Annotated in this window: 98 protein-coding genes and 1 pseudogene (1 of these 99 running past the window's edge); 50 read left to right on the forward strand and 49 right to left on the reverse strand. The window is 61.5% G+C overall.

The genetic code is table 11. The features are described from left to right. Positions 1-183: 183 nt before the first annotated feature. Positions 184-1,107 (reverse strand): TIGR03571 family LLM class oxidoreductase, encoded by a 924-nt coding sequence (locus JQF37_RS27790; protein WP_130209312.1) that lies wholly within the window; start codon positions 1,105-1,107, stop codon positions 184-186. Between the two features lie 268 nt (positions 1,108-1,375). Here JQF37_RS27790 and mrdA point away from each other — a divergent pair, with 268 nt between their 5' ends. The 5 genes from mrdA to JQF37_RS27815 all read left to right on the forward strand — a co-directional run bounded on the left by mrdA (position 1,376) and on the right by JQF37_RS27815 (position 8,979). Continuing rightward, entirely contained in the window at positions 1,376-3,268 is a 1,893-nt protein-coding gene (gene mrdA / locus JQF37_RS27795; RefSeq protein ID WP_103405880.1) for a penicillin-binding protein 2, read from the forward strand. 129 nt (positions 3,269-3,397) lie between these two features. Beyond that, positions 3,398-5,302, forward strand: a complete 1,905-nt coding sequence (locus JQF37_RS27800; protein WP_130209310.1) for a sigma-54-dependent Fis family transcriptional regulator — start codon at positions 3,398-3,400, stop codon at positions 5,300-5,302. After that, entirely contained in the window at positions 5,302-7,020 is a 1,719-nt protein-coding gene (locus JQF37_RS27805) for an ABC transporter ATP-binding protein (protein ID WP_130209308.1), read from the forward strand. Before JQF37_RS27800 ends, JQF37_RS27805 begins: the two co-directional genes overlap by 1 nt. After that, positions 7,010-7,687 carry a S8 family serine peptidase gene (locus tag JQF37_RS27810; RefSeq protein ID WP_130209306.1) on the forward strand — a complete coding sequence of 226 codons (678 nt, stop codon included), beginning with the start codon at positions 7,010-7,012 and terminating at the stop codon, positions 7,685-7,687. Before JQF37_RS27805 ends, JQF37_RS27810 begins: the two co-directional genes overlap by 11 nt. Continuing rightward, entirely contained in the window at positions 7,684-8,979 is a 1,296-nt protein-coding gene (locus JQF37_RS27815) for an FAD-dependent monooxygenase (protein WP_130209304.1), read from the forward strand. Before JQF37_RS27810 ends, JQF37_RS27815 begins: the two co-directional genes overlap by 4 nt. Positions 8,980-9,117: 138 nt before the next feature. Here JQF37_RS27815 and JQF37_RS27820 read toward each other — a convergent pair whose 3' ends face one another. Continuing rightward, positions 9,118-10,608, reverse strand: a complete 1,491-nt coding sequence (locus JQF37_RS27820; RefSeq protein WP_130209302.1) for an aldehyde dehydrogenase family protein — start codon at positions 10,606-10,608, stop codon at positions 9,118-9,120. A 525-nt stretch (positions 10,609-11,133) separates the two neighbouring features. Between JQF37_RS27820 and peaA the strand changes: the two genes are divergently transcribed. The 4 genes from peaA to peaD all read left to right on the forward strand — a co-directional run bounded on the left by peaA (position 11,134) and on the right by peaD (position 15,709). Then, on the forward strand, positions 11,134-12,714 hold the full coding sequence (gene peaA, locus JQF37_RS27825) for a quinohemoprotein amine dehydrogenase subunit alpha (protein ID WP_130209300.1): 1,581 nt from the start codon (positions 11,134-11,136) through the stop codon (positions 12,712-12,714). A 96-nt stretch (positions 12,715-12,810) separates the two neighbouring features. Next, complete coding sequence (gene peaB / locus JQF37_RS27830; RefSeq protein ID WP_090318434.1) at positions 12,811-14,241, forward strand: quinohemoprotein amine dehydrogenase maturation protein; 1,431 nt, start codon at positions 12,811-12,813, stop codon at positions 14,239-14,241. Position 14,242: 1 nt separating this feature from the next. Continuing rightward, positions 14,243-14,566 carry a quinohemoprotein amine dehydrogenase subunit gamma gene (gene qhpC / locus JQF37_RS27835; RefSeq protein ID WP_007971075.1) on the forward strand — a complete coding sequence of 108 codons (324 nt, stop codon included), beginning with the start codon at positions 14,243-14,245 and terminating at the stop codon, positions 14,564-14,566. A gap of 24 nt (positions 14,567-14,590) precedes the next feature. After that, entirely contained in the window at positions 14,591-15,709 is a 1,119-nt protein-coding gene (peaD, locus tag JQF37_RS27840) for a quinohemoprotein amine dehydrogenase subunit beta (RefSeq protein ID WP_130209298.1), read from the forward strand. A gap of 143 nt (positions 15,710-15,852) precedes the next feature. On the opposite strand, the gene JQF37_RS27845 is transcribed toward peaD, so the two are convergent. Next, positions 15,853-16,254, reverse strand: a complete 402-nt coding sequence (locus JQF37_RS27845) for a lysozyme inhibitor LprI family protein (protein WP_130209296.1) — start codon at positions 16,252-16,254, stop codon at positions 15,853-15,855. A 64-nt stretch (positions 16,255-16,318) separates the two neighbouring features. Continuing rightward, complete coding sequence (locus tag JQF37_RS27850; RefSeq protein WP_130209294.1) at positions 16,319-16,717, reverse strand: GFA family protein; 399 nt, start codon at positions 16,715-16,717, stop codon at positions 16,319-16,321. Between the two features lie 202 nt (positions 16,718-16,919). Between JQF37_RS27850 and JQF37_RS27855 the strand changes: the two genes are divergently transcribed. Beyond that, on the forward strand, positions 16,920-17,402 hold the full coding sequence (locus tag JQF37_RS27855) for an SRPBCC family protein (RefSeq protein WP_130209292.1): 483 nt from the start codon (positions 16,920-16,922) through the stop codon (positions 17,400-17,402). A gap of 334 nt (positions 17,403-17,736) precedes the next feature. Here JQF37_RS27855 and inhA read toward each other — a convergent pair whose 3' ends face one another. Further along, positions 17,737-18,423 (reverse strand): isonitrile hydratase, encoded by a 687-nt coding sequence (gene inhA / locus JQF37_RS27860; protein ID WP_047527351.1) that lies wholly within the window; start codon positions 18,421-18,423, stop codon positions 17,737-17,739. Positions 18,424-18,513: 90 nt separating this feature from the next. Here inhA and JQF37_RS27865 point away from each other — a divergent pair, with 90 nt between their 5' ends. Further along, entirely contained in the window at positions 18,514-19,497 is a 984-nt protein-coding gene (locus JQF37_RS27865; protein ID WP_130209290.1) for a GlxA family transcriptional regulator, read from the forward strand. A 29-nt stretch (positions 19,498-19,526) separates the two neighbouring features. On the opposite strand, the gene JQF37_RS27870 is transcribed toward JQF37_RS27865, so the two are convergent. Further along, positions 19,527-19,922, reverse strand: coding sequence for a hypothetical protein (locus tag JQF37_RS27870; protein WP_130209288.1), 396 nt, complete (start codon positions 19,920-19,922; stop codon positions 19,527-19,529). Positions 19,923-20,115: 193 nt separating this feature from the next. Beyond that, positions 20,116-21,942, reverse strand: a complete 1,827-nt coding sequence (locus JQF37_RS27875) for a glycoside hydrolase family 15 protein (RefSeq protein WP_130209286.1) — start codon at positions 21,940-21,942, stop codon at positions 20,116-20,118. A 174-nt stretch (positions 21,943-22,116) separates the two neighbouring features. Between JQF37_RS27875 and JQF37_RS27880 the strand changes: the two genes are divergently transcribed. Continuing rightward, on the forward strand, positions 22,117-23,292 hold the full coding sequence (locus tag JQF37_RS27880) for an MFS transporter (RefSeq protein ID WP_130209284.1): 1,176 nt from the start codon (positions 22,117-22,119) through the stop codon (positions 23,290-23,292). A 96-nt stretch (positions 23,293-23,388) separates the two neighbouring features. Here JQF37_RS27880 and JQF37_RS27885 read toward each other — a convergent pair whose 3' ends face one another. Beyond that, on the reverse strand, positions 23,389-25,851 hold the full coding sequence (locus JQF37_RS27885; RefSeq protein WP_130209282.1) for a TonB-dependent siderophore receptor: 2,463 nt from the start codon (positions 25,849-25,851) through the stop codon (positions 23,389-23,391). 690 nt (positions 25,852-26,541) lie between these two features. Between JQF37_RS27885 and JQF37_RS27890 the strand changes: the two genes are divergently transcribed. The 5 genes from JQF37_RS27890 to JQF37_RS27910 all read left to right on the forward strand — a co-directional run bounded on the left by JQF37_RS27890 (position 26,542) and on the right by JQF37_RS27910 (position 34,854). Then, the gene (locus JQF37_RS27890) at positions 26,542-27,024 is read left to right on the forward strand and encodes a sigma-70 family RNA polymerase sigma factor (protein WP_130209280.1); all 483 of its coding nucleotides are present in this window, start codon (positions 26,542-26,544) and stop codon (positions 27,022-27,024) included. 568 nt (positions 27,025-27,592) lie between these two features. Then, on the forward strand, positions 27,593-30,310 hold the full coding sequence (gene mgtA, locus JQF37_RS27895; RefSeq protein WP_130209278.1) for a magnesium-translocating P-type ATPase: 2,718 nt from the start codon (positions 27,593-27,595) through the stop codon (positions 30,308-30,310). Between the two features lie 153 nt (positions 30,311-30,463). Further along, entirely contained in the window at positions 30,464-30,877 is a 414-nt protein-coding gene (locus JQF37_RS27900; RefSeq protein ID WP_130209276.1) for a response regulator, read from the forward strand. Positions 30,878-30,987: 110 nt separating this feature from the next. Next, positions 30,988-31,614, forward strand: a complete 627-nt coding sequence (locus JQF37_RS27905; RefSeq protein WP_130209274.1) for a response regulator transcription factor — start codon at positions 30,988-30,990, stop codon at positions 31,612-31,614. Next, a complete protein-coding gene (locus JQF37_RS27910) occupies positions 31,615-34,854 on the forward strand; it encodes a transporter substrate-binding domain-containing protein (protein WP_130209272.1) in 3,240 nt (1,079 codons plus the stop codon). Positions 34,855-34,857: 3 nt separating this feature from the next. On the opposite strand, the gene dkgB is transcribed toward JQF37_RS27910, so the two are convergent. Further along, a complete protein-coding gene (dkgB, locus tag JQF37_RS27915) occupies positions 34,858-35,661 on the reverse strand; it encodes a 2,5-didehydrogluconate reductase DkgB (RefSeq protein WP_130209270.1) in 804 nt (267 codons plus the stop codon). Between the two features lie 341 nt (positions 35,662-36,002). On the opposite strand from dkgB, the gene JQF37_RS27920 reads away from it, so the two are divergent. From JQF37_RS27920 to JQF37_RS27940, 5 genes and pseudogenes are all read left to right on the forward strand, one after another. Beyond that, a complete protein-coding gene (locus JQF37_RS27920) occupies positions 36,003-36,869 on the forward strand; it encodes a pirin family protein (protein ID WP_130209268.1) in 867 nt (288 codons plus the stop codon). Between the two features lie 175 nt (positions 36,870-37,044). After that, positions 37,045-37,277: pseudogene (locus JQF37_RS27925) on the forward strand (hydrolase); the annotation flags it as partial. Between the two features lie 56 nt (positions 37,278-37,333). Further along, positions 37,334-37,960, forward strand: coding sequence for an isochorismate family cysteine hydrolase YcaC (gene ycaC, locus JQF37_RS27930; protein WP_130209266.1), 627 nt, complete (start codon positions 37,334-37,336; stop codon positions 37,958-37,960). 211 nt (positions 37,961-38,171) lie between these two features. Continuing rightward, entirely contained in the window at positions 38,172-39,614 is a 1,443-nt protein-coding gene (locus JQF37_RS27935) for a mechanosensitive ion channel domain-containing protein (protein ID WP_130209264.1), read from the forward strand. A 142-nt stretch (positions 39,615-39,756) separates the two neighbouring features. After that, complete coding sequence (locus JQF37_RS27940; protein ID WP_090323889.1) at positions 39,757-40,197, forward strand: carboxymuconolactone decarboxylase family protein; 441 nt, start codon at positions 39,757-39,759, stop codon at positions 40,195-40,197. Positions 40,198-40,221: 24 nt separating this feature from the next. Here the strand turns inward: JQF37_RS27940 and JQF37_RS27945 are convergent, their stop codons facing one another. The 4 genes from JQF37_RS27945 to JQF37_RS27960 all read right to left on the reverse strand — a co-directional run bounded on the left by JQF37_RS27945 (position 40,222) and on the right by JQF37_RS27960 (position 45,139). Continuing rightward, a complete protein-coding gene (locus JQF37_RS27945) occupies positions 40,222-41,814 on the reverse strand; it encodes a DHA2 family efflux MFS transporter permease subunit (RefSeq protein ID WP_130209262.1) in 1,593 nt (530 codons plus the stop codon). Further along, positions 41,811-42,932 carry an HlyD family secretion protein gene (locus JQF37_RS27950; RefSeq protein WP_130209260.1) on the reverse strand — a complete coding sequence of 374 codons (1,122 nt, stop codon included), beginning with the start codon at positions 42,930-42,932 and terminating at the stop codon, positions 41,811-41,813. Before JQF37_RS27950 ends, JQF37_RS27945 begins: the two co-directional genes overlap by 4 nt. Before the next feature lie 246 nt (positions 42,933-43,178). Further along, complete coding sequence (locus JQF37_RS27955) at positions 43,179-44,360, reverse strand: acetyl-CoA C-acyltransferase family protein (RefSeq protein ID WP_130209258.1); 1,182 nt, start codon at positions 44,358-44,360, stop codon at positions 43,179-43,181. Next, complete coding sequence (locus tag JQF37_RS27960) at positions 44,357-45,139, reverse strand: enoyl-CoA hydratase (RefSeq protein WP_130209256.1); 783 nt, start codon at positions 45,137-45,139, stop codon at positions 44,357-44,359. Before JQF37_RS27960 ends, JQF37_RS27955 begins: the two co-directional genes overlap by 4 nt. A 232-nt stretch (positions 45,140-45,371) precedes the next feature. Here JQF37_RS27960 and JQF37_RS27965 point away from each other — a divergent pair, with 232 nt between their 5' ends. From JQF37_RS27965 to JQF37_RS27975, 3 genes are read left to right on the forward strand one after another with little or no spacing between them, the layout of a single operon-like run. Then, positions 45,372-46,475, forward strand: coding sequence for a polyamine ABC transporter substrate-binding protein (locus JQF37_RS27965; RefSeq protein WP_130209254.1), 1,104 nt, complete (start codon positions 45,372-45,374; stop codon positions 46,473-46,475). 30 nt (positions 46,476-46,505) lie between these two features. Continuing rightward, the gene (locus JQF37_RS27970) at positions 46,506-47,924 is read left to right on the forward strand and encodes an aminotransferase (protein ID WP_130209252.1); all 1,419 of its coding nucleotides are present in this window, start codon (positions 46,506-46,508) and stop codon (positions 47,922-47,924) included. A 53-nt stretch (positions 47,925-47,977) separates the two neighbouring features. Next, on the forward strand, positions 47,978-48,829 hold the full coding sequence (locus tag JQF37_RS27975) for a helix-turn-helix transcriptional regulator (RefSeq protein ID WP_189340442.1): 852 nt from the start codon (positions 47,978-47,980) through the stop codon (positions 48,827-48,829). A 126-nt stretch (positions 48,830-48,955) separates the two neighbouring features. On the opposite strand, the gene paaZ is transcribed toward JQF37_RS27975, so the two are convergent. From paaZ to paaF, 15 genes are all read right to left on the reverse strand, one after another. Then, positions 48,956-51,025 (reverse strand): phenylacetic acid degradation bifunctional protein PaaZ, encoded by a 2,070-nt coding sequence (gene paaZ, locus JQF37_RS27980; protein ID WP_130209244.1) that lies wholly within the window; start codon positions 51,023-51,025, stop codon positions 48,956-48,958. 58 nt (positions 51,026-51,083) lie between these two features. Beyond that, positions 51,084-52,337: an OprD family porin gene (locus tag JQF37_RS27985; RefSeq protein WP_130209242.1), complete on the reverse strand. Its 1,254-nt coding sequence runs from the start codon at positions 52,335-52,337 to the stop codon at positions 51,084-51,086. Between the two features lie 34 nt (positions 52,338-52,371). Beyond that, the gene (locus JQF37_RS27990) at positions 52,372-54,018 is read right to left on the reverse strand and encodes a cation acetate symporter (RefSeq protein ID WP_130209240.1); all 1,647 of its coding nucleotides are present in this window, start codon (positions 54,016-54,018) and stop codon (positions 52,372-52,374) included. Continuing rightward, the gene (locus tag JQF37_RS27995) at positions 54,015-54,323 is read right to left on the reverse strand and encodes a DUF485 domain-containing protein (protein WP_103405847.1); all 309 of its coding nucleotides are present in this window, start codon (positions 54,321-54,323) and stop codon (positions 54,015-54,017) included. Before JQF37_RS27995 ends, JQF37_RS27990 begins: the two co-directional genes overlap by 4 nt. 183 nt (positions 54,324-54,506) lie before the next feature. After that, positions 54,507-55,583, reverse strand: a complete 1,077-nt coding sequence (gene paaE, locus JQF37_RS28000) for a 1,2-phenylacetyl-CoA epoxidase subunit PaaE (RefSeq protein WP_130209238.1) — start codon at positions 55,581-55,583, stop codon at positions 54,507-54,509. A 33-nt stretch (positions 55,584-55,616) separates the two neighbouring features. Next, positions 55,617-56,150 (reverse strand): 1,2-phenylacetyl-CoA epoxidase subunit PaaD, encoded by a 534-nt coding sequence (gene paaD, locus JQF37_RS28005; protein WP_130209236.1) that lies wholly within the window; start codon positions 56,148-56,150, stop codon positions 55,617-55,619. Beyond that, positions 56,137-56,898 carry a 1,2-phenylacetyl-CoA epoxidase subunit PaaC gene (gene paaC, locus JQF37_RS28010; RefSeq protein ID WP_130209234.1) on the reverse strand — a complete coding sequence of 254 codons (762 nt, stop codon included), beginning with the start codon at positions 56,896-56,898 and terminating at the stop codon, positions 56,137-56,139. The genes paaD and paaC overlap by 14 nt, the downstream gene beginning before the upstream one ends. A gap of 8 nt (positions 56,899-56,906) precedes the next feature. Then, positions 56,907-57,188, reverse strand: coding sequence for a 1,2-phenylacetyl-CoA epoxidase subunit PaaB (gene paaB / locus JQF37_RS28015; protein WP_007943393.1), 282 nt, complete (start codon positions 57,186-57,188; stop codon positions 56,907-56,909). A 28-nt stretch (positions 57,189-57,216) separates the two neighbouring features. Then, positions 57,217-58,206 (reverse strand): 1,2-phenylacetyl-CoA epoxidase subunit PaaA, encoded by a 990-nt coding sequence (gene paaA / locus JQF37_RS28020; RefSeq protein ID WP_130209232.1) that lies wholly within the window; start codon positions 58,204-58,206, stop codon positions 57,217-57,219. Positions 58,207-58,871: 665 nt separating this feature from the next. Beyond that, positions 58,872-60,197 (reverse strand): phenylacetate--CoA ligase PaaK, encoded by a 1,326-nt coding sequence (gene paaK, locus JQF37_RS28025; protein ID WP_130209228.1) that lies wholly within the window; start codon positions 60,195-60,197, stop codon positions 58,872-58,874. 99 nt (positions 60,198-60,296) lie between these two features. Beyond that, the gene (gene pcaF, locus JQF37_RS28030) at positions 60,297-61,508 is read right to left on the reverse strand and encodes a 3-oxoadipyl-CoA thiolase (RefSeq protein ID WP_130209226.1); all 1,212 of its coding nucleotides are present in this window, start codon (positions 61,506-61,508) and stop codon (positions 60,297-60,299) included. Next, positions 61,501-61,950, reverse strand: a complete 450-nt coding sequence (paaI, locus tag JQF37_RS28035) for a hydroxyphenylacetyl-CoA thioesterase PaaI (protein WP_103405841.1) — start codon at positions 61,948-61,950, stop codon at positions 61,501-61,503. Before paaI ends, pcaF begins: the two co-directional genes overlap by 8 nt. Then, positions 61,943-63,460, reverse strand: coding sequence for a 3-hydroxyacyl-CoA dehydrogenase PaaH (gene paaH / locus JQF37_RS28040; RefSeq protein WP_130209224.1), 1,518 nt, complete (start codon positions 63,458-63,460; stop codon positions 61,943-61,945). The genes paaI and paaH overlap by 8 nt, the downstream gene beginning before the upstream one ends. A 3-nt stretch (positions 63,461-63,463) precedes the next feature. Beyond that, positions 63,464-64,255, reverse strand: coding sequence for a 2-(1,2-epoxy-1,2-dihydrophenyl)acetyl-CoA isomerase PaaG (gene paaG, locus JQF37_RS28045; RefSeq protein WP_130209222.1), 792 nt, complete (start codon positions 64,253-64,255; stop codon positions 63,464-63,466). Positions 64,256-64,304: 49 nt separating this feature from the next. Beyond that, the gene (paaF, locus tag JQF37_RS28050) at positions 64,305-65,078 is read right to left on the reverse strand and encodes a 2,3-dehydroadipyl-CoA hydratase PaaF (protein WP_130209220.1); all 774 of its coding nucleotides are present in this window, start codon (positions 65,076-65,078) and stop codon (positions 64,305-64,307) included. Positions 65,079-65,427: 349 nt separating this feature from the next. Between paaF and paaY the strand changes: the two genes are divergently transcribed. The 3 genes from paaY (at position 65,428) to feaR (ending at position 68,105) form a co-directional block, all read left to right on the forward strand. Next, complete coding sequence (paaY, locus tag JQF37_RS28055) at positions 65,428-66,024, forward strand: phenylacetic acid degradation protein PaaY (protein ID WP_130209219.1); 597 nt, start codon at positions 65,428-65,430, stop codon at positions 66,022-66,024. 157 nt (positions 66,025-66,181) lie between these two features. Continuing rightward, complete coding sequence (gene paaX, locus JQF37_RS28060) at positions 66,182-67,105, forward strand: phenylacetic acid degradation operon negative regulatory protein PaaX (RefSeq protein WP_103405837.1); 924 nt, start codon at positions 66,182-66,184, stop codon at positions 67,103-67,105. An 85-nt stretch (positions 67,106-67,190) separates the two neighbouring features. Continuing rightward, entirely contained in the window at positions 67,191-68,105 is a 915-nt protein-coding gene (feaR, locus tag JQF37_RS28065) for a transcriptional regulator FeaR (protein ID WP_130209217.1), read from the forward strand. 123 nt (positions 68,106-68,228) lie between these two features. Here the strand turns inward: feaR and tynA are convergent, their stop codons facing one another. Together tynA and JQF37_RS28075 are read right to left on the reverse strand one after the other, a co-directional pair. Next, positions 68,229-70,517 (reverse strand): primary-amine oxidase, encoded by a 2,289-nt coding sequence (gene tynA / locus JQF37_RS28070; protein ID WP_130209215.1) that lies wholly within the window; start codon positions 70,515-70,517, stop codon positions 68,229-68,231. A 233-nt stretch (positions 70,518-70,750) separates the two neighbouring features. Continuing rightward, positions 70,751-71,902 (reverse strand): MFS transporter, encoded by a 1,152-nt coding sequence (locus JQF37_RS28075; protein WP_130209213.1) that lies wholly within the window; start codon positions 71,900-71,902, stop codon positions 70,751-70,753. 169 nt (positions 71,903-72,071) lie between these two features. Here JQF37_RS28075 and JQF37_RS28080 point away from each other — a divergent pair, with 169 nt between their 5' ends. After that, positions 72,072-73,064, forward strand: coding sequence for a diaminopimelate epimerase (locus JQF37_RS28080; protein ID WP_130209211.1), 993 nt, complete (start codon positions 72,072-72,074; stop codon positions 73,062-73,064). 128 nt (positions 73,065-73,192) lie between these two features. Here JQF37_RS28080 and codA read toward each other — a convergent pair whose 3' ends face one another. From codA to JQF37_RS28100, 4 genes are all read right to left on the reverse strand, one after another. Beyond that, a complete protein-coding gene (gene codA / locus JQF37_RS28085) occupies positions 73,193-74,437 on the reverse strand; it encodes a cytosine deaminase (protein WP_130209209.1) in 1,245 nt (414 codons plus the stop codon). Between the two features lie 187 nt (positions 74,438-74,624). Then, positions 74,625-75,455 carry an alpha/beta hydrolase gene (locus tag JQF37_RS28090; protein ID WP_130209207.1) on the reverse strand — a complete coding sequence of 277 codons (831 nt, stop codon included), beginning with the start codon at positions 75,453-75,455 and terminating at the stop codon, positions 74,625-74,627. 117 nt (positions 75,456-75,572) lie between these two features. Continuing rightward, positions 75,573-75,932, reverse strand: coding sequence for a 6-carboxytetrahydropterin synthase QueD (queD, locus tag JQF37_RS28095; RefSeq protein ID WP_130209205.1), 360 nt, complete (start codon positions 75,930-75,932; stop codon positions 75,573-75,575). 75 nt (positions 75,933-76,007) lie between these two features. Continuing rightward, complete coding sequence (locus JQF37_RS28100; RefSeq protein WP_130209203.1) at positions 76,008-77,087, reverse strand: patatin-like phospholipase family protein; 1,080 nt, start codon at positions 77,085-77,087, stop codon at positions 76,008-76,010. 372 nt (positions 77,088-77,459) lie between these two features. Here JQF37_RS28100 and JQF37_RS28105 point away from each other — a divergent pair, with 372 nt between their 5' ends. Genes JQF37_RS28105 through JQF37_RS28115 form a run of 3 tightly spaced genes read left to right on the forward strand, consistent with a single transcriptional unit; the run spans position 77,460 to position 79,765 of the window. Beyond that, complete coding sequence (locus tag JQF37_RS28105) at positions 77,460-77,780, forward strand: PepSY domain-containing protein (protein ID WP_130209201.1); 321 nt, start codon at positions 77,460-77,462, stop codon at positions 77,778-77,780. Positions 77,781-77,783: 3 nt separating this feature from the next. Then, positions 77,784-78,452, forward strand: coding sequence for a response regulator transcription factor (locus JQF37_RS28110; RefSeq protein WP_130209199.1), 669 nt, complete (start codon positions 77,784-77,786; stop codon positions 78,450-78,452). Next, positions 78,449-79,765, forward strand: a complete 1,317-nt coding sequence (locus JQF37_RS28115; RefSeq protein ID WP_204149874.1) for a sensor histidine kinase — start codon at positions 78,449-78,451, stop codon at positions 79,763-79,765. Before JQF37_RS28110 ends, JQF37_RS28115 begins: the two co-directional genes overlap by 4 nt. Before the next feature lie 39 nt (positions 79,766-79,804). Here the strand turns inward: JQF37_RS28115 and JQF37_RS28120 are convergent, their stop codons facing one another. Then, on the reverse strand, positions 79,805-81,481 hold the full coding sequence (locus JQF37_RS28120; protein WP_130211020.1) for an MFS transporter: 1,677 nt from the start codon (positions 81,479-81,481) through the stop codon (positions 79,805-79,807). A 292-nt stretch (positions 81,482-81,773) separates the two neighbouring features. Then, positions 81,774-83,921: a methyl-accepting chemotaxis protein gene (locus tag JQF37_RS28125; RefSeq protein ID WP_130211019.1), complete on the reverse strand. Its 2,148-nt coding sequence runs from the start codon at positions 83,919-83,921 to the stop codon at positions 81,774-81,776. A 350-nt stretch (positions 83,922-84,271) separates the two neighbouring features. Between JQF37_RS28125 and JQF37_RS28130 the strand changes: the two genes are divergently transcribed. The 3 genes from JQF37_RS28130 to JQF37_RS28140 all read left to right on the forward strand — a co-directional run bounded on the left by JQF37_RS28130 (position 84,272) and on the right by JQF37_RS28140 (position 88,540). After that, a complete protein-coding gene (locus JQF37_RS28130) occupies positions 84,272-85,588 on the forward strand; it encodes a Na+/H+ antiporter NhaC family protein (protein ID WP_130211018.1) in 1,317 nt (438 codons plus the stop codon). A 134-nt stretch (positions 85,589-85,722) separates the two neighbouring features. Further along, a complete protein-coding gene (locus tag JQF37_RS28135) occupies positions 85,723-87,405 on the forward strand; it encodes a methyl-accepting chemotaxis protein (protein WP_130211017.1) in 1,683 nt (560 codons plus the stop codon). A 967-nt stretch (positions 87,406-88,372) separates the two neighbouring features. Then, positions 88,373-88,540 (forward strand): metallothionein, encoded by a 168-nt coding sequence (locus JQF37_RS28140; protein WP_130211016.1) that lies wholly within the window; start codon positions 88,373-88,375, stop codon positions 88,538-88,540. Positions 88,541-88,563: 23 nt separating this feature from the next. Here the strand turns inward: JQF37_RS28140 and JQF37_RS28145 are convergent, their stop codons facing one another. Together JQF37_RS28145 and JQF37_RS28150 are read right to left on the reverse strand one after the other, a co-directional pair. Continuing rightward, entirely contained in the window at positions 88,564-88,836 is a 273-nt protein-coding gene (locus tag JQF37_RS28145) for a hypothetical protein (protein ID WP_130211015.1), read from the reverse strand. A gap of 39 nt (positions 88,837-88,875) precedes the next feature. Beyond that, positions 88,876-89,103 (reverse strand): DUF6555 family protein, encoded by a 228-nt coding sequence (locus tag JQF37_RS28150; protein WP_047527456.1) that lies wholly within the window; start codon positions 89,101-89,103, stop codon positions 88,876-88,878. A 146-nt stretch (positions 89,104-89,249) separates the two neighbouring features. Here JQF37_RS28150 and JQF37_RS28155 point away from each other — a divergent pair, with 146 nt between their 5' ends. The 5 genes from JQF37_RS28155 to mnmH all read left to right on the forward strand — a co-directional run bounded on the left by JQF37_RS28155 (position 89,250) and on the right by mnmH (position 93,543). After that, positions 89,250-90,029 (forward strand): helix-turn-helix transcriptional regulator, encoded by a 780-nt coding sequence (locus tag JQF37_RS28155; protein WP_130211014.1) that lies wholly within the window; start codon positions 89,250-89,252, stop codon positions 90,027-90,029. Positions 90,030-90,136: 107 nt separating this feature from the next. Then, positions 90,137-90,310, forward strand: a complete 174-nt coding sequence (locus JQF37_RS28160; protein ID WP_130211013.1) for a DUF1427 family protein — start codon at positions 90,137-90,139, stop codon at positions 90,308-90,310. A gap of 30 nt (positions 90,311-90,340) precedes the next feature. Continuing rightward, a complete protein-coding gene (locus JQF37_RS28165) occupies positions 90,341-91,297 on the forward strand; it encodes a zinc-binding alcohol dehydrogenase family protein (protein ID WP_130211012.1) in 957 nt (318 codons plus the stop codon). 108 nt (positions 91,298-91,405) lie between these two features. Further along, positions 91,406-92,440: a selenide, water dikinase SelD gene (selD, locus tag JQF37_RS28170; RefSeq protein WP_130211011.1), complete on the forward strand. Its 1,035-nt coding sequence runs from the start codon at positions 91,406-91,408 to the stop codon at positions 92,438-92,440. Beyond that, positions 92,440-93,543 (forward strand): tRNA 2-selenouridine(34) synthase MnmH, encoded by a 1,104-nt coding sequence (gene mnmH, locus JQF37_RS28175; RefSeq protein WP_130211010.1) that lies wholly within the window; start codon positions 92,440-92,442, stop codon positions 93,541-93,543. Before selD ends, mnmH begins: the two co-directional genes overlap by 1 nt. Before the next feature lie 87 nt (positions 93,544-93,630). On the opposite strand, the gene JQF37_RS28180 is transcribed toward mnmH, so the two are convergent. After that, on the reverse strand, positions 93,631-94,305 hold the full coding sequence (locus JQF37_RS28180) for a histidine phosphatase family protein (protein ID WP_130211009.1): 675 nt from the start codon (positions 94,303-94,305) through the stop codon (positions 93,631-93,633). Between the two features lie 356 nt (positions 94,306-94,661). Here JQF37_RS28180 and JQF37_RS28185 point away from each other — a divergent pair, with 356 nt between their 5' ends. Then, the gene (locus JQF37_RS28185) at positions 94,662-95,372 is read left to right on the forward strand and encodes a glutathione binding-like protein (RefSeq protein ID WP_130211008.1); all 711 of its coding nucleotides are present in this window, start codon (positions 94,662-94,664) and stop codon (positions 95,370-95,372) included. Between the two features lie 186 nt (positions 95,373-95,558). Further along, positions 95,559-96,533 (forward strand): porphobilinogen synthase, encoded by a 975-nt coding sequence (gene hemB, locus JQF37_RS28190; RefSeq protein WP_047527463.1) that lies wholly within the window; start codon positions 95,559-95,561, stop codon positions 96,531-96,533. A 42-nt stretch (positions 96,534-96,575) separates the two neighbouring features. On the opposite strand, the gene JQF37_RS28195 is transcribed toward hemB, so the two are convergent. Continuing rightward, positions 96,576-98,105: an FAD-dependent oxidoreductase gene (locus JQF37_RS28195; RefSeq protein ID WP_130211007.1), complete on the reverse strand. Its 1,530-nt coding sequence runs from the start codon at positions 98,103-98,105 to the stop codon at positions 96,576-96,578. A 156-nt stretch (positions 98,106-98,261) separates the two neighbouring features. Here JQF37_RS28195 and JQF37_RS28200 point away from each other — a divergent pair, with 156 nt between their 5' ends. Continuing rightward, positions 98,262-99,353 carry a DUF1615 domain-containing protein gene (locus JQF37_RS28200; protein ID WP_130211006.1) on the forward strand — a complete coding sequence of 364 codons (1,092 nt, stop codon included), beginning with the start codon at positions 98,262-98,264 and terminating at the stop codon, positions 99,351-99,353. 102 nt (positions 99,354-99,455) lie between these two features. Here JQF37_RS28200 and JQF37_RS28205 read toward each other — a convergent pair whose 3' ends face one another. Then, on the reverse strand, positions 99,456-99,857 hold the full coding sequence (locus JQF37_RS28205) for a hypothetical protein (protein WP_130211005.1): 402 nt from the start codon (positions 99,855-99,857) through the stop codon (positions 99,456-99,458). 210 nt (positions 99,858-100,067) lie between these two features. Here JQF37_RS28205 and JQF37_RS28210 point away from each other — a divergent pair, with 210 nt between their 5' ends. Then, entirely contained in the window at positions 100,068-100,691 is a 624-nt protein-coding gene (locus JQF37_RS28210; RefSeq protein WP_130211004.1) for a glutathione S-transferase, read from the forward strand. Positions 100,692-100,755: 64 nt separating this feature from the next. On the opposite strand, the gene JQF37_RS28215 is transcribed toward JQF37_RS28210, so the two are convergent. Then, on the reverse strand, positions 100,756-101,196 hold the full coding sequence (locus JQF37_RS28215) for a CBS domain-containing protein (protein WP_047527469.1): 441 nt from the start codon (positions 101,194-101,196) through the stop codon (positions 100,756-100,758). A gap of 291 nt (positions 101,197-101,487) precedes the next feature. On the opposite strand from JQF37_RS28215, the gene JQF37_RS28220 reads away from it, so the two are divergent. After that, on the forward strand, positions 101,488-103,848 hold the full coding sequence (locus JQF37_RS28220; RefSeq protein ID WP_189340496.1) for a DNA polymerase II: 2,361 nt from the start codon (positions 101,488-101,490) through the stop codon (positions 103,846-103,848). On the opposite strand, the gene JQF37_RS28225 is transcribed toward JQF37_RS28220, so the two are convergent. Continuing rightward, a complete protein-coding gene (locus tag JQF37_RS28225; protein ID WP_130211002.1) occupies positions 103,813-104,283 on the reverse strand; it encodes a DUF1810 domain-containing protein in 471 nt (156 codons plus the stop codon). The two genes, JQF37_RS28220 and JQF37_RS28225, sit on opposite strands and share 36 nt — an antisense overlap. A 29-nt stretch (positions 104,284-104,312) precedes the next feature. After that, on the reverse strand, positions 104,313-105,134 hold the full coding sequence (locus JQF37_RS28230) for an aldo/keto reductase (protein WP_130211001.1): 822 nt from the start codon (positions 105,132-105,134) through the stop codon (positions 104,313-104,315). Between the two features lie 201 nt (positions 105,135-105,335). On the opposite strand from JQF37_RS28230, the gene JQF37_RS28235 reads away from it, so the two are divergent. Together JQF37_RS28235 and JQF37_RS28240 are read left to right on the forward strand one after the other, a co-directional pair. Beyond that, positions 105,336-106,085, forward strand: coding sequence for a hypothetical protein (locus tag JQF37_RS28235; protein WP_130211000.1), 750 nt, complete (start codon positions 105,336-105,338; stop codon positions 106,083-106,085). Positions 106,086-106,218: 133 nt separating this feature from the next. After that, positions 106,219-107,004, forward strand: coding sequence for a sulfite exporter TauE/SafE family protein (locus tag JQF37_RS28240; RefSeq protein ID WP_130210999.1), 786 nt, complete (start codon positions 106,219-106,221; stop codon positions 107,002-107,004). A gap of 19 nt (positions 107,005-107,023) precedes the next feature. On the opposite strand, the gene JQF37_RS28245 is transcribed toward JQF37_RS28240, so the two are convergent. Then, positions 107,024-107,392, reverse strand: a complete 369-nt coding sequence (locus JQF37_RS28245; RefSeq protein ID WP_130210998.1) for a VOC family protein — start codon at positions 107,390-107,392, stop codon at positions 107,024-107,026. 180 nt (positions 107,393-107,572) lie between these two features. Between JQF37_RS28245 and JQF37_RS28250 the strand changes: the two genes are divergently transcribed. Continuing rightward, a complete protein-coding gene (locus tag JQF37_RS28250) occupies positions 107,573-108,133 on the forward strand; it encodes a DUF4174 domain-containing protein (RefSeq protein ID WP_130210997.1) in 561 nt (186 codons plus the stop codon). A 60-nt stretch (positions 108,134-108,193) separates the two neighbouring features. On the opposite strand, the gene ampC is transcribed toward JQF37_RS28250, so the two are convergent. The 3 genes from ampC to JQF37_RS28265 form a co-directional block, all read right to left on the reverse strand. After that, positions 108,194-109,333: a class C beta-lactamase gene (ampC, locus tag JQF37_RS28255; protein ID WP_204149875.1), complete on the reverse strand. Its 1,140-nt coding sequence runs from the start codon at positions 109,331-109,333 to the stop codon at positions 108,194-108,196. Positions 109,334-109,463: 130 nt separating this feature from the next. After that, positions 109,464-110,807 (reverse strand): glucarate dehydratase, encoded by a 1,344-nt coding sequence (gudD, locus tag JQF37_RS28260; protein ID WP_130210995.1) that lies wholly within the window; start codon positions 110,805-110,807, stop codon positions 109,464-109,466. A 36-nt stretch (positions 110,808-110,843) separates the two neighbouring features. After that, complete coding sequence (locus JQF37_RS28265) at positions 110,844-112,190, reverse strand: MFS transporter (RefSeq protein ID WP_130210994.1); 1,347 nt, start codon at positions 112,188-112,190, stop codon at positions 110,844-110,846. 281 nt (positions 112,191-112,471) lie between these two features. On the opposite strand from JQF37_RS28265, the gene JQF37_RS28270 reads away from it, so the two are divergent. Further along, a complete protein-coding gene (locus tag JQF37_RS28270) occupies positions 112,472-113,182 on the forward strand; it encodes a FadR/GntR family transcriptional regulator (protein ID WP_130210993.1) in 711 nt (236 codons plus the stop codon). A gap of 137 nt (positions 113,183-113,319) precedes the next feature. On the opposite strand, the gene JQF37_RS28275 is transcribed toward JQF37_RS28270, so the two are convergent. Further along, positions 113,320-114,240, reverse strand: coding sequence for a DMT family transporter (locus JQF37_RS28275; protein WP_130210992.1), 921 nt, complete (start codon positions 114,238-114,240; stop codon positions 113,320-113,322). Between the two features lie 96 nt (positions 114,241-114,336). On the opposite strand from JQF37_RS28275, the gene JQF37_RS28280 reads away from it, so the two are divergent. Beyond that, positions 114,337-114,656 carry the beginning of a LysR substrate-binding domain-containing protein gene (locus JQF37_RS28280; RefSeq protein ID WP_130210991.1) on the forward strand. Its footprint extends 544 nt past the window's final position, so the window shows 320 of its 864 coding nt (coding positions 1-320); it begins with the start codon at positions 114,337-114,339; its stop codon lies beyond the right edge, outside the window.

The raw sequence follows: 114,656 nt of genomic DNA on the forward strand, positions 1-114,656 counted from the left end.
GCAGTGAAACGATGCATCGCCGATGGTAGTGTGGGGTTTCCCCATGTGAGAGTAGGTCATCGTCAAGATTAAATTCCGAAACCCCTATCTGCGTATGCAGGTAGGGGTTTTGTTTTTGTCCGCAGGAAAGTGTCGCTAAAAAAGGGATAGTCTGATGGCTATCCCTTTTTTCAACCCAAAGCGCTAGTGAAACTTCGGCAACACGTATTCCGCAATCTCTTCAATAATTTCTGCGACGGGTCGTTCACTGCGCCGTAGATGCAGGCCAACATGCTGTACCCCTGCTTCGCGCAATGCCTGAAGTTCGTCAATCAACGCCAATCGCCCACAAATACCGCCGAACCGTACTCGTCGCATGGGGGCGTGGGGGTTGTCTGCGAGATCCAGGTGAATGAAGCTGACATAAGGTTTTTTGCCGCCAACCTCGCGCCACAACCCGACTCTGCGACGATGTTCCTCGGGTGTGCCCGGATAGGCGAGCCAACCGTCCATGTGTTGACCAATCCACGCTGGAGATTGTTGGCCAAGACCCGCAACGAGCAACGGTGCTGACTCACCTCGCTCGGGAAGCAAGCGAGCCCCTTCGGGCAAACGACCTTCCCCTTGGCTGCGCAGCAATTCAACGGTATCGCGGAAGATTTCACCGCGCCGATCGTAATCCACGCCAAACAACGGATACTCCATCGGGCGGTCACCACTGGCTACGCCCAGCAGCAGGCGCCCGTCACTCAACTCATCGACACTGTTAGCCGATTTCAACGTCAGCCAAGGCTGACGCAGCGGCAGTACAACCGCCGCCGTACCCAGCATGATGTTTTCGGTAATGCCGGCCAGGTACCCGAGATAGGAAAAGGTTTCGAAAACCTGTGCCGCATCACCGAAATGCGGGTCATAAATCGGCACATCACGAACCCAAAGGGCACGAAAACCCGACTTGTCGGCCAGGCGCGCCATGGCCGCGTGCTGCCTCAGGTCCGGTACGCCAAAAGGTCGACCTTCGGCTATCCGCAGACGTTGACCGCCGCTGGACCAATCATTGTCGAGTGGCAGTTCCAGTCCGATGGAAAACCCATTCGGCCCAAGCAATCGTTGAAATCGTGGATGCATGTATAACTCCCAAAAAACAGAACGGAATGACATGCACCCAGTATTCACGGGCTAATCAGCAAGAAAAATGCACGAATGGGAATATCAGTCTTGATTAAGACGCACGAGTCAGCGGCAACCGAGATCACTTTGCGACGCTCAACGACTGCCCTTAGAGGAAATCGCACTAAAGTGACCGGGCAGTTTTTGTTATGGTGCAGCTCGTTTTTTAATGGACTGATTTCAAGCCCGCGGATCGGCACTTTCTCTTCAAAGAGTTGCTCCAGAAATGCCCGAACCGATACCGATCAAGGACCACGAAAATGAGACGCGCCTGGTCAACAAAAGGCTGATCGCCTGCGCCTTGTTTGTCGTCGCCATTACCTGCGCGCTGGTGGTGCGCATGTATGTCCTGCAAGTGGTCGAATTCGACTATCACTCCACGATCTCTGAAAACAACCGTGTCCACGTCCTGCCGATCACCCCGACTCGCGGGTTGATCTATGACCGCAATGGCGTGGTTCTGGCGGACAACCGGCCCAGTTACAACCTGACCATCACCCGCGAGCGCGCTTCGGACGTCAAACAAGAGCTGGACGAAGTGATCAACCTGCTGCACTTGCCTGCCGAAGACCGCGCGCTGTTCGACAAAGCGATGAAGCAGGCACGGCACCCCTTCGTACCGGTCACGCTGTTCTATGAGCTCAGCGAAGAACAGATTGCGGTGCTCGCGGTCAATGAATTCCGCTTGCCTGGCATCGATGTCGAACCGCAGTTCGTACGCCACTATCCGTTCGCTGAACACTTCGCTCATTCAATCGGCTACGTCGGTCGTATCAACGAGAAAGAATCCAAGGCCCTGGACTCGGTCGAATACCGTGGCACCCAATCCATCGGCAAAACCGGGGTCGAGAAATTCTACGAGTCGGAGCTGCATGGCCATGTCGGTTACGAAGAAGTTGAAACCAACGCTCAAGGGCGTGTGTTGCGAGTGCTCAAGCACACCGACCCGGTTCCGGGTAAAAACATTGTCCTGAGTCTAGACGTCAAGCTTCAGGAAGCCGCCGAGCAAGCCCTGGGTGACCGCCGTGGTTCGGTGGTTGCGCTCGATCCGTCGACGGGTGAAGTGCTGGCCATGGTCAGCAAGCCCAGCTTCGACCCGAATCTGTTTGTCACCGGCATCAGCTTCAAGGAGTACGCGGCGCTGCACGATTCGATCGACCGGCCGCTGTTCAACCGCGTGCTGCGCGGCCTCTATGCGCCGGGCTCGACCATCAAGCCGGAAGTCGCGATCGCCGGCCTCGATGCGGGTGTGGTCACGCCGCAGACCCGAGTCTTCGACCCGGGCTACTACCAACTGCCGGACTTCGATCACAAATACCGTAACTGGAACCACAGCGGTGACGGATGGGTGGACATGGACGCGGCGATCATGCGTTCCAACGATACCTACTTCTACGACCTGGCACACAAGCTGGGCATCGATCGCCTGCACGACTATATGGCGATGTTCGGTCTCGGTGAAAAGGTCTCGCTGGACATGTACGAAGAGTCTCCCGGATTGATGCCGTCCCAGGCCTGGAAGCGCGCCACGCGCCGCCAGCCGTGGTTCCCGGGTGAGACGGTAATCCTCGGCATTGGCCAGGGCTACATGCAAGTCACCCCGCTGCAACTGGCCCAGGCCACCGCGCTGATCGCCAACAAAGGGGTGTGGAACCGCCCGCACCTGGCCCGGACCGTGGACGGTGTCGCACCTGTGGATGAGCACCCGATGCCGAATATCCTGCTCAAGGATCCCCGTGACTGGGAGCAGGTCAATCATGGCATGCAGATGGTGATGCACGATGCCCGAGGAATTGCCCGTGCCGCCGCGGTGGGGGTGCAGTACCGCATCGCCGGCAAGAGCGGCACCGCGCAAGTGGTGGCGATCAAGCAGGGTGAGCGTTACAACCGCGCGAAGACCCTGGAGCGCAACCGCGACAACGCCTTGTTTGTCGGTTTCGCACCGGCAGAACACCCCAAGATTGTCATTTCGGTGATGATCGAAAACGGCGAGGCCGGTGGCCGCGTCGCCGGTCCCGTGGTGCGGCAGATCATGGACGCCTGGCTACTTGATCAGGACGGTCACTTGAAGCCGCAATACGCCGCGCCGAGCAAACCACCGGGCGATCCGCACGTCTGAAAGCCATCGCGATCCACCTGTCGAAACACAAACGCCCTACGGCACTTGCCATAGCCCTTACGTTAACGTAAAGATTGCGGCAGGGCGCCGTTGTACCAAGGCGCAGGGCGGACCGACCCGGAGCGCTTGATGACACTTATAAAAACAAATTCCCCCAAATTGCACCGCGAAGCCCGGCTGGCCCGGGAAAAGCTGCATCTGGAAGGTGAAGTACCGGATGGCGTCCTGCGCGCCGAAATCGATGCCTCGTGGCGGCGCAGCCTCAGCCATGGCGTGCATTTCAACGCCAAGCATGAACTGGCGCTGGAATCGACGGCGAGCCTGGATGTGTTGCTGGCAAGCAACCGGCTGCTGATCGACGCGGCACTGCCGGCGATCGATTACCTGGCCGAACGCCAGGGCAAGGAAGGGCTGATCATTCTCGCCAACTCCGAGGCGACCATTCTCGCGGTCGAAGGACGCGCTGACCGTCTCAAGGGCAGCGGCCTGCAAGACATCACCCTCGGTGCCTGCTGGAGCGAAGCCGTACGCGGCACCAATGCCCTCGGTACGGCGCTGGTCGAAGCCCGGCCGACCCTGATCGATTGCGGCGAACATTACCTGGATCGCCTCAGTGATTTTTCCTGCACCTCGGTGCCGATCCATTGTCCCCAGGGCGACATTCTCGGCGTCCTCGACCTGACCCGCGAAGGTCCGCTGGGCCGCGCCCACGACAGCACCGCGTTGCTGGCCATGGCCGTCAGCCAGATCGAAAGCCGGGTGTTCAACGCCAGCTATCCGGACGAAATCGTCCTGGCCTTCCACAGCCGTCGGCAGTACCTCGAATCCCCCTGGCAGGGTTTGTTGGCCGTAAGCCTCGGCGGGCAGATCCTCGCCGTCAGCGCCCAGGCCTGCCAGTTGCTGCATGCCGAGCGCTCGGCGCTGGTTGGTCGACGGTGCGAAGAGTTTCTCGGCGTCGATGGCCTGCAACTGTTGGCGCGGCTGCATCAGGGCGGTGTTGGCAGCCTGCAGACCGCCAAAGGCGAGTTCTTCTACAAAACCCTGCGTGCGCCGCAGCGTTCGATCAACGTCAGTACCCCGCCGCGCAGCGTCGCAAAACCCGCCAAGACCCAGCCGGACCTCGAATCCCTGGCCGGCAGCAATGTGCGTTATGCCCGGGCCCTGCGCATGGCCCGCCAAGGCCTGGCCAACGAACTGCCAGTATTGCTGTTGGGCGAAACCGGCACCGGTAAAGAAGTCATCGCCCGCGCCCTGCACATGGCGGGTAGCCGCGCCGAAAAGCCCTTCGTGGCGGTGAACTGCGCGGCCATTCCTGAAGGTCTGATCGAGTCCGAACTGTTCGGCTACCGCGAAGGTGCGTTCACCGGATCGCGGCGGGGTGGCATGATCGGTCGTTTGCAACAGGCCCACGGCGGCACGCTGTTCCTCGACGAAATCGGTGACATGCCGCTGGCACTTCAGGCGCGTTTGTTGCGCGTATTGCAGGATCGCAAAGTCGCGCCGTTGGGTGCTGGCGAAGAACAGGACATCGACATCGCACTGATCTGCGCCACCCACCGCGACCTCAAGCGTCTGGTGGAAGAACAACATTTTCGCGAAGACCTGTTCTACCGAGTCAACGGCATCAGCGTGATGCTCCCGGCCCTGCGCGAGCGCGAAGACTTCAGCGCGCTGGTCAGTCGTTTGCTGGCCAGACTCGATGCGCCCACGGTGGTGCTGCATGACGACTTGAGTCGTTTGCTCGGCGCTTATCACTGGCCGGGCAACATCCGCCAACTGGAGATGGTCCTGCGCACGGCACTGGCCATGCGCGAGCCAGGGGAAACCGTGCTCACCCTCGATCACCTGCCCGACAGCATGCTCGACGACCTGAGCGCCAGCGAACGACCGCAGTCCGGGAGTATTCGCGAAAACGAACTGGAGATGATTCGCCAGTCCCTGGACAGCCATCAGGGCAACGTCTCGGCCGCCGCCGACGCCTTGGGCATCAGCCGCGCGACCCTGTATCGCAAGCTCAAACAGTTGCGCTCGTGATGCAGCGCCTGATCGTTCGGCTGATCGACAGCCAGAACCCCGAAGCCCTGCAATCGTCGCTGCGCTGGCTCTACAGTTTCGTGCGGCCCCATCGACTGGCGATCGCCGGGCTGCTCGGCTTGTCGGTCTCTGCTTCGGCATTGGTGCTGGTGCAACCGTGGCTGACCAAGCTGTTGATCGACGATGGTTTGCTCGCGCGCAATTTCCCGATGCTGGTGCTGATCGCCGGGCTGATGATCGTCGCCGGGTTGCTCGGCACGGCGTTGTCCGGGATCAACCGTTATCTGCACACGCGCCTGTCCGGGCGCATGCTGTTTGCCCTGCGCGATGACCTCTATCGGCATTTGCAGACCCTGTCACCCAGCTTCTACGGTCAGCGGCGCATCGGTGACCTGATGTCGCGCCTCGATGGCGACGTGGCGGAGATCCAGCGTTTTGCCGTGGACTCGCTGTTTTCGGCGGTGTCCAGCGTGATTGGCCTGGTGGTGGCGCTGGCGATGCTGCTGACCCTGTCCTGGAAGCTGTCGCTGCTGGCACTGGTGCTGATTCCCCTCGACGTGCTCTGGCTGCGCTGGATGCGGCGCAAGGTCGAGCGTGATGTGCGGCAGTTGCGCGAGCGCTCGGCGGACATGTCCTCGTTCATGGTCGAGACGCTGCCAGTGATGAAATTCATCCAGTCCGCCGGTCAGCAGCAGCGCGAAGCGCGACGCCTGGAAAACCTGGGCCAGGGCTACATGAGCCAGTTGCTGCGCCTGCAAGTCACCGAGTTTTTCACCCAGGCCGTGCCGGGCACGCTGACCTCCCTGTCCCGCGCCTGCGCCTTTCTGATCGGCGGATACTGGGTGGTGCAGGGCACTTGGCAACTGGGCGCGCTGATCGCGTTTTCGACCTACCTGGGCATGGCCGTCGGGCCGGTGCAGAGCCTGCTCGGGCTCTATGTCGCCATTCAACGAATGACCGTCAGCCTCGGGCGCGTGATGGAACTGCGCGGCGAACAACCGACCGTACTCACTCCCGCGACGCCACAGCCGCTGCCGGCTTCTGGCGATCTGCGTTTCGATGACGTGCACTTCAGCCATCCGGGTCGATCGACCACCCTGCGCGGCATCCAGGCCTCCATACCCTACGGTTTGAAAGTCGCCTTGAGCGGCGGCTCCGGCGTTGGCAAATCGACCTTGATCGACCTGCTGCAGCGCCACCACGACCCGCAATCCGGTCGGGTGTTGCTGGGGGAGGTCGACCTGCGCGAACTCGACCTGTTCCAGCTGCGTCGGCGCATCGCCGTGGTCAGTCAGGACATCGTGCTGTTTCGCGGCAGCCTGGCCGACAACCTGGCCTATGCGGTGCCGGATGCCAGCCGCGAAGCGATTGCCGAAGTGGCACGGCTGGCCCAACTCGACAGCCTGATCGCCTCGTTGCCCGAAGGTCTCGACAGCCCGCTGGGTGAGCGTGGGCAGCAGTTGTCCGGCGGGCAAAAACAACGCATCGCGATTGCCCGCGCACTCTTGCAGGACCCTCTGATCCTGGTGCTCGACGAAGCCACCTCGGCGGTGGACGAAGCCACCGAGCGCGAAGTGATCGAGGCCATTGACCGCCTGTTCGCCGGGCGCACACGGATACTGATCAGCCATCGTCCTTCGACCCTGGCCGATGCCGATCTGCGCTTTGAATTGCTCGACGGCGTATTGATTTCCAAAGCGGTGCTGCATGAAGCCTGAGTTGCGTATTGGCGTGGTAGACAGCGGTCACTCGGCGGCGCAGCGGGTGCAAGTCATTGCCGGGCGGCGCTTTGCGTTGGTGGAGGACGGACTTACCGAGAGCGATTTGCACGGCGACCCCCTGGGCCACGGCAGCGCGGTCATTGAAGCCATCGGCCGCCGTGCGCCATCGGCACTGTTCTGCGTGGCCCAGGTGTTCGACCAGCGCGGCGTCACCAGTGCCTTGCAGATAGCCACGGCGATCGACTGGCTGGTGGCTCAGGATGTGCGGCTGATCAATTTGAGTCTCGGCCTGCGTCAGGATCGCAGTCTGTTGCGTGCCGCTTGCGCGGCGGCGGTGGCGAAGGGCGTATTGCTGTGCGCGTCCAGCCCGGCCCAGGGCGAGGGCGTGTTCCCGGCGAATTATCCACAGGTGCTGCGGGTGACCGGCGATGCGCGCTGCGCCGAACTCGAATGGTCGTGGCTCAACACCACCCAGGCGGATTTTGCCGCCTGCGTGCACGGCACTTATCCGGGGCAGTCGGGCGCCAGTCTCGGTTGCGCGGCGTTGAGCGGACATATCGCAGCGTTCCTGGTGGCACACCCCGAGGCGAGCAACGAACAGGTGATCGACTACCTGCAGCACAACGCCCGCTATCGCGGCCCTGAACGGCGTCTCGGGCCATGACCGCGATTGTGGTGCTGGGCGCCGGCCCGGCGGGTGCAGCCGTGGCGCTGGGGCTGCGGCGCCTCGGCTATGCCGTGACCCTGGTCAGCGAGTGGCGCCGGTTTGCCGCGCTGGAAGGCGTATCCGTGCGGGTGCTGGAGGCCTTGCGCGGTGCAGGGCTGCATCACGCTGTGGAGGAGGCGGCGTTGCCTTCGCAACGGCAGGTCAACTGGAACGGCCAGCAACACGCACAAAACATCGAATTCCTGCTGGATCGCCCGACTTTCGATCGCGGCCTGCGCCAAGACTTGCGCGCGGCTGGCGTGCTGTTGATCGAGGGCCGGGTGCTGGGCGTGCAGTCATTTTCCGATCGGCATCGCATCGACATCGAAGGACGCGAAAGCCTGAGCGCAGACTTTCTGGTCGAAGCCCGTGGGCGTCAGGCACCGGCGCTCGGCAAAGGCCTGCGCGGGCCGGAGACGGTCAGCCTGCTCAATCGCTGGCAAGGCACCCCGGGCGACACCGCCAGCGCCGTGGAAAGCCTTGAGGACGGTTGGGCGTGGATGGCGCGGCGGGCCGACGGCCAGTGCTACTGGCAATGGACTGTGGACGTGGACAGCGCCGGGTTGCCGGGCAAGGCGCAGTTGCTGGCGTACTGTCGCCAGCGGCGTCAGGATTCGGCCGTGGCCCAGGCATTTTTTGCCGGTGAAGCGGAGGTTGACCTGAACCTGCACGCCCGCAGCAGCACAGCCATCCTCAGCCCGCAGGTGTGTGGCGATCACTGGATACGGGTCGGCGATGCGGCGATGGCGGTCGACCCGCTGTCGGGCAATGGCATCTTTCAATCGCTGTCGTCGGCATTGCAGGCGCCGACGGTGATCAATACCCTGTTGCGCAAACCCGAACGGGCGGCGCTGGCCCAGCGTTTTCACCAGCAGCGAGTGGAACAGCTGTTTCTGCGGTTCGCACGGATCGGTCGGGATTTCTATGCCGATGAGCAGCGCTGGTCGAACCAGCCGTTCTGGGAGGCGCGGCGACAGTGGCCGGATGCCGAGATCGCCCATGCCGAGGCGGATTTCAGCGCGTTACGGATCGAGCGGGCACCGGTGTTGCGCAACGGGTTTGTCGATGAGGCCGAAGTGGTGATCACCGCGGATCAGCCGCTGGGGATCTGGCATGTACAGGGGGTTGAGCTGGCGCCGTTGGTACGGCGGTTGCGGACCGAGCCGGCCGAGCGGGCGCTGGCCGGGCTGACGGTGGAGCAGGGGAGGATGGTTCGCGGCTGGTTGTTGACTCAGGGATTCAAGCCCTGAGATTTGTGCTGTTTGGGCCGGCCTCATCGCGAGCAAGCCCGCTCCCACAGTGATTTGTGTGAGGCCGAAGAATTCAGCAACACCACAAAACCTGTGGGAGCGGGCTTGCCCGCGATGGCGTCCGGGAGGACGCCGCTATTACAACTTGATCAACACCGACTTCAACTCCGTGTAATGCTCAATCGCCGCATAGCCCATCTCGCGCCCGACTCCCGACATTTTGTAACCGCCGAACGGCAACGCCGGGTCCAGCGCGCTATGGCAGTTGACCCACACCGAACCGGACTTGATCCGCGGAATCATCCGGTGCACCGCCGCCAGGTCATTTGACCAGATACTCGCGCCCAAGCCGTAAGGGCTGTCGTTGGCCATGCGCAGCGCATCGGCTTCGTCATCGAACGGAATCGCCACCAGCACCGGGCCGAAGATTTCTTCCTGCACCAGTGAGTGCTTCTGATCGACGTCGACGATCACCGTCGGCTTGACGAAAAACCCCGGGCCGAATTGCTCGCCGCCGCAGGCAATGGTCGCACCGCTTTCCCGGCCTTTTTCGATATAGCCATACACCCGCGCCTGCTGGCGCGCAGAGATCAGCGGCCCCATCTCGACGCTCGGGTCCAGGCCGTTGCCGAGTTTCATGGCATTGGCGATACCGGCGATGTCCGCCACTACATTGTCGAAATGCTTGCGTTGCACATACAGGCGCGAGCCGGCGCAGCACACCTGGCCCTGATTGAAGAAAATCGCGCTGGCGGCGCCGGCGGCGGCGCTTGGCAGGTCGGCATCGGCCATGACGATGGTCGGCGACTTGCCGCCCAGTTCGAGGGTGACCCGGGTCATCGAGTCCATGGCGATCTTGCCGATCTGCTGGCCCACGGCGGTGGAGCCGGTAAAGGTCAGCTTATCCACCAGCGGGTTGTGGGTCAGTGCGGAGCCGGCGGTGATGCCCGTGCCGGTGACCACGTTGAACACGCCTTCGGGATAACCGGCTTCCAGTACCAGCTCCGCCAGTTTCAGTGCGGTCAGTGGTGTTTCATCGGCGGGTTTGAGCACTACGGTGCAACCGGTGGCCAGGGCCGGGCCGAGTTTCCAGCAGGCCAGCAGCAACGGGAAGTTCCAGGCAACGATGGCACCGACCACGCCCACCGCTTCGCGACGAATGAAGCTGTGAAACTGATCGTTGGGCATCAGCGGCAACGACACCTCGACGCTGGAGCCTTCGATCTTGGTCGCCCAACCGGCCATGTAGCGCAGGAAGTCGATGGCCAGCTGCACGTCCATCACCTGTGCGACGGCAGCGCTTTTGCCATTGTTCAGGCACTCCAGCTGCGCCAGCAGCTCGGCGTCGCGTTGCATCAGGTCGGCGAGTTTCCACAACAGGTTCTGCCGCTCCCGGGGGCGGGTACGGCTCCAGGCCGAGTCATCGAACGCCTGACGCGCGGCGAGCACGGCGCGGTCGACATCTTCCGGCGTGGCCCGTGGCACCACACAAAGCACTTCGCCGGTGGCCGGGTTGTGCAGCGGCATGGTCTGGCCGTCGGCGGCCTCGACCCAATCACCGCCGATAAGCATGCGCGGCGCGCGCTGGATAAAGGCCGAAGTGGCGGGAAGCAGATTAGGAAGCGACATGTTGAAACCTCGTCTTGTTCGTGTGCCGAGGTCTTTCGCAACGGTTGTGCCAATTGTGTTTTATCGGCGCGAAGGCCTGCTCTGCTGGGCGTGACCGGTATTTTTGCGGTTACCAGGAGATCGCTAAACGTCGCAAATTGCGACGAAGTGAGACGTTCCGATCACAACTCCCGGTAAGAGCGAGCCTGCTCGCGATGGACTAAAAAGCACTGTGTTTAGCCGGTAAGCACGCGTAATCGTTAACGACCATCGCGAGCAGGCTCGCTCCTACAGAAAGCTATGCTTGTCTCAGACTGAAACAGTTGTCGCGAAATTAAACGTGTTGCCGGGCCGGTATCCCGGGGAAAACACCCGCCGGTATCGGCAAATCATTGATTCAAAGAGGTTTTAACAAGCTGGCACGCTCCGTGTATTGCTCATCACAGACGTTTCTCTTGCCTCCGTCTGCGGTGCGCCGCCGACGGCAGAAACCATAAAAACGATAAGCCACAAAAATAATAAAGCACCGTGCGAGGTTCGACGTTGATGAAGAGAAGAATCCGATCAGGCATGAGCGCCAGCCTGCTGGCCGTAGCCGCTTGTATAGCGCTGCATTCGCCTCACAGCCTGGCAGCCCGCGACGCCCAGACCATCCTCAAGGAAACCTGTCAGGGCTGTCATACCCCCGAAGCCGATAACGCCCTGAGCCGCATCAGCCAACAACGCAAGACGCCGGAAGGCTGGTTGATGAGCATCGCCCGGATGCAGACCATGCACGGTTTGCAGATCAGCGATGAAGACCGCCGGACGCTGGTCAAGTACCTGGCCGACACCCAGGGCCTGGCACCCAGCGAGACCGACGGGGTGCGCTATGCACTGGAACGCCGGCTCAACACCGCCGAGAAATTCGACGAGCAGACCAGCCAGATGTGCGGTCGCTGCCACTCTGGTGCGCGGGTCGCCCTGCAACGACGTCCGGCCCAGGAATGGGAGCGTCTGGTGAACTTCCACCTCGGCCAGTGGCCGTCCCTGGAATACCAGGCCCTGGCCCGCGATCGCGACTGGTTCGATATCGCTCGCAAAGACATGGTGCCGCTGTTGGCCAAGCGCTATCCGCTGGACAACCCGGCCTGGAAGAAATGGCAGAGCGTGGCGCCGAAGTCCGACGCACTGGTAGGCGACTGGAGCTTCAGCGGTCACTTGCCGGGCAAGGGTGAACTGGCGGGTGTGATGAGCGTCAGCGCCGACGGCAGCGACACCTTCAAGGTCAGTGTCAAAGGCCAATACGCCGACGGCTCCCCGTTCAACGGCGACGGCAGCGCGATTCTCTACACCGGCTACGAATGGCGCGGCAACGTGACCATCGACGGCGTGACCATGCGCCAGGTGTTCGCCGCCCAGGGCAATGCGATGCAGGGCCGGATGTTTGAGGCCGAGCACGATGAGCGTGGCCTGGACTTCGTCGCCGCCAAACAGGGTTCCGCCCGTTTGCTGGCGGTGCAGCCGGGTTATCTGAAGGCCGGCAGCGAAAGCGAAGTCACCCTGATCGGCAGCGGTCTGAGTGGCAAGCCGAATTTCGGCAAAGGCGTGGAAGTGCTCGAAGTCGTCGAGCAGAGTCCGCAGCGGATCAAGGTCAAACTCAAGGCCGCCGCCAATGCCCAGCCGGGTCTGCGCGCGGTCACCGTCGGTACGCTGAAAGGCCCGAGCCTGTCGGTGTACAGCCAGATCGCCGAAGTCAAAGTCGTGCCTGAGTTCTCGGTGGCGCGGATCGGCGAGGGCGGCGGTTCGACGCCGAAAGTCCAGGGCCGTTTCGACGCCGAAGCCTGGGGCAAGGGCGCCGATGGCAAGCCGTATCGCATCGGTGTGTTCCCGGCGCAGTGGAAGGTCGAGGCCTTCGACGACCGCGCCAGGGAAGACGAGGACGTCAAGTTCGCCGGCACCATGCAGGCTGACGCGGGCGTGTTTACCCCGGGCGATGCCGGACCGAACCCGGCGCGCAAGATGTCCACCAACAATGCCGGCAACCTCAAGGTGATCGCCGCCGTCGACGACGCAGGGAAATCCCTGACCGGCGAAGGCCACATGATCGTGACCGTGCAACGCTGGAACAATCCACCCATTCCGTGAGGTTGAAACGTGAGCTGCACTGACAGCAAAGGCTTCAGACACTTTTCGGAATGACCGCAAGCCCCCGCAGAACGGGGCTTGCACAGGAGGTTTGCCATGGGCGCTATCTTGAATCTGGTCGAACGCAACCTGCACGAAGTGCACGTTGATGCCGACCGCATGCTGTTCCATATCCCCAGCAGTTCGCTGTTTGCCAGCGATGAACTGACGGGCACCATCATCGATACCTTGCGCGGTCCCGGTTGCTCGTCGGACGACCTGATCCAGCGGCTGTCCGCGCGTTTCAACGGTGAAGAAGTCACCGAAACCCTGCGCGAGCTGATGGCCCTGGAGCTGGTCAGCGACGGCTCGCCGCTGACCCCGGACATCGCCACCAAACGGGTCGAGCGCACGGCAATCAACACCGTGGTGCTTAACGTCAACACCGGCTGCAACCTGAGCTGCACCTACTGCTACAAGGAAGACCTCGACAAGCCCTCGGCCGGCAAGAAAATGGACGTCGAGACCGCCATTGCTTCGGTGGAGATGCTGCTGCGCGAATCCCCGGATGAAGAGCGTTTCACCGTGGTGTTCTTCGGCGGAGAGCCGCTGAGCAATCGCAAGCTGATCGAGTACATGGTCGATTACTGTGAAAAGCGTTTTCGCGAGGCCGGCAAGTTCGTCGAGTTCGTGATGACCACCAACGCCACGCTGCTCACCGAAGAAACCGTGGACTACCTCAACGCCCACCGTTTCGGGCTCTCGGTGAGTATCGACGGTCCGAAAACCGTGCACGACCGCAACCGCATCACCGTGGGCGGGCAGGGCACCTACGACGTGGTGCGGCGCAAGGCCGAAATGCTGCTCTCGCGTTACAACAGCCGTCCGGTCGGCGCGCGGGTGACCCTGACCACCGGCGTCACCGATGTCGAAACCATCTGGGACCACCTGTTCAACGAACTGGGTTTTGCCGAAGTCGGTTTTGCCCCGGTCACCTCAGGCGACATCAGCACATTCAACCTGACCAGCGACGAACTGATCGAAGTCTTCGCCAACATGAAGAAACTCGGTCGACGTTACCTGGAGGCGGCGCTGGAGCACCGCAACATTGGCTTCTCCAACCTGCATCAGCTGATCACCGACATCCACGAAGGCCACAAAAAAGCCCTGCCGTGCGGTGCGGGCCTGAAGATGCTGGCGGTCGATCACAAGGGCGAGTTGAACCTGTGCCACCGCTTTACCGGTTCGAGCCTGCCGACCTTCGGCAACGTGCACAGCGGCGTGAAACAGGTCGAGCTGAACGACTTCCTGTCCCAGCGCCTCGACCGTACCAACACCGGCTGCGAAGACTGCCAGATCCGCAACCTGTGCTCCGGCGGTTGCTACCACGAAAGCTACGCCCGCTACGGCGACCCGACCCATCCGACCTATCACTACTGCGAACTGATGCGTGACTGGGTCGACTTCGGCATCGAGGTCTACACCCGGATCATGGCTCACAACCCTGCGTTCATCAGCAGCTACATCACTCCGCGCAAGGCTCACTGATATGAAACATCTCAAGGCAATCAATAACAAAGCGTTGAAGCTGGATCAGGCCGCGGACGAAAACCGCATCGAAGAAGTGGTGGCGATGAGCTCCGTGGCGGGCTGCGCCTCGACCACCGACCCGGGTTGGGAGATCGATGCGTTTGGCGGTGTGTCGTCGCTGTGCCAGCCGATGGAAGCCGACCTGTATGGCTGCTCCGATCCGTGCTGGTGGCCGGCCCAGGTGCCCGACATGATGAGCACCTATCCGGACTGGAACAAGGATGCCCAGGCGTCCAACGAAAACTGGCGCAACCTCGGCACTGTCTTCCCCAAAGACAAGTGATCAGATAAGAAGAAGGATTCCAGCATGCACAGCATCAAAGCCTGCGGCCTGGCCGCTTTCGCCCTCCTGAGCACCTGTTCGCTCAGTGTTCTGGCCGATGAAAACACCGCACTGCAAGACGGTCACGAATACATGTTGACCACCAATTACCCGAACAACCTGCACGTGATCGACCTGGCCACGGACACCTTGTACAAGACTTGCAAGATGCCGGACGCCTTCGGTCCCGGCACCGTGCAACTGTCGCCGGACCGCAAGACCGCCTATGTGCTGAACAACCACTATGCGGATGTCTACGGCGTCGAACTGGACAGCTGCAAGCAGGTGTTCCACGCCAGCATCACCCAGAAGCCGGGGGAGAAAGCGCGGTCGATGTTCGCCTTTACCCTCAGCCACGACGGCAAGGAGCTGTTCACCGTCGCCAACCCGACGTTGATGCTCAACGACCGCTACGAAGTGCAGCAGCCGCGGCTCGACGTGTACAAGACTGACGCCGGCCTGGACGCCAAACCCGTGCGCAGCTTCCCGGCACCGCGACAGCTGACCATCATGCAGAGCGGTGACGACGGCACGCTGTACGTGGCGGGGGCGGATGTCTACAAGGTCAACGTGCAGACCGGCAAATTCGACGTGCTGATCCCGAGCCGCCACTGGAAGCGCCCGAACTACAGCGCCCCGGACGTGCTCTACGTGTGGAACCAGCAGACCTATCGCCATGACTTCTCGCTGCTCTACACCGCCGCGAAATTCAAGGACAAGAAACAGGACCCGGCCACCGCCGAATACCTGTATGGCCTGTTCAGCATCGACCTGAAAACCGGCAAGACCGAAACCACCGACTTCGGTCCCCTGACGGAAATCTACTTCAGTGGCATGCGCTCACCCAAGGACCCGAACCTGATGTTTGGCGTGCTTAACCGCCTGGCCAAGTACGACATCAAGCAGAAGAAACTGCTCCAGTCCGCCACCCTGGATCATTCCTACTACTGCATTTCCTTCAACAAGGACGGCAGCAAGATCTACCTGGCCGGGACCTTCAACGATGTGGCGATCTTCGATGCCGACAGCCTGAAGCAGATCGGCAGCATCAAGATGCCGGGCGGGGACATGGCAATTACTACGGCGCAGGTGTTTGTGCGGTAATCGCGGCGCCTGAACTGCCTTCGCTGGCAAGCCAGCTCCTGCAAGGATTTCGGTGGATCACAAATTTGTGTACGCCGCTGAACCCTGTGGGAGCGAGCTTGCTCGCGATGGGGCCCCCACAAACACGGCAAAAATAGCCAGAATCAAATCCCCGGCACCGGACACCCCAAATCCCCTTCCTGACACTTCAGATACGTCTTGAACGTCTCGACCCGCGCCTTGGTCAGCTGCGTGATGCAATTGCCGTAGACCAGCGGATAGACACTCCCGCCTTCCACCCCCGACGCCGAAAACTTGCACTCGGCATCCCGAAACGCAATCCACGAACGCTGTGCGCCCACCCACAGTTTCTTGCTGTCGGGATTGGCCTTCAGTCGAGCGGTGATTTGCTGGTAGAGCGCATTCAGCTCCTTGTCAGCCGCGGCGTGCTGTTGCGACGCGCACTGGTTCATCGTCGCCTGGTCGGAGGCGTTGTCGCAGTCCACGGCATGGGCCATGGGGGTCAACATCAAGGGTGCCAGCGCCAGGAGAAAGCGTGGATGCATGTCAGAAGCTCGCTGTGACAGGGAAAAGAGCGGTGCAGTTTAGCGCAGTGCAATCTCCAGCCCTCTACGCCTGCCATTCAGGGTGTTTTTTCACCGCCTCACAGGCAAGCCAGGGCACGTCGTGGGATGTCCAGATATGCGCCTGAGGCGTCATTTTCGGATCGTCATCCAGTGTGGCGACACGAACGATGACGTGGGGCTGGGCCAAACGTTCCGCCATCAGATGCGAACCGCAGACCGAACAGAAATGCCGCCACTTGCCCGGCGAGGACTCATGGCTGCTCAGCCGATCCTGGCCCTTGATCCAGCGAAAATGCTCGCGCATCACGCCGGCAGTCGACGCAAAGGCCGCGGCGTGCGCCTTGCGGCAGGTATGGCAGTGACAGTGGCTGATGGGCATGTCGAGGCTGTCGACTTCGTATTGGATGGCTTTGCATAGGCAGCTGCCGTGCAGTTTGTTCATGGTGCCTCCCGGTGACATGGCTGAATGCTGCGTTGTGGCGGGCAACGTTAGCAGTTTCGATCAACGCCAACCGCCACCTTCAAAGCAGAACTTATCGCCCCGAATACAGCCGAATACTTCGGGCAACGTTGATCGCCACACAACTTTAGGGTTGGACAAGTGGTCTTACAGGCCTACTGTTGTCCAGTACAGGAGGTGACTTATGAACCCAGCATCAGATCGCATCGAAAGGAAGATCCTGCTCAAGGCGCCGCGTTCACAGGTCTGGCGCGTGATAGCCCATGCCGAGGAGTTCGGGAAATGGTTTGGCGTGGCGCTGGACGGAAGGCGTTTTGTCGCCGGCGAGTGGACCCAGGGGCAGGTGACGTACCCGGGGTATGAACATGTGTTGTGGAATGTGTTGGTCGAAAGGGTCGAGCCGGAGCGACTGTTTTCGTTTCGCTGGCATCCGTACGCCGTAGAGCCGGGTTTCGATTACTCCCAGGAACCCACCACGCTGGTGAAATTCGAGCTCGAAGACATGGACAAAGGCACGCTGCTGAAGGTGTCCGAGTCGGGTTTCGATCACATTCCCCAGCATCGCCGCCTCAAGGCATTCCGTATGGACAGCCGTGGTTGGGATGAGCAAATGAGCAACATCGAGCAGTTTCTTATCGCCAAGGCCCATGAACGCCAGGTGGAGTGATCGCACCCGCATAGCTGCAAGTCAGCCGCCGGTCGCGTCACTCGCGACCTCCGTGCTCAATTTCCGACGTATCTCAGGGATTTTGGAAGGGTGGCTATAGCGAATGTCCTACAAGTGTTAGTAGATATGTCCTCTATCGCAGATTGGATCCCATGCGTATTCTGGCCCCATCCACTGAAGCACAGGGAGCGCTCAGGATCATGGATGATCGGCCTGCATGGAATGCTCACGACAGGGAGTCGTAATGGTCTGGGAAGAACCCGCTTCGGCGGGTTTTTTTATGGGCGCAAAAAAAGTATTGGCTGCGGGAGCCCGGCTCCCGCAGCCGTTTCTATCAGCGTCGATCCAGTTTCGCCGCAGCACGTTCGGTGATTTCCGCGCGCAGCTTCAATGAACCGGCAGCGCGTTTGCGGGCTTCTTCCAATACGCTGGCGGGCGCCGTTTCCGGGCTACCTGCGGCGAACGGCGGCGCCGGGGCGTATTCGAGCTGCAATTGCACCAGTTCGGCGGTGTCCTTATCGAACAGTTCCGCCGCCAGGGTCAGGGCGAAATCGATGCCGGCGGTGATCCCGCCACCGGTCAGCAAATTGCCGTCGCGCACCACCCGGTCTTTCACCGCAATCGCCCCCAGCGGTGCCAACAGTTCGTGATAGGCCCAGTGGGTGGTCGCACGCTTGCCCTTGAGCAGGCCCGCCGCGCCGAGCACCAGCGAACCGGTGCAGACCGAGGTGACATACCGCGCGTTGGCAGCCTGGGTCCTGATGAAATCCAGGGTCTGCTCATCCTCCATCAATGGCCCGACGCCACTGCCGCCCGGAATGCAGATCACATCCAGCGCGGGGCAGTCGTCAAAGGTGACGGTCGGTTTCAACATCAGACCGGTGCTGGCGGTGATCGGCATCAGGTCCTTCCAGATCAAATGCACCTTCACATCCGGCAGCGAGGCCAGCACGTCGTAAGGGCCGGTCAGGTCGAGTTGCTGAACCTGTGGAAACAACAGAAAACCGATCTGCAGGGTCATGGTGTATTTCTCATGAAGTGGGTGGACGGCTTCACTGTAGGCTCGTAGGATTTGGCGAATACGCCAATTACCCCACGAATTACGCCAATCATGCCCAAGACCATTCATGTGCTCGCCTTCACCAATGTGCAATTGCTGGACGTCACCGGGCCGTTGCAGGTCTTCGCTTCTGCCAACGACATCGCCCGTCAGCAAGGTTTGCCGCCGCCCTATGCGCCGACGGTGATCGCCAGCGGCGGCGGGGCGGTGATGTCGTCGGCGGGGTTGGCCTTGATGGCCGAACCGTTGCCGGAGCAGGGCAGCGACACCTTGATCATCGCTGGCGGCTGGGGCGTTTATGCGGCGGCTGAAGACCTGCCGCTGGTGGCGTGGGTGCGCGAGCATGCAGCGGGGTGTCGGCGGGTTTCATCGGTGTGCACCGGGGCGTTTTTGCTTGCGGCCAGTGGCTGGCTCGATGGGCGGCGTGTGGTGACCCACTGGACCCGTTGCGAGCAGCTGGCGCAGCAGCATCCGCAATTGCAGGTCGAACCCAATCCGATTTTCATCAACGACGGTCCGGTCTGGACTTCGGCCGGGGTCACCGCCGGCATCGACCTGGCGCTGGCCATGGTCGAGCAAGACCTCGGCCGTGGCATGGCCCTGGAAGTGGCCCGGCAACTGGTGGTGTTCCTCAAGCGGCCCGGCGGTCAGTCGCAATTCAGCGTGACCCTGTCCTTGCAAAAAGAAGGCAACCGGTTCGACGAGCTTCACGCCTGGATCAGCGAAAACCTGACCAAGGACCTCGGCATTCCGACCCTGGCCCAGCAGGCCGGCATGAGCGAGCGCAGCTTCGTGCGCCACTACCGCGCCGACACCGGCCAGACCCCGGCCCGGGCCATCGAACAGATCCGCGTCGAGACCGCGCGGCGGCTGCTCAGCGACACCGGCGTGCCGATCAAACGGGTCGCCGTGCAATGCGGGTTCGGCAGCGAGGAAACCCTGCGTCGCAGCTTTCTGCGCGCCATGGGCGTGACACCACAGGCCTATCGTGAGCGGTTTTCCGTCAACGCCGGAACAGATCCGGTGCTGCCTTGACCCTGACGGTGGCGCCCTGCGCGGCGCTTCTATTCAGCCGCCTCGGCTTCCGTCACCTGATTGAAGTACTTCGCCCGATCCGGTGTAAACGTCACCACCATCCGCGTGCGTGAACAGGTCAGTGCCCGCTCCTCACTCAAATCCACATCCAGATCCTCGCCACGCAAGCCCTGCCATTGGGCGAGGTATTTGAGGGAACCGTATTTTTCGAGTTTTTTCAGGCTGCGGCTGACCCCCCCTTTCCAGCCCAGCACCGGAAGTTCACCGGCCAGGCACCGTTGCGCGAGGTCAGGGAAGCGGACGGCACGCTGGCGGCCGATCTCCCAGCATTTGATCAGGCCCCTGTCGTGGGCCTCCCACAGTTCGTCGCGGGTCAGGCCCGAGCGCAAGGGCGAGTCGATGCTGCGATGGATGCGTTGGGTCATTCCGGTTCCTTGAATTCGGGGTGGCTGGACAGCTCCGCTGTGCCCGTTGATCGAGGATGTTAGGTGGGGTTGTAACGGCTGGCAACAGAGTATTTCCGCATGTGTTGTTTAAAAAATGTAGGACATCCACCTGGGGTTCAGTGGAGCTCCCTCACCACAAAAGCCTGTTCGCCACAGGTGACTGGCGCTGGCTTCAAGGCTGCCACATACTCTTCTCCCCACTCAATTTCCGATCCAGAAAACACGCCGCGCTGATCAACGCCAGGTGCGTCAGCGCTTGCGGCGTGTTGCCCATGTGCCGCGCCTGGCTGTCGAATTCTTCCGCGTATAACCCCAGCGGGTTGGCGTAGCGCAGCAGCTGTTCGAATTCCAGATGGGCCTTATCCACGCGGCCGGCCCGGGCCAGGCATTCGACGTACCAGAACGAGCACGCGGCGAACGCGCCTTCGATGCCGGGCAGGCCGTCGATGGGGTTGTCGTCATTGTGATAGCGATAAACCATGCCGTCGCGCACCAGGTTCTTTTCGATGGCATCGAGGGTGGCCAGCCAGCGTGGGTCCTTGGCGCTGACGAAACGCACCAATGGCATCAGCAGCATCGAGCCGTCGAGGGCGGTGCCGCCGATGTGCTGGACGAAATGCCCGCGTTCCTCGTGCCAGAAATTTTCCCAGATATCGGAATAGATGGCCTGCCGGGTCTGGTCCCAACGGGCGAACGGGGCGGGCAGGGAGCGTTTCGAGGCGAGGCGGATCGCCCGGTCCAGCGCCACCCAGCACATCAGGCGCGAATGCAGGAAATGATGCTGCTCGCCGCGCATTTCCCAGATGCCGACATCTTCCTGCTGCCAGGTTTCGCAGACCTGGTCGACCACTTCTACCGTGTGCTTCCAGCCTTCGTGGGAAATGGCTTCGCCGTACTTGTTGACCAGGTACACCGCATCCATCAGCTCGCCGAAGATATCCAGTTGCACCTGCGCATACGCCAGATTGCCGATGCGCACCGGGGTTGCACCACCATGGCCGGACAGGTGTGTGAGTTCGATTTCCGGCAGTTCCTGACGGCCGTCGATGCCATACAGGATATTGAGTTTCATCGCGTGGCCCCGACAGTCACTGACCCGCCCGCGCAACCAGCGCATGTAGGCGTTGGCCTCGTCGACGAAACCCAGGCGCATGAAGGCGTAAACGGTGAACGAGGCGTCACGGATCCAGGTGTAGCGATAGTCCCAGTTGCGTTCGCCGCCAACACTTTCCGGCAGGCCGAAGGTCGCGGCGGCGAGGATGGCGCCGTGTTTGCGCGAGGTCAGCAGCTTCATTGCCAGCGCCGAGCGATTGACCATTTCCCGCCAGCGCCCGCGATAGCTGGACTGCCTGATCCAGTCGCGCCAGAACTTCAGGGTGCGCTCCAGACACAGATCGGCGGCGCCTTCCCTGAAGCGCGGATCGTCAATGGCGCCGAGCAGAAACTCGGCGGTCTGATCCTGTTCGAGGGTGAATACGGTGACCGCCGCGTTGCCGTCGATCCTTAGCAGTTGGTCCGTGGACAGCCGCAGTGACGGTTGATCGGCGGCGCTGAAAATCACGTCCTTGCCGTCCAGCCGGGCGAGGGTATTGGCGCGGGCGTAGTCATGGCGTACGGCGCAGCGCAGGCGAAACGTCGCCCGGCCACTGACCACCCGCACCCGACGCATCAGCATCGGCAAATCATCTTCGGTGTCGCCGATGGGCAGCAGATCGGTGATTTCAACAACAGCGCGGTCACTGAGCCAACGGGTTTGCAGCACGTTGGTGTCTGGCAGGTAAATCTGCTCGCGACGCGCATCGGGCAAATCCGGGGACAGCTGGAAAACGCCGGCCTCGGGGGTGTCCAGCAGCGAGCAGAAAATCGACGGACTGTCGAACTCCGGCCAGCAGAAAAAATCCACGCTGCCCTTGTCGTTGACCAGCGCGGCGCTGCGCATGTCACCGATGATGCCGTGGGCGTCGATGGGGCTTTGTCGTTCCGGGTGATGATCAGGCATAACCGTGAAACTCCGGGAGTTGAGCTCCTATGCAACTGACTGGCACGAACGCCCCGGAGTTCATTCGATGGGAGGGCAGGGTGTCTGGGGCCTTCACATTCAACCAACAAATTGCCGCTTCCCCCTCAATCCGCCGTTGTGGCAACTTGCAGGCCCCTATCGAGGCCGGACCCCATGGCGAACCCCTACCGCGAACTGTTCAACGCTCCTGGCAGCCGCGCGTTCGTGCTGGCCGGGATGATCGCGCGCATGCCGATTTCCATGACCGGCATCGGTCTGATCACCATGCTCTCGCAGTTGCAGGGCGGCTATGGGTTGGCCGGGGCGGTGGCGGCGACATTTGCCCTGGCCACGGCGTTTTGTGCGCCGCAGGTGTCGCGGCTGGTGGACCGTTTTGGCCAGCGGCGGATCCTGCCGGTGTCGGCGCTGGTCGGGGGCGGGGCGCTGTTGATGGTGTTGCTCTGCACCCGCTTGCAGGCACCGCACTGGACGCTGTTCGTGTTCGCCGCGCTGGCCGGTTGCATGCCGAGCATGTCGGCCATGGTGCGGGCGCGCTGGACCGAGGTCTATCGCGGTCAGCCGCAACTGCAAACGGCCTATGCCCTGGAATCGGTGCTGGACGAAGTCTGCTTCATTGTCGGGCCGCCCTTGTCGGTGGGGCTGTGCGTGGTGGCGTTCCCCGAGGCCGGGCCCTTGGCAGCGGCACTGATGCTGGCGATCGGCGTGACCGCGTTTGTGTTGCAACGCGACACCGAGCCCGCGCTGCATCCCCATGAAGAACATCACCAGGGGTCGATCATCCGCTCAAGGGACATTCAGTTGCTGATGCTGTTGATGGTCGCCGTGGGCACCATCGTCGGCGTGGTGGACGTGGTCAGCGTGGCCTTCGCCCAGCAACAGGGGCAACCGGCGGCGGCGAGCGTCGTGTTATCGGTGTATGCCATTGGTTCGTGCCTGGCCGGGCTGGCGTTCGGCGCATTGCGTTCGAACGTGCCGCTGCCGCGCCTGTTCCTGTACGGCGGAGTGGCGACGGCGGTGACCACCTTGCCGCTGCTGCTGGCGGTGAACATCCTCGGGCTGTCGCTGGCGGTGTTCGTCGCCGGGCTGTTTTTTGCGCCGACGCTGATCGTCGCCATGGCCCTGGTGGAGCAAATCGTGCCACCGGCCAAACTCACCGAAGGCCTGACCTGGCTGGTCACCGGGTTGAGCATCGGCGTGGCAATCGGCGCCGCCAGTTCGGGGTGGCTGGTGGATGCGTTCGGGGCGCGAAGCGGGTTCTGGGTGGCGATTGCGGCGGGGGCGGTTGTGCTCGGTTCGGCGGTGCAAAGCCATCGTCATTTGAAAGGGTGATTCACCCGTGTGAGCTTGCTCGCGATGGCGGCATCGCAGACGACAAAAAATGCCCGCACCTCACAATGCGGGCATTTTTCATTTCGGTTCACCCGCTCAGAAGTTGTACTTCGCGGTCAGTTGCAGGTTGCGCGGTTCGCCGTCGAACGTGGTGCCGAAGTTGCCCAGGCCTGTCAGGTAGCGCTTGTCGAACACGTTGTTGGCGTTGACGGTGAAGCTCAGGTGGTCGTCGTACTGATAGCGGGTCATCAGGTCCACCAGGGTGTAGCCGCCTTGTTTGAGGGAAGTGGCGCCTTCGGTGGGGCTGGAGCTCTGGCCGTAGAACGCGCTCTGCCAACTGATGCCGCCGCCGACCGTGATCGGGTCCAGGACGCCGGGCAGGCGATAGGTGGTGAAGGTGCGCACGACGTGTTCCGGTTTGGTGGTGGCCAGCGGGAAGCCGTAGATGCGTTGTTCGTCCTTGTCGCGGGTACGGGCGTAGGTGTAGCCGGCCGAGACGTTCCAGCCTTCGGCCAGTTCGCCGGCCAGTTCCAGTTCGACACCCTTGGTGGTCGCGTGGGAGGTCGGTTTGTAGATGTCCTGGCCGGTGTTCGTGTCGGTGGTGACGTATTGGGCGATGTTGTCCTGCTCGATGCGGAACAGGGCCAGGCTGGCGTTGAGCCGGCCTTCGAGGTAGGCCGCTTTCAGACCGGTTTCGTAGCTGTCGCCTTCCACCGGGTCCAGGGTCTTGCCGCTGGCGTCCTTGTAGATTTGTGGCTGGTAGATGTTGGTGTAGCTGGCATAGACCGAGTAGGTGTCGTTGAGGTCGTAGACCACACCGGCATAAGGTGTGACGACCCCGTGCTCCTTATAGCTGGCGTGGGTGTCGGCCTGACCGGCGTCGGCGTTGTAGCGGTAATCTTCGTTGTATTTGAACGTGCTCAGGCGGCCGCCGAGGATGAACGACAGGTCGTCGGTCGGGCGCAGGCGGGTGGCCAGGTAAATGCCGTTCTGGCTCTGGGTGCGCTCGTACTTGCCGTTTTTCGGGAAGTCCTGGTACGCCAGGTCGCCGTTCCAGTCATAGATGCTCCCCGGCACCAGTTCGAAGGCGCTGGTGTCGTAGGTCGCACCGGTCTGACGGGAGTGGGAGGTCATGAAACCCGCCACCAGTTCATGCTCGCGACCGCCCAATGTGAATGGGCCGGTGACGTTCACGTCAGCGGTGTTCTGCACCCGATGACCTTCCCAGCGACCCCAATAAAGGAACATGCCTTCACCGGTGGCGCGGTCCGGGCTGCCACCGCTGGCCGACGCCAGGCGGGTGTCGTGATCGGTGGTTTTCTGGTCGAGGCTGAGCTTGAGTTTCCAGTCGTTGGCCAGTGCCTGTTCCAGGGAGGCAAAGTAGGTGGTGCTGTCGAAATCCCGACGGCTCCAGTCGGCACCCGGGTTGAAACTGCGCGGGAAGTCGGTGCGGCCGCCATCGGCGAAGTACACCGCGTTGCCGGTCCAGGAACTGCCGCGCGGGGTGGCGCTGGATTTGTCGACGCCGAAGGTCAGCAGGGTGTCGTCGCTCAGGTCGGCTTCGAGGATGCCGTAGAACAGGTCTTTTTTCTGGCTGTAGTGGTCGATGTACGAATCCTTGTCCTGATAGGCACCGACGAAGCGACCACGCACGTTGCCGGAGTCGGTCAGCGAGCCGGAGATGTCGCCTTCGGTCCGATAGTTGTCCCAGGAACCGGCGGTGGCACTGATCGACGCCTTGAAATCCTTGGTCGGCTTCTTGCGCACCAGGTTGACGGTGGCCGACGGGTCGCCCGCGCCGGTCATCAGACCGGTCGAGCCCTTGATGACTTCGACCCGATCCAGGCTGGCGGCGTCGTCGCTGTTGTTCGGGTTTTCACCGTAGACGCCGTCGTAAGGGATGTTGACGCCGTCGTACTGGAAATTGGTGATGGCAAAGCCACGGGCGGAGAACTCGGTACGGTCACTGTCGTACTTCTGCGCCGAGACCCCGGGGGTGTTGCGCAGCACATCACCGACGCTCTTTGCACCCTGATCGTCCATTTGCTGGCGGGTGATCACGGTGACCGTCTGTGGGGTTTCGCGAATGGTCAGCGGCAGCTTGGTGGCGGTGGTGGTCGCGCCGGTGGTGTAGGAACCGGTGTCTTCGGTGACCAGTCCCAGGGCCTGGCCGGAAATGGTGGTCGCGCCCAGTTGCAGGCTGGAGGCGCCGCCGGACGTCAGCGTGACGCTGTTGCCATTGATCTGGAACGAAATGCCGCTGCCCTTGAGCATTTCCGCCAATGCCGCGGAAGGCTCCAGCGACCCGGACACCGCACGGGACTTGATACCGGCCACTTGGTCGGGGCTGTACAGGATCTGCAGGTTGGTCTGCAGGCCCAGTTCCGTCAGGGCGCTGGACAGTGGTTGCACGGCAATACTGACTTTTACCGGTTGCGCATTGGCCATCGAGCTCCCCAGCAGGGTGGCGGTCAGCAGAATGCCGGTCAGCAGGGTTCGATGCAGGGTCGGGCGCTGAACGGCCAGCGCGAGAGGTGTGCGGCGTGAAAGGGATCGCATTACTTGCCTGTGCTCCTGAAAAATGTCGTGCGGAGTTTTTGTTAATGGGAATTATTATTAAGACGAGGCGTGGGCGCGAAACCGGAAAAGAAATTTCAGAATGATGAATGGCCGAGGTTTTTAGGTTCAGGTGGGGTGAAAAACAACCTGTAGGAGCGAGCCTGCTCGCGATGGACGTCTGGGCGCCGCGTATCGCCAGGTTGTCTCGCGTAATCGTTGACGTTTTTCGCGAGCAGGCTCGCTCCTACAGAAAACGGCGGAGCGGGGGGGTGAAAAACAACCTGTAGGAGCGAGCCTGCTCGCGATGGACGTCTGGGCGCCGCGTATCGTCAGGTTGTCTCGCGTAATCGTTGACGTTTTTCGCGAGCAGACTCGTGCCTACAGAAAACGGCGGAGCGGGGGGCGAAAAACAACCTGTAGGAGCGAGCCTGCTCGCGATGGACGTCTGGGCGCCGCGTATCGCCAGGTTGTCTCGCGTAATCGTTGACGTTTTTCGCGAACAGGCTCGTGCCTACAGAAAGCGGTGCGTGGGTCCACGACTATTTCCGAGCAGGGCAAAGCATTACTTTAAATCTACATGAGAATTACTATAAATTACGCACCTCAAATTGCCACTATCGTGCCACTGCCTGATTCAGTGTCCGATCAAGTCGCCCAAGGACAGAAACCGCACCCGTGCGGACGGGAGTCATGTTGGAAAACTACTATCGGGAGCTGGTGTGTTTCCTGAACGCCAAGCTCGGCAACCGTCAGGTGGCCGAAGATGTGGTGCATGACGCTTACCTGCGTGTCCTGGAACGCTCCAGTGACACGCCGATCAAGCAGCCGCGGGCGTTTCTCTATCGCACCGCGCTGAACCTGGTGATCGATGATCATCGGCGCAATGCCTTGCGCCAGGTTGAATCGCTGGAGGTGCTGGACAGCGAAGAGCGCTATGTCAGTCCATCGCCCCTCAACAGCCTCGACCATGACCAACGCATCGACATGCTCCAGCGCGCATTGGCCGAACTGCCACAGCTGTGCCGCGAGAGTTTCCTGCTGCGCAAGATCGAAGGTCTGACCCACCCGCAGATCGCCGAGCACCTGGGTATTTCCAAGGCCATGGTCGAAAAGCACATCGTCAATGCGATGAAGCACTGCCGGGTGCGCATGCGGCAATGGGATGCGCATTGATCGGCCCGTTGCCCGTCCTTTTCATAAAAAACAGCCTTGCAGCCGCTGCGCAACAGGGGGCGCCGGGGGCTGCCAGCTCACATTTCCGCTGGCTGTTACGCCGCCATCGCGAGCACGCTCGCGCCTACATGGAGGGGCCATTGTGGGAGCGAGCTTGCTCGCGATAGGGCCCTCAAAAGCACTGCAACGCTTGAAAACTGAACCCTTCCTGAAGAACCCCGCGATTCCCCCTGCAAGATTCTGTAACAGGTTTACTCTCCAAAAACCGGGGCGTAAGCTTCGCGCGTTTTCATCAATAGCGGAGACCCACAGTGGGTACTTGTTCGAGTGACAGTAGTCGGCCGGTTTCGATAACCGGCACCTTCCCGGCAAGATAACGCGCAGCTTTTTTATGCCGTTGTCTCGCCGTAAAGCGAGCAGCGGCATCCCGATTCCGGCCGGCCCAGGCTGGATTCCCGACGTCCTCTCATCGACGCTGAACCGTGCGTGATGTTCGACTTTGTGTCGTCATCGCGGCGCATCGACACGCCTGCTCGACGGTTTCCTGGCCGACCCTGGGGGAACTGCCATGAACCTGACCCTGCTCAAGGAATTCTTTGCCGGATTCCTGCGCACCCGCCACATTGCCCGGCACTTCCGTCGCCTGGCACTGCTGGAAAACTTCACCGACACCAAGGTCAGCCGTGAGGTCCCGCCCACCCTGGCACAAACCCTGGTCAATGCCGCGATCAGCGACACCGGCCACTTGCTGGAGACCCTCGGCAGCCACACCGACGGCCTGAGCGAACTCGAAGCCGAAGCCGTGCGTGAGCAGGTCGGCCTCAACGAAGTCGAGCACGAACAACCGCTGCCATGGTGGGTTCACCTGTGGCACTGCTACAAAAACCCGTTCAACCTGCTGCTGACCCTGCTGGCGGTAATCTCCTGGCTGACCGAAGACATGAAGGCCGCCACCGTGATTTTCTCGATGGTGGTGCTCTCGACCCTGCTGCGCTTCTGGCAGGAAACCAAATCCAACCAGGCCGCCGACGCCCTCAAGGCCATGGTGAGCAACACCGCCACTGTGCTGCGGCGGGATCTGGAAGACCACGGAGCCCAGCGCATTGAGCTGCCGATCAAGCAACTGGTGCCAGGCGATCTGATCGTGCTCTCGGCGGGTGACATGATTCCCGCCGATTGCCGGGTGCTGAGCGCCAAGGACTTGTTCGTCAGCCAGGCGGCCATGACCGGTGAATCGATGCCGGTGGAAAAATTTCCGCGCCAACAGGACAACGACACCTGCAACCCGCTGGACCTGGACAACATTTTGTTCATGGGCACCAACGTGGTGTCGGGCACGGCCATGGCGGTGATCCTGACCACGGGCAACAGCACTTATTTCGGCGCACTGGCGCAGCGGGTCGGCGCCACCGACCGGGCACCGACCTCGTTCCAGACCGGGGTCAACAAAGTCAGCTGGCTGCTGATCCGCTTCATGTTCGTGATGGCGCCGCTGGTGTTGTTCATCAATGGCTTCACCAAGGGCGACTGGACCGAAGCGCTGTTGTTCGCACTGTCGATTGCCGTGGGCCTGACCCCGGAAATGCTGCCGATGATCGTCACCTCGACCCTGGCCAAGGGCGCGGTGTTCCTGTCGCGCAAGAAAGTCATCGTCAAACGCCTCGACGCCATCCAGAACTTCGGTGCCATGGACGTGCTGTGCACCGACAAGACCGGCACCCTGACCCAGGACAAAATCTTCCTGGCGCGCAATGTCGATGTCTGGGGCAACGACTCCGACGATGTGCTGGAAATGGCTTACCTGAACAGCTACTACCAGACCGGCCTGAAAAATCTGCTGGATGTGGCGGTGCTTGAACACGTGGAAATCCACCGTGAACTGAAAGTCGGCACGGCGTTTCGCAAGGTTGACGAGATCCCGTTCGATTTCAATCGCCGGCGCATGTCGGTGGTGGTGGCCGAGCGTGACCAGCCACACTTGCTGATCTGTAAAGGGGCGGTCGAAGAGGTGCTGGCGGTCTGCTCGCGGGTGCGTCATGGCGAGATTGACGAAGCGCTGAGCGAGGAACTGCTGGCGCGGATTCGCCAAGTGACCGCGACCTTCAACGCTGAAGGGCTGCGGGTGGTTGCCGTGGCCGCGCGGCCGATGGTTGAAGGGCGTGACGCCTACAGCCTGGCGGATGAACGGGACCTGACGCTGATCGGCTACGTCGCCTTCCTCGACCCGCCGAAAGAAAGTACCGCGCCCGCGCTCAAGGCGCTGGCCGCCCACGGTGTGGCGGTGAAAGTGCTGACCGGCGACAACGAACTGGTCACCGCGAAGATCTGCCGTGAAGTCGGCCTGGAGCAACAAGGCCTGCTCATGGGCAATGACGTCGAACGCATGAGCGACGCGGAACTGGCGGTGGCGGTGGAGCACACCAATGTGTTCGCCAAACTCACGCCATCGCACAAGGAGCGCATCGTCCGTTTGCTCAAGGGCAATGGCCATGTGGTCGGCTTCATGGGCGACGGCATCAACGATGCGCCGGCCCTGCGCACCGCCGACATCGGGATTTCGGTGGACAGTGCCGTGGACATCGCCAAGGAGGCGGCGGACATCATCCTCCTGGAAAAGAGCCTGATGGTGCTGGAGGAGGGCGTACTGGAAGGTCGGCGGACCTTCGCCAACATGCTCAAGTACATCAAGATGACCGCCAGTTCGAACTTCGGCAACGTGTTCTCGGTGCTGGTGGCCAGTGCGTTCATTCCGTTCCTGCCGATGTTGCCGATGCACCTGCTGGTGCAGAACCTGCTCTACGACATCTCGCAGATTGCCATTCCGTTCGATAACGTCGATGCGGACATGCTGAAAAAACCACAGCGCTGGCAACCCGCCGACGTCGGGCGGTTCATGCTGTTTTTCGGGCCGATCAGCTCGATCTTCGACATCACCACCTTCGCGTTGATGTGGTACGTGTTCGACGCGAACACCCCGGACCATCAAACCCTGTTCCAGTCAGGCTGGTTCGTGGTCGGTCTGCTGACCCAGACGCTGATCGTGCACATGATCCGCACGCCGAAAGTGCCATTCCTGCAAAGCCGCGCGGCGATGCCGCTGATGGTGATGACCGCCCTCATCATGGCCGTGGGGATTTTCCTGCCAATGGGACCGTTGGCGCACTACTTCAAACTGCAGGCACTGCCCTCGCTGTACTTTGTATTCCTGCCGTTGATTCTGCTGGCGTACATGGGCCTGACCCAGGCCGTGAAGGGGTTCTACATCCGGCGATTCGGCTGGCAATAAGGCTGTCAATCGCAGGCGCCGGGCAAGCCCGGTGCCTGCGGGAGAACGCGCCGCCAACGGGGCACGGGATTTAGGAAAAGTCCTACAGAAAGCTCGACAGGTCTTCCGTAGCCTTGCGCCCTCACTCTTCTGACACCTTTCTGGGGGCGCACGTTGTCGAACAAGTCCTTACGCATCCTGATCGCTGACGAGCAACACTTCAATCGGCTGAGAATCGAGCGCTGGTTCAACCAACTCAATTACTTTCGGATAGCGCCAGTGCAAAATCTCGACGAGTTGCTGAGCCTGGTGGAATACGGTGGCGAGCCATTCGACCTGTTGGTCATCAACGCCGCACTGCCGGGCGGGAAGCTGGATCTGTTGGATTACTGCCTCGACAACCGGCAGTTGGATCGCGTGTTGATCTACGACGGCCAGCAGGCGCAACTGCCGCCTGTCCCAGCCTGCGAGCGGCAGAAAATTCAGGTCAGCCATGCCTCGCTGCCGGATCCGGGGACGATCCAGCGCCTGATGGCGATCATCGATCCACGCCTGCCGTTCGTCGGCACTGTCATTTCTGTCAGGTAGTTCGCAGAGGCTTTTCATGCAACAGTCTATGCGCAGCTACTGCGTCCAATTCGAGCTTTGCTCATGGGTAATCAGTGCCTAATCGTCGTGTTGTTGCACAGGGAGTAGCCATGAAGTCAGTGCTGATAGTGGACGATCACCCGGTGATTCGCGGCGCGCTCAAAATCGTACTCAAGCAAGAGGGGTACAAGCGCATTTACGAAGCGGCCAGCGGTAACGAAGTGCTGCCGATGATCCGTGAGCACCGACCGGAACTGGTGGTGTTGGACCTGAACATTCCGTCCCTCGACGGGCTGGATGTGCTGGCCAGGATCAAGACCGGTGAGGTGCCGTGCCGGATCGTGGTCTTCACGTCCCAGGAGCCGGAGTTCTTCCAGGACCGGTGCATGCGTGCCGGCGCCTCTGCCTTCGTCGCCAAGACCAATGACCTGCAGCATTTGCATAAAGCCGTGCACGCCGTGATGTCCGGTTACACCTATTTCACCCGGTTACCCACCAGTTCAGTGTCGTTGAGCGCACTGCAACGCAGCGAAAAACAGATGATCGCCAATCTGTCGGACCGTGAGCTGTCGATCTTCCAGCACCTGGCCAGGGGGGTGAGTAACAAGGCTATCGCCGAAATCATGCATTTGAGCCACAAGACCGTCAGCACCTACAAAACCCGTTTGACGGAAAAGCTCAACGTCGATTCGCCGGTGCACCTGCGCGATCTTGCCCGGCGCAATCATCTGATCTGAATGAACATCTTTCGACGCCTGCGCGACCTGAGCATCCTTTTGCTACTGGGACTTTGCCTGTGGGCATCGAGTGCCTGCGCGCAGCCGCAAACGCTGACCCTGCTCGGGCGCTCAAGCGTGGAGGGTGACAGCGTCAAGCTGTCAGCGGCCGATTCGCGCTGGCTGCAGCAAAAGGGGCGGCTGGTGCTGGCCGTCTCGGCTCCGGATTATCCGCCCTTCGATATCACCACCACCGGCCATGCGCTGGAAGGGGTGACGGCGGACTATGCCGGAGTGCTCCAACAGCTGTTGCAGGTGCAGATCGACGTTCAGCGCTACGAGTCCCGGGAGGAAGCGGTCCGGGCGCTCAAGGAGGGGCATGCGGACCTGTTGGGCACGGCCAATGGTTATGAGGCTCAGGACCCGCAGTTACAGATGTCCAGTGCCTATGCCGTCGATCAACCGGTGCTGGTGACCCAGACCGATGCGCCTCGGATAACGGACCCGACGCTGGCCGGCAAGCGACTGGCGATGCTGTACCACTATCTGCCCGAACACAGCGTGCAGCAGTTTTACCCCGACGCGAACGTTCAGCTCTATCCCTCGACGCTGGCGGCAGTGGGTGCCGTGGCCTTCGGCCAGGCGGATGCGTATCTGGGCGATGCGATCAGCGCCCATTACCTGATCAGCAAGAACTACCTCAACAATGTGCAGTTGGCCGACTTCTCGCGCATGGAATCAGGTCGCTTCGCCTTTGCGATGACCCGCGACAACCGTCCGTTACTGCGCATCGTCAACCAGGCGTTGGCGATGATTGCCACCAATGAGCAGATGAACATTTTGCGGCGCTGGGGGGCAGGGGGCGTGTCCATGCCGGGCACTCAGTCACTGCAGTTTAGCGTGGCCGAGCAGCGTTGGCTCGACCGGCACCCGCGCGTGAATGTGGCGATCAATGCGAACATCCCGCCGATCACGTTCACTGACAGCGAGGGCCGGTTTCGTGGCATCGGTGTCGATGTCCTGGCGAAAATCGGCCTGCGCACCGGCATGCAGTTCGACATCCACGTCATGCATTCGGTGAGCGAGATGTTAGAGGGCATCAAGAGCGGCCAGATCGACATGCTGGCCGGGATCGGCCTCAGTGCTCGACGGGAAGAGGCGCTGCTCTTTACCCGGCCATTCCTGACCAGTCCTTCGGTGCTGGTGACGCGGGTGGCACCGGGCAGCCCCAAAACCCTGGATGAGATGGCCGGAAAAACCCTCGCGCTGACCCGGGGCAACATCGCCAGCGAGTACATTCGGGAGCACTACCCGTTGATCCGCTGTGTGGATGCGCCCCTGTCGGCGGAGGCCATGGAAATGGTCGCCCAGGGCAAGGCCGATGGCAGCATCAACTCCTTGATCGGCGCCCGCTACCAGATTTCCCGGCAATACCGCGATCGTCTGCAAGTGACCAGCACGGTGGGCACCGACCCCGCGCGCAGTACCCTGGCCACCAGTCGCGAAGCCACCGAGTTGCATTCGATCCTGGACAAGGCGCTGCTGAGTATCCCCCCTGAAGAAATCGACGAGCTGATACTGCCCTGGCGCAATGACCTGATGGTCGAGCAGAGCTATTGGCTGCGGCATCGGCAGAGCATTTTCCAGGCGTTTGCCGCCGCTGGCGTCTTGCTCTTGATCGCTTTGGCAGGGATCGTCTGGCAGCGTCGGCAGATCCGGCAACGTCAACAATTGCTGACGCAACTGCAGGACGCCAAGGACGCGGCGGACGACGCCAACCGGGCCAAGACCACGTTTCTGGCCACCATGAGCCATGAAATCCGCACGCCCATGAACGCCCTGATCGGCATGCTCGAACTGGCGCTGAAACGGGCGGATGAAGGTGTCACCGACCGTTCGGCCATCGAAGTGGCATCCAATGCCGGCCAACAATTGCTGGCATTGATCGGTGACATTCTGGACATCGCCCGTATCGAGTCCGGGCATCTGTCGCTGACGCCGGAACGCACCCGTTTGCAGGCGTTGGTGCTGTCGGTGTGTCGGATCTTCGAAGGCCTGGCGCGACAGAAAAACCTGCAATGGCGGGTTGAGCTCGACCCACAGAGCGACTGTGATGTGCTGATCGATCCCACGCGTTTCAAGCAAGTGCTGTCCAATTTATTGAGTAATGCGATCAAGTTCACCCCTCACGGCGAGGTCAGTCTGACGCTGCGGGTGGATCCGCTGTCATCGCAGCGTCTGGCGGTCAGTGTGCAAGTGCAGGACAGCGGCATCGGCATCAGCGCCTTCGATCAGCAGCGCTTGTTCAGTCCCTTCGTGCAGGCCGGCAATGGTCAGCAATCGGGTCGGCAGGGTTCCGGGCTGGGGCTGGTGATCAGCCGCACCTTGTGCGAAATGATGGGTGGCCGCTTGCAGCTCGAAAGCACCCTCGGGGGCGGTACCCGTGTCGACATCAACCTTGAACTGGTCGCCCTGCAACCGCTGCCCGCCAGCGCGCTGGAGGAGCGCGCCGTGCAGGCACCGACACGACCGCTGACGATATTGGTGGTCGACGATTACCCGGCCAATCGCCTGTTGCTCTCGCGGCAACTGAGCTGGCTGGGGCATCAGGTGCTGGAGGCCGAGGATGGCCAGCAAGGTCTTGAGCAGTGGCGCGAGTACGAACTCGACCTGGTCATCACCGACTGCAACATGCCGGTGCTCAGTGGTTATGAGTTGGCGGGGGCGATTCGCGACGAGGAGCGGTGCCAGGGATTGTCGCCGACGGTGATCCTGGGGTTAACGGCCAATGCGCAACCCGAGGAGAAAATTCGCTGTATCGAGGCGGGAATGGACGATTGCCTGTTCAAGCCGATTCGGTTGGAGGATCTGAGCGCCTGGTTGGCCGCAAGGTTTTTGAGCGAGCCGGCCGCGCCGGTCAAAGCGCCTTCACCCGGCGAGATCGACTTGAGCGGACTGGAGCGCTACGTGGGCACCGATCATGAGCTGATCACCCAGTTGTTGCACGATCTGGCAGTGACCAATCGCGATGATCGCGAACGCCTGCTGCAGGCGCATGCCAGCGGCAATCACCATGGTTTGCAGGAGCTGGCGCACCGGATCAAGGGCGGAGCGTTGATGGTCCGGGCCATGAATCTGGTGGAGTGCTGCGAACAGCTGGAACGTGCGTGTGGCGAGGGCAACGCGTCACTGATCGACGTCGCCGTCGATCAGCTGCAGCAAGCCATGAGGCGCCTGGAACAAGGCCTTGAGCAGGGCTGACGCTTAGTCCCAGTGTGGCGCGATGCCTTTGGGGCTGGTCAGGCGCTGACCGCGATCCAGACTGGCGATCAATGCCATGTCGGCATCGCTCAACTTCAGTTCGCAAGCCTTCAGGTTGCTTTCAAGGTTGGCGCGTTTCGTGGACGAAGGAATCACCGCGTAACCCAGTTGCATGGCCCAGGCCAGGGTGACCTGTGCCGGAGTCGCCTGCAGGCGTTCGGCAATTTGCCGGATAATCGGATCCTTGAGTACTTCGCCGTAGGCCAGGGTCATGTACGAGGTGATCTGGATGCCCTGGCGCTGCGCGAACTCGACCACTTTGCGGTTTTGCAGATACGGGTGCAGTTCGATCTGGTGGGTGGCGATGTGCTCGGCGCCGATGGCGGCGATGGCTTGTTTCATCAGGTCGATGGTGAAGTTCGATACCCCGATCTGCCGGGTCAGGCCCAGTTGCTTGGCTTCGAGCAGGGCGCCCATGAACTCCTCCACCGGCACCTGGTCTTCCGGCGACGGCCAGTGGATGAGCGTCAGGTCCAGGTAGTCGGTGCGCAGTTTGCGCAGGCTCTCCTTGAGACTGTCGATGAGGCGCTCCCTGGCGAAGTTGGCCACCCAGATCTTGCTGGTGATGAACAGTTCTTCACGGGCGATGCCACTGGCGGCGATGGCCTCGCCGACCTCGGCTTCGTTCTCGTAGATTTGCGCGGTGTCGATGACCCGGTAGCCCAGTTCGAGGCCGGTGCGCACCGAATCGATGACCACCTGGCCTTGCAAGCGAAAGGTACCCAGGCCGAATGCGGGGATGGACATGAAAGACTCCAGAGGTTGCAGTGGGAATGGGCGCGAGTATCCATGTCTGCATCCGAAGGAAAAACCGCTGCAATGGCAAAGCAATGTTTACTGGAAATCATGAATCCCGGGGCGGGCAGGTACATGGATGGTGGTTGTTCTGGCGCCATCGCGAGCAGGCTCGCTCCCACAGGAGATTGATGGTGCACACATGCTCACTGCGCCAGTCCCGTCTCGGTCAGGCGCTTCCACGCGCATCGTTCTCCAGATAGAACGCTAAGGCTGGTTTTTGCAGTCTAGCGCAGCAAAGGTCACGGTTTTAAGCTTTGTCCATGGCTTCACTCACCTCATCAGGAGACACCATGAAAAGCATCATCGGTATCTACACCAGTCCACAGGCCCACTGGGTCGGCGACGGTTTTCCGGTTCGCACGCTGTTTTCCTACGACAACCTGGGCAAGCACATCAGCCCGTTCCTGTTGCTCGATCACGCAGGTCCCGCTGAATTCACCCCGACGACCCTGCGGCGCGGCGTTGGCCAGCATCCGCATCGCGGCTTTGAAACCGTGACTATCGTTTACAAGGGCGAACTGGAACACCGCGACTCCACCGGCAGTGGCGGCAAGATCGGCCCTGGCGATGTGCAATGGATGACCGCCGCCTCGGGAATTCTTCATGAAGAGTTCCATTCCGAAGATTTCGGCAGGAGCGGCGGCACCCTGGAAATGGTGCAACTGTGGGTCAATCTGCCCGCCAGGGACAAAATGGCCGATGCCGGTTACCAGACGATTCTCGATAGCGACATTCCGAGTATTGCCTTGAGCAACGACGCTGGCAGCTTGCGTTTGATCGCCGGTGAATTCGATGGTCACACAGGGCCGTCGCGCACCTTCACGCCGATCGATGTGTGGGATCTGCGCCTGAATGCCGGCAAGTTGCTCACCCTTGATCTGCACGAAGGGCGCAACACCGCACTGGTGGTCTTGCGCGGCGCGGTTCAGGTCAACGGTCTGGAGTCGGTGCGTCAAGGGCAGTTGGCCCTGCTCGATCGCAAGGGCGATCAGTTGACCCTTGAAGCCAGCACGGACGCGGTGGTGCTGTTGCTCAGCGGCGAGCCGATCGACGAGCCGATCGTCGGTCACGGTCCGTTCGTGATGAACACCGAACAGGAGATCCACCAGGCTTTCGCCGACTTCCAGTCCGGCCGCTTCGGCCAGATGCACGGTTAAACCGTTTCGCTTCAACAACCCGCTCTGCACAGGACGCGTGGGCCGGTTTCCGGGCCAGGGATGGCTGTTGCCTATCGATAAGAGGAAACGCACATGAACACCGTCAATGCGGTCAACTTCAATGGCCAAAAACCGACCATCGATACCAACGATGCCGCGATGGCTGTTGATCGATCACTCGAAACTGGCCACTGATCTGACAATTGCCCGTTTGGCGCAAGCCGGGGTGGTGCCCATCGACATCATGGCTACGCTTTCTGAGCTGCAAGGCTCGTGGAACCGTCCGGACGCCGAGCAGTGGCGGCGGTCTACGCCCAGGCCATGCCGCATTATCAATTGTTGATCGAAAGCTACCTCAAGGCCCGGCAAGTGGCTAACGAACACGAATCGCTGGATTCCCAGCGCTGACCGGTTACCCCACGCCGACGTCCACTCGGCATCGATAACACGCGAGGACTACTGCAATGACGACTTCATACAAACGACTCGACAAGGATAACGCCGCCGTTCTGTTGGTGGATCATCAGGCGGGACTGCTGTCGCTGGTGCGCGACATCGAGCCGGATCGTTTCAAGAACAACGTGCTGGCGCTGGCCGACCTGGCCAAGTACTTCAAGTTGCCGACCATTCTCACCACCAGTTTCGAAACCGGCCCCAATGGCCCGCTGGTGCCCGAACTCAAGGCGTTGTTCCCGGACGCGCCCTACATCGCTCGCCCTGGGCAGATCAACGCCTGGGACAACGAGGATTTCGTCAAGGCGATCAAGGCCACCGGCAAGAAACAACTGATCATCGCAGGCGTGGTGACGGAAGTGTGTGTGGCATTCCCGGCGCTGTCCGCGCTGGCCGAAGGCTTTGACGTGTTCGTGGTGACGGACGCATCCGGGACTTTCAACGAACTGACCCGTGAATCGGCCTGGAACCGCATGTCGGCCTCCGGCGCGCAATTGATGACCTGGTTTGGCCTGGCCTGTGAGCTGCATCGCGACTGGCGCAACGATGTGGAAGGCCTGGCGACCCTGTTCTCCAATCACATCCCGGATTACCGCAACCTGATGACCAGCTACAACACCCTGACCAACAACAAGTAATCCCGGCAATACGCCTCAACGGTGGGAGCGGGGCTTGCCCGCGAAGGCGGTCTGACAGTCGACTATTGGTTGAATGTCAGAGCGCTTTCGCGAGCAAGACCGCTCCCACATTGTTTTTGTGCTGCAGGCGGAATCAAGGGAAATCAATTGCTCCTACACTGGGCCCAATGTGTGCGATCTTTTGTTCATTGTTTCGGGCTGGAGTTGCTTGATGTTGTCTTTTCTTACCGAACACCCGCTGATTTGCGCCATGGTGCTGGTGTTGATCGATCTCGGGCTGTGGCGTTTGGTCAGTGCCAATCGCAATGGCTGGAAGCTGTTGGTGCGGGTAGTGATTTTTTCATTGTTCAGTCTTCTGCTGTTCAACGAAGGCTTGAATCCGATGGAGCCGGCGCCGTGGGCCGACAACGTGCCGTTGCATCTGGCGGCGACAGGGTTGCAGATCGGTTGGTGGCTGTTCGGTGCGCGCACCCTGACCGTGTTGATTGGCGCGGCGATGATGCAGCGGGTCGGGCATACCGGGCGACTGTTGCAGGACCTGCTCGGCGCGGTGATTTTCCTGGTCGCGGTCATCGCGGCCCTGGCGTACGTGCTCGATCTGCCGGTCAAGGGCGTCCTGGCCACATCCGGCGCGCTGGCGATCATCGTCGGCCTGGCCTTGCAGAGCACCCTCAGCGATGTGTTTTCCGGGATCGTCCTCAACACCACCAAACCCTATCAACTGGATGACTGGATCTCCATTGACGGCACCGAAGGCCGGGTCATCGACATCGATTGGCGCGCCACGCGCCTGCAGACGTCCCAGGGCAGCATGGCGGTGATTCCCAATTCGCTGGCGGCCAAGGCCAAGATCGTCAACTTCAGCCGGCCCAGCGACATTTTCGGCATTTCGATCAGTTTGCAGGTGAGCCCCCATGTCCGGCCGAACAGGGTGATCGATGCCCTTGAGCGGGCGATGCAGGGCTGCCGCAAGCTGTTGACCACGCCGCCAGCCAAAGTGGCACTGAAAAGCTCCTCCAGCAGCGGCGTGGAATACGAAATCATCGGGTTTGTCGCCTCGATGAGCGAAAAACGCGAGGTCCGCAATCAACTGTTCGACCTGGCCTACCGGCACTTGCAGTCGTCCGGGGTCAACTTGCTCTCGAGCGAGGAACCCAGCACGCCGAGCAACCTCTCGCGGCCACGGGCGCTGCTCGACAGCTCACCGATCTTCTCCACCTTGCGACAGGAAGAGAAAGAAACCTTCAGCCAGAACATGAGCCTGCAAACCTTTCGTGCCGGCGAGACGATATTGGCGGCGGGGGAGGTCAGTGATCATTTGTTCATCATTGAATCCGGGGTGGTGACGGTCAGCTTGAACCGCCACGGTACGCCTTTCGAATCCGGGCGCATGGGACCGGGCGAAGTGATCGGCGAGGCGGGCATCCTGGAAGACAGTTCGGTGCCCGCCGCGTTTGCGGCGAAAACCCCGTGTGCGCTTTACCGCATCGAGAAGGAATACCTCAAACCTTGTCTGGATGCCCGTCACGACATCAACGACGCCATGCAATCCTTGCTGGATTTCCGTTTGCACAAAGCGCAGACACTGACTCAGGACGTGCCGCAGGTTGTGCAGAAAACGGGTTTTTTGCATTGGTTGCGTAATCGGGTATGAAGGGTCGTTGCAGGGTTCGTGGGGGCGGTTGACCTTTCTTCTTGCGCAAGTGGCCTCCTCGACTTCTGGAATATTGGCTATTTGTCCAAAGCGCTTCGGGCACTAACGTAGTCACACACCCACTTGCCCTGGAACACATCCCATGCAACCACGTACTGATTTCTATACCGCCAGCCCTGACGCCCTCAAAGCGATGATCGCCCTGGAAACCGCAGTTTCCAAGCTGCCGCTGGAGAAGCCCCTGATCGAGCTGGTCAAGCTGCGTGCTTCGCAAATCAATGGCTGCGCCTTCTGCATCGACATGCACACCGCCGATGCGATCAAGGGGGGTGAAACCCCGCGTCGCCTGTTCGCCGTGACCGCCTGGCGTGAGGCGCCGTTCTTCACCGAGCGCGAACGCGCTGCGCTGCTGTGGACCGAATCCCTGACCCAACTCAGCCTGACCCACGCGCCGGATGAAGACTACGAAGTGGTCAGCGCCCAGTTCACACCGAAGGAAATGGTCGACCTGACCGTGGCCATCAGCACCATCAACAGCTGGAACCGCCTGGCGGTAGGCTTCCGCAAAACCCCTCAGGCCTGATCCTCAAGTCGCTGCCGATGCGCCTCAATGGGCATCGGCACTCGGCGCGGCCGGTGGTTGCACCTTGCGCATCAAGGGCACCATCGCCGTGGCGATGACGAAGCAGACCCCGATCATCAGAAACGCGTCGCCATAGGTTTGCGTCTGGGCTTCGCGATAGGTCAACAGCCAGAGTTGATGCAGGCTGGCAGTGACCCCGACATCGCCGCTCTGTCCCAGGGCGGCGAAGTTGTTTGCGACCTGCGACAGCCACTGGTTGAGCGCCTCGTTGGTGCTGTTAAGATTTTCCGCCAGCCGGGTGAAGTGCAGGTTGGTGCGGTCATTGAGAATGGTGGCGCACGCGGCAATGCCAATCGCGCCGCCCAGGTTGCGCATCAAGTTGAACAACCCCGAAGCATGTTTCAGTCGCGCCGGTGCCAACCCGCCCAGGGTCAAGGTCACCGCCGGCGGCACCGCCAGTTGCTGGGCAATCCCGCGCAGGGCCTGCGGCAGCATCAATTCCCTGGCCCCCCAGTCATGGGTGATCGGGCTGAAATCCCACATCGACAAGGCGAACAGCCCAAGGCCGGTCATCATGATCCAGCGCAGATCGACGCGGTTGGCCAGAAAGGCGTACAGCGGAATCGCCATGATCTGGAACACGCCGGTGGAGAAAACCGCCAGACCAATGTCCAGCGCGCCGTAGCCACGCACCCGACCGAGAAACAGCGGCGTCAGGTAAATGGTGGCGAACAGACCGATGCCGGTGACGAACGAGAAGAAGCAGCCGAGGGCGAAGTTGCGGTCCTTCAAAGCACGCAGATCGACGATCGGGTTGGCCACGTGCAAGGTCCGGCCAATGAACGCCAGGCCCGCCAGGCCGCTGATCCAGGCGGTGGTCAGAATCGTGCGGTCGCTGAACCAGTTCCAGCGCGGGCCTTCTTCGAGGGTGTACTCCAGGCAACCGAGGAACAGCGCGAGAAACACCATGCTTAGGTAGTCGGCGCCCTTGAGCAGCGAGAGTTCCGGCTGATCGATTTTCACCAGGATCGGCACGGCCACGGCGACAAAAATCCCCGGCACCAGGTTGATGTAGAACAGCCAGTGCCAGGACGAAATGTCGGTGATGTAGCCACCGATGACCGGGCCGAGGGTCGGCGCCAGGGAAGCCACGGCGCCGATGGTCGCGGCGGCGATGACCCGTTGCTTGCCGCTGAAGAACACGAAGGCCGTGGTGAACACCATCGGGATCATCGAGCCGCCGAGAAACCCTTGCAGGGCGCGGAAGGCGATCATGCTCTGGATGTTCCACGCCGCGCCGCACAACAGGCTGGTCAGGGTGAAGCCCACGGCCGAGGCGCAAAACAGCCAGCGGGTGGAAAACACTCGGGAGAGCCAGCCCGACAGCGGAATGACGATGATTTCGGCGATCAGGTAACTGGTTTGCACCCAGGCGGTTTCGTCGGTGCCGGCCGAGAGTCCGCCGCCAATGTCACGCAGCGACGCCGAGACGATCTGGATGTCCAGCAAGGCAATGAACATGCCGATGCACAGGCTGGCGAAGGCGAAGACTTTGGTCGCCGTCGCCATGTTCGCCGCATTGAACGGTTGCGCCGGGGCGGCGAGGGCGCGGCTCATGGCGCGCTGGCCACGGCTGGCGCTTCAGGTTCCTTGCGCGTGTCCACTTCGGCGGTCACCGACAGGCCGGGGCGCAGGTGGCCGAGCACGCCGTCAGCCGGATCGAGGTGGATGCGCACTGGCACCCGTTGCACGATCTTGGTGAAGTTGCCGGTGGCGTTTTCCGGCGGGAGCACGCTGAACTGAGCGCCGCTGGCCGGCGCGAGGCTGTCCAGGTGACCGTGGAACTCCTGACCCGAGAGCACGTCGGCATGAATCACGACTCGCAGGCCGGGCGTCATGCGCGCCAGTTGGTCTTCCTTGAAGTTGGCATCGACCCACAAGCCGCTGGAGGGCACCACCGACAGCAGTTGCGAACCGGCCTGGGCATAGGCGCCGAGCCGTGCCCGGCGATTGCCGATCACGCCGTCGACCGGTGCGCGCAGTTCGGTATAGCCAACGTTCAACTGCGCCAGATCACGTTCGGCCTTGGCCTGGACCAGCGCGGCGCGGGCCTGCTGTTTCTGGGTGGCGATCACGTTCAACTGCCGCTGTGCCGCCAGCAATTCGGCCTGGGCGCGACTGCTTTGGGCCTGGGCGGTCTTGAAGGTGGCGTTGGCCCGCTGCGCGCTTTCCACCGAGACCGCGTTGCTGCCGACCAGTTTTTTGTAGCGCGCGTCGTCATCCCGCGAGCGGGCAGTTTCGGCGCCGGCGGCGTCGATGCCGGCGCGGGCCTGGCCGATGACGGCTTGCTGCAGTTGTTCGGTGGCGTCGAGGTTGGCGAGCAAGGCTTCCTCGGCCGCCACCGCGCCTTCGGCCTTGGCCAGGTTGGCGCGGTAATCGCGGGCGTCGAGACGAATCAACACATCGCCGGCCTTGACCTTCTGGTTGTCGGTCACCAGCACTTCGTCGATGTAACCCGCCACCTTCGGCCCGATCACCGTTACGTCGCCGCCAATGTAGGCGTCGTCGGTTGCTTCGATGAAGCGGCCGGCCGTCCACCAGTGCGCGGCGTACACGCCGGCCAGTACCAGCGCCGCCACTCCCAGCGTCGGCAGCAGCAGGCGCTTGAGCAGGGGAGACCTGGGGGTGTTCACCGGGACAGCAAGGTCGGGTTCAACGGAGGGCATGCTGGTCATGGAGAATTACCTGTCGGGAGAGGCCTTTAATTACGAACGTAATATGACGTATGTAATATTTTGTGGCAAATGGTTTTTGCGGCCGGTCGTCAGGTGGTTTGTCCAGTGGAAATAAAGAAGGTTTTGTGTGCGCTGGAGGACCCTGTGGGAGCGAGCAAGCTCGCTCCCACAGGGAATCGCTACAGGTTTACTGGAATGAAAAAGGCCGGTGATCTGCGCGATCACCGGCCTTTTTGGACCTATTGCTTAGACGCGTTCAAAAATCGCCGCAATCCCCTGGCCGCCACCGATGCACATGGTCACCAGGGCGTAACGGCCGTTGATGCGGTGCAGTTCGTGGATGGCCTTGGTGGCGATGATGGCGCCGGTCGCGCCCACCGGGTGGCCCAGGGCGATGCCCGAACCGTTCGGGTTGACCTTGGCCGGATCAAGGTCCAGTTCCTGGCTGACGGCGCAGGCCTGGGCGGCGAAGGCGATGTTGGCTTCGATCACGTCCAGGTCGGCGACGGTCAGGCCGGCGCGCTTGAGTGCCAGGCGCGTGGCCGGGATCGGTCCCAGGCCCATCAGTTCAGGCTCGACGCCGGCGTGGGCGTAGCTGACCAGACGCGCAAGTGGACGCAGGTTGTTAGCCTGGACCGCATTGCCGGTGGCCATGACCAGTGCGGCGGCACCGTCGTTCAAGCCCGAAGCGTTGCCGGCGGTGACCGAACCGTCCTTCTTGAACGCCGGCTTCATTGCGGCCAGCTGTTCCAGGGAGGTGGCGCGTGGATGCTCGTCGACGTTGAACAGCTTGGTGCCCTTGCGATCCTGGATTTCCACGGTCGCGATCTGCTCGCTGAAATAACCGTTGGCAATCGCATGGGCGGCGCGTTTCTGGTCTTCCAGCGCCAGGGCATCCTGCATTTCGCGGGTGATGCCGTTGCGATCGGCGATGTTCTCGGCGGTGATGCCCATGTGGATGTTGTGGAACGGGTCATGCAGGATGCCCAGCATGTAATCGATGGCCTGGACGTTGCCCATGCGCGCGCCCCAACGGGCCGAAGGCAGCAGGTACGGGCCGCGGCTCATGGACTCGGCACCGGCACCGATGGCGATTTCGGCATCGCCCAGCAGCAGCGTCTGCGCTGCGCTGATGATCGCTTGCAGGCCGGAACCGCAGAGACGGTTGACGTTGAAAGCAGGGGTTTCTTTCGGGATGCCGGCGTTCATCGCGGCGACCCGGGAAATGTAGGCGTCACGGTTTTCGGTCGGGATCACGTTGCCCATGACCAGATGACCGACCAGCGCCGGGTCCACGGCGGCCCGTTGCAGGGCGGCCTTCACGGCGGTGGTGGCCAGGTCGGCCGGCGGCACGTCCTTGAGTGAACCGCCAAAGGTGCCGATGGCGGTACGGGCGGCGCTGACGACGTAGATTTCCGGAGTGTTCATGGCAGGTTTCCTTTCGGTGGATTCTTATCATTACTGCGATTGAGCAGGGCGTTCAAGGCCGCTTTCGCTTCGTCGCTATTGAGGCGTTCGATGAACAACAGGTTCTCTTCACGCAGGGTGGCTTGCAGTTCGGCCATGCCGGCCTGTTTCATCAGTTGTCGCGATTGCCGCAGCGCTTGCTGAGGCATTGCCAGCAGTCGATGGGCGAGTCGAGTAGCCGCCGCCAGGCATTGCGACCCGTCGTCGAATACCTCGTTGGCCAGGCCCCATGCCACCGCTTCGCTGCCGTCCAGACTCTCGCCCAACAGCAACAGGCGCGCGGCGCGGGCCTGACCGAGCAGGCGCGGCAGCAGCAGGCTGGCACCGAACTCCGGGCACAGGCCCAGGTTGACGAACGGCATGCGCAGCTTGGCATTGCGGGTGACCAGCACCTGGTCGCAATGCAGCAGCACGGTGGTGCCAATGCCGATGGCGGCTCCACACACGGCCGCGATCAGTGGTTTTTGCAGATGGGTCACGGCGCGCATCAGGCGGAACGCCGGGCTGTCCAGATGCGTGGGTGGCTGCTGCAGGAAATCCACCAGGTCATTGCCGCTGGAAAAACAGGTCGGGCCACCGGTCAGGATGACCACGCCGACCGAATCGTCCTCGTCCGCCGCGAACAACAGGTCGGCCAGGCGCATGTACATGCCGTTGGTCAACGCGTTGAGCTTGTCGGGGCGGTCGATGGTCAGCGTCAGCACGCCATCGTGTTGTTCATGTTTGATCAGGTCGGTCATGGATGGCTCTTGCAGAGTCGGTTCGGCCGCCACTTTAAGCGGCAGGCAAACCCCGCAGCTATGACAAAACGGGTCAACCCACCTGATGCTTTTTGCCATGTGCCGTGACTTGCCCGGCAGTGCCAGTCGGTCCGCACACACCCATTCGGGGTATGGTGCCGCCTGGCGAATCGCCCAATAGTAGGTTCACCGCTCATCCAGAGCCGAACTCGCTTGATAAGGTGAATGTGCAATGCGCAAGACACTGAGGGTGATTTCCAGTCTGTTTGCTCTTCCGTTGATCATCAATGCCCAGGCCGCCGAAGTGGACGACAGCCATACGCTGCGGCTGTACAACTGGGCGGATTACATCGGTGAAAAAACCCTGTCGGACTTTGAAAAGTCCACCGGCATCAAAGTCATCTACGACACCTTCGATTCCTATGAAACCGTGCAGGCCAAATTGCTCACCGGCCACTCCGGTTATGACCTGATCGTGCTCAACGCCTCCCTCGCACCGCCGCTGATCCAGGCCAGGGTCTTCCAGCCGCTGGATAAAAAATTGCTGCCGGGCTGGAGCAATCTTGACCCGAAAGTCCTGCACGACCTGCAAGGGTTCGATCCGGGCACCGCCTACTCGGCGCCCTACACCTGGGGCAGCAACGGGGTCACGTACAACGTCGACAAGATCAAGGAGCGCATGCCGGACGCGCCGATCGGCTCGCTGGCGATGATCTTCGACCCGAAGATCGTTTCGCGCTTCGCCGACTGCGGCGTGACCCTGCTCGATGCCCCCACCGAAGTCATTCCCATGGCCTTGACATACCTGGGACGCGACCCGAGAAGCGCGGCCCCGGCGGACCTGAAAGCCGCCCAGGACTTGCTGCTGTCGGTCAGGCCGTACATCCGCAAGTTCGACTCGGTCAATTACCTCACCAGTCTGCCCAATGGCGACGTGTGCATGGCCATGACCTGGTCCGGTGACTACGCGACGGCCATGGCCCGTGCCGAAGAAGCCAAGAAGCAGATCAACCTGGCGTACTTCATTCCCAGGGAAGGCTCGCTGATCTGGTTCGACAACCTGTACATCCCGGCCGATGCGCTCCACGTCGCCAACGCCCACAGGTTTCTGGAATACCTGATGCAGCCGCAGGTGATGGCGGACGTGAGCGACTTCATCAATTACGCCAACAGCAACGCGGCGGCCACGCCATTGCTCAATGCCAGCGTGCGAAACAATCCGGCGATTTACCCCGATGAAGATGTTCGTCAACGGCTGTTTCCGCAGAAAACCCAGGACGCCAAAGACATGCGAGCCATGACACGCGTCTGGAGCACCGTGAAAAGCGGGATTTGAACGTCCAATCGTTTCGTTTGAGGTTCTTGTATGGCTACCCCCACTAAAAAAGTGTTCTCGACAGTCGAAGCGGCTGAACTGGTCAAGGCCGACAAGGCCCATCACATGCACGGCTATCACGTGTTCGACGAACATGCCGAGCAGGGCTCGCTGAACATCGTCGCCGGCGACGGCGCCTATATATATGACACCCAGGGCAACCGTTTTCTCGATGCCGTCGGCGGCATGTGGTGCACCAACATCGGTTTGGGCCGTGAAGAAATGGCCCTGGCCATTGCCGATCAAGTGCGGCAACTGGCGTATTCCAACCCGTTTTCCGACATGTCGAACAACGTGGCGATCGAGTTGTGCGAAAAACTCGCCAGCCTCGCCCCCGGCGACCTCGACCATGTGTTCCTGACCACGGGCGGTTCCACGGCGGTGGACACGGCGTACCGACTGATTCAGTACTACCAGAACTGTCGCGGCAAGCCGGAAAAGAAACACATCATCGCGCGCTTCAACGCCTATCACGGCTCGACCACCCTGACCATGTCGATCGGCAACAAGGCCGCCGACCGGGTGCCGGAGTTCGATTACGCCAACCCGCTGATCCATCACGTGTCCAACCCCAACCCGTACCGCGCCCCGGACGGCATGGATGAAGCGCAGTTCCTCGAGTTCCTGGTCAAGGAGTTCGAAGACAAGATCCTGTCGATCGGCGTGGACAAGGTCGCCGGCTTTTTCGCCGAGCCGATCATGGGCTCGGGCGGGGTGATCATTCCGCCCAAGGGTTATCTCAAGCGCATGTGGGAGGTGTGCCAGCGCTACGACATCCTGTTCGTTGCCGACGAAGTGGTCACTTCGTTCGGGCGCCTGGGCAAGTTTTTCGCTTCCTATGATGTGTTTGATGTGCAGCCGGACATCATCACCACCGCCAAGGGCCTGACCTCGGCCTACCTGCCGCTGGGCGCGTGCATCTTTTCCGACCGTATCTGGAAAGTCATCGCCGAACCCGGCAAGGGCCGCTGCTTTACCCACGGCTTCACCTACAGCGGTCATCCGGTGTGCTGCACGGCGGCGTTGAAGAACATTGAAATCATCGAGCGGGAAAACCTGCTGGCCCATGTCGACGATGTCGGCGGCTATCTGGAACAGCGCCTGGCCACGCTCAGGGATCTGCCGTTGGTGGGGGATGTGCGTTGCCAGAAACTGATGGCCTGCGTGGAGTTCGTCGCCGACAAACGCACCAAGGCGTTGTTCGCCGATGAAATCAATATCGGCGAAAAAATCCATGTGCGGGCACAGGCCAGGGGCTTGCTGGTGCGGCCGATCATGCACCTCAATGTGATGTCGCCGCCCTTGATTCTCACCTATGACCAGGTCGACGAAATTGTCGAGATCCTGCGGGTGTGCATCCTGGAAGTGGCGGCCGAGCTGGAGCAGAGCGGCCAGTATTTCGGCCAATGAGTCTTTCCGTCAGGTTTTTACCAAGGGCCGGCGCACCCGCTAGACTGCGGGGCATGAGCAAACCAGACGACGACACACTGATCGCAATGCCCTTCGGGGCGTTGCACAAATGGCATGGGGGCATGCGCGAGGCATTCGCCCATGTCGACGAGCCTGACGCCCTGCAATACCTGGCGTCAGCCCTGGCGCAACTGGTGTCCATCGAGTCGATGATGATCAGCCTGGAGCGCAAGGACCGCGCGCCCCGGTTGCTGCATCAGCGCGGGATTGCCCAGGAGTATCAGGTCTCGATACTGGAGCGCTATTTTTCCGGGGGCTACCTGCTCGACCCGTTTTGCCTGGCGGTGGAGCATGGTCTGGCGCAAGGCTTCTATCATCTGGAGGAAATCGCCCCGGACAACTTCTTCGACAGTGACTACTACAAGTCCTATTACCTGAAGGCGGGTTGTTCGGAAGACAGTTACTACATCGTCGATACGGGCAACGACACCAAGATCTCCGTCAGCCTGTTCCAGGGTTTCGGGGGGGAATGCCTGCGGGTCGATCAGCTGAACCTGCTGCGCGCCGTCGAACCGTTGGTGCGCGAGTTTGTCAGCGAGTTCAGTCAGCGTGGCCTGCTGCGCAGTCACGAAATCCAGAGCAATAACGATCAAGGCCTGCGCGATGATCTCAAGCACCGGGTGCAGTCGGCATTCGAGCAATTCGGGTGCGATGTGCTCACCGAGCGTGAGCGGGAAGTGGCGCACATGGTGCTTCGCGGCCACTCGGTGAAATCCACCGCCAGCCAGATGGGCATCTCCCCGGAAACCGTGCGCATGCACCGCAAGAATCTGTACCTGAAACTGGAAGTGGGGTCGCAGTCGGAGTTGTTTGCGCTGTTTATTGAGTGGTTGCGCAAGCACTGACTACAACGCAGAGCCAATGTAGGAGCGAGCTTGCTCGCGAAGAACCTGAGAGCACCGCGTTCATCCAGAAAGCGCGCGCCATTATTCACGTCCATCGCGAGCGAGCTCGCTCCTACAGGTGTTGCATCAGTCTTCGCGTTTAACCACCAAGGTCAAAATGTCGTAGCTGGCCACCAGCTCACCCAGCTGATTGGTGACTTCCACGTCCCACGCCACCACCCCTTGCGGGACGCCTTGCGGGCTCTTTTTGCCCTGGTCGATTTTGCGTTTGCAGGTCAGGCGTGCCTGGATGGTGTCGCCGATGCCCACCGGGTTGATGAAGCGCAGGGTGTCCAGGCCGTAGTTGGCCAGCACCGGGCCGACGCCTGGGGATACGAACAGGCCGGCGGCGGCCGACAGCACGAAATAACCGTGGGCGATGCGCTTGCCGAACTGCGATTCCTTGGCGGCGATGTCGTCGAAGTGCATGTAGAAGTGATCCCCCGACAGGCAGCCGAAGTTCACCAGATCCGCTTCGGTGACCGTGCGGCGGTGAGTCAGCAGCGACTCGCCGATCTGCAGGTCCTGGAAGTAACGACGGAACGGGTGCACGTCGGTTTCGATGACCTTGGCGCCACGCACGTATTCACCGGTCACCGCCGCGAGCATGGTGGGCGAACCCTGTACCGCCGCGCGTTGCAGGTAGTGTTTTACCGCACGCAGGCCGCCCAGTTCTTCACCGCCACCGGCACGACCGGGGCCGCCATGCTTGAGTTGCGGCAGCGGCGAGCCGTGGCCGGTGGATTCGCCCGCGCAGTGGCGGTCCAGCACCAGCAAACGCCCGTGCAATGCAGCGGCCACCGGAATGGCCTTGGCGGCGATCTGCGGATCCTTGGTCACCAGGCTGGCCACCAGGCTGCCTTTGCCGCGTGCGGCCAGGGCGAGGGCTTCGTCGAGATCGTCATAGGCCATCAAGGTGCTGACCGGACCGAACGCTTCGATATCGTGGGCGCCGCCTTCGGCATGCGGGTCGCAGGCCTGCAACAGGGTCGGGGCGAAGAACGCACCTTGACTCACGTTCTCACCGCGCGGTTCAAAACCGTCACGGGCGCCGAACAGCATGTCGCTGCTCTGCAACAGGGCTTCCAGGCGCTCGGCGACGTCTTTCTGCTGATCGTGGGACGCCAGCGCCCCCATGCGCACACCTTCCACCGACGGGTCGCCGACCACCACTTTGGCCAGGCGATCGCGCAGGCGCGTGGCCACGGCATCGATGTGTCTGGCCGGGACGATGGCACGGCGAATGGCGGTGCATTTCTGCCCGGCCTTGGTGGTCATTTCCCGGGCGACTTCCTTGATGAACAGCTCGAACTCTTCGTCATCCGGGGTGACATCCGGGGCGAGGATCGCGCAGTTCAGCGAGTCGGCTTCGGCGGTGAACGGCACCGAGTTGCGAATCAGGTTCGGGTTGACCCGCAGCTTGGCTGCGGTGTCGGCGGAACCGGTGAAGGTCACCACGTCCTGGCCTTGCAGGCGGTCGAGCAAATCGCCGGTACCGCCGATGATCAGTTGCAGGCTGCCCGCTGGCAGCAAGCCGGATTCGTCCATCAGGCGCACCACGGCTTCGGTCAGGTAGCTGGTGGCGCTGGCCGGTTTGACGATGCACGGCATGCCGGCGAGGAAACTCGGGGCGAATTTTTCCAGCATGCCCCAGATCGGGAAGTTGAAGGCGTTGATGTGCACCGCCACGCCGCCACGAGGCACGAGGATGTGGGTGCCGGCGAAGGTGCCCATTTTGCTCAGCTGCAGGGCCGGGCCTTCGTGGACGACGTTGCCCGACGGCAATTCACGGGAGCCGAGGCTGGCGTAGGTGAACAGCGTGCTGTTGCCGCCTTCGATGTCGATCCAGCTGTCGGCGCGGGTGGCGCCGCTGTGGTGGGAGATCGCGTAGAGCTGTTCCTTGCGTTCGCTCAGGTACAGGGCCAGGGCCTTGAGGCGTTGGGCACGCTGCTGGAAGTCCAGCGCCATCAGTGCGCTGACACCCTGGCGACGGCCATGTTCGATGGCTTCGGCGAAGTCCGGGCGCTCTTCATGGGTACGTGCAATTTCATGGCCGTCGATAGCGCTGCGCAGCACCTGGGCGCCGTGTTGGCCGATCCAGCGGCCGGCGATGAAACTTTGCAGGGTGGGGGCATGCAGTGCAGGTGAAGAGGACATCACGATTGCTCCAGGTTATGAAAGGTGTTGGCGCGGCGGCAACCGCGCCTTTCAGGGATTACCAAAGCGCCAGGGTGTAACCGACAATCAGCCGGTTCTCATCGATGGCGGTCTTCAAGCCATTGCCGGAACGGAAGGTCACGTTGCGCCAGCGCAGGCTGACGTCCTTGAACACGCCGCTCTGGATGACGTAACTGATGTCGGTGTCGCGCTCCCGCTCGCGGCCGTTGTCGACGCTGCCGGCCTTGACGTGGCGACCATCGGTGTAGCGCGTCATGAAGGTCAGGCCGGGGATGCCTTGCGCCGCGAAGTCATAGTCGTAACGCAGCTGCCAGGAGTCCTCGTCCGCGCGGGTGTAGGTGTTGTAGGTCACCAGGTTGACCACGTACGGATCGCCGCCGTTGAGGAACGGAAAGGCGCTGTCGCCGGACAACTGCTGGTACGTGGCACTGACCTTGTGGGCACCGTGGGACACGGTGAACATGCTGTTGAAGTTGCGGTTGTCGATACGCCCGGCCCGCTCGGCACCGTCACCCCGGCTGTCGAAATAGCGCAGGTCGCTGCGCAGGTTGAAGCCATTGCCCAGCGGCTGGGTGTGCACCAGCCCGACGAACTGCTGGCGATAAATCTGATCGAGCTTGCCGTAGTAGTAGCTCAGGTTCAGTTGCGGACTGAAGGCGTAGGTGCCGCCGGCAAAGTCGAAGTGATCACTGCTGGCGGTGCCGTAGCCGATGTCATCGTTGCTGGAGGAGTCCCGCAGGTTGGCCTTGGTCAGGCGCCCGGTGTTCACCGTCAGGCCACTGATTTCCTGGCTGGTGAGCAGGCCGCCCTCGAAGGTCGACGCCAACAGGCGGGTGTCGTTGTAGGTTGCCACCGGCAGCAAGGGTTGCAGGGTGCCGAGCTTCAGCACGCTTTTGGACACTCGCAACTTGCCGGTCAGCCCCAGTTGGCTGTACTCGTCCGCCGGTTCATGGCTGTTCGGGCCGTAGGGCAGCAACCCGGTACCCCGGCGATCCGGGCTGGAGTCGAGCTTCAGCCCCAACTCCCCCAGCGCGTCCAGACCGAAGCCGAATGTGCCGTCGGTGAACCCGGACTCGATGCGCGCGGTGAACCCCTGGGCCCATTCTTCAGCCTTGGATTGTGGTGCGTTGTCCTGACGGAAATCGCGATTGATGTAGTGGTTGCGCATTTCAATGCGGGCCTTGCTATCGTCGATGAAGTCGGCCATGGCGCTGGTGGCGACCATGGGCAGACTCAATGCGGCGGCCAGCGAAAACAGTGATTCGTAGGATGCGGTACGCGCGGGCTTCATTATTTTTGTTCCCTGCCATCAGATCGATTGTCGTTTAGTGATTGCTGGCGCCGGAGGCACCGATTCCGGTCATTGAACGGATGAACTGCGCCAGGTAACGGCCGCGTTCAAGGGCCGCACGGGGCGAGGTGTCGGTGACCGAAAATACCCAGGCACTGAAGAAGGCCAGGCTCATGGAAAACAGCGCCGGGTTGGAGTAAGGGAACAGGGCCTTGTCGTGATGCAGCACGTTGACCCATACCGCCGGGCTCAGGATCAGCAGGACAATCGCCGACACCAGCCCCGCCAGACTGCCGGTCACTGCGCCACGGGTGGTCAGGCCTTTCCAGTACATCGAGAGGAACAGCACCGGGAAGTTCACCGACGCGGCGATGGCCAGGACCAGCCCGGACAGGAACGCAATGTTCTGCGACTCGAACAACAGACCGAGGATGATTGCCAGCACGCCGATGCACAGCGTGGCAATGCGCGACACGCGAATTTCCTGCTGCTCGGTGGCCTGACCCTTGCGCATCACACAGGCATACAAATCGTGGGACACCGCCGACGCGCCGGACAATGCCAGCCCCGCGACCACCGCCAGAATGGTGGCGAAGGCCACGGCCGAGATGAAACCGAGGAACAGGTTGCCGCCCACGGCTTGCGCCAGGTGTACGGCGATCATGTTGCCGCCGCCGATGATCGCGCCGCTGGCGTCACGGAACGCCGGGTCGGTACCGACCATGACGATCGCGCCGAAGCCGACGATGATCAGCAGCAAGTAGAAATAGCCGATGAAACCGGTGGCGTAGAACACGCTTTTACGCGCTTCCTTGGCATCGCTGACGGTGAAGAAGCGCATCAGGATATGCGGCAGGCCGGCGGTGCCGAACATCATGCCCAGCCCCAGCGAGATCGCATCGATCGGGTTCGACAGCAACCCGCCGGGCGCCATGATGGCGTTGCCCTTGGCATGCACGGCGGTGGCGCCGGCGAACATCGCTTCGGTGCTGAAACCAAAATGCTTGAGCACCATGAACGCCATGAACGTGGTGCCGAACAGCAGCATCACGGCTTTGATGATTTGGACCCAGGTGGTGGCGAGCATGCCGCCGAAGGTCACGTAGAACACCATCAGCACGCCGACCAGCATGACCGCGTAGAGGTAATCGATGCCGAACAGCAATTCGATCAGTTTGCCGGCGCCGACCATTTGCGCCACCAGGTACATCAACGCCACCGTGAGGGTGCCGAACGCCGAAGTCAGGCGCACCGGGGTTTGTTCCAGGCGATAGGACACCACGTCGGCAAAGGTGTATTTACCGAGGTTGCGCAGGCGCTCGGCGATCAAAAACAGAATGATCGGCCAGCCCGCCAATACGCCCAGGGCGTACAGCAAACCGTCATAACCATTGAGGAACATCATCGCGGAGATGCCGAGGAAGGACGCCGCCGAGATCATGTCGCCGGCAATTGCCAGGCCGTTCTGAAAACCGGTCATGCCACCGCCTGCGGTGTAGAAATCGCTGGCGGAACGCGTACGACGTGCCGCCCAGCGCGTCACGCCGAAGGTGAACAGCACGAACACCAGGAACATGCCGATGGCGTTCCAGTTCAGTGGTCGGGACGCGCCGTCGGCAGCCACGGCGAAATCAGTGACTGCCGCCAGCGGCAGCAGGAACATCGCGAGAAGACGGCTCATCGGGCGCACTCCTGCTTGAGTTTTTCATTCAGCGGATCGATCACGTTGTTGGCGCGATAGACATAGAAACCGGTCAGTGCAAAGGCCAGCAGCACGATCACTACACCCACCAGCATGCCGACGCTGGTCACGCCGCCGCTGAGGGATTGGCCGAGGGTAGAAGGGGAGAAAGCCACCAGCAGTACAAAGCCGTAATAGATCACCAGCATGGCCAGGCTCAGTGACCAGTACAGTTTCTGTTTGCGACGAACCAGCTGGATGAAATCCGGGTGCTGGCCGATGAGTTCTATTTCCTGGGGGGTCATGACGCGAGCTCCTTTGTTGTTTTTGTTTTGGGTGTAACGGTGTATTCGGGTTGATCACTGAACAACTGTGGGAGCGAGCCTGCTCGCGATGGCCGTGAACGATGACGCGTGTTGTCTGGATACACGCGTTGCTCTCAGGTTCTTCGCGAGCAGGCTCGCTCCTGCAGGGGAGGCGGTTGGGGGTTAGAGCTGATCGAAATCCAGCACCACCTTGTCGCTTACCGGAAACGCCTGGCACGACAGCACATAGCCGGCGGCCACTTCGTAGTCTTCCAGGGCGTGGTTGCTGTCCATTTCCACTTCGCCCTCGATGACCTTGCATTTGCAGGTCGAGCACACGCCGGCCTTGCACGAATAAGGCAGTTCGGCGCCCTGGGCGTTGCCGGCGTCGAGGATGCTCTGGCTGTTGCGTGGCAGGTCGAAGGCCAGGGCGCGGCCGTCGCTGATCACGGTGATCTGGCTGACGGCGGCGTCGACCTGGCGCGCGGCTTCGCGGGCCTGACGTTTTTGCTGGCTGCCAGCGGCGGCAAACAGTTCGAAGTGGATGCGTTCAGGCGCCATGCCCTTGGCCTTGAGGCTGTCGCGCACGGTCTCGGTCATTTCCTGCGGGCCGCAGATGAAGGCGGCGTCGAGGGCTTTGACATCGATCCAGCGGCTGAACAGTTGCTCGCATTTCTCGGCGTTGATCCGGCCGTTGTACAGGTCGACATCCTGCTGCTCGCGGCTGAACACGAAGATCAGGTTCAGGCGTTGCAGGTAACGGTTCTTCAAATCTTCAAGCTGTTCGCGAAACAAGGCGCCGGAGCTCGAACGGTTGCCGTACAGCAGGGTGACGCGGCTGTGCGGCTCGGTTTCCAGGGTGGTCTTGATGATCGACAGGATCGGTGTGATGCCGCTGCCCGCCGCGACCGCCAGGTAGTGGCCGTGGCGCGCCGGATCGAGTTCGACGCAAAAATGCCCCGCAGGTGGCATCACTTCCAGGCTGTGCCCGGCCTTCAACTGTTCGTTGGCAAAGGCGGAAAAACGTCCACCGGCCACGCGCTTGATCGCGACACGCAGTTCGCCGTCGTTGACCCCGGTGCAGATCGAGTACGAGCGACGCACTTCTTCGCCGTCCAGTTGGGTGCGCATCACCAGGTGCTGGCCCTGGGTGAAGTGAAAACTGTCTTGCAGGTCCTGCGGAATTTCGAAGGCGATGGACACCGCGTCACGGGTCTCGGTGCGCACGTCCTTGATGGTCAGGCTGTGAAATTTACTCATTGTTGTTCTCCAGCTGGGACGGCCGATCGCCGCTCAGATGCACTTGAAATAGTCGAACGGTTCCCGGCAATCGACGCAGCGATACAGCGCCTTGCACGCGGTGGAACCGAACTCGCTGAGCACCTCGGTGTGGGCGCTGCCGCATTGCGGACAGCGGATCACCGGGCTTTCACCGAGCAGGCTGCGTTTGCTGGTGCTGCCCTCGGGCGGCGCGATGCCATAGGCGCGCAGGCGTTCGCGGCCGCTGTCGCTGATCCAGTCGGTGGTCCAGGCCGGGGTCAACCGGCGCTCCAGCTGCGGCGCCTGGAAACCGGCCTGCTCCAGTGCCTGGCGAATATCGCCTTCGATCACTTCGGTGGCCGGGCACCCGGAGTAGGTCGGCGTGACCACCACATGCAGATGGCCGGCCTGCCAATCGAGATCGCGGACGATGCCCAGGTCGACCACGCTGACCACTGGCACTTCCGGGTCCATGACCTCGGCCAGGATCGCCCAGGCAGCGGCCAGGTCGGTCGGTTGTGCCGGCCGGGCGCCGAGGTCGCTGGCGATCAGCTCACCAGGTTGCATCGGGGTACGCTCGTGGCAGGAACTGCATTTCGGCCAGCAGGATGCCCAGGTGTTCGGTGTGCAGGCCCTTGCGTGCATTGAGGTAGAAATAGCTGGGCGCGGCAGGCACGGGCAGGGTGGCGCTGGCGAAGATTTCGTTGACCTTGGCTTGCCAGGCGGCGGCGACTTGCGCGGTGTCCGGGGTGATGCCGGCCGCGTGCAGACGCTGTTCGCTGTCGTCGGCACTGGTCAGTTCGACGGTGAAACGCCAGACTTCAGGGATCGCCGCGAGCATGCGTTTGTGGCTTTCCTCGGTGCCGTCACCCAGACGCTCGACCCACTCGCCGGAGCGGCGCAGGTGATAGGTGACTTCCTTCACGGCTTTGGCGGCGATCCCGGCGATGCGTTCATCGCTGGACTGGCTCAGGCCGTTCAGCACTTGCAGGTGCCAGGCGTCATACAGGAACTGCTTGAGGATCGTCACCGCGTAATCGCCGTTGGGTTGCTCCACCAGCAGCAGGTTGCGGTAGGCGCGCTCGTCGCGACGGAACGCCAGGTCGTCGGCGTCGCGGCCGTCGTTGAGCAATTCGGCGGCGTAGTCCAGCCAGTTGCGCGCCTGGCCCACCAGGTCGAGGCCGACGTTCATCAGCGCAAGCTCTTCTTCCAGGGCCGGGGCCTTGCCGCACCATTGGCACAGGCGCTGGCCCTGGATCAGGGCGCTGTCGCCGAGGCGCAGCAGGTATTCGATCAGATCGGTCTTGTTATTCATGGTCGATCTCACATGTGCCCGACTTCGGCCGGCAGCTCGTAGAAGCTGGCGTGGCGGTAAACCTTGTCGTCCGACGGATCGAACAGTGGGTCTTTTTCATCCGGGGAGGAGGCGGTGATCAGCGCCGATGGCACGACCCACAGGCTGACGCCTTCGCTGCGACGGGTGTAGAGCTCGCGCGCGTTCTCGATGGCCATGGTGGTGTCGGCGGCATGCACGCTGCCGACATGCTTGTGGTTGAGGCCGTGCTTGCTGCGCACGAAGACTTCGAAGAGGGTCCACTCGGACATTTCAATTACTCCACATCAGGTGGCCGAATCAGGCGGCGTTCTTGTTTTGTTTTTTGCGGGCGTGGGCGACGGCGGCTTCACGAACCCAGGCACCGTCTTCAATCGCCTTGCGGCGGGTGGCGACACGTTCGTGGTTGCACGGGCCGTTGCCCTTGAGCACTTCGTAGAATTCGCTCCACTGGATCTCGCCGAAATCGTAGTGGCCGCGTTCGGCGTTCCACTTCAGGTCCGGATCGGGGCAGGTGCAGCCCAGCAGCTCGAGTTGCGGGATGGTCTGGTCGATAAAGCGCTGGCGCAGTTCGTCGTTGCTCTGGCGCTTGATTTTCCAGGCCATGGATTGGGCGCTGTTTGGCGAGTGTTCGTCGCTTGGACCGAACATCATCAGCGACGGCCACCACAGGCGGTTGATCGCGTCCTGGACCATGTCTTTTTGCGCCTGAGTACCGTGACGCATCATGGTCAGGAGGATTTCGTAGCCCTGGCGCTGGTGGAAGCTCTCTTCCTTGCAGATACGCACCATGGCGCGGGAGTAGGGGCCGTAGGAGGTGCGCTGCAAAACCACCTGGTTAACGATTGCCGCGCCATCCACCAGCCAGCCCACCGCGCCCATGTCGGCCCAGTTCAGCGTCGGGTAATTGAAGATGCTCGAGTACTTGGCCTTGCCGCTGTGCAGCTTGGCGATCTCTTCATCGCGGTCGGCGCCCAGGGTTTCCATGGCGCTGTACAGATATAGACCGTGACCGGCCTCGTCCTGAATCTTGGCCATTAATTGCAGTTTGCGTTTGAGCGTCGGCGCGCGGGTGACCCAGTTGCCTTCGGGCAGCATGCCGACGATCTCGGAGTGGGCGTGCTGGGAAATCTGCCGGATCAGGGTTTGCCGGTAGGCATCTGGCATCCAGTTCTTGGCTTCGATCTTGATTTCTGAATCGATTTTTTCCTGAAAAGCGCGTTCCTGGTCGGACATTTCCGACAGGTCTTTGATGCGCTTCACGCCTGTTTCTACGAGCTGTGCGTACATGGGGGGTCTCCCGCCGTGAATCTGTTCGAGGGCATGGAGAACTTTATAAGCGATACGGAAATTAATATCAAACGGAAAATGATGTGTCGTATTTGTTTTTTGTATCGCTTTGGGGGGAGGGGCGTTCTTTTGGGAGGGGGTATATCCATTTCTTCGGTGATGGCGGCTGGCGGTTTCGCCGTTCAGGCGAACCATTTGGAAGAGCGTAACGCCGCCCCCTGTAGGAGCGAGCTTGCTCGCGATGGTGGATAACGATGACGCGGGCTGTCTGAATGCCCGCGTTGTCCCGGCGTTTTTCGCGAGCAGGCTCGCTCCTGCAGAGACAACGCAAACCCTGTGGGAGCGAGCCTGCTCGCGATGGTGGATAACGATGACGCGGGCTGTCTGAATGCCCGCGTTGTCCTGGCGTTCTTCACGAGCAGGCTCGCGCCTGCAGAGACAACGCAAACCCTGTGGTAGCGAGCAGGCTTGCTCCTGCAGAGACAACGCAAACCCTGTGGGAGCCCGCTCGCGATGGTGGATAACGATGACGCGGGCTGTCTGAATGCCCGCGTTGTCCCGGCGTTTTTCGCGAGCAGGCTCGCTCCTACGGAAAAGCTGATGGGCGTACACCTAAAAAAATCAAAAAAAACCCCGCAAAAGCGGGGCCGTAAGGGGTGCAGCAGTCATGTTTTCGGGCGCTTGTCCATCACGTGGCAAGCCTTGCCCTCTGAACGTTTGATCGAGTGGAAAGGCTGCAAAACAATCCGAGAACTGATCCCGATATAGGTCTTGATGTGCTTGCTCAGCTCCCCGCAAACAGCTTTCTGCTGTTCGTCGCTCAGGTGCTGATGTTCGGCCTTCAACTCGACGTGCACATCAACGCTGTCCAAGTTGCCATTGCGATACAGATGAATCTCATAGCACTCGGCAAGCTGTTTGACTTTCAGCACCTGTTCTTCGATCTGCGTCGGGAACACGTTGACCCCACGGATGATCAGCATGTCATCGCTGCGTCCGGTGATTTTGTCGATGCGTCGCATCGGCCGTGCGGTGCCCGGCAGCAGACGCGTCAGGTCGCGGGTGCGGTAGCGGATCATCGGCAGGGCTTCTTTGCTCAGGGAGGTGAACACCAGTTCGCCCATCTGACCGTCCGGCAGCACTTCGCCGGTCACCGGGTCGATGATTTCCGGGTAGAAGTGGTCTTCCCAGAGGGTCGGGCCGTCCTTGGTCTCGGCGCATTCCATGGCGACGCCCGGGCCCATGATTTCCGAGAGGCCGTAGATGTCCAGGGCGGTGATGCCCAGGCGCGTTTCGATGGCGCTGCGCAGTTCGGCGGTCCATGGCTCGGCGCCGAAGATGCCCAGGCGCAGGGCCAGTTTGTGCGGGTCGATGCCCTGGCGCTCGATTTCATCGGCGATGTTGAGCATGTACGACGGCGTGACCATGATGATGTCCGGCTGGAAATCCTTGATCAGCTGCACTTGTTTCTCGGTCTGGCCGCCGGACATGGGGATCACCGTACAGCCCAGGCGTTCGGCACCGTAGTGCGCGCCGAGGCCGCCGGTGAACAGGCCATAGCCATAGGAAATATGCACCTTGTCGCCGCGACGTCCGCCTGCCGCGCGAATCGAACGGGCAACGACGTTGGCCCAGGTGTCGATGTCGTTCTGGGTGTAGCCGACGACGGTCGGTTTGCCGGTGGTGCCGCTGGAGGCGTGCAGGCGAACGATGTCATGCATCGGTACGGCGAACATGCCGTACGGGTAGTTGTCACGCAGGTCGGACTTGGTGGTGAACGGGAATTTCGCCAGGTCCTCGAGGGACTTGATGTCGTCCGGGTGCACGCCCAGGGCATCGAAACGCTGGCGGTACAGCGGCACGTTCTCGTAGGCGTGCTTGAGGCTCCAGCGCAGGCGATCCAGCTGATGTTGACGCAACTCGTCGATGCTGGCGGTTTCCAGCGGGTCCAGCACAGGATCAAGCACGGATTGGGCAATTGGCATGTTCATGACTTCACTCGAATTGTTTTTGTGTTCCAGCCCCTTTGCACAGGGGCTTTGAGTGCATGACCCAAGGATACCTCTCGGCTCCCCGGGAATCGCGGTTCTTTAACGGGAGAGTCGCTCGATGATCAGCGCGATCCCCTGGCCGACGCCGATACACATGGTGCACAGGGCATAGCGGCCACTCCGTTCCTCAAGCTCATGCAGGGCGGTGGTCACCAGGCGCGCGCCGCTCATGCCCAGTGGATGGCCGAGGGCAATCGCGCCACCGTTGGGGTTGACCCGTGGATCGGTGTCGCTCAAGCCCAGTTCGCGCAGCACCGCCAGGCCTTGTGCGGCAAAGGCTTCGTTGAGTTCGATCACGTCCATGTCCGCCAGGCTCAGGTTGGCCAGTTCCAGCACCTTGCGCGTCGCTGGCACTGGGCCGATGCCCATGATGCGTGGCTCGACCCCGGCGGTGGCCATCGCCACCACCCGGCCACGGGCGGTCAGGCCGTGACGCTTGGCGACTTCCGGGCTGGCCAGCAGCAGCGCGCAGGCACCGTCGTTGACCCCGGAAGCGTTGCCGGCGGTGATGCTGCCGCCTTCGCGGAACGGCGTGCCGAGTTTGGCCAGCTGTTCGAGGGTGGTGTCGCCGCGCGGGTGTTCGTCCTGCTCGACCACTTTGGCCGGGCCTTTGCGCTGGGGGATTTCTACCGCGACGATTTCCCTGGCCAGGCGGCCATTGGCCTGGGCGGCAGCGGCACGTTGCTGGCTGCGCAGGGCGAAGGCGTCCTGGTCGGCCCGGGAGATGTTGAACTGTTCGGCCACGTTCTCTGCGGTTTCCGGCATGGAGTCGATGCCGAAGGTCTTTTTCATCAACGGATTGACGAAGCGCCAGCCGATGGTGGTATCGAAAATCTCGGCCTGACGGGAAAACGCCTGCTCGGCCTTGCCCATCACCAGCGGTGCGCGGGACATCGATTCGACGCCGCCGACCAGCATCAACCCGGCCTCGCCGCTGCGAATGGCGCGCGCCGCCGTGCCGACCGCATCCAGCCCGGAACCGCACAGGCGGTTGAGGGTGGTGCCGGGCACGCTGACCGGCAACCCGGCCAACAGCGCCGACATGCGCGCGACGTTGCGGTTGTCTTCGCCGGCCTGGTTGGCGCAGCCGTAGATCACGTCATCGACGCTGCTCCAGTCCACTTGCGGGTGACGGCGCAGCAGTTCGCGCAGCGGCACCGCGCCGAGGTCGTCGGCGCGCACGCTGCTCAAGACTCCGGCGTAGCGGCCGATTGGGGTCCGTACCGCATCGATGATCAGGGCGTCATTCATTCGGGTTCTCCTGCGTCAGCACCGGGCCGCGCACTTTGTAGGATTTGCCATGGAACAGGGCGATCAACTGGCCCTGCTGGTTTTCAATGCGTACGTCGTAGTTGCCGGTGCGACCCGAGCGGCTCTGCTCGGTGCAATCGGCGTTCAACGTGTCGCCCAGGCGCGCCGGGGCGATGTAGTCGATGCTGCAACCGATGGCCACGGTGGCTTCGTTGTAGCTGTTGCAGGCAAAGGCGAACGCCGAGTCGGCGAGGGCGAACAGGTAACCGCCGTGGCAGGTGCCGTGGCCCTGGAGCATGTCGGCGCGCACGGTCATGCCCACCCGGGCGCAACCGGGGCCGGCGGACAGCAGGCGCATGCCCATGGCCTGGCTGGCGCTATCACGCTGGAACAGGGCCTGGGCGCAATCGCTGGCCAGGGTCATGGCTTCGTGATTAGTCATGGAAATTTCTCCCTTCGGCGACCCGACGGCGCAACAGCAGCGACGGGCGATAGCGTTCTTCGCCGTAGGCGGCTTGCAGGTTGTCGAGCACGGTAACGATGTGTGCCAGGCCAATGGCATCGGCCCAGGCCAGCGGCCCTTGCGGGTAATTGACCCCGGCACGCATGGCCAGATCGATGTCGGCGGCCGAGGCCACGCCTTGCAGCAGGGCATCGGCGGCTTCGTTGGCGAGCATCGCCACCGTGCGCAGGACCGCCAGTGCCGGGCTGTCGCTGAGCAGGCTGACCTTGAAACCGGCCCGTTGCAGCAGCGCGACGCCCTGTTCGAGGGCCCGTGGATCGATGCCCGCCGCGCAGCTGATGGCGATGCGCTGGGCCTTGCTGTAATCGAGGGTCAGATCCAGCAGGATCAGGTTGCGCAGTCCGTCTTCCCGAGCGCGCTGACAAGCCATGCGCCCGTCGCTCAAGGCGAGCACGGCGTCACCGACCCGCAGCAGGCCCTGGCCATCACGCTGGATGATCTCGACGCCTTGTTCACGCAAACGCGCCAGCAAACCCTGGGCAATGCCAAGGTCGCCTTCAGCAGCGCAAACCTCGACCGTTGCTTCGCTGCTGATTTGAGCGGCTTGCGGACGTTCGGCGCCTGGGGCGTAGCTGTAGAAACCCTGACCGCTTTTGCGTCCCAGGCGTCCGCCGTCCACCAGTTCTTTCTGGATCAGTGAAGGCAGGAAGCGGGTGTCCTGGTAATAGGCGTCGAACACCGAGCAGGTCACGGCATAGTTGACGTCGTGGCCGATCAGGTCGGTCAGCTCGAACGCACCCATGGCAAAACCGCCGGCCTCGCGCATCAACGCATCCAGGGTCGGGCAATCGGCGGCGCCTTCCTGCAACAGGCGCAGGCTCTCGGCGTAGAACGGCCGGGCCACGCGGTTGACGATGAAACCCGGCGTGGAACGGGTGTGCACCGGTTTTTTGCCCCAGGCTTTGGCGGTGTCGTACAGACACTCGGCCAGCGTTGGATCGCTGGCCAGGCCGGAAACGATTTCCACCAGCGCCATGACCGGCGCCGGGTTGAAGAAGTGCAGGCCGAGCAGGCGATTCGGGTGATCAAGTTGCGCGGCGATGCTGGTGATGGACAGCGACGAAGTGTTGCTGGCCAGAATGCAGTGTTCACCGCAAATGCCTTCCAGCTGGCGGAACAGCGCGCGTTTGACCTCAAGGTTCTCGACGATGGCCTCGATGATCAGCTCGCAATCGGCCAGCGCTTCAATGGCTTCTACCGCGTGCAGACGGGCAATCGTGGCGCTGCGGGATTCGGCCGAGAGTTTGCCGTTCTCGACCCGTTTACCCAGTTGCCGGTCGATGCCTTCGATGGCCTGGGCGGCGGCGCCGGGGCGGTTGTCCAGCAGCAGCACCGGGTGACCGGCCTGTGCCGCAACCTGGGCAATCCCGGCGCCCATGGCGCCGGCACCGATCACCGCGATGCGTGCGTTGACGTTCAGTGCGGTCATGGCTCAGCGTCCCTTGAAGCTTGGGGTGCGTTTTTCCATGAAGGCACTCACGCCTTCGCGATAGTCCTCGCTGCGCCCGGCCAGGCGTTGCAGGTCGCGCTCCAGTTCGAGCTGTTCGTCGAAGCTGTTGCTCAGGCTGGCGTTGAGGCTGCGCTTGATCAGGGCCAGACCGTAGGTCGGTTGCGTGGCCAGGTGTTGCGCGAGTTTCAGCGCTTCGTCGCGCAGTTCGGCGTCGTCCACGCAGCGGTAGATCAGCCCCCATTGCTCGGCCTGTTCGGCGCTCAGGCGATTGCCGAGCAGGGCGAGGGCCTTGGCGCGGGCCATGCCGACCAGGCGCGGCAGGGTCCAGGTACCGCCGGAATCGGGGATCAGGCCGATCTTGCAGAACGCCTGGATGAAGCTGGCCGAACGTGCCGCCAGCACCAGGTCGCAGGCCAGCGGAATGTTGGCGCCGGCGCCGGCCGCCACACCATTGACCGCGCAGATCACCGGCATCGGCAGGTCGCGCAGTTGGCGGATCAGCGGGTTGTAGAACTTCTCGATGGATTCGCCCAGGTCCGGCACGGCGCTGCCTGGTGCGACATTGCGGTCGCTGAGGTCTTGTCCGGCACAGAAGCCACGACCTTCGCCAGTCAGCAGCAGCACGCGCACGTCCGGGTTCTGCCGCACTTGCTTGAGCGCGTCCTTCACTTCGCCGTGCATCTGCGTGTTGAAGCTGTTGAGCTGGTCCGGGCGATTGAGGCTGAGCAGGGCAACGCCGGCCTCGATGGAAAACAGAATGTGTTCGAAGTTCATGGTCTTGGCGCTCTCTGAGAGATCGTTCTTTTTAAAAGGGGCGGGGTGATCACTGGCCGGTGAAGGTCGGCGTGCGTTTTTCCTGGAAGGCGGCAATGCCTTCCTCGCGGTCGCGGGTGCCGGCCAGCACGGTGAAGGCATGGCGCTCGAAGCGCAGGCCGGTGGCCAGGTCTGTGTCCATGGCCTTGAGCAGCGCTTCCTTGGCCAGGCGCACCGCAAGCGGGGCTTTGCCGGCAATGCTGCGGGCGATTTGCACGGCGCGTTCGACGGTGAATTCCGGTTGCGTCACTTCGCTGACCAGCCCGGCGCGCTGGGCCTGGCGCGCATCGATCGGCTCGCCGGTCAGGACCATCTGCATGGCCATGGATTTGCCGACGGCACGCAGCAGGCGTTGGGTGCCACCGGCGCCGGGCATGATCCCGAGGTTGATTTCCGGCTGACCGAAGCGCGCGTCCTCACCGGCAATGATGATGTCGGCGTGCATCGCCAGTTCGCAGCCACCGCCGAGGGCGAAGCCATTGACGGCGGCGATCAGGGGTTTGCTGAAGCGGGTGATCGCTTGCCACGAAGCCTGGCGCGGATCGTCGAGGATGCCGACCAGGTCGCGTTCGGCCATTTCCTTGATGTCGGCGCCAGCGGCGAAGGCCTTGCGGCTACCGGTGAGGACCACGGCGCGGGTCTCGGGATCGGCTTGTGCGGCGCTCAGTTCGTCGGCCAGCTCACCCAGCAATTGGGTGGTCAGGGCGTTCAGGGCTTGCGGGCGCTGCAGGGTAATCAGGCGGACGCCGGGCTCGATCAGTTCGACGGCAAGGGTTAGAGGCATGGCGGATGCCCTCACGGTGCACGCTCGGCGGTGATGCCGGCTTGTTATTGGATCGGTCACAGGAACCGGTTTTGCCCGAGTATACCTACAACGTGATACGTAAATGCAATACAAAAATAGATTTAATGTGTCCTTTTGTCGTTGCTTCAGTCATTGCGTGCCTGCCGGAAGTGGGCGCTGATATGCCTGAATGTCCCGATTTTATTGGCTGCTAATCCCGTCGTTGCGGTGGGTGAGTGGCGGCGTTGACCGGCCTTTTCAAGTGATACGGTTTTTTGTCTTTGTGCCGGTAAAAGCGATGTGATACAAAATGAGTCACTATTTGCATCGCTTTGTGAAGGAACCTGCCATGACCTGCTACAGCCTTGATGGCCTGACCCCGGTGGTTGACCCCACTGCCTATGTGCATCCGTCTGCCGTGCTGATCGGTGATGTGATCGTCGGTCCTCATTGCTACGTCGGGCCGCTCGCGAGCCTGCGTGGCGACTTTGGCCGGATCGTCCTGGAGGAAGGCGCCAATCTGCAGGACACCTGCGTGATGCACGGTTTTCCCGACAGTGACACGGTGGTAGAGCGCAACGGCCACATCGGCCACGGTGCCGTGCTGCATGGTTGCCGGATCGGCGCCGACGCACTGGTGGGCATGAATGCGGTGGTGATGGACAACGCGCACATCGGCCCGCGTTCATTCGTCTCGGCGGCAGCATTCGTCAAGGCCGGTTTCGAATGCCCCGAGCAGTCGCTGGTGATGGGCGCCCCGGCCAGCATCAAGCGCAGCCTCAGCGATCAGGAAGTGGCGTGGAAACAGGCAGGCACCCGCGAGTATCAGCAATTGGCCCAACGTTGCCTGGAACAGATGCAGGTCTGCGAACCGTTGAGCGAGCCGGAGCCGGATCGCCCGCGCATCAGCGACAGCGGTTTGCGGCCAAAGGGCAGTACGTTGTGAACACGGTCCCTTGCAGGAGCGAGCCTGCTCGCGATGGTGTGTCAGTCGACGCCAGGCTAGCTGACCCAACATCGCGAGCAGGCTCGCTCCCACAAGGGGGTGCGATTAACCCACAGACATTCGGTATATTCCTTTTCTTTTTTCGCTCGGTACGCCCATGTCGTCCCTGACACCTTTGAATCACTTGATTACCCGCTTCCAGGAGCAGACGCCGATCCGCGCCAGCTCCTTGATCATCACGTTGTACGGCGATGCCATTGAGCCCCACGGCGGGACGGTGTGGCTGGGCAGCCTGATTCAGTTGCTCGAACCGATCGGCATTAATGAACGGCTGATCCGCACGTCGATTTTCCGCCTGACCAAGGAAGGCTGGCTGACCGCCGAAAAAGTCGGGCGTCGCAGTTACTACAGCCTGACCGGCACCGGTCGCCGGCGTTTCGACAAGGCGTTCAAACGGGTCTACAGCACCAGCATGCCGGCCTGGGATGGTTCCTGGTGCCTGGTGATGCTGTCGCAGCTGACCCAGGACAAGCGCAAACAGGTGCGCGAAGAGCTGGAGTGGCAAGGTTTTGGTGCGATTTCGCCGGTTGTCCTGGCCTGCCCGCGCAGCGACCGTTCCGATGTCAACGCGACGCTGCTCGATCTCGGCGCCCAGGAAGACACCATCGTCTTCGAAACCACCGCCCAGGACGTACTCGCCTCCAAGGCCCTGCGTCTGCAAGTGCGCGAGAGCTGGAACATCGAGGAACTGGCAACGCACTACAGCGAATTCATTCAGCTGTTCCGGCCGCTCTGGCAGGCGCTTCGCGAGCAGGAGAACCTGCAACCGTCCGACTGCTTCCTGGCGCGGATCCTGCTTATTCATGAGTACCGCAAATTGCTGCTGCGCGACCCGCAACTGCCGGACGAGTTGTTGCCCGGCGATTGGGAAGGCCGTGCGGCCCGGCAGTTGTGCCGCAACATTTACCGTTTGATCTATGCCAAGGCCGAGGAATGGCTGAACAGTGCACTGGAAACCGCCGACGGCCCATTGCCGGATGTGGGTGAAAGTTTTTATCGACGGTTTGGCGGGTTGAAGTAACCCGTCGCCGTTCAGGGAGAGTCGCTGTTCAGGAGAACCTGTGTTTTGACGTAGACAATAAAAATAAGCCTGCGTGAGGCCTGACATGATTTCTACAATTGCACAGCGCCAGGATGGGTTCGATCAGTGGATCCACCAGATCAACCAGATCTGTGGCGCTTTCAATGCACAACCGCTGGGCGCGGGGTTTACCGGGCAGATCCGGGAATACCGCAGCGATGCCCTCAAGCTCAGCTTCGTCGATGCCTGTCAGGCGCGCCTGTACCGCACGCCGCAGGAAGTCGCGGCGGGCGAGGGCGGCAAGTACTTCGCAGTGTTCCAGCTCGATGGCTCGGCGGGCATGGCCCAGGGCGACGACAAGGTGCTGCTGTCCGCCGGCGACATCACACTGATCGATGCGTCGCGCCCAAGCGACTTCACCTACAGCGAAAACTCCCGACAGTTGTCGCTGATCCTGCCCTACCCATTGGTCGAGCAGACCCTGCGCTTCAATCAGGTCAAGTGCGGTCACCGCATCGCCGCGACATCGCCCATCGCCATGCTGTCGCACCGGCTGATCCTCGATGCCACCCGTCAGCCAAGCCTCAGCCGTCAGGAAAGCGAAGCGACCCTGGAGGCGATTGTCAGCCTGCTGCGCCCGGCGATCAGCCAGACCGACGACTGCACGGATCCGCACGAGCGCACCTTCCGCAAGACCCTGAGTGTTATCGACCAGCACATACGCTCGGAAGAGCTGTGCCCGGAATGGCTGGCGCGGGAGGTGGGCATGTCCACTCGCGGGCTGTACCGGATGTTTGCCAAGAAGGGCCTGGTGGTGGCGCGCTACATCAAGAATCGTCGCCTGGACCTGTGCGCCGAATCCCTGCGCCAATCGGGCAAGGAGCAAAAGTTGTCGGTGCTGGGCTACTCGTGGGGTTTTTCCGATTCGAGCTACTTCTCCACGGCATTCAAGTCACGCTTCGGTATTGCGCCGGGGGAGTATCGTAAACAACACGCCTGATCACGTGCACATCTGTAGGAGCGAGCCTGCTCGCGATGGACGTCAACGATAACGCGTGAATTCTGGAGAAACGCGATGTCCTTGAGTTCTTCGCGAGCAAGCCCGCTACAGGGGGGATGTACGTTATTTTGGTGCGTTGAGGTTCAACGTCGGCGTTTCATCGAAGAAGTTCCACGGCTTGAGCAGCACGTGCACCCACTCGGTCGGCATGATCGGCCACTCTTCGGCGCGGGCGATGTGGGTGGTGCCGGTGGTCAGCCACACGACGTCGTCGGTGTTTTCGATGGAGTGGTTGTCCTGGGTGAACTGCCCCAGGCCCGAGTCTTTATCCGAGCGATTCGGGTACTTGCCTTCCGGGTATTTCTCCTCCGGGTTGTATTGCGTCACCCACAGTTGCTTGTCCATGAAGCTCAGGCGGTGATACAGCCATTCGTCCTTGCCGAAGTTGGCGCCCTTGGCCACCGGGTGCGTGCCGCCGGCATACGGAATCAACTGATAGGACACCGGGTTGCCGACCTTGTTTTCCTTGCTGAAGTTGGTCAGCAGGCGAACGGTCGACGGGTCGAATTTCTGCGCCGCCTGTTGCTCGGTGCTGACCACTTTGGTTTCGGTCTGCATGGTGCTGGTGCGCGGTCCGCCACGGTCGTTGGGGGCAATCACCGGGTTCACCTCCACCAGCGAGTTGCTTTCACCGTCCACGTCCATGTCGAGGCGGAAGTTATAGATGTGCTGGTGGGTGGTGCCGACGATGTTGTGATCGAGCAGCGTGCCGTAACGGGTGTCTTCCTTGGCGGTGTCCTCGTGCATGGTCCTGGACTTCACGCCCTTGACCGCTTCGATGCCGGTGGCGCCGGCGTCGATGCCGATGGTGCCGTTCTGCTGGAAGACCCAGTCGAAGATGTAGTCATAGTTGCCGACGGTGCTGATCCAGCGCACCACCAGTTCCCGGCGTTCGGTACTGAGGTTGGGCTGGCCCATTTCCTGGTGTTTGTACTCGGGGCCGGCGTAGCGTTCGAACACCGCCATGGCGCGCGGGATCGCCGTCGGGGCGCCGGTGTAGTCGGCGATGGTCGCGTCCAGCAGCACGGCGTTTTCCGGGGCGTCTTTGCCGCGGGCGATCGGTGAGGTCAGGGTGCCCATGCCGTAGTCGCCCGAATCCAGGTAGGCCTTGAAATACCAGCCGACATCCGGATCGCCATACGGCACGATCATGCCGCCCAGCGAACCCTCGTACATGATTTTGCGTTTCTTGCCCTTGTCGTCATAGGTGACGGTGGACAGGATCGGCCCGACCCGCGAGTCGAGGCGAACATGGAAGTCCCAGTTCTGCCAGTGAATGCTGTTGCCGGTGATGGTGTAGTTCTTGCCCTCGGGCTCGATGATCTCCAGCGGCTTGACCGATGTGCCCTTGCGTCCGCGCCCGTCATAGGGCGTCGGCTTCATCGGCACCGGGATAAGCGCTTCGTCTTCGATCTTGATGAGTTTCTTCTGTTCCAGATCGACAATCGCCACCAGGCCTTCGATTGGATGCGCCCAATAGTTGCCGTCGTCGGTATTGAGGTAGCTGACGATTTTCAGCAGGCGCTTGTCCTGTGCCAGGCCGTCCTTGCCGTCGAAGTAGCCGACGGTCAGCGGTGTGGCCACGACCTTTTTCACATCGTTGATGCCGCGCTTGGCCAGGGCTTCAGCGTACTCCGGGCTGGTCTCGACGGCCGATTGCACCGTGGCGAAATCGTCCAGCAGGACCATGCCATGGGCGCCTTCAATCGGTTTCCAGGACTTCAGTTCCTTGCTGTCGAGATCGACCAGTGCTTCGATCACGTGCTTGCCGTCCAGCACCACGATATTGGCCTGGCGCGGCTGATCGACCTTCTGCCCGGTGTAGACGAAGTTCCACACCTGATCTTTCGGCGGCTCCTTGACCGAGACCTCGGTGAAGCGGAAACCGGGTTGGTAATGCTCGGACTTCTTGACGATGTCCACCGCCGCGGTGATTTCGTCCGCGCTCAGGGGATTGAGCGGGTTAGGGCGGGTTTCGACGACAAAGGTCTTGTCCAGGCCGGACTGGAACACCTGGTTGATGAAGTCCTTGGACATGAATGCGGTCTTGCCCTTGAACACCACCGGCACTGTCAGCGCCATGGGCTTGCCGTTGAGCATGGCCACTTTGCTGTTCGGCTTGACCTTGAGGTAGACCCCGTCCTTGGCAATGGTGAACAGGTTGGAATAGTCGTCCCATTTGACCGTGGCGCCGAACTCCTCGAGGCCCGCCTGCAGCGGCACCATTTCGGCGTGACCGCCATGGGCCTGGGCATTGCCTGCCCAATAAGGCAGGCCAAGGGTGCCCAGGGTGATGGCCAGCGCGAGCCGGGCAAGCGGTTTTCTGTGTCGCAACGCAAGGGAGGTGAACATTCTGGGTTCCTTCGAAAAAGCCGGTGACAGCACACCTGTACTTTGCAACAGCCCGGCGATGGCTGCTTTTGGATTCCTGCCAGAATCCTTTGGCTCTGTGCCGCAATCAGCTTTCCCGACTGGCGGGGGCTTGGCAAGCGGATGTAGCGTTTTGCCATCGCATCGCTGCAAGTTAACGGGAAGCGCTTGTGAACGACATGGATCAACGGCAGCTGGCGTGCCAGCGATGCTTTTCAGACCTTCAAAACCTTCCCGCCAATGGCCACCGCCACCAGCAGCACCGCCATCAAGCCAAAGGCAAAACTCAAACTGCTGCCATGGGCGATGAAGCCGATGACCGCAGGTCCGGCGAGAATCCCCGCATAACCGAGGGTGGTAATGGCCGGTACGGCGATGCTTTCCGGCATGACCGTCTGCTTGCCCACTGCGGTGTACAGCACCGGCACAATGTTCGAACAGCCTGCGCCCAGCAACGCATACCCCAGCAGTGCCGACTCCCAGCCCGGCGCGAATGTGGCCAGAAACAGACCGGCCGCAGCCGTCAGCCCGCCGAATACAATGACCCGTGTGGCGCCAAGGCGACGCACGATCGAATCACCGGTCAATCGTCCCGCCGTCATGGTCAGGGCAAACGCCGCGTAACCCAATCCGGCATAGGCCTTGTCGATTCCACGCTCCTGGGCCAGGAACACCGCGCTCCAGTCGAGGGCTGCGCCTTCGGCGAGGAATACGATGAAACACATCACGCCGATGAACAGCACGATGCCGTGGGGCACGGCAAATGCCGGTCCCGAGCTGTCGCTGCCATAGGGCAGCAGATGCGGCGCGGCTTTGGCCAGGGCGATCAGCAGGATCACGATCACCACCAGGGTCGCGCCCAGCGGTGAAATCCCCAGGCCGAGCAGCCCGCTGACGCCGGCCGCTCCGACGATTCCGCCGAGGCTGAACAGGCCATGAAAGCCCGACATCATGTTCTTGCCGCTGGCCCGTTCGACGATCACTGCTTGCAGGTTCACCGTGGAGTCCACCGTGCCGAGGCCGGCACCGAAGATGAACAACGCCGCGATCAGGGCCGGAATCGATGACACCGTTGCCAGCAGTGGCAGCGCCAGACAGATCAGCAAGGTGCCGCCGGTGGCCACTTTGCGACAGCCAAAACGCGAGGCGAGCAGTCCGGCCATGGGCATCGCCAGAATCGAGCCCACCCCCAGGCACAGCAGCAACAGACCGAGGGTGCCTTCATCCAGCCCGGCCCGGGCCTTGGCATACGGCACCAGTGGCGCCCACGCAGCGATGCCGAACCCGGCGATGAAAAAGGCGATGCGCGTGGACATTTGTTCCAGTCGCCCCGGCACGAATGAGGTCTGGGTGTTGAGGTTGGTCATATCGATCCTTGGCCAAAAAACGTCGCGTTTCCAAGGGACAGTGATCCGCCTGCAAGGGTTCGATCAGTGTCCGCCAGGCTTGCGCTCAAACAGGCTGACATCCTTGCACAGCCAGAGTGTGTTTCGCGATATGTTGAGCCAGTCCAATCATTCCAGCAGGGAGGGCGCCATGGCGCGGATGTACGATGCACGGGGCAATATCTATATCGTTGTGGCGCCCGAGGCGCTGCGCCAACAGGGTATCGCCGTACCCGATCAGGCCGGCCACGCCGCGCAAACCCGCGAGGTCTGGGCGTTGGCGGCCGTTGCGGCGCACTGTGGCTGGGCCCCGGGTACGCAACCACCCGGTAGCAAAGACCATTGCAGCGATGGCCTGTTGGTCGGCCCGTTCCAGTCGTCGCCGCCGTTTGATCTGCTGATCGTCAACACCGACGGCACACTGGCCGAGCGCAGTGGCAACGGGCTGACGATTTTCTCCCAGGCGCTCAGCGACCAAGGGCTTTTACCCAGCGACGACCCTTGCGTGCTCAGGGTTCACCACGACAAATCCGACACGCCTTCACCGGGCCAGACGTCCGTGAAAGCCGCGCAAATCGAGGGTGTCCAGGGTTTCTGGCTTGACTTGGGCCAACCTGGGTTCGGGCCGGCGGCGGTCAGCGCGGCGGGCATTGACACGGTGCTGTTGAACGGGCGCGAACTCAGCCACGTTGAACAACTGTCAGCACTCAATGGCGCCTGGTCGCGCAGCCAGTTCGTGCGGCTCGGCAATCCGCACTGCGTGACCCTGGTCGACAGCGCCGATGCCTTACCGGGCAATGAGCAGATGCGCGAACCCGTGTTGGGCGAAGGGCTGACGCAGATCGCCTATGCCATGCCGACCGGCGCAGGGAAACCTTGCCCGGCGGGGATCAATCTGCAATGGGCAATGCGGCTGTCCCCAGGGCACATCGCCGCGCGGGTGTTCGAGCGCGGGGAGGGGCCGACGGCGTCCTCGGGCACCAGTGCCAGTGCGGTGGCGTGTGCGGCATGGCGGGTTGGCTGGGTCGATGCGGGGGAGGTGAGGGTGACGATGCCGGGTGGGACGGCGCCGATTTTGCTGGAGGAAGAGCGGGGGGCGTTGAGTCGGGTGAGCCTGTTTGGTACGGCTCGGTTGGTGAGTTGACTGGGCCTACGTCATCGTCGGAACGCCGCCCGGAGCAAGCTCGCTCCCACAGGGGGAAATGTGATCGACACAAAACCCATGTGGGAGCGAGCCTGCTCGCGATGGCGTCAGTCCGGTCAAGGCAAATCTCAATCCGGACTACCGAACTCCACCACCGGCATCGTCCGCTTCATCAACACCTTGCCCCTGCGAACCGAATAAAGCGGCAGGCCCTGGCTGCGGATCACCTCGTAATCGCTCTCCGCCGACAAAATCAGCAAGTTCGCCGGCCGCCCCGGCTCCAGCCCGTAACGATTACCCAGGGCCATGGCCTTGGCGCTGTTGTCGGTCACCAGGTCCAGCGCGCTTTGCAGGTTGCGGTAACCGAGCATGTGGCAGATGTGCAGGCCGGCTTCGAGCACCCGCAGGATGTTGCCGTTGCCCAGCGGATACCACGGGTCGACGATCGAGTCCTGGCCGAAACACACGTTCATGCCCGCTTCGAGCAACTCGTTGACCCGGGTTACGCCACGGCGTTTCGGGAAGTTATCGAAGCGTCCTTGCAGATGAATGCTTTCGGTGGGGCAAGAGACAAAACTGATCCCGGAATGCCCGAGCAGGCGAAACAGCTTGGCGCAGTAGGCATTGTCGTAGGAGCCCATGGCCGTGGTGTGACTGGCGGTGACCCGCGAACCCATGTCGCGGCTGCGGGCTTCTTCGGCCAGTACTTCGAGAAAGCGCGAGTGCGGGTCGTCGGTCTCGTCGCAATGCACATCCACCAGGCAGCCGGTGCGTTCGGCCAGGTCCATGAGGAACTTCACCGAACTCACGCCTTGATCGCGGGTGTATTCGAAATGCGGAATGCCGCCGACCACGTCCGCACCCATGTGGATCGCTTCCTCCATCAGGTCCCGGCCGTTGCGGTACGACTCGATGCCCTCCTGGGGGAAGGCGACGATTTGCAGGTCGATCAGATCACGGCTTTCCTCGCGCACCTCGAGCATGGCCTTCAGGGCGGTCAGTTGCGGGTCGGTGACATCGACGTGGGTGCGCACATGCTGGATGCCGTGGGCGGCGAGGGTCTGGATGGTTTTTTTGGCGCGGGTCTTGGTGTCTTCCAGGGTGATGGTCGCCTTGCGTTCACCCCAGCATTCGATGCCCTCGAACAACGTACCGCTCATGTTCCAGCGTGGCTCGCCGGCGGTCAGGGTGGCGTCGAGGTGGATGTGCGGCTCGACGAAGGGCGGTACCACCAGGTTGCCACCGGCATCCAGATCGTCGGGGCCCAGGGTCGGGGCCTCGGTTTGCCGGGCGATGTGGCTGATCAGGCCGTTTTCCAGGTGCAACTCATGCAGGCCTTCCTGGTGACGCAGCCGGGCGTTGATGATGTGCATCAGGAGCGTCCTTTTCGATAGACAATGACTCTACGTTAGCGCGACGGAGGCAATCCCTGCCAGCGTCATTGATCTTGCCTGTGCAAATGTCGGGCGAGCGTGCTTGCGATGGCGTTGGGTCAGTCAACCCAGTGTCGCGGTTGATGCCGTCATCGCGAGCAAGCTCGCGCCCACAAGGGCTATTTCTTCAGGAAGACGGGTGCTGCGGCAAAAAGCGCATCAGCGCCGCAACAATGGCTTCGGGGGCGTCTTCCTGGACCAGATGACCGGCGTTGGGAATGGCGTGAAATTGCGCTCCCGGAATCATCTGTTGCAGGGCGCGCCCGCGTTCGATGGGGATCCATTGATCGTCTTCACCCCAGAGAATCTGCACCGGGCAGCGGATCGTCGGGTACAAGCCCTCGGCCTCGCGGGTGTAGCGCTCGTCCATTTGGGCGATCTGCCGATAAAACGCCGCTTGCCCGGGGTCGCCCACCCACGGTTGCACGTAAGGTGCGAGCTCGTCATCAGGGATATCCCGCTTGATCGCCCCGCGAATATAGGTCGGTACGATGGCGCGCTGAATGTAGTCGGGCAGCCCGCTGAACGCTGCCTCATGCTGGCGAACATGCTGCACGAACGGCGAACCCCAGGGTGTCAGCGCCACCGGATCGATCAGTGTCAGGCTGCGGTACTCCTTGCCGTTCAACAGGTGGGCGCGCAGGGCGGTCGCGCCGCCAAAATCATGGGCCACCACATCGGGACGATCCAGCCCCCAATGCTCCAGCAGCTGCGCCAAGAGTTGATTTTGCACACCCAGCGACACGTCGCCGTCGACCTTCTCGGATTGCCCATAGCCCAACAGATCGAAGTAATGCACCCGGTGCGAGGTGATGAAGTGCGGTGCAATCCGGTGCCAGACATAAGAAGAGAAAGGCGTGCCATGCACGAACACCAACGGCGGGCCGTCGCCCCTTACCGCATAGCGAACGGAGTGACCATTGAAGCGGTAGCTCTGAGCCAGTGGCCAGTCAATCATGGGCGAGTCCTCTTGGCGTGTGAAAGCCAAAAAGCATAGGCATAAAAAAACAGCCGTTGAAGGCTGTTTTTTATATCACTGACGAAACGCATTTCTTCTGTAGGAGCAGGCTCGCTCCTACAGCTCGCCGCGATAGATGCAACCGCTGGTGCACGTCTCGTGGATACGAATCGCACTGAGTTCCGGCAGCAGGGGCTTGAGTTCGGCCCAGATGAATTTGGCCAGTACTTCGCTGGTCGGGTTTTCCAGGCCAGGAATGTCGTTCAGGTAGTTGTGGTCCAGACGCTCATACAGCGGCTTGAAGATCGCCTTGATTTCCGAAAAGTCACGGATCCAGCCGGTGTGCGGATCAATATCGCCACTCAGGTGAATCGCCACTTTGAACGAATGGCCGTGCAGGCGACCGCACTTGTGGCCGTCCGGGACGTGGGGCAGGCGGTGGGCGGATTCGAAAGTAAATTCCTTGAAGATTTCCACAGTGTTTTCAGCTCTGTTCAGGTGGCGATCGCCGCAGCGATAGGGGCAGGCGGCGAGTTTAACAGCTTGTCCTGACTAAAGGGTCAGCAAGCGCTCGCCGAGGCGACCGTTGGCGGCCAGTTCAAGGAATTCATCACCCAGGCGACGGCTTTCATCCATCGCCGCGCGCCAGTATTTCTGCCGGCTCGGGGCGTCGCCCATGAAGCGTTTGAAGTCATTACGATCCGGCAGTTTGCCGTAGGGCAGGCGCGCCAGGTATTCCCTGGACGGTGCCAGCAACAACACATTCTGCAAACGCGAAGGGCAGGCGCGGCGCCATGGCAGGGTTTTGTCGAACCAGCCCGGAATCACCCGATCGGTGAAATGCGGGTAGAGCACGATGTCGTCGCCGCTGTAGGGCAGGTCGAGGTGGTAGTCCAGCAGACCGCCATCGCGGAAGGTCCCGGTGCCTGCACCCGGCAGGTCGCGCACGCCTTCCATCACCATCGGAATCGAGCCCGAGGCGAGCAAGGCCTGGCGCAGATTGCCAGCGTTCAGTGCGACGAAACGCGACGGAAAGTCGTTCAGCGCGTTGACCGGCGGCGCCAGGCGCGGGTCGTGGATGATCAGCCGTTCGAAGTGCCGCGACAGCCGCGCGCGGCCGCGCAGGTTGTCGGCGATCACCGACGACAGCCCCAGGCCCAGGCGGCCGCGATGATCGTCCGCGAGCAGGCCGTGGCTTTTGACCACCATGATGTTCAAGCGGTAATGGGCGTTGTCGAGCAGGGCGGCGTCGCGGCCGTCGAGCAGCTCATCGAGCATGCGCCGCGAGCTCTGGCTGATCTGCGCCATGGTCACGCCTTTGGCGAAGTTCTGCTCGGTGTAGAGGTGGCCGAGGCGGCGGATGCCCTCGGCGGCGTCCGGCAGGCAGGCACTGGCAAAGCGCCAGGAACCGACCGATGCACCGATCAGCGAGCGCTCCCGGGGCGCCGCCGGCAGCCATTCGCCGAACAACGCCAGGTCCAGCCCTTGTATCCCCAGCGCCTTCGGGCCACCGGCGGCACCCGGTAGCGTGCCGACATCGATGGCGCTCAGGCCGTTTTCACGGATGCGCGCAAAGGTACGGGGACCGGCCTTGAGCGTCAGGGAAGGGAACTTGATGTGGATGGCTGTCATACCGGTCTCGATGTCGGGCAAGCGGATGAATTATGTGGGAGCGAGCCTGCTCGCGATAGCGCTGGTGCAGCTGCATTGATTTTGGATGGGCCACCGTCATCGCGAGCGGGCTCGCTCCCACAGGGTTTGCATCTGTATCTGCTTGCCACTGCGGCCCTATGATGGCCATTCAGTTTCAATTAAGTTCAGGTCGCTAAGGTGGAACTCGTATGCAACACCCAGGGGCCGGACAAAGCCTCGAGGTTGCACGACGCTGGTACCATTGTGCCTTTCGAGAAACTCAACGCCGCGGCATCGACCGGGATCTGCAATTAGACGCGGTCGGCCAGACGCGGTCGGCGGCCAGTGACTCAAGGATCATCAGGATTCGTAATGACGCTGCTTTCTTTTTCCACACGGCGCGCGGCCAGCCTGGCGCTGGTGTTGCTGGCTTTCTGTTCGGTGGTCATGGCCCGCGACCTGGACCAGGACGAAGCCCTGCGCTTGCGCCAGCAAGGGATCATCCTGCCGCTCGAGCAAGTGTTGCAGCAGGCGCTGGACCGCTATCCAGGGGCCAAGCTGCTGGAAGCCGAGCTCGAAGAGAAGCACGACGTCTACATTTATGAAGTCGAGTTGCTGACCGCTGAAGGCGTGGTGCGAGAGCTCGATATCGACGCCGCCACGGGCCGTTTACTCAAAGACAAGGAAGATTGACCGATGCGTTTGCTCCTGGTGGAAGACCATGTGCCCCTGGCCGACGAACTGATGGCCGGCCTTAATCGCCAGGGCTACGCCGTGGACTGGCTGGCCGACGGTCGCGACGCGGTCCATCAGGGCAGCACCGAGCCTTACGACCTGATCATCCTCGACCTCGGCCTTCCGGGATTGTCAGGGCTTGAAGTGTTGGCCCGCTGGCGTGCCGAAGGTTTGCCCACGCCGGTGCTGATCCTCACCGCCCGCGACTCCTGGGCCGAGCGCATCGAAGGCCTCAAGGCCGGTGCCGACGATTACCTGACCAAACCCTTTCATCCCGAAGAGTTGCACCTGCGAGTCCAGGCGTTGCTGCGCCGTTCCCACGGCCAGGTCAATCACCCGACCCTCAAGGCTGCGGGCCTGCAGCTGGATGAAGGGCGTCAGTGTGTGACCCGCGACGGTGCCGAGATTCAACTGACCGCCGCCGAATTCCGCTTGCTGCGCTATTTCATGTTGCACCCGGATCAGATCCTCTCCAAAGGCCACCTCGCCGAACACCTCTACGACGGCGAGACCGAACGCGACTCCAATGTGCTGGAGGTCCACGTCAATCACCTGCGGCGCAAACTCGGGCGCAGCGTGATCGAGACCCGTCGCGGCCAGGGTTATCTGTTCGGTGGGCAAACCCGGTGAGGTCGATCCAGCGCCGCTTGAGTCTGGGCCTGATCAGCGTGATGGTGATTGTCGGCCTGGTGCTGGCGCAGACCAGCCTGTGGCTGTTTGAAATGGGGTTGCAGCGCTACCTCGAAGCCGGGCTGCGCAATGACAGCGAAAACCTGTTGGTGGCGCTGGTGCGTGGCCCGCAAGGTTTGCAGCTGGACGAAAGGCACCTGGCACCGGCCTATCAACGACCCTTTTCCGGGCATTATTTCCGCATCGATTTTGCTGACAGCCATTGGCGTTCCCGTTCGTTGTGGGACCAGGAGCTGCCACGTCTCGAACAGCCCGGCCTGGACAGCAACCTGCAATTGGGACCCGAAGGGCAGCAGTTGCTGGTGCTGCGCTCGGACTATCGCCGCCTGGGTCAGTCGATCTCCATCAGCGTGGCGCAGGACTACACCCCGGTGCGCGAGAGCTTCCGGCGCATGCAGCAGGTGGGGTTGGGGCTCGGGCTGGCGGGATTGTTGCTGATTCTGCTGCTGCAACGAATCACCGTGCGGCGCGCCTTGCGCCCGCTGGAAAAGGCCCGCGAACAGATCGCTCAGTTGCAGCAGGGCCAACGCTCGCAACTCGATGATCAGGTGCCGGTGGAACTGGAGCCGCTGGTGGCGCAGATCAACCACCTGCTGGCCCACACCGAAGACAGCCTCAAGCGTTCGCGCAATGCCCTGGGCAACCTCGGCCACGCCTTGAAAACCCCGCTGGCGGTATTGCTGAGCCTGGCCTCAAGTGCACAGCTGGACGCGCATCCGCAATTGCGCAAGACCCTCAAGGAACAACTGGAGCAGGTGCAGCAACGGCTCAATCGCGAGCTCAACCGTGCCCGTCTGGCCGGCGATACGCTGCCGGGGGCACTGTTTGATTGCGCTGGGGAACTGCCAGGACTGCTGGCGACCTTGAACATGATCCACGGTGAACATTTGACGCTGAGCTATCGCGCCGCGGCGGGCCTGCAATTGCCGTGGGATCGCGAGGATGTGCTGGAATTGCTCGGTAATCTGCTGGATAACGCCTGCAAATGGGCGGATGCCGAAGTGCGACTGAGCGTGCTCGAAACCGTCGAAGGCTTTGAACTGAGTGTGGAAGACGACGGGCCTGGCATCCCCGAAGACCGCCGCGCGCAGGTGTTCAGCCGCGGCACCCGGCTGGATGAACAGACTGACGGACACGGCCTGGGTTTGGGGATCGTCCGCGATATCGTCGAGGCGTGGGGCGGGGCGTTGGTATTGCAGGAAAGCGAGTGGGGCGGGCTGAAAGTGCTGATCGAGTTGCCCGGGCGCACCTGAAGCCAGCTCGCTCCCACATTGGTTTGTGTGGTGTCAGGTTCAGGTGTGATGAATCTCCCGATCCTTGGTTTCCGGCATGAAGAAAATGCCCAGGATGGCCGTCATCACCGCAATGACAATCGGGTACCACAGCCCGTAGTAGATATCGCCGGTGGCTGCGACCATGGCGAACGCCACCGTCGGCAGGAAGCCGCCGAACCAGCCATTGCCGATGTGGTAGGGCAGTGACATCGAGGTGTAGCGGATGCGCGCCGGGAACAGTTCCACCAGCCAGGCGGCAATCGGGCCGTAGACCATGGTCACGTAGATCACCAGGATCGTCAGCAACAGCAGCACCATCGGGTAGTTGGTCTTGGCCGGGTCAGCCTTCTCGGGGTAGCCGGCGTCCTTGAGCGAAGTGGCGAGCGTGGCGGTGAAGGCGTCGTTGCGGGTCTTGAAGTCGGCGGCCGGCAAGCCGGTGCCTTCGAAGCTGGGGATCACTTTATCGCCGATGCGGACCTGCGCGACGGTGCCCGGTTCGGCGGTCACGTTCTTGTAGGGGATGGCCCGTTTTGCCAAGAGGGTTTTCGCCAGGTCACAGGAGCTGGTGAATTTGGCCTTGCCCACTGGGTCGAACTGGAACGAGCACTGAGCGGGATCGGCGATCACCGTGACCGGGTTCTTCTCCTGCGCAATGAAGACATCGGGGTTACCGTACTGGGTCAGCGCATGGAAGATCGGGAAATAGGTCACTGCCGCGAGGATGCAACCGGCCATGATGATGCCCTTGCGGCCGATGCGGTCGGACAGGCTGCCGAAGATGACGAAGAACGGCGTGCCGATCAGCAGCGAGCCGGCGATCAGCAAGTTGGCGGTCTGCGGGTCGATCTTCAGCGTCTGCAGCAGAAAGAACAGCGCATAGAATTGCCCGGTGTACCAGACCACAGCCTGGCCGGCGGTGCCGCCGAGCAGGGCCATGATCACTATCTTGAGGTTCTCCCAGCGGGCGAAGGATTCGGTCAGTGGCGCCTTGGAGGCCTTGCCCTCAGCCTTCATTTTCATGAACACCGGCGATTCGCTGAGCTGCAAGCGGATGTACACCGAAACGATCAACAGCAGGATCGACAGCAGAAATGGAATCCGCCAGCCCCAGGTTTCGAAGGCTTCGGTGCCCAGCGCCGTGCGGCAGGCCAGGATCACCAGCAGCGACAGAAACAGGCCGAGGGTCGCGGTGGTCTGGATCCACGAAGTGAAGTAGCCACGCTTGCCTTTCGGCGCGTGCTCGGCCACGTAGGTCGCCGCGCCGCCGTATTCACCGCCCAGGGCCAGGCCTTGCAACAGGCGCAGGGTGATCAGGATGATCGGTGCCGCCACGCCAATGGTTGCGTAACCGGGTAGAAAACCGACCACGGCGGTGGATAGACCCATGATCACGATGGTGATGAGAAAGGTGTGTTTGCGCCCGATCATGTCGCCCAACCGGCCGAACACAATCGCCCCGAACGGCCGCACGGCGAAGCCGGCGGCGAACGCGAGCAAGGCAAAGATGAATGAGGTGGTCTCGTTGACGCCGGCAAAGAAGTGCTTGGCGATGATCGCGGCGAGGGAACCGTACAGGTAGAAGTCGTACCACTCGAACACGGTGCCCAGGGACGAGGCGAAAATGACCTTGCGCTCTTCCCTGGTGATGCCGTGTCCGGGGGCGCTGCCCGAAGTTGCAGTGTCGATGGCTGCCATGAGTGTTCTCCGTCTTGCTCTTGTCGTAGGCCGGAGTTTTTCCTTACCGCTGGCGCACCCTGGCCCTGGGGCTGATGTCGTCGGATGAGCGATTGCGCGAAGCGTGCATGCAGGGTGGACGCCTCGAATCGCTGCAAGGTTCCTTAAAGCATAATCAACGTCTGGGGGATGTCCACTCGCCATCATGATGGCGGCCCCTGTAGGAGCGAGCCTGCTCGCGATGGTGTGTCAGTCACCGAGGTGCCAACTGATACTCCATCGCGAGCAGGCTCGCTCCTACAGGGGGGCGGGGTCAGACGCGGAACTGGTCCATCAGGCTCTGCTGTTGATTGGCCAGGCTGTTGAGCGACTGGCTCACCCGCGCCGATTCATTGGCCTGACCCGACAGCGATTCAGTCACGTCACGGATGGTCGCCACGTTATTGTTGATCTCCTCGGCCACCGCGCTTTGTTCTTCGGCGGCGCTGGCAATCTGCAGGTTCATGTCACTGATCACTGTCACGGCATCGCCGATCTGGCGCAGCGCGGTCACGGCCTGGCCGACCTGATCGACGCTGCCCTGGGCCAGTCGATGGCTGTTGCCCATCGAACCGACCACATCCTGGGTGCCGCTTTGCAGTTGTTCGATCACCAGGCGGGTTTCTTCCACCGACTCCTGGGTGCGCCGCGCCAGGTTGCGCACTTCATCGGCGACCACGGCAAAACCACGGCCGGCTTCACCGGCACGGGCCGCTTCGATGGCCGCGTTGAGCGCCAGCAGGTTGGTTTGTTCGGCGATGGCGCGGATCACTTCCAGCACCGAACCGATTTTCTCGCTGTTGGCCGCCAGGCCTTCGACTTGCACCATTGCCGCGCTCATGTCGGCGGCGAGGTTGTCGATGCTGGTGGTGGTACGGTCGATCACGGTCAGGCCCTGACGGGTCGCCTGATCGGCATCCCGCGCAGCCTGTGCCGCTTGTGCGGCGCTGCGGGCAACGTCCTGGGCGGTCGCGCTCATTTCGTGGGAAGCGGTCGCGACCTGATCCACCTGGCGGTATTGCTGCTCCATGCCGGCGCTGGTCTGGGTGGCGATGGCGGAGGACTGGTCCGCAGTGCTGCGGGCGTCCTGCACCGAGCGTTTGACCTCGGCGATGATCGGCTGCAGCTTGTCGAGGAAACGGTTGAACCAGCCGGCCAACTGGCCCAGTTCATCCTGTTTGTCGTAGGCCAGGCGTCGGGTCAGGTCGCCTTCGCCGCTGGCGATGTCTTCGAGCATGTGCGCCACGCCGAGGATCGGTCTGGTCACACTGCGAGCCATCAGCCAGACCAGGAGCAGGCCAATCAACGCCGCCAGAACGCCCAATGCGAGTTCCGTCAGGGTGCCGGCGGTGTTGCTTTCATCCAGTTGCTTTTTCAGGGTTTCGGCGGGGCCAACCAACACTTTTTCCGGGACGTCGAGCAATACGCCCCAGGTTTTGCCACCGGGAATCGGCTGGAACGGCGACAGCACCTTGAGCTGTTGCTGGCTGTGCAGGCTGGCGGTCTTGGTGCTGGCGGCGAGCATGCTTACCAGCTCGGCACCGTTGGTCTTGTCCACGGTTTCCAGGCGCTGGCTGAGTTTGCTGGCGTCGGGGCTGTAGCCGGCGAGCAAACCGACCGGGCTGAGAATGCTGACGCTGGTCTGGCCGTCATAGAGCTTTTTGCTGGCGTTCTGGCTGATCGTTTGCAGGCTGTTGAGGTTGATGTCCACCGACAGCGAGGCGATGAGCTTGCCGTTGAGCATCAGGGGGAAAACGATACTGGTCATCAGCACGTTCTGGCCGTCGATCGTATAGAAGTAGGGCTCGATCACGCAGGGCTTGAGGGTGGTGCGCGGGCAGGTGAACCAGGCGTTGGCCGCTTCGCCGCTGGGGCCGGTGCTGGCGTCGGCGATGTCTTTTTCCGGCAATGGCATGGAGGTCAGCTGGCCTGGCGTCGGTTGCGACCAGTACAAGGCGAAACGCCCCTTTTCATTGCTGCCGACGTCACTCTGGCCGGCAAACAGTTCGTCCTTGCCATCCAGGCCGTTGGGCTCGAACACCAGGGCCAGGCCGAGCAGGTCAGGGTTGGCTTGCAGTGCCGACTTGACCTGGCGGGTCAGGTCTTCGCGCAAGTCGAAGGCATCGAGAAAGCGCTTTTCGGCCTGGTCGCGCAGAAACAGCACCTGGCGCGAAAAGCCGTGGCCATATTGATAGGCGTCCATGAACTGCTGGCGAATGCCCAGCGCCTGGTTTTCACCCTGGGACTCGATCCGTGCCTGGGCGGATTCGGTCAGCATTTCCATGCTCGAGGCTTTCACCAATTCCGAGCTGGTCTCCATGCGATACAGCGAAAGACCCACCAGCAGGGTCACGATGCCCGCCAGGCAAAGCCCGGCCAGCAGGGTGATTTTCCATTGAATGGACAGTTGCTTGAGTGACATGGAGACGTCCTTATTCGATATATATCTGAGACTTTGTACTGTAACGGCCGGGATTCTGGTTTCTTTATCCCGTGTATCGTTAATCGCCCTGCAGGAGCGAGCCTGCTCGCGATGGTCGCCAACGATGACGATGGAATCCTGATACCCCTCGGTGCTCTCATTTGCATCGCGAGCTGGCTCGCTCCTACAGGTATTCATATGCCGTTACATCTGCACAGGGCCCGGCCGCTTTGACACGAAGGCGAGCCTGAGGCACAGTGCGCGCCCTCTAATAAAACCCATTCCTTTATCCGCTGGCGGCTCACGCAGACTGCCGGACGGACTCTTTCCGTTTGTCTCGAGGTAATGAAATGAATGCAGTGATTGCCGCGGTCGGCATCATGCTGATACTCAGCCTGTCCCGCGTGCATGTGGTCATCGCGCTGATCGTCGGTGCGCTGGTGGGTGGCCTGACCGGCGGCCTTGGCATCGACGCGACGCTCAAGGCCTTCAACAGTGGCCTCGGCGGCGGGGCGACGGTGGCGCTGTCCTACGCATTGCTCGGTGCGTTTGCCGTGGCCATCGCCAAGTCCGGCCTGGCCCATGCCCTGGCCGACAAGGCGTTGGCGATGGTCGATCGCCAGCACGCCAGCGGGGGTGGTCAGGTCAAGTGGTTGCTGATCGGCCTGCTGTGGGTGGTGGCCATTGCCTCGCAGAATATTCTGCCGATACATATCGCCTTTATCCCGTTGCTGGTGCCGCCGCTGCTTTATGTACTGACCAAGCTGCAACTGGATCGACGTTTGATCGCCTGTGTCATGACCTTCGGTTTGATTACGCCGTACATGTTCCTGCCGGTGGGCTTCGGCAATATCTTCCTCAATGAAATCCTGCTGGCCAACGTGGCCCGCAGCGGCGTGGACATCACCGGCATCAATGTCACTCACGCCATGGGCATTCCGGCGCTGGGCATGGTGGCGGGCCTGCTGATCGCGTTTATCAGCTACCGCAAGAAGCGCGTCTATAACCTGGAGAAAATCGAGCAAGTCGAGCAGGTCGCGGTGCAGTACAACCCGCTGAGCCTGATGGTGGCCGGGGTGGCGATTGCCGCCGCCTTCATTGTGCAACTGCTGTTGGACTCGATGATCATCGGTGCACTGGTGGGTTTCCTGATTTTTTCGGTGTCGGGCATCGTCAAATGGCGCGACACCGATGACCTGTTCACCGAAGGCATGAAGATGATGGCGATGATCGGCTTCATCATGATCGCCGCCTCGGGGTTCGCCGAAGTGATGAAGGCCACCGGTGAAGTGCAGACACTGGTCGAATCGTCGGCGTCCTGGATCGACCACAGCAAGGGCATCGGCGCCTTGTTGATGTTGCTGGTGGGGCTGTTGGTGACCATGGGCATCGGTTCGTCGTTTTCCACCGTGCCCATTCTGGCGGCGATCTTCGTGCCGCTGTGCGTGCAATTGGGTTTCAGCCCGCTGGCGATCGTCTGCATCGTCGGCACCGCCGGCGCACTCGGTGACGCCGGTTCGCCCGCCTCGGACTCGACCCTCGGCCCGACCTCCGGTCTGAATATCGACGGCCAGCATCACCACATCTGGGACACCGTGGTCCCGACCTTCCTGCACTACAACCTGCCATTGCTCGCGTTTGGCTGGGTAGCGGCGATGGTGCTCTAACCCCGCAACACCTGTGGGAGCCAGCTCGCTCCCACAGGAGGCTCCAGTGTTCCCGATGAACGTGTTCAACTTTTGACCTGGCCTGCCGTTAACGCCTTTAACCACGCCAATAAAATCAAAAAAGAGTGAACGTCATGCGCATGAGCCTGAAGGCCAAAGTCCTGTCCCTTGCCGTCCTCCCGGTGTTGCTCTTTGCGCTGGTCATCAGCCTGACCACGTTGTTCATCCTGCAGGCGCAGGCGCGCCACGAAGTCGAGGAAACCCGCGAGCGCTTGCTCAGCGATGCCAAGGCCACCCTGCAAAGCTACGTCGCCGTGGCCATGACCGCGATCAAACCGCTCTACGACGCGGCAGCCCCTGGCGATGACGCGGCGCGGGCCCAGGCGATCAAGTTGCTGTCGAGCATCGCCTACGGCAAGGAAGGCTACTTCTTCGGCTACGACTCCAACACCGTGCGGCTGTTCAAGGCCAACAGCCCCGAAGGCGTGGGCCAGAGCTTCAAGGACAACCGCGACCCGAACGGCGTCTACGTCAACCGTGATCTGGTGAAGGTCGCCAAGGACGGTACTCACTACCTGCAATACAGCTCGCCGCTGCCCAGCAACAACCAGGTGCTGGTGCCCAAGCTCGGATACACCGAATACCTGCCGAAGTGGGACATGGCGGTGGGTACTTCGGTGAATCTGGACGGCATCGAGGCGCAAGTTGCGGTGGTTGAGGCCAAGGTTCAGGAGCGCATGGAAGGTGTGGTGCTGAGCATCGTCGGCGTCGCCGTGGTGGTGCTGCTGGTGATCGCCGCTGCCGGGATGCTTCTGGCCAATACCATTTTGCGTCCGCTGAACCTGATGAAAGCCAACCTGGACGACATTGCGGCGGGCGAGGGCGACCTGACCCGTCGCCTGACCATCACCCGCCAGGATGAGTTGGGCCAACTGGCCGGATCGTTCAACCGTTTTGTCGACAAGATCCACGGCCTGGTGCGCCAGATCACCGAAATGACCACGCAGCTGACCGGGTTGGTGCATCAGGTTTCCGATCAGGCGCACCGTTCTGACCAGGCCATGGAGCGTCAGCGTCACGAGACGGATCAAGTCGCCACGGCAATCAATGAAATGTCGGCGGCGGCTCAGGAAGTGGCCAAGAGTGCGCAAAACGCGGCGGTGGCCGCCCAGCAGACCGACGAAGAAGGCCAGGCCGCCAAGCGTGTGGTGGCTGGCAGCATCGTGAAGATTCATGCGTTGGTGGACGACATTCGCAGCAGCGGTGTGTCCCTCGACAGCTTGCAAAAAGACGTGTCGTCGATTGTCAGCGTGCTCGGGGTGATCCGTTCGATTGCCGAACAAACCAACCTGCTGGCGCTCAATGCTGCCATTGAAGCGGCGCGCGCCGGTGAGGCTGGTCGCGGATTCGCAGTGGTGGCCGATGAAGTACGGGCCCTGGCCAGCCGCACGCAAATCAGTACCCAGGAAATCCAGGGCATGATCGACCGCTTGCAGGCCGGCACCCAGTCGGCGGTGGAAGCGATGCGCCGTTCCAGTGAAGCCGGCGACGGCACCTCGGCCCAGGCCAACGAAGCGGGCGCGTCGCTCGATACCATGGCCCAGTTGATTGCCACCATCAATTCGATGAACGCACAGATCGCCAGCGCCGCCGAAGAACAGACCGCCGTGGCCGAAGAGATCAACCGCAGCGTGCATCAGATCGCGGTGGCGGTGGACAACGTCGCCGATGAAACCCAGCTTGGTGCGCAAACCTCGCGCAGTCTGGCGGATCTGGGGCAGCGTCTGGGCAATCTGGTCGGGCAGTTCCGTATCTGATTGGCAACCCCCCCCCTGGAGCAGGCTTGCCGGCGATAGCGTTCTTGAGGGCGCCATCGCCAGCAAGCCGGCTCGTGTAGGAGGGCATGCTATGGCCTGTCGCAATAGGGCTCTTCACCAAAACATTCGACAAAGAAGTCGATCCCGTCCTGACCTTCACCGACAGGCGTCGGCTACCGGGCCAGGGCACGGCAATCTGCTGGGTGACCTTGGCGGCCTCTGGGCCGACCAGGTTTTGGGTTGATCGAGTACATATCCGTTGCTGCGGTAACGGCGGCTTAGGGTTTCGCCCTGACGGCGAGTCACTTTTTTTACAAGCGCCTAAAAAAAGTAACCAAAAAAACGCTCGCCCCGAGCGTCCGGCCCCTCGCTTAGGCTCGGCGTTCCTTCGCTGCGGTATCCTTCCGGGGACACTGCCCTCCGGTCTGCTTCGCGACGACCTACATGCAGCGTGTTCGACTGCGTCGAACGGCGCTGCGCGCCACTCCCCGGATGCACACCTCCACTCAGCCTCCCGAAGGGGCGGGTGGATCAAGATCAAGAGCTGCAGGCGAGCTAACGCTCGGCCTGATGAGTGGTGAGGAGCGGGTGGGTGTACGCCGTCGTGCTTTTCTGTGGGAGCTGGCTTGTCGGGACGCCGCATCGCAGCGATGGCGGCCTTATAGCCGACCAATCACTTGCAGATGTACTCAATCCCCTGTGGGAGCTGGCTTGCCAGCGAAGGCGGCCTGCCAGCCGACCAATCACCCGCCGATGTACTCAATCCCCTATAGGAGCTGGCTAGTCGGGACGCCGCATCGGAGCGATGGCGGCCTGACAGCCGACCAATCACCCAAAGGTGTACCCGACCTACTGTAAAAGCGAGCCTGTTCCGGGCGGCGTTCGGACGATAGCGGCCCACCAGCCTACACTGGTAACACGGGTTGTTCTTCTCGCCCCGACGACCACTACCTCAGGAGTCAGGCTCATGATCAACAGTGACAGTATCTGCGATTGCCCGAAATGTTCGTGCAAGCTGGGCGCGCATCCGATTGCGCGCCACGGCAAGCACTATTGCTGCGAGGCGTGCGCCAAGCACCACGAGCACGGTGAAGAATGTACCGGCAAGGGCTGCAAGTGCGCCCACGCCAAATAGTTCGGTTACGTTGAAAGTGGAGCCTAGTCGGGCTCCACTTCCAGTTTCAGGCTGTCATCGTCGAGGCGTTCGATGTGTCGGACGGTGCCCGACAGGCGGCGGCCTTCGACTCTGACCACGACAGTCTTGGCCTGTTCGAGATCTTCCGGCAGCGGTGGCAGAACGCGAATCGCGAAGCAGGTCGGGTCGTTCATGACCTGTTCCAGGCCAACCCGGCACTCGACGCTCCTGGTGATGCGGCCGAACAGCGTATCCAGACCATAGTCGAGATGCGCAGGGCTGCTGATGAGTGTCATGTACTTGGCCCCCCCTCCAATCCTGTCGCTCGCCGGGCATCAGTTGGCCGGCCGCCACTTGACGTTTTCCACGCCGAATTTCTCTGCCATCGGCTTGCTGGTCTTTTGCACCTTTTCCCGGCCAAAGCGCGGTATCCGGCCCACTCCCGCGTCGCAGCTCGCCCAATGCCAGGCTTCTGCGTTGTCCATTTTGTCCAGACGGATAATGAACGATTTGGGGACGCCATGAAGGGTGTATTCAATGACGAAGAGTTTTGCATTGTTCATATAGCCCGTATTCCTCCCTGTGGTACATAAACGGATCACGGGCCGAACGGAAAATTCACTTGGATTGGTGGACGGTGGCAGCCGCTGGCGGCAAATTCAAGGCCTCGTTACCATTGAGCCTTTCCCAACCCCAATGATTGCTGCCCATGGCCCTTGCCGCCCCGCCTGATCTCAGTGACACCGATGTCCCCGTGCAACCGCTGGCGCGCACTTATCCGCGCGGGTTGTTCATCGAGCCGCATGAGCATGTCTGGGGGCAGTTGCTGTATGCGATGAGTGGCGTGATGTGGGTCGAGACGCCTCACGAGGCACTGGTGGTGCCGCCGCAACGGGCGGTTTGGTTGCCGCCAGGCGTGCCTCACGGGATTCGCGTGGTCTCGGACCTGCAAATGCGCAACATCTACCTGCGGCCATCGCTGGCGGCAACGCTCGATGCCAGTGTCCAGGTCATCGAAGTCGGCGGTTTGTTGCGCGAGCTGATCGTCGGCCTGGTGGAGCAGGGCGACGACGGTGCGCCCGAGTATTACGAAGCACTGGTGGGACTGGCGCTGCTGGAGCTCAAGCGGGCCCGGCGCTCTCAGCTGAAGATCCCGCTGCCGGATGAGTCCGACCGGCGCCTGATGAACCTGTGCCAGGCGGTCATGGCCGCGCCGTCGCTGGACATCGCTTTCGAGCAACACGCGGAAAACGCCGGCGCCAGCGTGCGGACCCTGGCGCGGTTGTTCAAGGACGGTCTGGGCATGGGCTTCGCCGAATGGCGGCGCCAGGTACAACTGGCGACGGCGGTGGCCGAGTTGATTCAGGGGGTGCCGGTCAGTGCCATCGCCCGTGAACTGGGTTATTCGCCCAGCAGCTTCAGCGACATGTTCCGTCGGGAACTGGGTGTCGCGCCGTCGCAGTTTTCGGCCAGTCAGCATCCGGGCTGACGCTTTCAGGGCCAGGGTTTGGCCGAAATTCAGAAGCACTTGGCCGGTACTCGTTGGCACTGCGCACTAGACTTTCGGGCATATCCCAACTGCCCACGGAGTCTGTCATGAACTACCTCATTTCACTGGCGATCGGCCTGGGTGTCGGTCTGCTCTACGGCGCCCTGGATTTTCGTTCCCCCGCACCACCGGCGATCGCACTGGTAGGCCTGCTCGGCATGCTGGCCGGCGAAAAACTCTGGCCGATGGGTCGCCAGTTGATGGCTGGCTGGATCTCCTGAAACCCTTCTGATCATTCGATGGAACCCCCTATGAAAGCATTGCAGTTCGACAAAACCGGCGACCTCTCGGCCCTGCGCTACGTCGAGGTTCCGACGCCCGTTCCCGGCACCGATGAAGTGCTGGTCGAAATCAAGGCGGCCGGGCTCAACCCCAGCGATGTGAAGAACGTGCTGGGACGTTTTCCCTACACCATGTTGCCGCGCATTCCCGGTCGCGACTTTGCCGGCATCGTCGTTGAAGGCCCGCAGGCGCTGGTCGGTCAACACGTCTGGGGCACAGGTCGCGAACTGGGTTTTTTCGCCGATGGCTCCCACGCACAATTCGTCAAACTGCCGGCCAATGGCGTCGCCCTCAAGCCCACGCATTTGAGCTTTGCCCAGGCCGCCAGTCTGGGCGTGCCCTACACCACGGCGTGGGATGCACTGGAGCGCAGCCTGGTGACCGCCGAAACCCGCTTGCTGGTGATCGGCGGCGGCGCGGTGGGCAGTGCCGCGCTGGCATTGGCCAAGGTGCGTGGCGCCCAAGTGTTGGCGGCAGCGCGGCGGCCCGAGCAGGTCAAGGAGCTGCAGGACCAGGGGTTTCAGACGCTGCAACTGGACAAGCCCGAGGATCTGGGCGCTCAGGTGAATGCCGTCTTCAAGGGCGGCGCTGACGTGATTTTCGACACCACCGGCTTCTGGTTGCCGGCGTCCGTTGCGGCATTGGCCACCTTCGGCCGCATCGCCATCATCGCCGCGCCGGTGGATGGCATGGTGCAGCTACCGGCCCTGGCGCTGTATCGCAAGGGTGGTTCGGTGGTCGGTATCAACTCGTTGCTCTACGGCGTACAAGCCTGCGCGGCGATGCTGGATCAGTTCGGTCAATTCTTCGATCAGGACTTGCTGCCGTTGCCCCAGGGGCTGTTCGAGTCGCCATTGGCTGAAGGCCTGGAGCGTTATGCCGAGGTCAATCAGGGCAGCGGTGACAAAGTGATCCTGTTGCCGTAACACCACCCCCGGTGGGAGCGGGCTCGCTCCCCTCGGGGCGGCGATGCAATGCACTGCCAGAAGGGTGCTCTGATAGAATCGACGGCACCAATCTTCCGAGGTGCCCCCATGAGCGAGCCGATTCGCCTGACCCAGTACAGCCACGGCGCTGGATGCGGTTGCAAGATTTCTCCCCAGGTACTGGAAGTGATTCTCGCCGGCAGTGGCGCGCAGAATCTGGACCCCAGGCTCTGGGTCGGCAACGCCTCGCGCGATGACGCGGCGGTCTATGCCATCGATGAAGAGCGCGGTGTGGTATCGACCACCGATTTTTTCATGCCGATCGTCGACGATCCCTTCGATTTCGGTCGCATCGCGGCCACCAATGCCATCAGTGACATCTACGCCATGGGTGGCGACCCGTTGATGGCCATCGCCATCCTGGGCTGGCCGGTCAATGTGCTGGCGCCGGAAATTGCCCGGGAAGTGATTCGCGGCGGCCGTTCGGTCTGCGATGAAGCGGGTATTCCGTTGGCTGGCGGGCATTCCATCGACGCACCGGAGCCGATTTTTGGCCTGGCCGTCACCGGGCTGGTGGAAAAGCGCCACATGAAGCGCAACGACACGGCGACGGCCGGTTGCCTGCTTTACCTCACCAAGCCCCTGGGCATCGGCATCCTCACCACCGCCGAAAAGAAAGGCAAGTTGCGCAATGCCGACATTGGCCTGGCCCGTGACTGGATGTGCACCCTGAACAAACCCGGCAGCCGCTTTGGCAAGCTGGACGGGGTGACTGCGATGACCGACGTCACTGGTTTTGGTCTGTTGGGGCATCTGGTGGAAATGGCCGACGGCAGCCAGCTGACCGCTCTTATCGAATATGACCGCGTGCCGCGTCTGCCGGGTGTCGAGTATTACCTCGAGCAGGGCTGCATTCCCGGTGGGACCTTGCGTAACTACGACAGCTACGCCAGCAAACTGGGGCGATTGCAGGAATTGCACAAAAACGTGTTATGCGACCCGCAGACCAGCGGAGGTCTGTTGATCGCCGTGACGCCCGAGGGTAACGACACGTTTCTGGCGACCGCTGCGCAAATGGGCCTGGACCTTGTGCCCATCGGTAAATTGGTCGAGCGACAGAGCCATGCAGTCGAGGTTTCCTGATGTTCGCCGACTGCACCGATTACCGCGATATTTTCCTCAACGACCGGCCGCTGATGGATGCCCGTGCGCCAGTCGAGTTTCTCAAGGGCTCGTTTCCCGGTGTGGTCAATTTGCCGCTGATGGACGATCACGAGCGGCAACGGGTTGGCACTTGCTATAAGCAACAGGGTCAACAGGCCGCCATCGAACTGGGCCATCAACTGGTGTCTGGCGCGATCAAGGCCGAGCGCATCCAGGCCTGGGCCGACTTTGCCCGGGCTCATCCCGATGGGCTTTTGTATTGTTTTCGCGGCGGATTGCGCTCGCAAATCGTTCAGCAATGGCTCAGGGACGAGGCGGGTATCGACTACCCGCGCGTCGCGGGTGGCTACAAGGCCATGCGCAGCTTTTTGCTCGATACCCTCGATCAAGCGGTGGCCCAGTGCGATTTCGTGTTGTTGGGGGGCATGACGGGCACCGGCAAGACCGAAGTACTCCTGCAACTGAGCAACGGGCTGGACCTTGAAGGGCACGCCAATCATCGCGGTTCCAGTTTCGGCAAGCGCGCCACGGGGCAACCTTGCAATATCGATTTCGAAAACCGCCTGGCGGTGGATGTGCTGAAGAAGCGCGCCGCGGGCCTCGGGCAATTCGTGCTGGAAGACGAGAGTCGCGCGATCGGCAGTTGCGCACTGCCTTTGCCGCTTTATCAGGGCATGCAGCAGTTTCCGATGGTCTGGCTCGAGGACAGCCTGGAGGGCCGGGTCGAGCGAATCCTGCGCGATTACGTGGTGGACCTGTGTGCCGAGTTCATCCGGGTGCGCGGCGAGGAAGGTTTTGCGCTGTTTTCCGAGCGGATGCTGGAGAGTTTGAATAACGTGCACAAGCGCCTGGGCGGCGAGCGCCATCGACGGATGCTGATTCTGATGGAAGATGCCTTGGCGGAGCAGGGTCGCAGCGGCTCGGTGGATCTGCACCGGGGCTGGATCGAGGGGTTGCTGACCGAGTATTACGATCCGATGTATGCCTTTCAGCGGGAAAAGAAGGGCGCGCGGATCGAGTTTGCCGGGAATCGTGAGGCGGTATTGGGGTATTTGCGCGAGCGCGGTAGTCAGCGAGGGTGACGGTGGTCTTGCCGGCCTCATCGCGGGCAAGCCCGCTCCCACAGGGGCCGTGGCGTACACAAAAGGTCCGATCAGGCCCTGCTCAACTCAGCTCGGGCAGGTCTGCGGCCCGTTATCCAGCCCTTGCTTGTAGCTGTGGCTTTGCAGGCTGGCCTTGCCGTTATGCCAGGTCAGGGTCAGCACAAAGAGCGAGTCATAGTCGCTGGACTCCCAGTCTTCGGTGATCTTCTGTTTCTTGCCGACCGCTTCCCCGGCGACCTTGTTGATCAACTCCGGCAGGTAGCCGTGGGACCACGCGGTGTAAATGACCGAGTTGTGATACTTGTCCTGGAGCAGTTCATCGGCCAGGTCGCTGGTGTCATTGGCCGAGAAATTGATATTGACCGGCAAGCCGAGCTTGATCGCGCTGGGACTGATGGTCATCAATGGGCGGATGTAGCTGTAGGAATTGTTCAGTTCACCTTCCTCGACATTGCGCGTCGGGTTGGCGGCAAACACGTAGTTGGCCTTGCCGAACTTTTCCGGAAGCAGGGCGGCCAGTTCGATCGCACGGTTCAAGCCCTGGCAATTGAGCTGGCCCAGGCCCCCGGCAGGTTTTTCCGCATGACGCAGGAACACCAGCGTCTGGGTGCCATCTGCCGGTTGGGCGCGGCTTTCGCCAGACTCCAGGGATAGAAACAACGCGCTGGCCGCCAGCAGGGCGGGCAGGAATAGATACGCGCGATGTTTGAAGCGATGGGAGATTTTCAGGAAGTTCTTCATGGAATAAAGGATTCTTCAGCGCATTCGGTTAAGGCTGACAAACCTCTACACCACGAATTTCCTGCGTCGGGTGTTTTCCATGTCGTCGAGCCGGTCCGTTTCAACAAGGGCGGTGCTCAGAGTCCTCTGATGCCCATTTGGTTCGATTCCGGCGGAGTGCGCAGCAATCTACCGGCAACCGTGAACGGACAGGAGCGAAGGTTATCGACAGGATGTTGCTGAATTATGGATACGGTACAGGTTATGGGGCTGACCAGGGCTGCAATTCCTTGATCTTCAACATCAGTGATATTGATAACGACAGCGTAACGCCTGCATTAATATCACTACTTTCAATTTTCTCGTGGATCCTTCCCATGACCGATTTGTCTGCGTTTCCCATCACCCAAAAATGGCCTGCACAGTACCCGGAGTGGATTCAGCTGTACTCCTTGCCGACCCCCAACGGCGTCAAGGTTTCGATCATGCTCGAAGAGATCGGCTTGCCTTACGAGCCGCACCGCGTCGGGTTTGACACCAACGATCAAATGTCCCCCGAATTCCTGTCGTTAAGCCCCAACAACAAGATCCCGGCCATCCTCGATCCTAACGGCCCCGACGACCAGCCGTTGCCGTTGTTCGAGTCAGGCGCGATCCTGATTTATCTGGCTGACAAGAGTGGACAATTGCTGGCCCGGGAAGGGGCTGCGCGCTACGAGACCATTCAGTGGCTGATGTTCCAGATGGGCGGCATCGGGCCGATGTTCGGCCAACTCGGCTTCTTCAATAAATTCGCCGGCAAGGACTACGAAGACAAGCGTCCCCGTGACCGCTACGTCGAAGAAAGCAAACGCCTGCTCGGCGTCCTCGACAAACGCCTTGAAGGTCGTGACTGGATCATGGGCGAGCGCTACACCATTGCCGACATCGCGACCTTTCCCTGGGTGCGCAACCTGATCGGTTTCTATGAAGCAGGCGATCTGGTCGGCATCCAGAACTTCCCCAACGTCACCCGCGTGCTGGAAAAATTCCTGGCGCGGCCGGCGGTCAAGCGCGGGCTGGAAATTCCCAAGCCCGTTTCGAACTGATTCACCGCACAACCCCCTGTAGGAGCGAGCAAGCTCGCTCCTACAGGGGGTTGGTGTTTGTTAAAGGATTATTGTCATTGCAGTAACGCAATCTTGAGCGTTGGGTGTTTGTGCCCTGCACCCCGCAGGGCATAAGCTTTGCCCCCTTACGACTTTTGTCTTGTCCTCCGATTTCCAGGAATGCCCATGTCCAGTCAGTTCCCCGAAGCACGCCCACGCCGTCTGCGCCGCAATGCGAGCCTGCGCAGTCTGTTCCAGGAAACCGAATTCAGCCTCAACGACCTGGTGCTGCCGATTTTCGTCGAAGAAGAGATCGATGACTTTGTACCGATCAAAAGCATGCCCGGCGTGATGCGCATTCCCGAATCGAAACTGGCCGGCGAGATCGAGCGTTATGCCCGGGCCGGGATCAAGTCGGTGATGACCTTTGGCGTGTCACATCACCTGGACAGCAGCGGCAGCGACACCTGGCGCGACGACGGTCTGGTGTCGCGCATGTCGCGCATCGCCAAGGACGCCGTGCCGGAAATGATCGTCATGTCCGACACCTGCTTCTGTGAGTACACCGACCACGGCCACTGCGGTGTTCTGCACAATCACGAAGTCGATAATGACCAGACCCTGATCAACCTCGGCAAACAAGCCGTGGCGGCGGCCCGTGCCGGTGCCGATGTGATTGCACCGTCGGCGGCGATGGACGGTCAGGTCCAGGCCATTCGCCGGGCACTCGACGAGGCCGGTTTCAGCCAAACGGCGATCATGGCCTATTCGACCAAGTTCGCCTCGGCGCTGTACGGACCGTTCCGCGAAGCCGGTGGCAGCGCACTCAAGGGCGACCGTAAAAGCTATCAAATGAACCCGATGAATCGCCGTGAAGCGGTGCGCGAATCGTTGCTGGACGAGCAGGAAGGCGCCGATGCGCTGATGGTCAAGCCGGCTGGCGCGTACCTGGACATCATTCGCGATATTCGTGAGGTTTCGCGTTTGCCGCTGTCGGCGTATCAGGTGAGTGGCGAGTACGCGATGATCAAGTTCGGCGCGCAAGCGGGGGCGATCGATGAAGACCGCGTGGTGCGCGAGAGTCTTGGCGCGATCAAGCGGGCGGGGGCCGATCTGATCTTCACGTATTTCGCGATGGACCTGGCATTGGCCGGAATCTGAAATTCACCCGGCCCCCCCGCAGGAGCCGGGAGGGTTTCGGGATCAACCAATGAACGGCCGGATCCCGTGATCCCGGAAGTACCGCTCGATCACCTTGGGATCCGAGCAGGTTTCGGCAATCGCTACATAGGTATCCGGCCGTAACAGGTAAAACCCGTTGCGTCCCAGGCCTGCCGTTTCAAACGCCGGCCGCCAGTCGAACACATGCAGCGGCAAATGATGCTCGATGCACCAGTCGATCATTTCGTCGCTGGTGTCGCCATACACATGCACCTGCCATTTCGGGCATTTGAGCGGTTCGAAATTGTCCCCTTCGCCGTCGTGCGCCCAGGGCAGGCGGTCGCCACCATGGACCTGCCCGGCAACGCCTGTGCTCAAAGGCATGCCGCGGTAGTTCAAGGTGATCTGCGACACCGTGCGAAACAGGAATTCACGGGACCTCTCGAACGAGGCCATTTTCGGAATCAGTAAGGGCGCCAGGCGTGTGCGCAGCAGGTCGGCCATGGGGCCTTCAGCGGTGACGAAGCTGAACACCCGGTCGGTGGTCGCCACCAATTTTCGGGCGAAGGCGATGCGCTCGGTTTCGTAAGTATCAAGCAGTTTGGCCTCGGCGCCGCCGCTCAAAACGGCGGCGAGTTTCCAGGCCAGGTTGATGGCGTCGCCAATCCCGGTGTTCATGCCCTGGCCACCGGCGGGGCTGTGCACATGGGCGGCGTCGCCCAACAAGAACGCGCGTCCGGTGCGGAAGTGATCGGCCACCCGATGATGCACGCGGTAGGTCGAGAACCAGTTCACCTGTTCGATCTGCACCTTCAGATGCTCGATGGCCCGGCTGCTGACGTCTTCGAATCGCAGCGTTTCAGCACGCTCGGCGCGCTCATCGCGAACGGTGCCGATCAGGCGTGCGCGACCGCTTCCTGCCAGTGGGAACACCGCAAGAAAGTCCGCCTCATCGAGGTCCACGTGCAGTTCGCCATTGAACGTCGGGCCGCTGGCCTGCACATCGGCCACATAAAAAATCTGCTGGTAGGTCCCGCCGGGAAATCCGGTGTCCAGGGCCTTGCGCACGACTGAACGGGCACCGTCGCAACCGGCCAGGTAACAGGCCTGGCAGGTTTCCTGCTGACCATCGGGCAGACGCAACGTGGCGTTGATGCCGTCAACGGTTTCCTCGAAAGCCTCAAGCTCGGTGTCGCGCTCCACCGTGATGCCAAAGGATTCGAGGCGTTTGATCAGCAGCCGTTCGTGTTCGTCCTGGGGGAATATTTCGAGGAAGGCGTAAGGTGTCAGGCCCTCGCCGATGTGGGTCAGCGGCAAGCGTGCCACGGGTTCACCCTTGACCCAGAAATTGGCGGCCTCCACGCAATGGCCCTTCTGCACGACACTGGCACTGAGGTCGAGTTGGCGGTACAGCTCCAGCGTACGTGCCTGCACGGCCAGCGCCCGCGAGGTGGTGCCGGGCGCCGACGTCTTGTCGACGATCCGCACGCGAACTCCCAGAGTGCTTAGCCAGAGTGCCAGTACCAGCCCGGTCGGGCCGGCGCCGATGATTAACACATCGCTTCGGTGCATGAGCCTGTCCTCCTCGCGGTGTGGAGCAAGTATGGTCCAGCCGTGGCGGGCGGCCAGGCTGGCTGCCCAACGGAGAAGGCCACTGCTCAAGGTCATAGCCTCAGACAGGCCATTGATCGTATGGTTAGCCCGGCATAACGGATTTTCTGGAGCAGCATGCAAGCCCATCGATTGATCATGAGCATCGTCGCGTTGCTGGTGCTGGCCGGTTGCGGCAGTCAACGCACGCAGCAGGTGCCGGCGCGTACGCCGGCCGAGGTCAAGGCCGAAATCATGCGACTGTTGCCGGCCAAAACCGTCGACCGCCAGGGTTGGGCCACGGACATCCAGGCGGCGTTTGCCGCGCAGAACATCGAGACGACCACGCAAAACCTGTGTTCGGTGCTGGCTGTCACCGAGCAGGAGTCGACCTTTCAGGCAGACCCGAGCGTGCCTGGCCTGGGCAAAATCGCTCGCGACGAGATCGATCGCCGAGCGGCCAAGGCCCACATCCCCGGCCTGTTGGTCAGTGCGGCGCTGCAGGTGCGCTCGCCCAATGGCAAAAGTTACAGCGAGCGCCTCAACGCGGCGCGTAGCGAAAAGGAACTGAGCGCGATTTTCGATGACTTCATTGGCATGGTGCCCATGGGGAAAAGTCTGTTTGGCGGCCTCAACCCGGTACATACCGGCGGGCCGATGCAGGTCAGCATCGAATTTGCCGAGCAGCACGCCAAGGCCTATCCCTACCCGGTGGACGGGTCGATCCGCCATGAAGTCTTCACTCGGCGCGGCGGGATGTACTTCGGTATCAGACATTTGCTCGGATACCCGGTGAACTACCCGCAACCGTTGTATCGCTTCGCCGATTTCAACGCCGGTTGGTATGCCAGCCGCAATGCTGCGTTCCAGAACGCCGTGAGCCGTGCCTCGGGCATTGCGTTGGCGCTGGATGGCGATTTGGTCAATTACGGTTCGATCATGCCCGGCAGCACCGAAGTGGCCGTGCGCAGCCTCGGCAAGCAACTGGGCATGCGCAACACGACGATCAGGGATCAACTGGAAGAGAGCAAGAGCCTGGCGTTCGAGAACAGCTCGTTGTATCAGCAGGTCTTCGCGCTGGCGGACCAGGCCGAAGGCCGGTCATTGCCTCGGCAAGTGTTGCCGGGAATCGTCCTGCAGAGCCCGAAAATCACTCGCAAATTGACCACGGCCTGGTTTGCCAAGCGGGTTGATGAGCGTTATCAGCGCTGTATGGCGCGGGCGGGTTGAAGAACAAATGATCGTAGGTGGTTCTGCGCATTATCCCGGGCATAAAAAAACCCGACTGATGAGGCCGGGTTTTTTGTCGAGGAGAGCGGTAGAGCCATTCATTCAAGCGATGTGGTTGCTGTTCAGACGATCAGAACCATCGGCGGCGACGGTGTTGCCTTGCAGGCGATCCGAGCCATCGGCAGCAACGGTGTTGCCTTGCAGGCGGTCGGAACCATCGGCGGCAACGGTGTTGCCTTGCAGGCGGTCGGAGCCATCGGCAGCAACGGTGTTGCCTTGCAGGCGGTCGGAGCCATCGGCGGCGACGGTGTTGCCTTGCAGGTGGTCGGAGCCATCGGCGGCCACCCGATTCTGGATCAGGCGATCGGAGCCACCTTCCGCCACGCGACTTTCAATCAAGCGATCCGAGCCGCCTTCGGCGACGACAGGTTGAGCAGAGGTAGCGGCGAAAGCGTTTACTGCAAAAACCGAGAAAGCGATGCTGAGAAGAGTCTGGCGTTTCATGGTGGTGTGCTCCGGGTCTTATTGGGTGTGTATGGAGCAGATGTTACGCCGCGCAGTTTTTATGAGAACTTCATTGGCATGATGGTGAACATCGACGGGATTGATAGGGCCAGCGGCATACCCCTGGCGAGCGTGATGATGCAGTCGTCGGATGGCTCCAGCGCGGTCAAGGGCGGCTTCTACACTGGATAGCGTCGCAAGGAGGTGTTTATGTATCAGCTCTACGGTCATCAGAATTCGGGCGCAGCCGCCATCGAGGCGGCACTGGAATTGTGCGAGATCCCTTATCGTTTCATTGACGTCGAGTCGTCTTCGCAGGCCGCCCTCGCGTTGGAGAAGCTCAACCCGCTCAAGCAGATTCCGACCCTGCAATTGCCCGACGGCAGCGTCCTCACCGAAAGCGCGGCGATCTTGATTCACCTCGGGCTGACGTTTCCCGAGTCGAATCTGCTGCCGGACAACCCGGCCGATCGTGATCAGGCCATCCGTGGCCTGGCGTACATCGTCAGCAATTGCTATGCGGCCATCGGCATCATCGATTACCCCGAGCGCTGGTTGGCCGAGGCAGATGAATCGTCTCGGCAAAACCTGATGGCGGGCACCCGTGCACGGTTGCATTGGAGTTGGGAGGTGTTTGCCGATCAGTTTTCCGGCGAGCTGTATCTGGGAGACGAGACACCGGGGGCGCTGGATGTGCTGGCGGCGGTGGTCAGTCGATGGTCAGGCAGCCGCGAACATTTGCGCACGGCCCGGCCGGGGTTTTACGCCTGGCTGGAGCGCATCGACCGACACCCGACGCTGGCGCCGGTGTTCGCCCGGCATTGGCCGGCCTGAGCACTGCAAAACAAAAGCGGGAGCGAGCAAGCTCGCTCCCACAGGGGACGGGGGTATGTTTGAGCTATTCCCCGCGAATGTACTGTTCCAACTGACGAATCAGTTCCGCCTGTTCCGCGATGGCCTCCTTGACCAGGTCGCCAATCGACAGCAAACCGATCAATTTGCCGTCCTCCACCACCGGCAAGTGGCGCAGGCGTTTGTCGGACATGATGCCCAGGCAGGTATCGACGGTTTGATGGGTGTCCACGGTAATCACCGGTGAAACCATGATGTCGCGCACCGGCGTACCCACCGAAGAACGCCCGTGCAGCACCAGTTTACGCGCGTAGTCACGCTCGCTGATGATGCCCAGCACTTCGTCATTCTCCACCACCAGCAAGGCGCCGACGTTTTTCTCTGCCATCTTCATCAGCGCTTCCAGCACCATATGACCAGGTTTGATCTGGTGCACTTCCTGATTCTTCTGATCTTTCAACTTGAGTAGTTGCGCGACGGTTTTCATGGCGGTTTCTCGGGTGTTGTCGTTGTTATTGAAGAATCGTAGACGCCGGCGCGCAGGGCAAGAGAGAAAGCGGCAGATAAACGGCAAAAAACGTCATTCAGTGGTTTTTCTTCGGTAAGCCCCCCGGATTCCTGCCCGGCAAAATACCTGTGGGAGCGGGCTTGCCCACGATGAGGTCAAATCAGTCGACATCCATGCTGAATGTCAGGCCGCCATCGCGAGCAAGCTCGCTCCCAGAGGTTCATGGTGGCGTAGAATCACCACCCTGAATCAATGTTGAGGTTTTCAGTGGTGGATTTACCGCAGGGCTTTGTCCTGACCCGGCATTGGCGCGATACACCGACCGGTACGCAAGTCGAGTTCTGGCTGGCGACCGACAGCGGTCCCCGGCGCATCCGCCTGCCTCATCAGCCATCGGTGGCGTTTATTGCGGCCAGCCAGCGCGAGCAGGCCGAGGCACTGCTGCACGACGAAAAAAATGTCGAACTGCGGGAGTTGGCCTTGCGGGATTTCGAGTACCGTCCGGTGCTGGGGCTGTATTGCTCGCAGCACGGACAATTGATGCGCCTGGAAACGGCCCTGCGCAGGGCCGGGGTCGAAGTGTATGAAGCTGACGTGCGCCCGCCGGAACGCTACATGATGGAGCGGTTCATCACCGCCCCTGTGCGCTTTGGCGGTACGCCGGATGCCGAGGACCTGTTGCTCGACGCACAGATGAAACCCGATCCGCACTATCGGCCAAGCCTCAAGCTGGCGTCCCTGGACATCGAAACCACCGCCCAGGGCGAGTTGTATTCCATCGCCCTGGAGGGCTGCGGCGAGCGGCAGGTGTACATGCTCGGCCCACCCAATGGCGATGACAGCGAGGTGGATTTCCAGCTCGAATACTGCGACTCGCGCACCCTGTTGCTGAAAAAGCTCAATGACTGGTTCGCCCGGCACGATCCCGACGCGATCATTGGCTGGAACGTCGTGCAGTTCGATCTGCGGGTGTTGCATAAACACGCCAGGCAACTGGGCGTGCCGCTGAAGCTGGGGCGTGGCGGCGAAGAGATGCAGTGGCGCGAACACGGCAACGGCAACCATTATTTTGCCTCCGCTGCCGGCCGGCTGATCATCGACGGCATCGAGGCGCTGCGTTCGGCGACCTGGAGTTTTCCGTCGTTCAGCCTGGAAAACGTCGCGCAAACCCTGCTGGGCGAAGGCAAGTCGATCGACAACCCCTACCAGCGCATGGACGAAATCAATCGCATGTTCGCCGAGGACAAACCGGCGCTGGCAAGGTACAACCTCAAGGACTGCGAACTGGTCACCCGAATTTTCGCCCACACCCAATTGCTGACCTTTTTACTGGAACGGGCCAGTGTCACCGGGTTGCCGGTGGATCGCATGGGCGGTTCAGTGGCGGCGTTCACCCACCTCTACATGCCGTTGATGCATCGCCAGGGCTTCGTCGCGCCAAACCTCGGCGGGCGCCCGCCACAAGCCAGTCCCGGCGGCTTTGTCATGGACTCGCAACCGGGCCTGTACGAGTCGGTGCTGGTGTTCGACTACAAAAGTCTTTATCCCTCGATCATCCGCACGTTCCTCATCGACCCCGTGGGTTTGATCGAAGGGCTCAAGCATCCCGAAGACAGCGAGTCGGTGCCCGGTTTCCGGGGCGCCCGGTTTTCCAGAACCCGGCATTGCCTGCCCGCTATCGTGGCCCGGGTCGCCGAAGGCCGGGAAACCGCCAAGCGCGAGCACAACGCGCCGCTGTCCCAGGCACTGAAGATCATCATGAACGCCTTCTACGGGGTGCTCGGTTCCAGCGGATGCCGGTTTTTCGATACGCGCCTGGCATCGTCCATCACCCTGCGCGGGCACGAGATCATGCTGCGCACCCGTCAGTTGATCGAAGACCAGGGTCACACGGTGATTTATGGCGATACCGATTCCACCTTCGTCTGGCTGCGCCGCGCCCACGGCCAACAGGAAGCGGCACAGATCGGCGAAGCGCTGGTGGATCACGTCAACCAGTGGTGGCGCGAGCATGTGCGGCAGGAATTTGGCCTGGAGAGCGCGCTCGAACTGCAGTTCGAAACCCACTACAAGCGGTTCCTGATGCCGACCATTCGCGGTGCGGAGGAGGGCAGCAAGAAGCGTTATGCGGGGTTGGTGACGCGGGCCGATGGCACGGACGAGATGGTCTACAAAGGCCTGGAAACCGTGCGCACCGACTGGTCACCACTGGCCCGCCAGTTCCAGCAGGAACTATACCTGCGCATCTTCAACCGCAAACCCTATCAGGATTACGTGCGCGACTATGTGCGCAAGACCCTGGCCGGAGCGTTCGATGAGCGCTTGATCTACCGCAAGCGCTTGCGCCGCACCCTCGATGATTATCAACGCAACGTGCCGCCGCATGTGCGGGCAGCGCGTATCGCCGATGACTACAACGACCGGCAGGGTCGTCCCCGCCAGTACCAGAACGGTGGCTGGATCAGTTACGTGATCACCGTCGCCGGCCCTGAACCACTGGAGATCCGCAGCGCGCCCATCGATTACGAGCATTACGTCAGCAAGCAATTACAGCCTGTGGCCGACGCGATCCTGCCGTTCGTCGACGACGATTTTTCAACCCTGATCGGTGGGCAACTGGGCCTGTTTTGAGTCCATCAGCGACAACGTCCAGTCATCCAGAATGCCGTGGAAGTATTGATTCAGGGCTTGATGGAACGGGCTGTCGTCAGGTGCGACCTGGGCGAACAGCGTCATCGACGAATGAAATTTCAGGTCATCGGGATGGCCGAAGATCTCCCTCACCGAGCGCTGCTGGATGTTCAGCACCTCTTGGGTGCACGTGCGCAGCCGCGCGCCCAGCAATGGGTGCTCAAGATAGGCTCGGGCTTCTTCGCGCGAACCGATCGCGAAGCGTTTGGACATGTCGCTGCCACCCAGCCCGGCAAACTGCGGAAAGATGAACCACATCCAGTGGCTACGCTTGCGGCCGGCATTCAATTCGGCCTGAGCCCGGTCGAACACCGGGTCCTGCGCCTGAATGAAGCGCTGCAGGTTAAAGGTGTCCAGCCGATCGGTGCTTCTCATGCGCAAGTCCTCTGACAGACTGCGATGGCTCAGACCATGGCCAACCGCTGTTTGCGTTGTGGCGCACGAAACGCTTGGTCCAACGCCTTCAGATCCCCAGGTTCAAGCACTAACTGCGCCGCGCGTGCGTTGAGTCGCACATGCTCGGGCCGTACCGCCTTGGGGATGGCAATCACCCCGTCCTGGCGCAAAAGCCATGCCAGCGCCACCTGGGCAGGCGTGGCATCGTGACGGGCGGCCACTTGCCGGAGCGTGGCGTTGCCCAGCATGTTCCCGCCCTGGCCAATGGGGCAGTAGGCCATGACCGGCATCCTGCGCTGCTGACACCAGGGCAGTAAATCAAATTCTATGCCGCGCTCTTCCAGGTTATAGAGCACTTGATTGGTGGCGCAGGCCGGCGCGGCCAGTTCCTGCAAATCATCGACGTCGAAGTTGGACACGCCCCAGTGACCGATCTTGCCCGCCGCGCGCAGTCGCTCGAAGGCCTCGACCGTTTCCTCCAGAGGGTACTGGCCGCGCCAATGCAGCAGGTACAGATCGATATGGTCGGTGTTCAGGCGCCGCAGACTGCGTTCGCAGGCCTGGGGAATGCCTTGGCGGCTGGCGTTGTGCGGGTAGACCTTGCTGACCAGAAACACCTCGTCGCGCCGGCCGGCGATGGCTTCGCCCACCACTTCCTCGGCGCCACCCTCGGCGTACATTTCGGCGGTGTCGATCAGGGTCATGCCCAACTCGATCCCCAGGCGCAACGCCGCGACCTCCTCATTGTGCCGGGAGCGGTCCTCGCCCATTTGCCAGGTGCCCTGGCCGATGACCGGTACGTTGACGCCGGCCAATTCGAGAGAACGCATGCAAATCTCCTGTAAACACCCAAGCCATATTGCTATTGGCACTCAGCATAGCTTTCGGGTTCCGCGCTTAGATCAAAAGATCGCAACTTGCCGGTGATCGATTGGTGACGGCATGACTGCACTTTTGCGAAATCAATGGCTCTACTTTTGGGCAGCCTGCGGCGATCCCCTCTGCCGGCCCATGCCCAAGTTCAAGAACCCATGGCTCGAGCGTTACCTTTCAGTATCACCTCAATCCGCCGCCATTGCCTGATGCTGGTTGGCCTGTCGACGTTCTTCGTCAGCGGATGCAGCCATCAGGATGGTAACGACCTCTTGACCCAATTGCGCGAAGGCAAACCCCAGGAATTTCTGCAAACCAGTGTCGACCGCATGGCCACCCTGACCATGCGCGACAACCTCGACAGCCTCTATCTGCTGATGAGCAAGCTGTACCTGCGCAACCCCGACGAGCTGAAAAAATCCGGCTTCCTTGACGCGCGCATCGCCGGCAAGCAAGTGCGCATGGCCATCGAACAGCAGCAGCCGCTGCCAACGCTTGGCGGTAAAAAGGACCTCGCGGCGCTACGGTTTGCCATGAGTCCGGAATTTCTGGGCGACCGGGTCGGTGCGTTCATCTATGCCATCGGCAGCATGCTGGTCACCGCCCACGGCAATCGCCTGGAGTTCTACATGACGGACGCGATCAACCCGACGTTCGTCAGCAACGCTGCACGCAACATCGAGATTGCGACCTGGATCCTGAGTCAGCGACAAAACAAAAACGGCGAACCCATGCTGTTTTCCAACGAAATCTCGGAAGAGGGCAGCAACCTGAGTTTTGCCGTGGAGTTCGGCAAAATAGTCGCGCGCCTGGATTTGCTGACGCAGATGCTGGACGAGCGCTACCGGCGCATCGGCCTCAACTACGCCCAGAGCCTGCTGTTCCTGAATTTCCTGCCGGTGCAATAGAACGGCGGTGACTCTCCAACAAGGGTGATAGTGCATGTAGGGAATAAAGATAGATCGCATCGATATAACTGGTTATAAGAAAAATCGCTATGCTGCGGGCCAGATTTCCCTTGCAGTCTTTGTGGGCGTATCGATGGATTTAGTGAATATCGGGTTGGTCGTAGCCGGGCTGGTGGTCGGTTTCATCGTCGGCATGACGGGCGTGGGCGGCGGGTCGTTGATGACGCCGATCCTGCTGTGGTTCGGCATCAATCCGGCAACGGCGGTGGGCACCGATCTGCTGTACGCGGCCATCACCAAATCCAGCGGCGTGCTGGTTCACAAAAAAAACGACAACATTGACTGGGCCATCACCGGCTGGTTGACGCTGGGCAGTGTGCCGGCAGTGGCGTTGACCCTGTGGTTCCTCAGCAGTCTGCACAGCGCCCCCGAGGCGATGAACGCCATCATCAAGCAGGCGTTGGGTTTTGTCCTGTTCGCCACGGCGCTGGCGATCCTGTTCAAGAAGCGCCTGCTCGATTTCGCCCACAAACGTGCCGGCGGCAACTACAACCCCAGCGGTACGCAGTTGAATGTCCTGACGGTCGTTACCGGTCTGGTGCTCGGCACCATGGTCGCGCTGACCTCCATCGGCGCTGGCGCGCTGGGCACGGTGGCGCTGTTCATTCTCTATCCGCTGCTGCCGACCCGCCGCCTGGTCGGCACGGAAATCGCTCACGCCGTTCCCTTGACCCTGGTCGCCGGTCTTGGTCATGCGAGCATGGGCAACATGGACTGGCATGTCCTTGGTTACTTGCTGGTCGGTTCGCTGCCGGGGATTTACCTGGGCAGCCATTTGACCGGTCGTATTTCCGATGAACTTCTGCGTCCTTGCCTGGCGACGATGCTGGTACTGATCGGTTACAAACTGGTGTTCTGATTCGGCATGGGGCGCAGCTTCACTCACGGGTGAATATTTCCAGCAGATGCCCGTCCGGGTCATCGAAATACACCCGCCGCCCCCCCGCAAACTCATTGATTTCCTTCGGCCGTTGTTTACCAGGGTCAGCCCACCACTGCTGACCATGGGCCAGAAGGCGCGCAAAGACCTCGTCGAAATCATCCTCGCCAATCAAGAACGCGTAGTGCTGCGACGCTATCGGCGGGTCATTGTCGTAGAAGTCCAGTGACACGCCGTTGTCGAACCTGACGACCAGCATCGGGCCAAACGGCTGCGGGGCGGGCAAGCCGAGAAGGTCGGCGAGGAAGTTGGCCGATACCTGCTTGTCGCGGCACCAGACAATGGTGTGATTCAACTGAGCGCTCATGCAGTGGTCCTCACGGCGGATCAGGTGGGCTTCCATGAATCTTGAGTTTAGCCCGGCCTGTTGCGCTTCGACCGCCCTGACCTAAGCTTTGGACAAGGCGAACAACATTTGCGGAGCGTCACCCGGAACGATCGCCGCGATGCGCAATCATTAGAGCGTGGATATCAAAAGGAGATGCGCATGCTCATCAGGTCACTGACCCTGGCTACCCTGCTGGCAGTTGCCGGTCCCTTGTTCGCCGCTGATGGCGACTCACCGCTGGACATGGACAAGGGCAGGTCCCGGCCACTGATCGTCATCGCTCCCAGCACGGTCGACCCGACGTGGGTCAGCCTGAAAAAGTCGCTGGAAGAGCCGGATAACAAAAAGGGGTTCACCGAGCGAAACCTGGTGTTGTACACGGTGCTCAATCTGATGGGTCAACGTGATGGCAAAGACCTGGGGCCACAAGACACGGCAGCGTTGATTCGTTCACTCAAACTGGGTGCCGGGGCCAAGACCAAGGTGATTCTGGTGGGCAAGGACGGCGAGAAGAAGCTTGAACAGTCCGGGCCCGTCGAGTTGAAAGAAGTCTTTGCTGCGGTCGACCAACTCCCGGCGGCCGAGAAGGAAACGCCACCACCAACGGTAGCGCCCGCTGCCGAACCCGAGCCAAGCGCCAAGGGCGCCAAAGGCGAAAAAAACGGCAAAGCGGCCAAGCCCGCGAAGCCCGCCAAGCCGCCGGAAATGCCGGATGATTGACTTACCCCAACTCGGTGGCGAGTGAGCAGCCCCCCTCGCCACAGGTAAGCTACGTGGGGATTACTGGCTCAGCGCACTCAAAATCTGGTGAGCGATCTTGACCCGCTCTGCAATCGGGTAGTTCTTGTTGGCCAGGATCACGATGCCAATATCTTTCGACGGCACAAACATGGCGTAGGCACCGAAGCCACCGGTCGACCCGGTTTTGTTCAGCAGCAGGTTTTTCGGTTGCGGTTGAGGCGGGTTGAGCCACTGGACCTTGTGCGCCTCCATGGCCATCTGCGGCGAGTTGCCCGCCAGCAACTGATCCAGGGTGACCGGGTACTGATAGAGCTCCCATCCCAGGCCCTGGGTCATCTCGCCGACGCGGTAATAACCGGTATGGGTCAGGGCGATTGCCTGTTGTAACGGTTTTTCCAGGGAGGCGGGTTGCAGGTTCGCTTGCACATAGCCGATCAAGCCCGAGGTGCTGGTTTTCACCCCGTAAGCCTCGGAGTCCAGCGCCCCCGGCCCGACGCGCACCGGCTTGTCGTCCTTGTTGTAGCCCTGTGCATAAAAGCCCATCTGCGCCTGCGGCACTTTGAGGTAGGTGTGCTTGAGGCCGAGTTTGGGCAGCAGCGTGTGTTCCATCAATTCATTGAATGGCTGGCCCATGCTTTGGGCCGCAAGGTAGCCGAATAAACCGAGGCTCGGATTCGAGTACTGCCGGTGGGTGCCAGCGGCGTAGGTCGGCTGCCACTGCTTGAAATAGCCGAGCATCTTGTCCGCCGAGTCGGCGGCGTCGGGGAATTGCAGGGGCAGACCGCCTGCGGTGTAGGTGCCCAGTTGCAGCACGCTGATGTGATCGAACGCACTGCCGCGCAATGCGGGCCACACCTGGCTGGCCTTGTCGGACAACGACATCTTGCCGCTGGCCTGGGCGTAGGCAGCGAGGGTGGCGGTGAAGGTTTTGCTCAGGGAGCCGATTTCGAACAGGGTGTTTTCAGTGACCGGTTGCGCGTTTTCTTTCGACGCTACCCCGTAGTTGAAGTAGTGCGGCTTGCCGTTGACGGTCACCGCCACGGCCATTCCGGGAATGCCCTGGGCTTGCATGACCGGGCGCACGGCGGCATTCACCAGCGTCTCCATTTGATCCTGTGCGATGCACTGGCCAGCCGCGAGCGCCGCTACGCAAACCGCGAAGATTTTCAGTCTGTCCATGGGAGTGTTGTCCGTCATCGATTCAATTGCGCGTCATTTTAGGCGGTTAATCGCTCCGCTCCGAATGGTTTTTGAGCCCTGCCGGCCATCGGCGGCAGGGTGGGTTGTTGGGGGGCGTGTATCCGTCAGATCAGCGCACCAGGCACGGCCGCTTGTTGTCGAATGTCCACCCCGGAATCAAAAACTGCATCGCCACGCTGTCATCCCGCGCGCCCAGCCCCATGCCTTTGTACAGTTCATGGGCCTTTGCCACCTGATCCATATCCAGCTCGATGCCCAGCCCCGGTTTCTGCGGCACCTGCACGCAGCCGTCGACGATTTGCAGTGGGGCTTTGGTCAGGCGCTGGCCGTCCTGCCAGATCCAGTGGGTGTCGATCGCCGTGATTTCACCCGGTGCGGCTGCCGCGACATGGGTGAACATCGCCAGGGAGATATCGAAGTGGTTGTTGGAATGCGAGCCCCAGGTCAGGCCCCATTCATGGCACATCTGGGCCACGCGAACCGAGCCTTGCATGGTCCAGAAATGCGGGTCTGCCAATGGGATGTCCACCGATTGCAACTGGATCGCGTGACCCATTTCCCGCCAGTCGGTGGCAATCATGTTGGTCGCGGTTTTCAAACCCGTGGCACGCCGGAACTCGGCCATGACTTCACGTCCCGAGTAACCATTTTCCGCGCCGCAGGGATCTTCGGCGTAAGCCAGTACCTGGTGCTGGTCGCGGCACAAGCGAATGGCCTCCTTGAGGGACCAGGCACCATTGGGATCGAGAGTGATGCGTGCGTCGGGGAAGCGTTCGGCCAGGGCCGTCACCGCTTCGATTTCGGCATCGCCGCTGAGCACGCCGCCCTTGAGCTTGAAATCCTTGAAGCCGTACTTCGAATGAGCTGCTTCGGCCAGGCGCACCACGGCGTCGGCGGTCATGGCTTTTTCGTGACGCACCCGGAACCAGTCGTTGTCGGCATCCGGCTCGCTACGGTAGGCAAGATCGGTTTGCTGGCGGTCGCCGACATAAAACAGATAGCCGAGCATTTTCACTTCATCACGCTGCTGGCCTTCGCCGAGCAGGGCGGCGACGGGAACGCCCAGATACTGCCCGAGCAGATCGAGCAGCGCCGCCTCCAGCCCCGTGACGGCATGGATGGTGATGCGCAGGTCGAAAGTCTGCAGGCCACGGCCGCCGGCGTCGCGGTCGGCGAAGGTCTGGCGCACTTGATTGAGCATCTTCTGGTAGGTGCCGATCGGGCTGCCGACCACCAGGCTGCGGGCGTCTTCGAGGGTCTGGCGAATACGCTCGCCACCCGGTACTTCGCCGACGCCGGTGTGGCCGGCGTTGTCCTTGAGGATCACGATGTTGCGGGTAAAAAACGGCCCGTGGGCGCCGCTCAGGTTGAGCAGCATGCCATCGTGGCCGGCCACCGGGACAATCTGCATGCTGGTGATGATCGGGGCTTTGGCGGTTTCTTGTTGGGTCATGTTCTTATCCTTTTAAACCGTGTTCTTGAAAAGTATTCAGGCGTGGTGGGGCGCCGGTTTGGCCGTTGTGGTGATGGACGCGGCCTTGGGTGTGTTGCGTGCGGCGAAGACGATGATCGCGGCGATGATCGAGGTTGCGGCCAGGCCATACAGGCCGCCCTGAATGGAGCCGGTGCGTTCTTCCAGCAGGCCGAAGGTGGTGGGCGCAACGAACCCGCCAAGGTTGCCCACCGAGTTGATCAACGCGATGACGCCAGCGGCGATGCGCGCATCCAGATAGGCCTGGGGAATTGGCCAGAACAGCGATGACGCCGATTTGAAACCCAGTGCGGCGAAGCAGATCGCGACAAAGGCGAAGACCGGCCCACCGGTGGTGGACATGAACATCCCGGCGGCGGCGATCAGCAGCGCGGCGGCGACCCACGCTTGCTGGTGTTTCCATTTGGCCGACAGCGAGGCAAAGGCGTACATGCCGACAATCGACAGCAACCACGGAATCGAGTTGAACATCCCGACCTGGACGTCGCTCAAGTCGCCCATTTTTTTGATGATGCTCGGCAGCCAGAAAGTGGCGGCGTAGATGGTCAGTTGAATGAAGAAGTAGATCAGGCAGAACAGGATGATCTGGCGATCCTTGAGCAGTTTGCCCAGGGACGGTTTGATCGGCGTCGCGGCTTCGCGGGCCAGTTGCTCATCATCGATGGCCTGGACCAGTGCGTCTTGCTCGTCCCGGGTCAGCCATTTCGCGTCGTGGGGCCTGGAATCGAGCCAGAACCAGACAAACACACACAGCCCGACCGAAAACATCCCTTCAATGAAGTACATCCACTGCCAGCCGTGCATTCCGAAGCCGGTGATTTGCAGGAGCAAACCGGACAGCGGGCCGGAAATCAGCGACGCAACGGCCGAGCCACTGAGGAAAATGGCGATGGCCTTGCCGCGCTCCACACCGGGCAACCAGCGAGTGAAGTAGTAGATCACGCCAGGGAAAAACCCGGCTTCGGCCACACCCAACAGAAAACGCAGGACGTAGAAGTGGGTTTCGTTCTGGATGAACGCCATGCCTGCGGCGACCAGGCCCCAGGTCAGCATGATGCGGGTCAGCCAGAGGCGAGCGCCGACTTTCTGCAGAAGGATGTTGGAGGGCACTTCGAACAATGCGTAGCCGATGAAGAACAGACCGGCGCCGAGGCCGTAGGCGGCAGCGCCAATACCCAGGTCGTGTTCCATGTGGGCGCGGACGAAGCCGATGTTCACGCGGTCAATGTAATTGACGATGAACATGATCACGAACAGCGGCAAGACGTGACGTTTGACTTTCGAGATGGCGGACTTCAGCACCGAATCGGCGCCATCGTCCATGGCTGAAATGGATGTATTCACTGCGTTTTCTCCCACTCGTTATTTTTATGCGGGGTGCGGCTGGGTGTTGCGATGTTGATAGACATCATACAACTGCTTTTTTTTGTCCTGCAATAGCGTTCGCCGAATAAAATGGCGCGATGTCGGCAATTTTTATTCCTTTCGCTGTGACTTTTTTTCGTTTGATTGAGCATCTATTGGCGTTATGTTGAGTGTTGTCATACAAGTTAAGTGGTGTTTTCTTGAGTTTGCAGGCGATCGCAGTGCTACGATTGCGCTAGTTCTGCTTTTGGATGAGCGCCATGCAAGAAGATCTCGACGCACCTGCCCGCAAGCGCAGCCACAACCTGGCCCATGACCTGGTGGCCAAGCTGACCCAGAGCATCCTGCTTGGCCAGATGCTGCCCGGCGCAAAGCTGCCGTCGGAGAACACGATTGTTCAGGAGTACGGCGTCAGTCGCACCGTGGTGCGCGAGGCGATTTCGAAGTTGCAGGCCTCCGGGCTGGTGGAAACCCGGCACGGCATCGGCACCTTTGTGCTGGAGCGTGCGCCGGAACAGGGCTTGCGACTGAATGTCGACACTGCGCTAGGGGTGCGCAGCATTCTGGAATTGCGCATGGGCCTGGAAACCCAGGCCGCCGCACTGGCCGCCACTCGCCGCAGCGATCAACAGTTGGCGCAGATGCGCGAGGCGCTCGACGACTATCAGCGTCTGCTGGCCAACAATGACAGCTGTGTTGAAGCGGATCGGCGCTTCCACCTGCTGATCGCCGAAGCCACGGGCAATGTGTGCTTCACCGAGATCATGCAGCACCTGGGTAGCGCCATGATTCCGCGAACCCGGGTGAATGCCGCCGAGCGCGGCGCGGTGGACCTGAGCAAGCTCGGAGAACTGGCCAACCTCGAGCATGAGGCGATTCTCAACGCCATCAAGCGCCAGGACCCGGACGCAGCGCGGGCAGCGATGTGGCTGCATTTGACCAACAGTCGCGACCGGTTTTCTGCCAGTTGATCGAGTCATCGTTCATCGCGGGCAAGCCCGCTCCCATAAGGATTGAGGCGGTGCGCATATTCTGTGTGCGCCCTTGAAACCTGGAGGAGCGAGCTTGCTCCGGGTGGCGTTCTGGCGATGGCGCCGGACGTCTCAACTCAAACCGCTGATCCAGCGCGAGTCTCTTGAATCATTGGTCTGCGCTCCAGGTTCAACGCCAACACACTGATCAACACCACAACCGCTCCAACCCCAACCATCAGCGTCGGCCTTTCACCCAGCGCAAACGACGCAATGGCCATCGCCATCGGCGGTACCAGATACAGCGTCATTGTTGCCCGACTCAAATCCACATGTGCCAATACATAGGCCCAGGCCAGATACGCCAGGGCACTGGGGAATATCCCCAGGGCAAACACTGCCAGCTGCGCGCGCAGCGGTGCCACGGCGACCTGCTCCACAAGGCCTGGCAGAAAAACCGCTAACAGTAACGTCCCGGACCAGACCGTGTAACAGACCAGGGTCAAGCCGTCATAACGCCCGGTGTGGTGCTTTTGCAGGGCGAAATACAGACTCCAGGACAGCGCCGCCAGCAGGATCAGCAAGCCGTGGGCGTCGATGCTGCCCAGGCCATGATCGCCCGCCACCACGATCACCACGCCGAGCAGGCCCAATAAAACGCAGCCCCAGCGCCAGAGGCTGACCCGGTCCTTGAACGCGAAGCGCGCGAGCAAGGTGCTGAACAGCGGCGTGGTTTGTGCCAGCACACTGGAAGCGCCAGCGCTGACGCCTTGCTGGCCGAAGTTGATCGCCACGTGATGCAGACTGACGGCAAAGAAACCCAGCCCGAACAGCAATGGAACATCGCGCAGTCCTGGCAGGCGAATGCCCCTGCACAACGCGACCACGGCCATGAACACCGATGCCAGCAGGAAACGCAAAAGCGCCAGATGCACGGGGTCGTAGGCGAGCAGGCCGATATGGATGCCGGTCGGGGAATACCCCCAGCAGGTCACGACAAACGCCATGGCCAGGATGATCTTCAAGGGCGAAACGGGGGCGTGTGTGAGCGGCTTCATGGTCGTGCACCGGTAGGCAGGTGCTCTGAGTATCTGAACCTGAACCATTCGCCACAACTGACTTATACTGCGCTAACCGTTCACTTTGGGTGATGTATGGAGTTGGCGCAGATTCGCATGTTCAAGACCGTTGCCGAACTGGGCAGCATCGCCCGTGCGGCAGAAGTGCTGCATTGCGTGCCGTCGAACATCACGGCGCGGATCAAGTCGCTGGAGGCGGAGTTGGGTGTCGCGTTGTTTTTGCGCGAGGGGCGCGGGCTGCGCATCAGTCCGTCGGGTCAGACCTTTCTGGCCTACGCCTCGAAAATCCTGGCGTTGACCGCGGAGGCGAAGCGGGCGGTGGACCCCGCGGCCGAGCCTTCCGGGCCGTTGCGCATCGGCGCCATCGAGTCCTCGGCCACCGGTCGCTTGCCGCG

This window comes from Pseudomonas sp. MIL9, assembly GCF_016887925.1.
In the GTDB taxonomy this organism is placed as follows: domain Bacteria; phylum Pseudomonadota; class Gammaproteobacteria; order Pseudomonadales; family Pseudomonadaceae; genus Aquipseudomonas; species Aquipseudomonas mohnii.

Excerpts from the sequence above, each read along its gene's own strand:
- JQF37_RS27790 (WP_130209312.1), bottom strand. The coding sequence starts at position 1,107 with ATGCATCCACGATTTCAACGATTGCTTGGGCCGAATGGGTTTTCCATC.
- mrdA (WP_103405880.1), top strand. The coding sequence starts at position 1,376 with ATGCCCGAACCGATACCGATCAAGGACCACGAAAATGAGACGCGCCTG.
- JQF37_RS27800 (WP_130209310.1), top strand. The coding sequence starts at position 3,398 with ATGACACTTATAAAAACAAATTCCCCCAAATTGCACCGCGAAGCCCGG.
- JQF37_RS27805 (WP_130209308.1), top strand. The coding sequence starts at position 5,302 with ATGCAGCGCCTGATCGTTCGGCTGATCGACAGCCAGAACCCCGAAGCC.
- JQF37_RS27810 (WP_130209306.1), top strand. The coding sequence starts at position 7,010 with ATGAAGCCTGAGTTGCGTATTGGCGTGGTAGACAGCGGTCACTCGGCG.
- JQF37_RS27815 (WP_130209304.1), top strand. The coding sequence starts at position 7,684 with ATGACCGCGATTGTGGTGCTGGGCGCCGGCCCGGCGGGTGCAGCCGTG.
- JQF37_RS27820 (WP_130209302.1), bottom strand. The coding sequence starts at position 10,608 with ATGTCGCTTCCTAATCTGCTTCCCGCCACTTCGGCCTTTATCCAGCGC.
- peaA (WP_130209300.1), top strand. The coding sequence starts at position 11,134 with ATGAAGAGAAGAATCCGATCAGGCATGAGCGCCAGCCTGCTGGCCGTA.
- peaB (WP_090318434.1), top strand. The coding sequence starts at position 12,811 with ATGGGCGCTATCTTGAATCTGGTCGAACGCAACCTGCACGAAGTGCAC.
- qhpC (WP_007971075.1), top strand. The coding sequence starts at position 14,243 with ATGAAACATCTCAAGGCAATCAATAACAAAGCGTTGAAGCTGGATCAG.
- peaD (WP_130209298.1), top strand. The coding sequence starts at position 14,591 with ATGCACAGCATCAAAGCCTGCGGCCTGGCCGCTTTCGCCCTCCTGAGC.
- JQF37_RS27845 (WP_130209296.1), bottom strand. The coding sequence starts at position 16,254 with ATGCATCCACGCTTTCTCCTGGCGCTGGCACCCTTGATGTTGACCCCC.
- JQF37_RS27850 (WP_130209294.1), bottom strand. The coding sequence starts at position 16,717 with ATGAACAAACTGCACGGCAGCTGCCTATGCAAAGCCATCCAATACGAA.
- JQF37_RS27855 (WP_130209292.1), top strand. The coding sequence starts at position 16,920 with ATGAACCCAGCATCAGATCGCATCGAAAGGAAGATCCTGCTCAAGGCG.
- inhA (WP_047527351.1), bottom strand. The coding sequence starts at position 18,423 with ATGACCCTGCAGATCGGTTTTCTGTTGTTTCCACAGGTTCAGCAACTC.
- JQF37_RS27865 (WP_130209290.1), top strand. The coding sequence starts at position 18,514 with ATGCCCAAGACCATTCATGTGCTCGCCTTCACCAATGTGCAATTGCTG.
- JQF37_RS27870 (WP_130209288.1), bottom strand. The coding sequence starts at position 19,922 with ATGACCCAACGCATCCATCGCAGCATCGACTCGCCCTTGCGCTCGGGC.
- JQF37_RS27875 (WP_130209286.1), bottom strand. The coding sequence starts at position 21,942 with ATGCCTGATCATCACCCGGAACGACAAAGCCCCATCGACGCCCACGGC.
- JQF37_RS27880 (WP_130209284.1), top strand. The coding sequence starts at position 22,117 with ATGGCGAACCCCTACCGCGAACTGTTCAACGCTCCTGGCAGCCGCGCG.
- JQF37_RS27885 (WP_130209282.1), bottom strand. The coding sequence starts at position 25,851 with ATGCGATCCCTTTCACGCCGCACACCTCTCGCGCTGGCCGTTCAGCGC.
- JQF37_RS27890 (WP_130209280.1), top strand. The coding sequence starts at position 26,542 with ATGTTGGAAAACTACTATCGGGAGCTGGTGTGTTTCCTGAACGCCAAG.
- mgtA (WP_130209278.1), top strand. The coding sequence starts at position 27,593 with ATGAACCTGACCCTGCTCAAGGAATTCTTTGCCGGATTCCTGCGCACC.
- JQF37_RS27905 (WP_130209274.1), top strand. The coding sequence starts at position 30,988 with ATGAAGTCAGTGCTGATAGTGGACGATCACCCGGTGATTCGCGGCGCG.
- JQF37_RS27910 (WP_130209272.1), top strand. The coding sequence starts at position 31,615 with ATGAACATCTTTCGACGCCTGCGCGACCTGAGCATCCTTTTGCTACTG.
- dkgB (WP_130209270.1), bottom strand. The coding sequence starts at position 35,661 with ATGTCCATCCCCGCATTCGGCCTGGGTACCTTTCGCTTGCAAGGCCAG.
- JQF37_RS27920 (WP_130209268.1), top strand. The coding sequence starts at position 36,003 with ATGAAAAGCATCATCGGTATCTACACCAGTCCACAGGCCCACTGGGTC.
- ycaC (WP_130209266.1), top strand. The coding sequence starts at position 37,334 with ATGACGACTTCATACAAACGACTCGACAAGGATAACGCCGCCGTTCTG.
- JQF37_RS27935 (WP_130209264.1), top strand. The coding sequence starts at position 38,172 with ATGTTGTCTTTTCTTACCGAACACCCGCTGATTTGCGCCATGGTGCTG.
- JQF37_RS27940 (WP_090323889.1), top strand. The coding sequence starts at position 39,757 with ATGCAACCACGTACTGATTTCTATACCGCCAGCCCTGACGCCCTCAAA.
- JQF37_RS27945 (WP_130209262.1), bottom strand. The coding sequence starts at position 41,814 with ATGAGCCGCGCCCTCGCCGCCCCGGCGCAACCGTTCAATGCGGCGAAC.
- JQF37_RS27950 (WP_130209260.1), bottom strand. The coding sequence starts at position 42,932 with ATGACCAGCATGCCCTCCGTTGAACCCGACCTTGCTGTCCCGGTGAAC.
- JQF37_RS27955 (WP_130209258.1), bottom strand. The coding sequence starts at position 44,360 with ATGAACACTCCGGAAATCTACGTCGTCAGCGCCGCCCGTACCGCCATC.
- JQF37_RS27960 (WP_130209256.1), bottom strand. The coding sequence starts at position 45,139 with ATGACCGACCTGATCAAACATGAACAACACGATGGCGTGCTGACGCTG.
- JQF37_RS27965 (WP_130209254.1), top strand. The coding sequence starts at position 45,372 with ATGCGCAAGACACTGAGGGTGATTTCCAGTCTGTTTGCTCTTCCGTTG.
- JQF37_RS27970 (WP_130209252.1), top strand. The coding sequence starts at position 46,506 with ATGGCTACCCCCACTAAAAAAGTGTTCTCGACAGTCGAAGCGGCTGAA.
- JQF37_RS27975 (WP_189340442.1), top strand. The coding sequence starts at position 47,978 with ATGAGCAAACCAGACGACGACACACTGATCGCAATGCCCTTCGGGGCG.
- paaZ (WP_130209244.1), bottom strand. The coding sequence starts at position 51,025 with ATGTCCTCTTCACCTGCACTGCATGCCCCCACCCTGCAAAGTTTCATC.
- JQF37_RS27985 (WP_130209242.1), bottom strand. The coding sequence starts at position 52,337 with ATGAAGCCCGCGCGTACCGCATCCTACGAATCACTGTTTTCGCTGGCC.
- JQF37_RS27990 (WP_130209240.1), bottom strand. The coding sequence starts at position 54,018 with ATGAGCCGTCTTCTCGCGATGTTCCTGCTGCCGCTGGCGGCAGTCACT.
- JQF37_RS27995 (WP_103405847.1), bottom strand. The coding sequence starts at position 54,323 with ATGACCCCCCAGGAAATAGAACTCATCGGCCAGCACCCGGATTTCATC.
- paaE (WP_130209238.1), bottom strand. The coding sequence starts at position 55,583 with ATGAGTAAATTTCACAGCCTGACCATCAAGGACGTGCGCACCGAGACC.
- paaD (WP_130209236.1), bottom strand. The coding sequence starts at position 56,150 with ATGCAACCTGGTGAGCTGATCGCCAGCGACCTCGGCGCCCGGCCGGCA.
- paaC (WP_130209234.1), bottom strand. The coding sequence starts at position 56,898 with ATGAATAACAAGACCGATCTGATCGAATACCTGCTGCGCCTCGGCGAC.
- paaB (WP_007943393.1), bottom strand. The coding sequence starts at position 57,188 with ATGTCCGAGTGGACCCTCTTCGAAGTCTTCGTGCGCAGCAAGCACGGC.
- paaA (WP_130209232.1), bottom strand. The coding sequence starts at position 58,206 with ATGTACGCACAGCTCGTAGAAACAGGCGTGAAGCGCATCAAAGACCTG.
- paaK (WP_130209228.1), bottom strand. The coding sequence starts at position 60,197 with ATGAACATGCCAATTGCCCAATCCGTGCTTGATCCTGTGCTGGACCCG.
- pcaF (WP_130209226.1), bottom strand. The coding sequence starts at position 61,508 with ATGAATGACGCCCTGATCATCGATGCGGTACGGACCCCAATCGGCCGC.
- paaI (WP_103405841.1), bottom strand. The coding sequence starts at position 61,950 with ATGACTAATCACGAAGCCATGACCCTGGCCAGCGATTGCGCCCAGGCC.
- paaH (WP_130209224.1), bottom strand. The coding sequence starts at position 63,460 with ATGACCGCACTGAACGTCAACGCACGCATCGCGGTGATCGGTGCCGGC.
- paaG (WP_130209222.1), bottom strand. The coding sequence starts at position 64,255 with ATGAACTTCGAACACATTCTGTTTTCCATCGAGGCCGGCGTTGCCCTG.
- paaF (WP_130209220.1), bottom strand. The coding sequence starts at position 65,078 with ATGCCTCTAACCCTTGCCGTCGAACTGATCGAGCCCGGCGTCCGCCTG.
- paaY (WP_130209219.1), top strand. The coding sequence starts at position 65,428 with ATGACCTGCTACAGCCTTGATGGCCTGACCCCGGTGGTTGACCCCACT.
- paaX (WP_103405837.1), top strand. The coding sequence starts at position 66,182 with ATGTCGTCCCTGACACCTTTGAATCACTTGATTACCCGCTTCCAGGAG.
- feaR (WP_130209217.1), top strand. The coding sequence starts at position 67,191 with ATGATTTCTACAATTGCACAGCGCCAGGATGGGTTCGATCAGTGGATC.
- tynA (WP_130209215.1), bottom strand. The coding sequence starts at position 70,517 with ATGTTCACCTCCCTTGCGTTGCGACACAGAAAACCGCTTGCCCGGCTC.
- JQF37_RS28075 (WP_130209213.1), bottom strand. The coding sequence starts at position 71,902 with ATGACCAACCTCAACACCCAGACCTCATTCGTGCCGGGGCGACTGGAA.
- JQF37_RS28080 (WP_130209211.1), top strand. The coding sequence starts at position 72,072 with ATGGCGCGGATGTACGATGCACGGGGCAATATCTATATCGTTGTGGCG.
- codA (WP_130209209.1), bottom strand. The coding sequence starts at position 74,437 with ATGCACATCATCAACGCCCGGCTGCGTCACCAGGAAGGCCTGCATGAG.
- JQF37_RS28090 (WP_130209207.1), bottom strand. The coding sequence starts at position 75,455 with ATGATTGACTGGCCACTGGCTCAGAGCTACCGCTTCAATGGTCACTCC.
- JQF37_RS28100 (WP_130209203.1), bottom strand. The coding sequence starts at position 77,087 with ATGACAGCCATCCACATCAAGTTCCCTTCCCTGACGCTCAAGGCCGGT.
- JQF37_RS28105 (WP_130209201.1), top strand. The coding sequence starts at position 77,460 with ATGACGCTGCTTTCTTTTTCCACACGGCGCGCGGCCAGCCTGGCGCTG.
- JQF37_RS28110 (WP_130209199.1), top strand. The coding sequence starts at position 77,784 with ATGCGTTTGCTCCTGGTGGAAGACCATGTGCCCCTGGCCGACGAACTG.
- JQF37_RS28120 (WP_130211020.1), bottom strand. The coding sequence starts at position 81,481 with ATGGCAGCCATCGACACTGCAACTTCGGGCAGCGCCCCCGGACACGGC.
- JQF37_RS28125 (WP_130211019.1), bottom strand. The coding sequence starts at position 83,921 with ATGTCACTCAAGCAACTGTCCATTCAATGGAAAATCACCCTGCTGGCC.
- JQF37_RS28130 (WP_130211018.1), top strand. The coding sequence starts at position 84,272 with ATGAATGCAGTGATTGCCGCGGTCGGCATCATGCTGATACTCAGCCTG.
- JQF37_RS28135 (WP_130211017.1), top strand. The coding sequence starts at position 85,723 with ATGCGCATGAGCCTGAAGGCCAAAGTCCTGTCCCTTGCCGTCCTCCCG.
- JQF37_RS28140 (WP_130211016.1), top strand. The coding sequence starts at position 88,373 with ATGATCAACAGTGACAGTATCTGCGATTGCCCGAAATGTTCGTGCAAG.
- JQF37_RS28145 (WP_130211015.1), bottom strand. The coding sequence starts at position 88,836 with ATGACACTCATCAGCAGCCCTGCGCATCTCGACTATGGTCTGGATACG.
- JQF37_RS28150 (WP_047527456.1), bottom strand. The coding sequence starts at position 89,103 with ATGAACAATGCAAAACTCTTCGTCATTGAATACACCCTTCATGGCGTC.
- JQF37_RS28155 (WP_130211014.1), top strand. The coding sequence starts at position 89,250 with ATGGCCCTTGCCGCCCCGCCTGATCTCAGTGACACCGATGTCCCCGTG.
- JQF37_RS28160 (WP_130211013.1), top strand. The coding sequence starts at position 90,137 with ATGAACTACCTCATTTCACTGGCGATCGGCCTGGGTGTCGGTCTGCTC.
- JQF37_RS28165 (WP_130211012.1), top strand. The coding sequence starts at position 90,341 with ATGAAAGCATTGCAGTTCGACAAAACCGGCGACCTCTCGGCCCTGCGC.
- selD (WP_130211011.1), top strand. The coding sequence starts at position 91,406 with ATGAGCGAGCCGATTCGCCTGACCCAGTACAGCCACGGCGCTGGATGC.
- mnmH (WP_130211010.1), top strand. The coding sequence starts at position 92,440 with ATGTTCGCCGACTGCACCGATTACCGCGATATTTTCCTCAACGACCGG.
- JQF37_RS28180 (WP_130211009.1), bottom strand. The coding sequence starts at position 94,305 with ATGAAGAACTTCCTGAAAATCTCCCATCGCTTCAAACATCGCGCGTAT.
- JQF37_RS28185 (WP_130211008.1), top strand. The coding sequence starts at position 94,662 with ATGACCGATTTGTCTGCGTTTCCCATCACCCAAAAATGGCCTGCACAG.
- hemB (WP_047527463.1), top strand. The coding sequence starts at position 95,559 with ATGTCCAGTCAGTTCCCCGAAGCACGCCCACGCCGTCTGCGCCGCAAT.
- JQF37_RS28195 (WP_130211007.1), bottom strand. The coding sequence starts at position 98,105 with ATGCACCGAAGCGATGTGTTAATCATCGGCGCCGGCCCGACCGGGCTG.
- JQF37_RS28200 (WP_130211006.1), top strand. The coding sequence starts at position 98,262 with ATGCAAGCCCATCGATTGATCATGAGCATCGTCGCGTTGCTGGTGCTG.
- JQF37_RS28205 (WP_130211005.1), bottom strand. The coding sequence starts at position 99,857 with ATGAAACGCCAGACTCTTCTCAGCATCGCTTTCTCGGTTTTTGCAGTA.
- JQF37_RS28210 (WP_130211004.1), top strand. The coding sequence starts at position 100,068 with ATGTATCAGCTCTACGGTCATCAGAATTCGGGCGCAGCCGCCATCGAG.
- JQF37_RS28215 (WP_047527469.1), bottom strand. The coding sequence starts at position 101,196 with ATGAAAACCGTCGCGCAACTACTCAAGTTGAAAGATCAGAAGAATCAG.
- JQF37_RS28225 (WP_130211002.1), bottom strand. The coding sequence starts at position 104,283 with ATGAGAAGCACCGATCGGCTGGACACCTTTAACCTGCAGCGCTTCATT.
- JQF37_RS28230 (WP_130211001.1), bottom strand. The coding sequence starts at position 105,134 with ATGCGTTCTCTCGAATTGGCCGGCGTCAACGTACCGGTCATCGGCCAG.
- JQF37_RS28235 (WP_130211000.1), top strand. The coding sequence starts at position 105,336 with ATGGCTCGAGCGTTACCTTTCAGTATCACCTCAATCCGCCGCCATTGC.
- JQF37_RS28240 (WP_130210999.1), top strand. The coding sequence starts at position 106,219 with ATGGATTTAGTGAATATCGGGTTGGTCGTAGCCGGGCTGGTGGTCGGT.
- JQF37_RS28245 (WP_130210998.1), bottom strand. The coding sequence starts at position 107,392 with ATGAGCGCTCAGTTGAATCACACCATTGTCTGGTGCCGCGACAAGCAG.
- JQF37_RS28250 (WP_130210997.1), top strand. The coding sequence starts at position 107,573 with ATGCTCATCAGGTCACTGACCCTGGCTACCCTGCTGGCAGTTGCCGGT.
- ampC (WP_204149875.1), bottom strand. The coding sequence starts at position 109,333 with ATGGACAGACTGAAAATCTTCGCGGTTTGCGTAGCGGCGCTCGCGGCT.
- gudD (WP_130210995.1), bottom strand. The coding sequence starts at position 110,807 with ATGACCCAACAAGAAACCGCCAAAGCCCCGATCATCACCAGCATGCAG.
- JQF37_RS28270 (WP_130210993.1), top strand. The coding sequence starts at position 112,472 with ATGCAAGAAGATCTCGACGCACCTGCCCGCAAGCGCAGCCACAACCTG.
- JQF37_RS28275 (WP_130210992.1), bottom strand. The coding sequence starts at position 114,240 with ATGAAGCCGCTCACACACGCCCCCGTTTCGCCCTTGAAGATCATCCTG.